The organism is Pseudomonas sp. 9.1(2019) (assembly GCF_009910445.1).
Taxonomy (GTDB): domain Bacteria; phylum Pseudomonadota; class Gammaproteobacteria; order Pseudomonadales; family Pseudomonadaceae; genus Aquipseudomonas; species Aquipseudomonas paraversuta.
Map to the genome: position 1 here is coordinate 227,591 of NZ_VBWF01000006.1, position 115,343 is coordinate 342,933.

The following is a 115,343-nucleotide window of genomic DNA, read 5'->3' on the forward strand; positions in this document are numbered from 1 at the left end:
TGTTGCAAGACGCGTTTACTGTTTAACGCCTTCGCGCACTGAAACCGAATTTAAGGAACCACGAACATGGCTATCGAGATTAAAGCCCCTACTTTTCCGGAATCGGTTGCCGATGGCACCGTTGCCACCTGGCACAAACAACCAGGCGACGCTGTAAAGCGCGACGACCTGATTGTTGACATCGAAACTGACAAGGTTGTGCTGGAAGTACTGGCTACAGCTGACGGCGTTCTGGGCGCCATCGTCAAGAACGAAGGCGACACCGTTCTGTCCGACGAAGTCCTGGGCTCCATCGTTGAAGGCGGCGCTGCTGCTGCCGCGCCAGCCGCTGCTGCTGCACCTGCCGCTCAGGCTGCTGCTCCTGCCGGCGAAGGCGAAGACGATCCTGTTGCAGCTCCGGCTGCTCGCAAGATCGCTGAAGAAAACGGCATCAACATCGCTTCCGTTGCCGGTACTGGCAAAGGCGGTCGTGTGACCAAGGAAGACGTGGTAGCTGCTGTTGCTGCCAAGAAGGCCGCTCCGGCTGCTGCACCGGCCAAAGCCGCTGCTGCACCGGCTGCTCCTGTTCTGGCTGCGGGCGACCGTGTCGAGAAGCGTGTTCCGATGACCCGCGTTCGCGCTACCGTGGCCAAGCGCCTGGTAGAAGCGCAATCGAACATGGCGATGCTGACTACTTTCAACGAAGTGGACATGACCGAAGTCATGGCACTGCGTTCGAAGTACAAGGACCTGTTCGAGAAGTCCCACAACGGCGTACGCCTGGGCTTCATGTCGTTCTTCGTGAAAGCAACCACCGAAGCGCTGAAACGCTTCCCGGCTGTTAACGCTTCGATCGACGGCTCCGACATCGTTTACCACGGCTACGCCGACATCGGTGTTGCTGTTTCCAGCGACCGTGGTCTGGTGGTACCGGTTCTGCGTAACGCCGAACTGATGAGCCTGGCCGAAATCGAAGGCGGCATCGCCGCTTACGGTAAAAAAGCCCGTGACGGCAAGCTGTCGATGGACGAAATGACCGGTGGTACTTTCACCATCACCAACGGTGGTACTTTCGGTTCGATGATGTCGACCCCGATCGTTAACCCGCCGCAAGCCGCAATCCTGGGCATGCACAACATCCTTCAGCGTCCAATGGCAATCAACGGTCAGGTTGTAATCCGCCCGATGATGTATTTGGCTCTGTCCTACGATCACCGCTTGATCGATGGCAAAGAAGCTGTAAGTTTCCTGGTAGCAATCAAAAACCTGCTGGAAGATCCAGCGCGTCTGCTGCTGGATATCTAAATAGCAGCGGCAAGCTGCAAGCGCCAAGCCTCAAGCTTAATAGCTGACGGGCTTCAAACTTGCAGCTTGCGGCTTGTAGCTTGTTGCTAAAAGGGAACCTTTTATGACACAGAAATTTGACGTTGTAGTGATTGGTGCGGGCCCCGGCGGCTACGTTGCCGCCATCAAGGCCGCGCAACTGGGTCTTTCGACTGCTTGCATCGAAAAGTACACCGACAAGGAAGGCAAACTGGCACTGGGCGGTACTTGCCTGAACGTCGGTTGCATTCCATCCAAGGCGCTGCTGGACAGCACCTGGAAGTATCACGAAGCCAAGGATGCTTTTGCCATCCACGGCATCACCACCGGTGAAGTGAAGATGGACGTTGCAGCGATGATCGGCCGCAAGGCCAACATCGTTAAAGGTCTGACTTCCGGCGTTGCTACCTTGTTCAAGGCCAACGGTGTGACTTCCCTGCAAGGCCACGGCAAACTGCTGGCCGGCAAGAAAGTTGAACTGACCAAGCCGGACGGCAGCGTTGAAATCATCGAAGCCGAGAACGTGATTCTGGCTTCGGGTTCGCGTCCGATCGACATTCCGCCAGCACCGGTAGACAACAACATCATCGTTGATTCCACCGGCGCACTGGAATTCCAGTCCGTACCCAAGCGTCTTGGCGTTATCGGCGCTGGCGTAATCGGTCTGGAGCTGGGTTCGGTATGGTCCCGTCTGGGCGCTCAGGTAACTGTTCTGGAAGCCCTGGACACGTTCCTGATGGCTGCCGACGCTGCCGTGTCCAAAGAAGCCTACAAAACCCTGACCAAGCAAGGTCTGGACATCAAGCTGGGCGCTCGCGTTACCGGTTCCAAGGTTAACGGCGAAGAAGTCGTTGTGACCTACACCGACGCCAACGGCGAACAGACCATCACCTTCGACAAGCTGATCGTAGCCGTTGGTCGCCGTCCGGTGACCACCGAGTTGCTGGCAGCTGACAGCGGTGTGACCATTGACGAGCGCGGTTTCGTGTTTGTTGACGATCATTGCGCCACCAGCGTTCCGGGCGTATTCGCCATCGGTGACGTGGTTCGCGGCATGATGCTGGCACACAAGGCTTCTGAAGAAGGCATCATGGTTGTCGAGCGCATCAAGGGTCACAAGACCGAGATGAACTACGACCTGATTCCATCGGTTATTTACACTCACCCGGAGATCGCGTGGGTCGGTAAAACCGAACAGGCCTTGAAAGCTGAAGGCGTTGAAGTTAACGTCGGCACCTTCCCGTTCGCAGCCAGTGGCCGTGCCATGGCAGCAAACGACACCGGTGGCTTTGTCAAAGTCATTGCTGATGCCAAAACTGACCGCGTACTGGGCGTCCACGTGATTGGCCCGAGCGCTGCAGAACTGGTTCAGCAGGGCGCGATCGGTATGGAATTCGGCACCAGCGCCGAGGACCTGGGCATGATGGTTTTCTCCCATCCGACCCTGTCCGAAGCGTTGCACGAAGCAGCACTGGCAGTGAATGGCGGCGCCATCCACATTGCCAACCGCAAAAAACGTTAATACCAGACAATAAGAAACCACGGCGGTTTGCCCGTCGTGAGCCTTGCACGCAAGCCTCACCGCGGAACTTCCGCCGGACGCAGTCTTATGTCGCTTGAGCCAGATCCGACCTCGCCCACGCGGGAGTCGGGCTGGTCCGGGCAGCACAAGCAGCAGTCACAGGTGGTGCGGCACTAATCCAAGTGCAGCGCCGAATGCGCAGTACCTAACGAAGACGGTAAAAAGCATGAATCTTCACGAGTATCAGGGTAAGCAGCTGTTCGCTGAATACGGCCTGCCAGTATCCAAGGGTTATGCAGTAGATACCCCGGAAGCAGCCGCAGAAGCTTGCGATAAAATCGGCGGGACTGAATGGGTTGTCAAAGCCCAGGTTCACGCAGGTGGTCGCGGTAAAGCGGGCGGCGTTAAGCTGGTTCGCAGCAAAGAAGACGCTAAAGCATTCGCACAACAGTGGTTGGGCAAGCGTCTGGTGACTTACCAGACTGATGCCAATGGTCAGCCGGTCACCAAGATCCTGGTTGAATCGTGCACTGATATCGCTAAAGAGCTGTACCTGGGCGCTGTCGTTGACCGTTCGAGCCGCCGCATCGTGTTCATGGCTTCCACCGAAGGTGGCGTGGACATCGAGAAAATCGCTCACGACACTCCAGAAAAAATTCTGAAAGCTACTATCGATCCACTGGTTGGCGCACAGCCATTCCAGGGTCGCGAGTTGGCATTCCAGCTGGGTCTGGAAGGCAAGCAAGTTGCTCAGTTCGCCAAGATCTTCGTAGGTCTGGCCAAGCTGTTCAAGGATCACGATCTGGCCCTGCTGGAAGTGAACCCGCTGGTAATCAAGACTGACGGCGATCTGCACTGCCTCGATGCGAAAATCAACATCGACGCCAACGCCATGTATCGTCAGCCTAAGCTGAAAACTTTCCACGATCCGTCGCAAGACGATCCGCGCGAAGCGCACGCTGCCAAGTTCGAACTGAACTACGTGGCACTTGAAGGCAACATCGGTTGCATGGTCAACGGTGCTGGCCTGGCCATGGGTACCATGGACATCGTCAACCTGCATGGCGGCAAGCCAGCCAACTTCCTTGACGTTGGTGGCGGCGCAACCAAAGAACGCGTAACTGAAGCGTTCAAGATCATCCTGTCCGACAGCAATGTCGCTGCAGTACTGGTCAACATCTTCGGCGGCATCGTTCGTTGCGACATGATTGCCGAAGGCATCATCGGTGCAGTGAAAGAAGTCGGCGTGAAAATCCCGGTGGTTGTTCGCCTTGAAGGCAACAACGCTGAACTGGGCGCTAAAGTACTGGCAGAAAGCGGCTTGAACATCATCGCTGCTACCAGCTTGACCGACGCTGCTCAACAAGTTGTTAAAGCTGCGGAGGGCAAGTAATGAGCGTCCTGATCAATAAAGACACCAAAGTTATCTGCCAGGGTATTACCGGTTCGCAAGGTAGCTTCCACACCCAGCAAGCCATCGAATACGGCACCAAGATGGTTGGTGGCGTAACTCCTGGTAAAGGCGGCACCGAGCACCTGGGTCTGCCAGTGTTCAACACCGTGAAAGAAGCTGTAGCAGCCACTGGCGCAACCGCCAGCGTGATCTACGTTCCGGCTCCTTTCTGCAAGGATTCCATCCTTGAAGCAGCGTTCGGCGGCATCAAGCTGATCGTTTGCATCACTGAAGGCATTCCTACCCTGGACATGCTTGACGCTAAAGTTAAGTGCGACGAACTGGGCGTAGTCCTGATCGGCCCTAACTGCCCTGGCGTTATCACTCCAGGCGAATGCAAGATCGGCATCATGCCAGGTCACATTCACTTGCCAGGCAAAGTAGGCATCGTGTCGCGTTCCGGCACCCTGACTTACGAAGCTGTCAAGCAAACTACTGACGCCGGTTTCGGTCAGTCGACTTGCGTTGGTATCGGTGGTGACCCGATCCCGGGCTCCAACTTCATCGACATCCTGAAGTTGTTCCAGGAAGACCCGAAGACCGAAGCGATCGTAATGATCGGTGAGATCGGCGGTTCGGCTGAAGAAGAAGCGGCTGCCTACATCAAGGCACACGTGACCAAGCCGGTTGTTTCCTACATCGCTGGTGTGACTGCCCCTGCTGGCAAGCGCATGGGCCATGCTGGCGCAATCATCTCTGGCGGCAAGGGTACTGCAGACGAGAAGTTTGCTGCTCTGGAAGACGCAGGCGTTAAAACCGTGCGTTCGCTGGCAGACATCGGCAAGGCTCTGTCCGAGCTGACTGGCTGGGCAATCAAGTAAGCCTCGCGCTTAACTGATAGTTACACCAGGCAAAGGCCACCTTCGGGTGGCCTTTGTGCGTTTGGGGAATTAAACAGCGAGTGGTGCCGCAAGCGGGCTTGATGCCGGGTGCGCGCGAGCAAACTTGCTCCAATAGTTATAATAACTTTAGGAGGAATCCTATTTACGAATAAGAAAATCACATCAAAACGTTTTTCGATGTCATTTAAGCGACAACTGCGTTCGTTCATCGGACAGTGCGCCCTGTAACAGTGCGCGCCATGGAAAAAATCGGTAACCTTGCCGCCAACTCTGCATTTCTGCGTATGCATCCCAAAAGGAAGCCGCGCGCTAGACGGGTCGGCCTTATTCAGGCTGACAGCATTTCCCACATCCGCACGGGAAATTCCCCTCTAAATTCCGATTCAGTAGTGTGGTATTTCCGTAATGAAAGTTTTGAAAGGCCAGGACATTCTGGCACTTGGGTTTATGACATTTGCCCTGTTTGTCGGGGCTGGCAATATCATTTTTCCACCTATCGTTGGCCTGCAGTCCGGACCTCACGTCTGGATGGCTGCACTGGGTTTCCTGATTACTGCTGTCGGCCTGCCGGTGGTTACCGTCATTGCGCTGGCTAAAGTCGGCGGCGGCATGGATGCACTGAGCAGCCCGATCGGCAAACTGGCTGGCGGCATACTTGCAGCTGTTTGCTACCTGGCTGTCGGTCCGCTGTTCGCCACCCCGCGTACAGCCACCGTATCCTTTGAGGTCGGCCTGGCCCCTTTGACCGGTGAAAGCCCGCTGGCGCTGTTTTTGTACAGCTCGGTGTACTTCCTGATCGTGTTCTTCGTGTCGTTGTATCCGGGCCGCTTGCTGGATACCGTTGGCCGCTTCCTGGCGCCGCTGAAAATCATTGCCCTGGCGATCCTCGGCATTGCAGCCTTTGCCTTGCCTGCCGGTGATATTGGCGTTGCGACCCCGGAATACGTGGCAGCACCGTTCTCCCAGGGCTTTATCAATGGCTACCTGACCATGGATACCCTCGGCGCACTGGTGTTCGGCATCGTGATCGTCAACGCAATCCGTTCCCGCGGTGTCGAATCGCCAAAACTGATTACCCGGTACGCAATCATTGCCGGCCTGATCGCCGGTGTCGGTCTGGCGCTGGTATACGTCAGCCTGTTCCGTCTGGGTGCGGGCAGCCATGAAGTGGCCGCCGGTGCAACCAACGGTGCAGCCGTACTGCACGCCTATGTTCAGCACACCTTCGGTTCGCTGGGCAGTGGTTTCCTGGCCGTATTGATTGCCCTGGCGTGCCTGGTTACTGCCGTTGGCCTGACCTGCGCCTGCGCGGAATACTTCAGCAAGATACTGCCGCTGTCCTACAAGACACTGGTGGTTATCCTCGCCGTATTCTCGCTGTTCGTCTCCAACCTTGGTCTGACCAAGTTGATCGCCTTCTCGATCCCGCTGCTGACGGCAATCTACCCGCCATGCATCGTCCTTGTGGCCTTGAGCTTCTGCAAAGGCTTGTGGCATGCGCAGGCACGGATTGTTGGCCCGGTGATGCTGGTGTCGTTTATCTTCGGCACTATCGATGCGCTGAAAGGCGCAGGTCTGGGTGAGTGGATTCCTGCCCAGTTGGCCAACATGCCATTCAGCAATCAGGGGCTGGCGTGGTTGGTGCCGAGCCTGGTGACCTTGCTGGCTGCAGTGATTTGCGACCGTATGCTGGGTAAGCGTCAAGAAGCTATCGCGTAATGACCGGGCACGCCAAAAGCGCGCTTTGAGTCAATCAAAAAGCCCTGCATCCAATGGATGCAGGGCTTTTTTTATGGTCGAACTTTTAAACCCTGAGTTGAACATTGCCGGTTTGATTTGTTGATCTCCAGATGCAACAAAGCCTGCACTAGGCAGGCTTTGTGGTGCCGCTCACAAAAGCAGATTACTTGCTTTCTGGAGTTGCTACAGGTGCAGCCGGAGCAGCTTCTTTAGCAGCCGCTTCATTGGACTCGGCCTGAGCTTTAGCCGCTTCAGCGTTCTCTTTGGCTGCATCGTTCACTTTGTCTTGGGCTTCGTTCATTTTTTCCTGGGATTGCTCGGTGTGCTGAGCCGCCTCTTGGGCTTTATCTTCGGATTTCTTGTCGCAGGCCGCGAGACCGAGGGTGGCAGCCAGCATCAAAGCAACAGCGAAAGTATTACGCATGGGGTGTTTCTCCTTATGAGTAGATCTACTGGGCGTTTGAGCACGTGCTGTGCGCTTAAGTTCCATGGCGGTTCATATATATAAACGACGGCTTAAACACAGCCTGCGCGCGGTAAAAGCGAGGCATTGAGAGTACAGGCCTTGAAATTTAAACCTTAGCCCCCAACTTTCATGACATCCCGCCGCCAACCCTCTCGGGCGTGGCTCATGCCATCTAATCGGAGTTTGATAACAATGAGCGTGGAAACTCAAAAAGAAACCCTGGGCTTCCAGACCGAGGTCAAGCAACTGCTACACCTCATGATCCATTCGCTGTACTCCAACAAGGAAATTTTCCTTCGCGAATTGATCTCGAACGCCTCTGATGCTGTCGACAAATTACGTTTTGAAGCGCTTTCCAAGCCTGAACTGCTGGAAGGCGGTACTGATCTGAAAATCCGTGTCAGCTTCGACAAGGACGCTAATACCGTCACTCTCGAAGACAACGGTATTGGCATGAACCGCGATGACGTGATCACCCATCTGGGTACGATCGCCAAGTCCGGCACCGCCGATTTCATGAAAAACCTGTCGGGCGACCAGAAAAAAGATTCGCATCTGATCGGTCAATTCGGTGTGGGCTTCTATTCGGCCTTTATCGTGGCTGACAAGGTCGATGTCTTCAGCCGCCGTGCCGGCACTCCTGCAAGCGAAGGCGTGCACTGGTCCTCCAAAGGCGAGGGCGAGTTTGAAGTAGCAACCGTCGAGAAAGCCGATCGCGGTACCAAAATCGTGCTGCACCTGAAGAAAGGCGAAGAAGAGTTCGCTGACGGCTGGCGCCTGCGAAACATCATCAAAAAGTATTCCGACCATATCGCCCTGCCAATCGAGCTGCCTAAAGAGCAGACCGTCGCAGAAGGCGAAGAAGCACCGGCACTGGAATGGGAAACCGTCAACCGCGCCAGCGCTCTGTGGACCCGTCCTCGTACTGAAGTCAAGGACGAGGAATACCAGGAGTTCTACAAGCACATTGCCCACGACTACGAGAACCCGCTGGCCTGGAGCCACAACAAGGTTGAAGGCAAGCTGGAATACAGCTCGCTGCTCTACGTGCCGGCCCGTGCTCCGTTCGACCTGTATCAGCGTGAAGCCCCGAAAGGCCTGAAGCTGTACGTACAGCGTGTGTTCGTGATGGATCAGGCAGAGTCGTTCCTGCCGTTGTACCTGCGCTTCATCAAAGGTGTGATCGATTCCAATGACCTGTCGCTGAACGTGTCGCGGGAAATCCTGCAGAAAGACCCGATCATCGACTCCATGAAATCGGCGCTTACCAAGCGTGTGCTCGACATGCTGGAAAAATTGGCGAAGAACGAGCCTGAGAAATATCAGGGCTTCTGGAAAAACTTTGGCCAGGTGATGAAAGAAGGCCCGGCTGAAGATTCCGCCAACAAGGAAAAAATCGCCGGTCTGTTGCGCTTTGCTTCGACCCACGGTGACGACGGCGAACAGAATGTTGCTCTAGCCGACTACCTGGCCCGTGCCAAAGAAGGTCAGGACAAGATTTACTACCTGACCGGCGACACTTACGCCCAGGTCAAAAACAGCCCGCACCTTGAAGTCTTCCGCAAGAAAGGCATCGAAGTGCTGCTGTTGACCGATCGTATCGACGAGTGGCTGATGAGCTACCTCAGCGATTTCGACGGCAAGAGCTTTGTCGACGTGGCACGCGGTGATCTCGATCTGGGCAACCTGGACTCGGAAGAGGACAAGAAAGCCGCAGAAGAAGTTGCCAAGTCCAAAGAAGGCCTGGTTGAGCGCATCAAGGCAGCGCTGGGCGAAAGCGTCAGCGAAGTGCGGGTATCGCACCGTCTGACCGATTCACCTGCCATTCTGGCCATCGGTGAGCAGGACCTGGGCATGCAAATGCGCCAGATCCTGGAAGCCAGCGGGCAGAAAGTGCCGGAATCGAAGCCGATCTTCGAGTTCAACCCGGCTCACCCGCTGATCGAGAAACTCGATGCGGAGCCGAGCGAAGAGCGTTTTGGCGACCTGTCGCACATCCTCTTCGATCAGGCAGCCCTGGCGGCCGGTGACAGTTTGAAAGACCCGGCAGCTTATGTCCGTCGTCTAAACAAACTGTTAGTAGAGTTGTCGGTGTAACTGAGCTATAAAAAACCCGCTTCGGCGGGTTTTTTTTGTTTCGAATTCAGGAGTTTTTAATGAAATCTATTTCGGTCAGTTCCGTTGCCTATCAAATCGACGGCCTGCCATACGAAGGCCGCCTGGCCTTTGACCCGAGTCGAGAAGACCCGCTGCCGGGGTTGTTGATGGCACCGAACTGGATGGGCATCAGCGAGGGCGCCGAAGAGATCGCCAAGTCGGTGGCAGAGCAGGGCTATGTGGTGTTGATCGCCGACCTCTACGGCCAGGCTACACGCCCCGCCAATGGCGACGAGGCGGGCGCGGCGATGATGCCGCTCAAGAACGACCGCGCCTTGTTGCGCAAGCGCATGTGGGCAGCCTATGACGTGCTGAAAAACCAGGGCCTGGCAGTGGTCGACAGCAGCAAGCTGGCGACCTTTGGCTTCTGTTTCGGTGGTTGCTGCTCGCTGGAACTGGCGCGCAGTGGTGCGCCGTTGAAAGCGGCCGTATCTTTTCACGGGACCCTGGATACGCCCAACCCGATCGATGCCAGAAGCATTACCGGATCAGTGCTGGTCCTGCATGGCGCTTCCGACCCGCTGGTACCCCGCGAGCAACTGCCGGCTTTCGAAGCCGAGATGAACGCTGCCGGCATCGACTGGCAATTGACCAGCTATGGCGGCGCCGTGCACTCCTTTACTGATCCCCATGCCAACGTGCCGGGCAAAATGATGTACGACGCCAAAACCGCGCACCGGGCGTTCACCGCCATGCACAACCTGCTGGATGATGTGTTCAGGGACTGACACCACACTGTGGGAGCCAGCTTGCTGGCGATGATTTCGGTTTAATCCTGCAGATACAGCCGGTTGCCTGCATCGCTGGCAAGCCAGCTCCCACAAGGGTGTATGGGCCCTGTGGGAGCCAGCTTGCTGACGATGGTTTCGGCTCAATCCTGCAGATACAGCCGGTGCCTGCATCGCTGGCAATCCAGCCCCCACAATGGAGTATGGGCCCTGTGGGAGCCAGCTTGCTGGCGATGGCTTCGGCTCAATCCTGCAGATACAGTCTGTTGCCTGCATCGCTGGCAAGCCAGCTCCCACAAGGGTGTATGGGCTCTGTGGGAGCCAGCTTGCTGGCGATGGTTTCGGTTCAATCCTGCAGATACAGCCAGTTGCCTGCATCGCTGGCAAGCCAGCTCCCACAAGGGTGTATGGGCCCTGTGGGAGCCAGCTTACTGGCGATGGTTTCGGTTTAATCCTGCAGATACAGCCAGTTGCCTGCATCGCTGGCAAGCCAGCTCCCACAAGGGTGTATGGGTTCTGTGGGAGCCAGCTTGCTGGCGATGGTTTCGGTTTAATCCTGCAGATACAGCCGGTTGCCTGCATCGCTGGCAAGCCAGCCCCCTCAAGTTGGTAAGTCAGGTGGGGCTATGCCGTGCGCTCTATGGTTTCGCTTACGGTCAAATCCCGCATCAACAACCCGTAGTTCAAGTCCACCTGCTCCGGAATCGGCAGGTATACGGTGTGGCCGTCACCCGGTGCCACCTGAATCGGCAACCCGGCGCTGTTGTGTAGATGGTCAAGATCGAAGTGATAGTTGCCCCGGGGCGTCATCAATTCCAGATGATCACCCAAAGCGAAGCGGTTTTTGACTTTTACTTCTGCCAGCCCGTTGCGCCGCTCGCCCGTGAGCTCGCCCACAAACTGTTGGCGATGGGACAGCGAGCTGCCATGCAGGTAGTTCTGATACTCGTCGTGCACATGGCGGCGCAAAAAGCCCTCGGTGTAACCGCGTTGCGCCAGTGACTCCAGATCGGTCATCAGGCTGTGGTCAAATTCACGACCGGCCACCGCATCATCAATCGCCTTGCGATACACCTGGGTCGCCCGTGCGCAGTAGAAATGCGATTTGGTACGGCCTTCGATCTTCAGCGAGTGCACCCCCATCGCGGTCAGGCGCGCAACGTGTTGCACCGCACGCAAGTCCTTGGAGTTCATGATGTAGGTGCCGTGTTCATCCTCGAACGCCGACATCGGTTCGTCCGGGCGACTGGCTTCGTGCAGGACGAACACTTCATCGCTGGGGGCTCCCACGCCCAGGGTTGGCTCAACGATGTTGACCACATTGCCCAGCTCGTTTTCCGTTGCCGGCTTTGCCTCGTACTTCCAGCGACAGGCATTGGTGCAACTGCCCTGGTTGGCATCACGCTTGTTCATGTACCCCGACAGCAGGCAACGGCCGGAGTAGGCCATGCACAGCGCGCCATGCACGAAAATTTCCAGTTCCATGGCGGGTACTTTCTGGCGGATTTCCTCGATTTCTTCCAGCGACAGTTCCCGCGACAGAATGATCCGGCTCAAACCCTGCTGGTGCCAGAATTCGACACTGGCCCAGTTCACGGTATTGGCTTGTACCGACAAATGAATCGGCATGTGCGGGAAGTGTTTGCGCACCAGCATGATCAAGCCCGGATCGGACATGATCAGCGCATCCGGGCCCATGGCAATCACCGGCTCCAGGTCTTTGAGGAAGGTGCGCAGCTTGGCATTGTGCGGGGCGATGTTGACCACCACGTAAAAGCGCTTGCCCTGAGCCTGGGCTTCGGCGATACCGATGGCCAGATTGTCGTGGTCGAATTCGTTGTTGCGCACCCGCAGGCTATAACGTGGCTGACCGGCATACACCGCGTCGGCGCCATAGGCGAAGGCGTAGCGCATGTTTTTCAGAGTGCCGGCAGGGGCAAGGAGTTCGGGCGGTGCAAGTGGCATGGTCAGGTCATTCGCAAAAGGGCGCGATGGTAGACCAGGCCGAATGCCGCACTATTGATCTGGGTCTACAAAACGCCTCGGAGCGGCCGGTAACCCAGGCTCAAAGCCAGCCCCGCCGATTGCCCCTTGTGCAATAAATGCAAGCCCGGGCGGCCTGGCAGGTGATGGGCATTGACCGGGTGGCTGACCGGCTCGAAGCAGAAAAAATCCTCTCCGGCAGGGCAGTACACCAGGCAGTACGGGGCACCCGTGGCCCGGCACTCCAGCTCGTAGCCCAAATCCGGCTGGCTGATCAGCCCATGGCCATCCCAGCCGGTAAAACAGTTGTCGAGTCTTGTCTCGGGCAGGCTGGCGAGCTGGTTGAAATCCCGTTCGGCCGTCAAGGGCGCAAGGTGTGTGGGCAGCCCGTCGGTATCGCACAGCCAGATCTGTGCAGTGCGGGCCTGTAAGCGGGTGCGGGGAGTGCGGGGGAAATAGGGATGCAGCCCCAGGCCATGCCAGGCGGCACGTTCGTCCTGATGGGTAACGCTCAGTTCGATGCGCAATTGACCTTCAATCAGGCGGTAACGCAGCTGCGCGTGGTAGGCGAAGGGCACAGTGCTATCGAGTTGCAGGCAGGCATGCTGCGCGGTGTGCTCAATCACACTCCAGGGTTGTTGCCAGCCACTGCCATGGATGGGCATGGCTGAGGTGGGGCTGTTGGGCTGCAGCACAAACCAGTGCTGCGGGCCGTCAAAACCGCCACCGCCGATGCGGTTCGACCAGGGCACCAGTGGATAGCACGCCAGGCGTCCAGGCAAACCGCTGTTCAATGCCGTGTCGGCACTGTGGCGCAACAGCGGCTGGTCGCTGGCGATGACACTCCAGTTGACAATGCTGGCACCGATCATCGGCGCCAGTGTCAGCCGGGTCAGGCCGTCTTCCAGGATCAACGTCTCGGGCCGCATGGCCGCTACCTCCACTGAGCAATCACGCGGCACGCCGCCACGTCAGCATTACAATACCGGCGACCACGATCAGGCCACCGATCACCTGACTGCTGCTGAGCAACTGGTCCAGAATCAGCCAGCCAAACAGCAGGCTGGCCACAGGTTCAACGTTCATGACCGGGGCATTACGCGCCATGTCCAGGCGGGTCAGGCAAATAAACAGCAGGCAGAACCCTAGCCCATAAAGAGCCACCAGGCAGGCAAGGGCGGTCCAGCCGGTTGACGAGCCGGGCAGTGAAACGCCTCCCGGCAATACACCGCTGACCCCGGCGACTGCCGCGACGCTGAATACAATCAGCATCGTCAGCATGCTGCGCACCGTGCCGCGCACGCTCGACAGCTTGTGGTCAGTGATCCACAGCGCGCAGGCAAAGACAGAAGCTGCGGCGAACCCGAAGGCAATGCCTTCCAGCCATTGTGCTTCGGTTGTGCCTTGATTCGACAGGCGCTCGGGGACGTCCAGGGCAAACGCCAGCCCGAACATGATCACGCCCATCAATACCGCTGCACGCCGGGTCGGGGCCGAGCCGCCCAGGGCCCAGGTCAGCAGCACCAGCAGGATCGGCGCCACGTTGGCGATCAGCAATGCCAGGGCCACGGGGATGCGGGCCACGGCGGAATAGATAAAGAAGCTTTGCGCCGCGATCAGCACCCCCAGCAGCACTTGCCAGCGCCAGTGGGCGGGGGTTAACCGGGGGCGTTCACGTTGCCACAGCACCAGGCCGGTCAGTACCAGCAGGGTCACGCCGGCGCGGCACAGAATCGCCAGCAGCAGGCCGGTGTCATGGTCAAAGGCGATCCGCGCGGCGATGTGATTACCGGCAAATGCACAGGCCAGCAACACCAGCAGCAATACCGCGACATGACGGGGAAACAAAGCAGGAGCAGACATGAGTAACCAGCCTCCTTGGCTGGAAATAAAGCTGAAAACCCGTAGGAGCGAGCTTTTAAACCGCTCGCGAGCAAGCTCGCTCCTACAGAGGGGGGGTTACAGCACCACGCTTGGCAGCCACAGCGAGATGGCCGGAACGTAGGTCACCAGCATCAGCACCAGCAGCAGGGCCGCATAGAACGGCAGCAGGGCTTTGACGGTGTTTTCGATCGTGACCTTGCCCACGGCGGCACCGACGAACAGGACCGCACCCACCGGCGGGGTAATCAGCCCGATCCCCAGATTGACCAGCATGATCATGCCGAAGTGCACCGGGTCGACACCGATCCCGATAATCACCGGCAGCAGGATCGGGGTCAGGATCAGAATCAGCGGCGCCATGTCCATCACCGTGCCCAACAGCAACAACATGACGTTGATGCACATCAGGATCACGTAGCGGTTATCCGACAGCGTCAGGAACGCTGTGGTGATCTTCATCGGGATCTCCATCAGCGTCAGGATGTAGCCGAAGCTGGCAGCAAAACCGATCAGGATCATCACGATGGAAATAGTGCGCACCGCCCGGTGCATCAGCTTGGGCAGGTCGCGCCATTTGTAGTCGCGATAAATGAACATGGTGACGAAGAACGACCAGAGCACGGCGATGGCCGCGGACTCGGTGGCGGTGAAAATACCCGACAGAATGCCGCCGAGGATGATGACCATGGCCATCAGGCCCCAGAGCGCATCGCCGGCGATTTTCAGCGCCTGGCGCAGCGGAATCACTTCACCCTTGGGGTAGTTGCGCTTGCGCGCAAAGATCATGCACAGCCCCATCATCACGGCGCTAAGCAGCAGCCCCGGAAAGATCCCGGCCATAAACAGCGAGGCGATCGACACCGTGCCACCCGCAGCCAGCGAGTACAGCACCGAGTTGTGGCTCGGCGGTGTAAGCAAAGCCTGGACCGAACCGCTGACGGTGACCGCCGTGGAGAACTCCCGGGGATAACCGGCACGTTCCATTTCCGGAATCAGCACTGAGCCCACCGAGGCGGTGTCGGCCACCGAAGAGCCGGAAATCGCCCCGAAGAAGGTCGAGGCCACGATATTGACCAGTGACAGGCCACCGCGTACGAAACCTACCAGCACCCCGGCAAACGCCACCAGCCTGCGGGACATGCCGCCCTCGGCCATGATCGCACCCGCCAGAACGAAGAACGGAATCGCCAGCAGGGAGAATTTGTTCACGCCGCCGGCAACCTGAATCATCAGCGCGTCGAACGGAATATCGATCCACCATGCGCCAATCAGCGCCGAAAGGCCCAGGGCGTACGCCACCGGCATACCGAGAAGGATCAGCGCAATAAAACTGCCCAACAATACCAAAGCATCCATTTAGACGGCCTCTTCGCTGGCTTCTACGATGTCGAACCGCACCGCGCGGCGATGGCTCTGGTCACCCAGAAAGAGTTTTTCCAGGACAAAAACCAGGGTCACCAGCCCGCCAATGGGAATCGGCAAATAGGAAATCCCGACCCGCAAGGACGGCATCTCGCCGAGGAATTGATTCCAGGTGGTGGCGCACAGCTTGAAGCCCTTGACGGCCATGAACAGGCAGACCACCACCATCAGCAGCTGCACCAGCAAGGCGGCCTGTTTGCGCACCATTGGCGGCATCCGTTCGACCGCCATCGACACCGCCATGTGCGCGCCGGCACGGTAACTGGCGGCCGCGCCAAAGAAGGTAAAAACCACCATCAACAAGATGGCGACGGGCTCTGGCCAGCTGGAGCCCGAGCCCAGTACATAGCGGGCAAAAATGCCCCAGGGAATGATCAGGGTCATGGTCAGCACCGATAAACCGGCGATCCCGATACAGACCCGATACAGCATGTCGTTCAAGCGCAGTACGGTATTTTTCATGGGGCTCACCACTGCGGCGGTGACGGGGCGGGGCCCGTCACTGCGGCATAATCGGACAGGCTTATTGGACCGCTTCAATACGCGAGATCAGGTCTTTGTAGTCCGCCCCGTATTTGTCACGAACAGGCTGAGTGGCGTCGTAAAAGGCTTTTTTCTGTTCCGGGGTCAGGGTGATGAACTCCACCCCGGAAGCCTTGAGTTTTGCTTCAGCGTCAGAAGACTTTTTGTCCCACAGAACGCGCTCTTCCATCTGTGCTTCACGGGCTACCTTCTGCACCAGTGCCTGTTGCTCCGGGCTGAGCTTGAGCCAGGTGGTTTTGGCAATCACGATCGGCTCGGGCAGGATCAGGTGATCAGTCCAGGTGAAGTACTTGGCGTTCTGGTAGTGGTTGTGCTCGAGGAAGGTCGGCGTATTGTTTTCTGCACCGTCGATCACCCCGGTCTGCAGGGCGCTGAAGATCTCGCCCGTGGCCATGGCGATGCCGTTGCCGCCCATGTCGTTGATGGTGTCGATAAATACCGGGTTGCCCTGGACCCGGATTTTCATGCCCTTGAGGTCTGCGATCTGACGTACAGGCTTCTTGGTGTAGAGGTTGCGGGTGCCGCCATCCATCCACGCCAGGGCGACCATGTTGAAGTCGGAGTTGGTGATCTTGTCGAGCATCTCCTGGCCGATTTCACCGTCGATGATTTTGCGCATGTGTGCCTGGTCGCGGAACACAAAGGGCAGGTTGAACGCATTGGTCTCGGGGACCACCGGCCCGAGGATGCCGAGGCTGACCCGGGTCATTTGCACCGCGCCGGACTGCAACTGCTCGACCACTTCTTTCTCGGAGCCCAGCACGCCGCCGGCAAACATCTTGAAGCTGATATCGCCGTTACTTTGATCCTGCAGCTTCTTGCCCATGTCCTGTTCGGCCACTACCGGTGGATAGCCAGCCGGGTGAACTTCGGCGAATTTGATTTTGATTTCGGCCTGGGCAGCACCCGAAAGGCAGAAGGCCAGCGGTAGAGCAGCAATAAGCAAGGTGCGTTTGAAATCCATGGGTCACTCCAAATATTGTTTTTTTTATATCAAGGTGTCGGATCAGCAATGTCGGTAAACAGTCAGTTGTTGAAGGCGGGTTCCACCAGCCCCTTGATTCCCGGCCTGAGGGCGAACACGCCGCCCGCCAGGGGTTGATCGCTGATATCGCCTGCCGGACGAATCGAGGTGACGAACAGGGTGTCCATGTCTGCACCTCCGAAGGCGCACATCGCAGGCTTCTTCACCGGTACGGCAAGGGAGCGGTCGAGTTTGCCTGCGGGGGTAAAACGGTGGATCAGGCCGGCATCATTGCCGCAGATCCAGTAGCAGCCATCGGCATCGACGGCAGCGCCATCAGGGCGTCCCGGATGCTCCAGCATGTCTACGAACAGGCGACGGTTGTACGGCGTTGCGCTGTCGATGGCGTAATCGAAGGCCCAGATTTTTTGCACCTTGGGGTGTGAGTCCGAGAGGTACATGGTTTTGCCGTCGGGGCTGAAAGCCAGGCCATTGGGGACGATAAAACCGTCCAGCTGAGCCGTTAGCGGTTCTGTCTGACCTGCGCTATAGCGATACATCACCCCGCACTGCGCACCTGCGGCCATGTCCAGCAGCATGGTCCCGGCCCAGAAGCGGCCCTGGCGGTCACAGCGGCCATCGTTAAAGCGCATGCCGGGTTGAGCATGGTCAACGCCTGCCAGCAGGCGGGTGTCGAGACCGCCGTCGGCCCGGGGCTTGATGCTGAATAGCCCGCTTTGCATGCCGGCGATCCAGCTACCGTCGCTGCTGCGGGCGATGCAGGCAAGCATTTGCGGGGCATCCCAGCTCTGGCTGCGACCGTCGATAAGGCTCCAGCGGTGCAAGCGTGCGGCGGGAATATCCACCCAATACAGCGCCTGTTCTGCTGCGCTCCAGACCGGGCTTTCGCCCGTGGCATTGCGTGCATCGAGAATGAGTTCGGCGGTCATGGGGCTACCCCTGTCGGTCGTGTTCTTGTCAGAGGCTGTGTTCAGTCGTCGCCGAAGGGGCCGGCTGCGACGAAGGCTCCGCCCTGGTAAATCATGCTCGGGTCATTGGCCGCCGGCATTGGCTGGGCTTCAACCTTGGCGCGAAACACCTCTGAGCTGTCCTTGGGGGCAAAGCCCAGATGGGCCGCGTAGCGGTTGTCCCACCACAGGTTCGGATTGTTTGACGCGCCGTAGACCACCGTGTGCCCGACGTCCGGTGTGTACAGTGCGCGTTCGAGCAATTGGGTCAGATCGGCAAAACTCAGCCAGGTGCTGAGCATCCTGCGGTTCTGCGGTTCGGGGAAGGATGAGCCGATGCGGATGCTGACGGTTTCGATGCCATAGCGATCGAAGTAGAAGGTGGCCATGTCTTCGCCATAGGACTTGGACAGACCGTAATAACCATCGGGGCGGCGCGGGGAGCGGGCATCGAGGGTCTGGTCCTGTTTGTAAAAACCTATCACATGGTTGGAGCTGGCGAAAATCACCCGTTTGACGCCATGGCGTCGGGCTGCTTCATAGATATGGAAAACCCCGGAGATGTTCGGGCCGAGGATTTCTTCGAACGGGCGCTCAACCGAGACTCCACCGAAATGCAGGATGGCATCTACGCCTTCAACCAGTTGCTGAACGGCGTTTTTGTCGGTGAGGTCGCAGGGGTGTATTTCCTCGCTGCTGTCGACAGCGGGAGCCATAGGCGCAATATCAGAGAGTCGTAAAACCCTGGCGTAGGGCTTTATGCTTTCACGCAGTACCTTCCCCAGGCCGCCGGCCGCGCCGGTGAGAAGAAGGCGATTGAAGGGATTTTGGACAGTGTGCGAGGTTGCCATCAAGAGACCCTTTTTTATTATTGATGTCATCTGTTGTCGTATGACATGGTCGGGATTATTCGCAGTCCTTTAGGGTGTTGTCAATGCACCGAGGGTCAAAACATAGTGTGGCGCTATCATTTTGTCATCATGACGGCGAGCGTATGGGCGTGGGAGCGGGCAGCAACGATGGGCGTGGGAGCTGGCTTGCCAGCGATTCAGACGCTGCGGTTTGTCAGCGACAGCCCGGTGCGCCCCCCGCAGACGAGCCCGCTCCCAGAGGGGGAGCGGGCAGCAAGGATGCGCTAGGTGTGGGAGCTGGCTTGCCAGCGATTCAGACGCTGCGGTTTGTCAGCGACAGCCCGGTGCGCCCCCCGCAGACAAACCCGCTCCCAGAGGGGGAGCGGGCAGCAACGATGGGCGTGGGAACTGGCTTGCCAGCGATCAAGACGCTGCGGTTTGTCAGCGACAGCCCGGTGCGCCCCCCGCAGACGAGCCGGCTCCCATAGGGGAAGCGGGCAGCAACGATGCGATGGGTGTGGGAGCTGGCTTGCCAGCGATTAAGACGCTGCGGTTTGTCAGCGACAGCCCGGTGCGCCCCCCGCAGACAAACCCGCTCCCACAGGGGGTTACAGCAGCGACAACGGATAGCTGATGAAGATGCGGTTTTCATCATATTCGTTAGTGCTGTAGTCACGACGCATGGTCGAGTTGCGCCAGCGCATGTTCAGGTCTTTGAAGGTACCGGTCTGGATGGTGTAGGCCAGTTCCGATTCGCGACCCCATTCCTTGCCGTCAGTGATGGCGCCGGTGTGGATGTTATCGCCGCTCAGGTAGCGGTTCATCATCGTCAGGCCGGGTACGCCGAACACTGCGAAGTCAAGGTCGTGACGCAGCTGCCAGGAACGCTCCTTGGCAAGGTCGTAGCTGGAGTTGTAGCTGTCGTTGGCCAGGGTGCCGCCGCTGGTGCCGTTGACGCGCATCCAGCCATCATCGCCGCTGACTTTCTGCAGGCCGACATACAAGGTGTTGCCTTTGTATTTGGCCGAAAGCAGGGCGTATGCGGTTCTGTTGTTCAGGTCGCCGGCCAGTTTGCTGCCGTCGTCCTTGCCCCAGAAATAGCCGAGGTTGGCGCCCAGGGTCACATCACCAACAGGCTGGGTGTGCAGGACGTTAAGGAATTGCTGCTGGTAAATATCTTCCAGCTGCGCGTACCACAGGCCGACCTGGGTGTGCTTGTCGTTGAAGCTGTAATCGCCACCGGCAAAGTTGAAACGGTCGGACGTGAACGCGCCTTTTCCGTTAAGCGACATATCTTCCATGCTCGCATCGTTACGCGGGCTGTTGCCCCGGAACTGGCCGCCATAGAGGTTGAGACCGGCGATCTCTTTGGAGGTGATCTGGCCGCCACGGAAGGTTTGTGGCAGTGAGCGTCCGTCGTCCGAGCGCAAGATCGGCAGTACCGGCATCCACTCACCGATTTTCAGTTCGGTGTTGGAGATCCTGGCCTTGGCTGCAACACCCAGACGGCCGAAGTTGTCGGCCGGTTCGCCATCGCCATGGGTCGGCAGCAACTGTGTGCCGACCGTGCCTTTACCGCCATCGAGCTTCTGCGAGTACAGGCCCAGGACATCAATCCCGAAACCGACGGTACCCTGGGTAAACCCGGACTTGACGTCGAGAATGAAGTTTTGCGTCCACTCTTCAGCCTTGCTCTGCGGATAGTCCGGGTTGGTGAAGTTGCGGTTGATGTAGGCATTACGCAAGGTAAGGGTGGCCTTGGTGTCTTCCACAAAGCCTTCAGCCAGGCCGGTCAGCGGTAAAGCCAGGCTCATGCTGCCAAGACCGAACAAGACCAGTGACCGAGTGTTTTGATGTTTCATTATTGTTACGCTCCCATTTTTTGGCATAGCACTTCCCGTGACCGTCAGAAGAGCGGTCAGCGATTCAAAGGACGTGCGTGGTGCCCTGAAGTCAGGGCGGCGACTCAAGTCGCTGAAGCGAGAGAGTCTTTTGCTTGCGCACTAGGCGTCAGCAAATTCTGCAGGTGATCGTTGCGTGGAGGATCGTGCTGGAAACACGACCGGCATGCGGCCAGCGCGGATTAACGGCGCGCCATGGCGGGGAGCGGACACGAAGGGGCTCATACGAAAGATTCCTTGATTATTTTTATTTTTGTTATCTGTTGTCGTACAACATCCATCGGATTATTTACAGCTTGGGTCAGATTTGTCAATGCAGGTTCAGCCAAACAATTAAAGTAAAAATGTGATCGGTGCAGCAGCCCGGGACCCTCGGCTCGGCAGGTGAGCCTGAAACCCGACCGGGCATGATACAGACCTGATTCCAATGCAGCCGAGAAATATGCGCCCATGCTGGCCAACCACTGTGAACGGCTAGCCCTGCAGGCTTTTTTTCATCAGTCTTACTCCCGGCCCCTGGCCTACCGTCCGCTCGCTGGCCCTCGACGCCCATGGCAAACCCTTGGGTGCCGCCTTGCTGGATATGGCGCTTGAAACCTTGCAGGAGCGAGCAAGCTCACGCCTGCAGACATGGGACATGCCGTCTTTATCCCGTAATGTGCCTGCGCGCCTGTATATTTGCCGTCTAAACTGCGCCTACCCAATGCGCTTGCGGCCCACTGACACGGATGGCACATGAACGAAACCAGTCTTCAACGTAAAACCCTGCTCTTGCTGCTGGCTTTGGTCACCATCGCGTTCATCTGGATTCTGCTGCCGTTCTATGGCGCGATTTTCTGGGCCGTTGCCCTGGGCATTCTGTTCGCTCCATTGCAGCGCAAGATGGTGCTCAAGTTGAAAGGGCGCCGAAACCTCGCGACCTTCTCCACCCTGGGGGTGTGCACGCTGATCGCGATTTTGCCGGTGATCGTTACCACCGTGCTGCTCGTGCAAGAAGTAGCCATGCTTTACAAGGATGTCGAGAGCGGAAAGATCAATGTCGCCAGCTATGTCATGCAGATCAAGGACGTCCTGCCGCCGACGGTACAGGACTGGCTGGACCGGTTCGGGGTCGGCAACATTGACGGCCTGAGTGAGAAAATTGCCAAAGGCGCTCTGGAGGGCAGTCAGTTCTTTGCGACCCAGGTGTTCAGTTTCGGGCAGAGCACCTTCGAGCTGGTGGTGAGTTTTTTCATCATGCTCTACCTGCTGTATTTCTTTATCCGTGACGGGCAGCAAATGGTGCGCTTGATCCGTAATACGGTGCCGATGGCCGAGCAGCACAAGCGTTTGTTGCAGCTCAAGTTGCGCCGTGTGGTCAGGGCCTCGGTCAAGGGCAACCTGGCAGTGGCCGTGACCCAGGGGGCCCTGGGCGGGTTGATTTTCTGGCTGCTGGGGATCCATAGCTCGCTGTTCTGGGCCGTGCTGATGATGTTCCTGTCGCTGCTGCCAGCGGTGGGCGCAGGCATTGTCTGGGCACCGGTGGCGGTGTACTTCCTGGCTTCGGGGATGATTTGGGAAGGGGTGGTGCTGGCGTTGTACGGGGTGTTTGTGATCGGGATGGTGGATAACGTGCTGCGTCCGATCATGGTGGGCAAAGACACCAAAATGCCGGACTTCCTGATTCTGATTTCGACCCTGGGCGGCATGGCGATCTTCGGCCTCAATGGCTTTGTGATCGGGCCATTGATTGCCGCCCTGTTCTTGTCCAGCTGGGGCCTGTTCAGTGGTACCCGGCGCAAAGTGCGACTGCCTGCCGATATCCCTCGCAACGATTAGCGAAAACTCCAGGAAACCCCGACGTAGGCGCCCCTGCCTTCGCCGGGAGTGGAGCGCGCGGCATCCAGCCCTTTGTCGTCATACCCCGGAGTCACAGTGGCGGCATAGCGTTCGCCGGTCAGGTTGCGCAGGTCGAGCCAGGTTTGCCAGTCCTGTTTGGGTGAGGCATAGCCCAGGGTCGCTCCCCAGAGCATGTAGGACGATGCGTAATATGAGTTGGCGTAATCCACCGCCATGCGTGAGGCAACCTGGGTGTTCAGCCCTGTATAGAACCCCTGCGGGTGGTCGTAGCGTATTTCAGCCTGATAGTAATGTTGCGGGATGCCCGGTAGCCGGTTGGCGCCAAACCGCGGGTCATCGCGAAAATGGAAGTCGCTGAAGGTGTAAGCCTGACGCAGCGAGACTTTACCCACCGCCTGGCGCTCCCACAGCAGGCTGTGGAGTCCGGCTTCGAAGCCCTGGTGCACCGTGGGGCTGGCGTTGGCTTCGCCGACAATGGCCACCTGTCCTGCGGTCGCGGCCCGGGTTTCGACACTCAGCAATTCATGGCGGATTGCCGAGTAGTACCAGGCCAGATCCCATTGTCCGATCAAGGAATCGCCCCGGGTACCCAGCTCAAGGGTGGTGGCTGTCTGGTTGTCCAGCGCTACCGGCGTACTTTGTTGACCGGTAGCCGGGCCGCTGCCAACCGGGAATCGGTAGGGCGAGCCCCAGATCATCGACCAGGGGTGAGGTGGTTCTACTGAGCGGCTGAGGTTGGCATACACCTGCAGATCGGGGTTGAATTCGTAGCGCAGGCCGACCCGGGGCGCGTAATCCCAATCGTGCTGGCTGACCTTGCCGCCGCTGTCGGGGTAGCTGACGTCACTTTCGCGGCGGGTATAGATCAGTGCCATGCCGGTGGTCAGCCACAGGTCAGGGACCAGTTCCAGATCATTGCTGGCGTGCAGCACCGTGTCTGAGCCCTGGTAACTGAAATCGCGAATTTTTGTTCCGGGCGCGTAACCGGCGGTATTGCCAATCGGCAGGCGCACGTATTCCGAGGCGCCGCTGTTGGGCAGGTGTTTGGTGTTGCGCAAGCCCAGGGTGGTGTTGCTTTCGAGTCCGAACAAGGTGTCGCGGCGCTTGTAGTTGAGGGTGCCGCTGATATCGCTGTAGGCGACTTTCAGCCGGTTCGGACCTTCGTGCAGATCCATCGGGTAGTCGTGATAGACCAGTCCCACCTCCAGCTGCGAGTCGTCATCCAGGTACATCGTGGTTTTGTTGCCCAGCCAGGTGCTGCCGGGCTGTGGGCGGGTGTAATCACCGTTCAAATAAACCGGGTTGGCCGAGCGTGGATGATGCTTGATCTGCTCCTTGGTAACGCGGCCGGCCAGTTGGTTGTCGGTCTCGCGATAGCGCAGGTAAAAGCGGGTTTCGAGTTGCGGGCTGAAGCGATAACCGATGTTGGCCGCTATGCCTTTACTGCTGCCGCGGGTGTGATCCTGATAACCATCGGTGTCGGAGTCGGTCAGTGCCACGTAGTAATCGAGATCCCCCAGTACTTGTCCGGAACTGATCTGGCGTTTCTGATAACCATAACTGCCGGTTTCATAGCGGACTTGCAGGGGGGCGGCGTCATGGCCGGTGCGGGTCACGTAATTGATCGAGCCGCCGAGGGCCAGTGCGCCGTTCTCAAAGCCGTTGGCGCCACGCAACACTTCAGCCCGGCTCAGCCACAAGGGCTCGAACAGCTCGTATGGGGTGCCGCCGGGGCCGGTCAATGGCAGGCCGTCGAACATCACGTACAGACCCGAACCATGGGCCCCTGGGGCGCGATTGATGCCGGAGCCGCGAACGGAGACCTTGGCCCCGTCATTACCGGAAGATTGCGCGTAGATACCGGGTTGATAGGCCAGCACATCGGTGTTGCTGGCGGTGCGGCCATTTTCGACGCGGTTCAGGTCGATCAGGTTGCTGGCCCCGGGTACGTCATGCAGTCGGGCCTGGGCCAGTTCCAGTTCACTGCTTTCATCGCCGCGGACCTGAACCTCGCCCAACTCCAGTGACTCGGCGCAGACGGGTGTAGCGCAGACGAGCGCCAGGGGCAGCAATGAGTAAAGGGCGGATCGCATGAGCAGGAATCTCGGTCGATGGGCGGGCGGCGCGCCAGCCTATACAAGCCGAGAATGACTCGCAACTTTCATGGGGCATCAATGGCGTGCGGGTTGAAAAGCTCGCGAGCAAGCTCGCTCCTACGGAGGGCGGGTGATTGCGGGTATCGGGAACAGGAGCTGTTGGCGGCGGTTTGAAAAGCTCGCGAGCAAGCTCGCTCCTACAGGGGAGGGTATTTGAGCGGGCAAAAAAATGCCCCGTAAAAGCCGGGCTTCTACGGGGCATGGGGTGCAACGTTTCAAGGCTTAGCCAACAAGGCTCAGCGTTGCGTGTTGCACCAGTTCAAGCATTGGCTGCGGGTATACACCCAGGATGAATACCAGTGCCGAAATAGCCAGCAGCATGACGCCACCCGCCTTTTGCTCCCAGTTCAGCGGAGCATCGTGACGATGCAGTTTTGGCTCGACCAGGTACAGGGTCACCATCACGCGCAGGTAGTAGAACACGCCGATGGCACTGCCCAGCACCAGGGACCCGACCAGCCACCATTGGTGGGCTTCAACGCCGGTAGCAACGATGTAGAACTTGCCGATAAAGCCGGCAGTCAGCGGGATACCCGCCAGCGACAGCATCATCACGGTCATGACCGCAGTCAGGTACGGACGACGCCAGAACAGGCCGCGGTACTCGTACAGCGCGTCAGCATCACGACCCTTGTACGGCGAAGACATCAGGGTAATCACACCGAATGCACCCAGGCTGGTCAGCACGTAGGTGATCAGGTACACGCCGATGGCTTCCATCGCCATGCCTTTGCTCGCCACCAGGGCGATCAGCAGATAGCCGAAGTGGGCGATGGACGAGTAACCCAGCAGACGCTTGAGGTTGTTCTGGGTCAGGGCCAGCAGGTTACCGAACAGGATCGAAGCAATCGCGATCACGGTCAGTACATCGCTCATCACCCCGGTAGTTGCCGATGGGGTGATCTGGAACAAACGCACCATCACTGCAAACACGGCCACTTTGGAAGCGGTAGCCAGGAAAGCGGCGACCGGAGCCGGAGCACCTTCGTAGACGTCCGGAGTCCAGAGATGGAAAGGCACCAGCGACAGTTTGAACGCCAGGCCGACCAGCATCATGCCCAGACCCAGCTGGGCCAGCGGTGCAGGTACGCCGGAGGCTGCCAGGGCGTGACCGATACCGCTGAAGCTCAGGCTGCCGGCTTCGGCGTAGAGCAAGGCCATACCGAACAACAGGAACGCAGAACCGGCCGCCGACAGCACCATGTATTTGATGCCGGCTTCCAGTGAACGCTTGTTGAAGAAGGCATACGCCACCAGGCCGTAAACCGGTACCGATAGCAGCTCCAGACCGATAAACAAGCCGGCAAGGTGCTGCGCGCTGACCAGAACAATGCCGCCGGTAGCGGCCAGCAGCATCAGCAGGTACAGCTCTTCGCGGTTGCCCGGATAGCCGGTGCCGCCTTCGCCCAGATAAGCATGGGCGAGGGTGACGCAGGCCAGGGTGGCGACCAGAATCAGCCCGATGTAGAGATAGGCAAAGTTGTCCATCATCAACAGCGGGGTGACAGCCAGCGGAGCCACTTTCAACGCAGGGAAGATCGACAGCAAGGCCAGGTTAAGACCGGCCACCGAAAGCAGGAAGGTCTGTGAATGGTTGCGCCGCCATGCGATTGCCAGCATCACCACTACAACGGTGAGACTGGTAATCAGCAGCGGCGCAAGCGCGATAAAGTGTTGGATCGTGAATTCCATAGCGCTCTTACCGGGCCGAAGCGAGTTGAGTGAAGGCGGTGCCGATCCACTGCTGCACGCCATGCATGGTCGCAGCCGAGGTATCGAGGAACGGTTGTGGGTATACGCCGATGAACACCAGCAATACCGCCAGACCGAGCACCATGATCAGTTCACGTGCATCCATGCCGGCCAGTACTGCATCCGACTTGGAAGGGCCGAAATAGGCGCGGTGAATCATGATCAGCGAGTAGACCGAACCAAACACCAGACCGGTTGTGGCAATGGCCGTGATCCATGGGAAGCTGGCGAACGAGCCAATCAGGATCAGGAATTCGCCGACGAAGTTACCGGTACCCGGCAGGCCCAGCGACGCCGCAGCGAAGAACAGGCTGATGGCCGGCAGGTAGGCGATCTTGGACCACAAGCCGCCCATTTCCCGCATGTCGCGAGTGTGCAGACGCTCGTACAGTTGACCGCTGAGGATAAACAGCGCGGCTGCCGAAACACCGTGGGCCAGCATCTGGATGACGGCACCTTGCAGTGCCAGCTGGCTGCCGGAGTAGATCCCGATCAGTACGAAGCCCATGTGCGAAACACTGGAGAACGCGATCAGACGCTTGATGTCGGTTTGTGCGAAGGCCAGGAACGCGCCGTAGAAAATCCCGATCAGACCCAGGGCCATGGCAATCGGCGCAAACTCGGCCGAAGCATTCGGGAACAGCGGCAGGGCGAATCGCAGCAGACCATAGGCAGCGGTCTTCAGCAGGATACCGGCCAGGTCCACAGAACCGGCAGTCGGTGCCTGGGCGTGAGCGTCAGGCAACCAGGAGTGGAACGGTACGACTGGCAGTTTCACGGCAAACGCAATGAAGAAGCCAAGCATCAGGATGTACTCGGTAGTGAGTGACATCTTGGTTTTCAGCAACTCGGCGTAGCTGAAGGTAATCACGCCGGTGTTGTTGAAGTTGACCAGCACCAGACCCAGGATCGCCACCAGCATGATCAGGCCGGAAGCCTGAGTGAAGATGAAGAACTTGGTGGCGGCGTAGATACGGGTTTTCTTGCCGTCCGAAGAACTGTGACCCCAGAGCGCGATGAGGAAGTACATCGGCACCAGCATCATTTCCCAGAAGAAGAAGAACATGAACAGGTCGATGGCGAGGAACACGCCAACCACACCGCCCAGGATCCACATCAGGTTCAGGTGGAAGAAGCCCACATGACGCTGAATCTCTTTCCAGGAGCACAGAACGGACAGCACGCCGAGCAAGCCGGTGAGCAGGATCATCAGCAGCGACAGGCCGTCCAGCGCCAGGTGCACGCTGATACCGAAGCGTGCGATCCAGATGTGCTGGAACTCCAGGGCCCAGGTCGGATCGGCGCCGGGCGCCGGTGCAAATGAATAGTTACCCTGGGACCACAGCCAAAGGCCGAGTGCAAGCTCAAGGGACATGGTCAGCAACGCAATCCAGCGTGGCAGGGTAGGGCCGAAGCGCTCACCCAGCCAGCACAGCAGGCCGCCGATAAAGGGGATCAGGATTAGCCAAGGCAGAATCATGACGGGCTCAATTCCTTTCGCAATGTCGAAGGTTCATATCAGACCGCTACCAAAACGATGGCGCCCATGACCAGTACAGCACCGGCGGCCATAGAAGCAGCGTACCAACGCAGTTGTCCGGTTTCGCTACGGCTCAGGGCGTTATGCCCGGCTTTGGCCATCTTCGGGATCAAACCAATGGTCTGGTCCAGAGGATCTTTGCGCAGCAAGCGGCAGATCAACAGGTAAGGTTTGACGAACAGTTTGTCGTACAGCCAGTCGAAGCCCCACGCGGCGAACCACCAGGCCGTGAGGAAGCGGCCAATGGCGCTGTTGGCAACGTAGGTGACGAAGCGGCGCTTGCCCAGGTACAGCAAGCCGGCCAGCAGGATACCGGCCAGGGCGATGGCGCCCGAAGCGATTTCCAGGCTGTGCTTGGCTTCGCCGCCGGCATGGCCGACGCTTTGTGGCAGAACACCGGCCAGTGGCGGAGTGATCATGGCGCCGATGAAGGTCGACAGTACGATCAGTACCCCCAGCGGCAGCCAGTAGGAAACGCCATGCCCCGGGTGGGCTTCAGTCTTGGCTTCACCGTGGAACGTGATGAAGATCAGGCGGAAGGTGTACAGCGAGGTCATGAACGCGCCGACCAGGCCGGCATACAGCAGTTCGTTGTTGCCGCTGGCGAAGGCCTCCCAAAGAATTTCGTCCTTGGAGTAGAAGCCGGCCGTCAGCAGTGGCAAGGCAGAGAGTGCCGCGCCGCCGACGATGAAGCTGGCGTAGGCCAGTGGCAGTTTTTTCCACAGGCCGCCCATCTTGAAGATGTTCTGCTCGTGGTGGCAGGCAACGATCACCGCACCGGAAGCAAGGAACAGCAGGGCCTTGAAGAAGGCGTGGGTCATCAGGTGGAAGATCGCACCGTCCCATGCACCAACGCCCAGCGCCAGGAACATGTAGCCGATCTGGCTCATGGTCGAGTAGGCGAGGATACGTTTGATGTCGGTTTGTACCAGTGCGGCGAAACCGGCCAGTACCAGGGTCACGCCGCCGACGATACCCACCAGGTGCAGGATGTCCGGAGCGAGGGTGAACAGACCGTGGGTACGGGCAATCAGGTAAACGCCCGCGGTTACCATGGTTGCGGCGTGGATCAGTGCCGAAACCGGGGTAGGACCGGCCATCGCATCTGCCAGCCAGGTTTGCAGTGGCAGTTGTGCCGATTTGCCGACCGCGCCGCCCAGCAGCATCAGGGTCGCCAATACGATCCAGAAGTCACCGGCCTGGAACTTCAGCGGCGCTTGAACCAGCAGCTCCTGAATGTTCAGTGTGCCCAGTTGCTGGAACAGGATGAACAGGCCGATGGCCATGAACACGTCGCCGATACGGGTCACGATAAAGGCTTTGAGTGCGGCATTACCGTTGTTGCGGTTGCTGTAGTAGAAACCGATCAACAGGTACGAGCACAGGCCTACACCTTCCCAGCCGAAGTACAGGAACAACAGGTTATCGCCCAGGATCAGGAACAGCATGCTGGCGATAAACAGGTTGGTGTACGCGAAGAAGCGCGAGTAGCCCTCTTCACCACGCATGTACCAGGAGGCGAACAGGTGGATCAGGAAGCCGACGCCGACCACCACGCCGAGCATGGTCACCGACAGGCCGTCCAGGTAGAGGGCGAAGTTGGGCTTGAAGCCTTCCACCGACATCCACTGCCACAGCACTTGTGTGTAGTGACCGCCTTCAGGCGGTGCAACGTTGAATTGCCAGATCACATAGGCAGCCACGATGGCCGAGAGGCCAATGGAGCCGACGCCGATCAGGGCCGAGAGGTTTTCGCTGAAGCGTCCACGGGAGAACGACAGCAGCAAAAAGCCGATCAGGGGGAATACGAAAGTCAGAAAGAGAAGGTTCATCCGCGCATCTCACTGGCAGCATCGATATCAAGCGTGTGGAAACGGCGATACAGCTGCAGCAGGATCGCCAGGCCAATGCTGGCCTCGGCTGCTGCAAGGGTGATCACCAGGATGAACATCACTTGTCCATCCGGCTGCGCCCAGCGTGCACCGGCAACGATGAACGCCAGTGCAGCGGCGTTCATCATGATTTCCAGACTCATCAATACGAAGAGAATGTTGCGACGTACCATCAGGCCGACCAGACCGAGGCAGAACAGGACACCTGCAACGGCCAGACCATGTTCGAGAGGTATTCCTGGCATGTTATTGCTCCTTCGCCTCGTTACGGCCCAAGTGGAACGCCGTCACTGCTGCTGCAAGCAACAGAAACGAGGCGAGTTCGACTACCAGCAGATACGGGCCGAACAGGCTGATGCCCACGGCTTTTGCATCGATGGTGGTTTGACCGATTGCAGCACCGCTCTGATGGGCGAACAGCACGTACAGCAGTTCGGCCAGCAGCAGGGCGGACAAAATGGTCGGTCCGATCCAGATATTGGGCTTGAGCCAGATGCGTTCCTGTTGAACCGAGGCCGGGCCCTGGTTGAGCATCATCACCACAAACACGAACAGCACCATGATGGCGCCGGCGTAGGCGATCACTTCCAGCACACCGGCAAACGGTGCGCCAAGGCTGAAGAACGTCATCGCCACGGCAATCAGCGAAATAATCAGGTAGAGCAGGGCATGCACGGGGTTGGTGTTGGTGATCACACGTAACGTGGACACTACAGCGATACCCGATGCGAAATAGAAAGCGAATTCCATCGTTCTTCCTTAAGGCAGCAAGCTCTTCACGTTGATCGGCTCGGCTTCGTTCTGGGCAGCGCCTTTCGGCTTGCCCTCAACGGCCATACCCGCAACACGATAGAAGTTGTAATCAGGGTTCTTGCCGGGGCCGGAGATCAGCAGATCTTCTTTCTCGTACACCAGGTCCTGACGTTTGAACTCGGCCATCTCGAAATCCGGAGTCAGCTGGATTGCGGTGGTCGGGCAGGCTTCCTCACACAGGCCGCAAAAAATGCAGCGTGAGAAGTTGATGCGGAAAAACTCCGGGTACCAACGGCCATCTTCGGTTTCGGCTTTTTGCAGCGAAATGCAGCCCACCGGGCACGCTACGGCGCACAGGTTGCAGGCTACACAGCGCTCTTCGCCGTCCGGGTCGCGGGTCAGGACGATCCGCCCGCGATAACGCGGTGGCAGATAGACCGCTTCTTCCGGGTATTGCAGCGTGTCACGCTTGCGGAAGGCATGGCCAAACACCATCACCAGGCTGCGAAGCTGGGTGTAGGTGCCATGCACGATGTCAAACAGATACTTGAACATGGGTCTCTATCCTCACTGAACCGCGCCGGCGGGCGTGTTCAACAACACGACTGCGGCGGTTACCAGCAAATTGATCAGGGTCAGCGGCAGGCAGAACTTCCAGCTGAAATCCATCACCTGGTCATACCGTGGGCGCGGAATGGAAGCGCGCAGCAGGATGAAGATCATGATGAAAAACGCGGTCTTCAGGGCGAACCAGATAAACGGAATCTGCGGCAGGATGCCGAAAGGCCCGTGCCAGCCACCGAAGAACAAAGTCACCAGCAACGCCGAGATCAACACGATCCCGATGTACTCACCAACGAAGAACATGCCCCATTTCATGCCGGCATATTCAATGTGGTAACCATCGGCCAGTTCCTGCTCGGCTTCGGGCTGGTCGAAGGGGTGACGGTGAGTCACGGCGACGCCAGCGATGAAGAAGGTCAGGAAACCGAAGATCTGCGGAATGATGAACCACATGTTCTGCGCTTGATATTCAACGATGTCGCGCATGTTGAACGAGCCAACCTGGACCACGATGCCCATCAGCGCCAGGCCCATGAACACTTCGTAGGACACGGTCTGGGCCGAGGCGCGCAAGGCGCCCAGCAAGGCGAACTTGTTGTTGCTGGACCAGCCGGCGAACAACACCGCGTACACCGACAGACCGGCCATGGCGAAGAAGAACAGGATGCCGATGTTCAGGTCCGCCACGCCCCAGGTCGGGGTGATCGGGATGATCGCAAAGGCGACCAGCAAGGCGCTCATGGCTACCACCGGTGCCAGGGTGAAAATCACCTTGTCGGCAAACGGCGGGGTCCAGTCTTCCTTGAAGAACATCTTGATCATGTCGGCGGCAATCTGAAACGCGCCGAACGGGCCAACCCGGTTCGGACCGTAACGGTCCTGCCAGAGGGCGAGCAAACGACGCTCGACCCAGCTCAACAGCGCGCCGCAGACCACCACGGCAAGCAGGATGACCACTGCTTTGAGTACCGAGATAATTACGTCGATCACTTCAGGCGTAAACCAGGTCATTGGGCTGCCTCCTGCAAACCGTCAACGGTAAGACCAAAGATCGCAGGCGGGATGCCGGCAAGACCTGCAGGCAATGCCACCAGACCTGAACCCAGCTCTTCATTGATCCGCAGCGGCAGACGCAGGGTCACACCGGCAACGTTCAGGCTGAGCAGAGCGCCGTCATTGACACCCAGACGATCGGCTTCGGCCTTGGCCAGCGCGATGTAAGCCGCCGGAATGCGTTCTTGAACCGGCGCGGCCTTGGAAGAGTTCTCTTCGCTGCCCAGCAGGTGGAAGAACGGCACTACTTGCCAGGTGCCGCGTGCCGGGTTGAATGCGCCCGGAATGCCGGCGAACCAGTTCAGCGAATCACCCTTGCTTTCGATCAGGCGGGTGCCCGGGTCGCCAGCACGGATATGACCACCCACTTCGTCCTGGAACTTGTTCCACGCTTGTGGCGAGTTCCAGCCCGGCGACCAGGCGAACGGCACCTGTTGGCGCGGTTCGACGGAGCCCGAGTAACCTTCCATCGAGAAGGCAAACGCGGTGTCCGGGTCTTGTGGGGTGCGAGGCTCATGCACGCTGATATTGGCGCGCATGGCGGTACGGCCGCTGTAACGCAGCGGTTCGCGGGCCAGTTTCATACCTTTGATACGGAACGCAGCAGAAGGTGCGGCATCAACGATGCGCGCCAACTCTGGAGTGCTCGCAGCAGTGGCCTGAGTCACGTGGTCCAGCAGGGTCCAGTCAACCGGCTTGTTCAGCAGGGTGCTGCGCAGGGCGTGCAACCAGCGCCAGCCTTCGTGAACCAGAATGCTGGCGTCCAGGTAAGTCGGGTCGAACACCTGGAAGAAGCGCTGGGCACGGCCTTCCTGGCTGACCAGCGTACCGTCGCCTTCAGCGAAGCTGGCGGCTGGCAGAACCAGGTCGGCACGGTCGGTGGTCGCGGTCTTTTGATGATCGGCAACGATCAGCACTTTGGCCGCATCCAGCGCAGCATTGACCTTGACTGCATCAACCCGGGTGAACAGGTCGTTTTCCAGCACTACGATGGCGTCGGCTTTACCGTCAGTAACTGCTTGCAGGGCCGCGTCCAGCGATTCGCCACCGAGCATGGCCAGGCCAAGGCTGTTGGCTTCCGGAACGATCAGGCTGATGGAACCGGCCTTTTCCCGCAGGTGCAAGGCTTTGGCGATGTTGCCTGCGGCTTCGATCAGGGCTTTGCAGCCCAGGGAAGTACCGGCAATGATCAGTGGGCGTTTGGCTGCCAGCAGGGCGTTGGCGATGCGTTGTGCCAGCTCCAGGGCTTCTGCATCCAGACCGGCGACGGCAGGCGCGCTGGCGTCGATGGCATGGGCCACGGCGAAACCGATACGGGCCAGGTCATCCGGTGCTGCGTGTACGCATTCTTCGGCAACGTCGTCGAGCTTGGTTTCAGCCAGGCTGGCGATGAACAACGGGTACAGGGCGTGTTGGCCGATGTTTTTGACTGCAGCATCGAGCCATGGCTGTACGCGCATGCCATCGGCCATTTCTTCGGCCTTGCCCTTGACCGATTGACGCAGCGACAGCGCCATACGGGCGGCGGTCTGGGTCAGGTCTTCGCCAAGGACGAAAATGGCGTCGTGATCTTCGATCTCGCGCATGTTCGGCACTGGCAACGGGCTGTCTTTCAGAACTTGCAGCACCAGACGGATGCGCTCCAGCTCACCGGCTTCGATGCCCGAGTAGAAGTGCTCGGCGCCGACCAGTTCGCGCAACGCGTAGTTGCTTTCGAGGCTGGCACGTGGCGAACCGATACCGACGATGTTGCGACCGCGCAGCAGGTCGGCAGCCTTGTCCAGTGCCGCGTCGAGGCTCAGTTTGCTGCCATCGGCCAGCAATGGCTGGCGCGGGCGGTCTGTGCGGTTGACGTAGCCATAGCCGAAACGGCCACGGTCACACAGGAAGTACTGGTTGACCGAACCGTTGAAGCGGTTTTCGATGCGGCGCAATTCGCCATAACGCTCACCCGGGCTGATGTTGCAGCCGCTGGAGCAACCGTGGCAGATGCTGGGTGAAAACTGCATGTCCCACTTGCGGTTGTAGCGCTCGGAGTGGGTTTTGTCAGTGAACACGCCGGTCGGGCAGACTTCGGTGAGGTTGCCCGAGAATTCGCTTTCGAGCACGCCGTCTTCAACGCGACCGAAGTACACGTTGTCGTGGGCGCCGAATACGCCGAGGTCGGTGCCGCCGGCGTAGTCTTTATAGAAGCGCACGCAGCGATAGCAGGCGATGCAGCGGTTCATTTCGTGGGAAATGAACGGGCCCAGTTGCTGGTTCTGGTGAGTACGCTTGGTGAAGCGATAACGGCGCTCGTTGTGGCCGGTCATCACGGTCATGTCTTGCAGATGACAGTGACCGCCTTCTTCGCACACAGGGCAGTCGTGCGGGTGGTTGGTCATCAGCCATTCAACAACGCTGGCGCGAAACACTTTCGCCTCTTCGTCGTCGATGGAGATCCAGCTACCGTCGGTGGCCGGGGTCATGCATGACATGACGATACGACCACGCTTGTCGTTCTCGTCGGTGTACTGCTTGACGGCGCATTGGCGGCAAGCGCCAACACTGCCCAGGGCAGGGTGCCAGCAGAAATACGGGATATCGAGGCCTAGCGACAGACACGCCTGTAACAGGTTGTCTGCCCCATCGACTTCGAGATCTTTGCCGTCTACGTGGATAGTGGCCATGGTTCAAAGGTCTTCGTTGGCCCGGTGTCAGCGGGCGTGGCTAATGGAATCTTGTTATGCGTTCGAAGCAACTCAGCCTTACGGCGTTATCGAACGATCAGAGAGCGGCACGGACCGCTCTCCTTCAGAGCGTTACGCGCCGATAACAATCGGGCGTGCCAGAGGCGGAACTCCGGGTTTTGCTTGCGCAATACCGGCTTCGAACTCTGGACGGAAGTACTTGATCGCGCTGCCCAATGGCTCCACGGCACCCGGTGCGTGAGCACAGAACGTCTTGCCAGGGCCGAGGAAACCGACCAGACCCAGCAGGGTCTCGATATCGCCGGGCTGACCCTCACCGTTCTCGATGGCCATCAGCAGCTTGACGCTCCATGGCAGGCCATCACGGCACGGGGTGCAGAAACCGCAGGATTCGCGAGAGAAGAACTGTTCCATGTTGCGCAGCAGGGACACCATGTTGACGCTGTCGTCGACGGCCATGGCCAGACCGGTACCCATACGGGTGCCGACCTTGGCGATGCCACCGGCGTACATTTGTGCGTCCAGGTGCTCCGGCAGCAGGAAGCCCGTACCGGCACCGCCCGGCTGCCAGCACTTGAGCTTGAAGCCGTCGCGCATGCCGCCGGCATAGTCTTCGAACAGCTCGCGGGCGGTCACGCCAAACGGCAGTTCCCACAGGCCGGGGTTCTTGACCTTGCCGGAGAAGCCCATGAGCTTGGTGCCCATGTCTTCGCTGCCTTCGCGGGCAATGGATTTGTACCAGTCAACGCCGTTGCCGATGATGGCTGGCACGTTGCACAGGGTTTCAACGTTGTTCACGCAAGTCGGCTTGCCCCATACGCCCACGGCTGCCGGGAACGGCGGCTTGGAGCGCGGGTTGGCGCGACGGCCTTCGAGGGAGTTGATCAGTGCGGTTTCTTCACCGCAGATGTAACGCCCGGCGCCGGTGTGAACGAACAGTTCGAAGTCAAACCCCGAGCCCAGGATGTTCTTGCCCAGCAGGCCCGCAGCCTTGGCTTCTTCGACCGCACGGTTGAGGTGCTTGGCGGCGGTGGTGTATTCGCCACGCAGGAAGATATAGCCACGGTAGGTTTTCAGTGCGCGGGCACTGATCAGCATGCCTTCGATCAGCAGATGGGGCAGTTGCTCCATCAGCATGCGGTCTTTCCAGGTGTTGGGTTCCATCTCATCGGCGTTACACAGCAGGTAACGGATGTTCATGGATTCGTCTTTGGGCATCAGCCCCCACTTCACCCCGGTAGGGAAGCCGGCGCCGCCTCGACCCTTGAGGCCGGCGTCTTTCACGGTCTGGACGATGTCGTCCGTGGCCATGTCGGCGAATGCCTTGCGGGCTGCAGCGTAACCGTCCTTGGCCTGGTACTCGTCAAGCCATACCGGCTCGCCGTCGTCACGCAGACGCCAGGTCAGAGGGTGGGTTTCCGGCGACCGCGCGATACGGTTGGCAGGGCCGAAAGAAGTCAGGGTCATGGGTAGCCCTCCAACAACGTGGCGACGCCAGCAGGCTGTACGTCACCGAATGTGTCGTCGTCGATCATCAACGCCGGCGCCTTGTCGCAGTTCCCCAGGCAGCACACTGGCAGCAGCGTGAAGCGGCCGTCTGCAGTGGTCTGGCCCAGGCCGATGCCCAGCTTGCTCTGGATTTCGCTGACTACGGATTCGTGGCCACCGATGTAGCAGACCATGCTGTCGCATACGCGAATGATGTGACGGCCCACTGGCTGACGGAAGATCTGGCTGTAGAACGTGGCCACGCCTTCAACGTCGCTGGCGGGGATGCCGAGCATTTCACCGATGGCGTAAAGCGCGCCATCGGGCACCCAGCCGCGTTCCTTCTGAACGATCTTCAGGGCTTCGATCGACGCTGCGCGCGGATCTTCGTAGTGATGCAGCTCGTGCTCGATGGCCGAGCGCTCGGTTTCGCTCAGGGCGAAACGGTCTGTCTGGATAAGCGTGCTGTTCATGCTTAGCGGTCCACGTCGGCCATAACGAAATCGATACTACCCAGGTACGCAATCAAGTCCGCGACCATTTCGCCTTTGATCACCGAAGGGATCTGCTGCAGGTGCGGGAAGCTTGGGGTGCGAATCCGGGTGCGGTAGCTCATGGTGCCGCCATCGCTCGTCAGGTAATAACTGTTGATGCCCTTGGTCGCTTCGATCATCTGGAAGGATTCGTTGGCCGGCATTACCGGGCCCCACGAAACTTGCAGGAAGTGCGTGATCAAGGTCTCGATGTGCTGCAGCGTGCGCTCTTTAGGCGGCGGCGTGGTCAGCGGGTGATCCGCCTTGTACGGCCCGGCCGGCATGTTGCGCATGCACTGCTCGATGATTTTCAGGCTCTGGCGCATTTCTTCGACGCGCACGATGCAGCGGTCGTAGGCATCGCCGTTGGCCGCCAGCGGGACTTCAAACTCGAAGTTCTCGTAGCCGGAATACGGACGCGCCTTGCGCAGGTCGAAGTCGCAACCGGTCGAACGCAGGCCGACACCGGTGACGCCCCATTCCAGGGCCTCTTTGGTGTTGTAGGCGGCGACGCCGATCGTACGGCCACGCAGGATGCTGTTGTCCAGAGCGGCTTTCTGGTACTCGTCCAGACGCTTGGGCATCCAGTCGATGAATTCCTTGACCAGGCGTTCCCAGCCGTTCGGCAGGTCGTGGGCAACACCGCCGATGCGGTACCAGGCCGGGTGCAGACGGAAGCCGGTGATGGCTTCGATCACCTTGTATGCGCGCTGACGGTCGGTAAACGTGAAGAACACCGGGGTCATTGCGCCCACGTCCTGGATGTATGTCCCCAGGAACAGCAGGTGGCTGGTGATACGGAAGAACTCGGCCATCATGATGCGGATGGTGTCTACCCGATCCGGTACCTTGATGCCCGCCAGCTTCTCGACCGACAGCACGTACGGCAGGTTGTTCATCACGCCGCCGAGGTAGTCGATACGGTCGGTGTACGGGATGAAGCTGTGCCAGGACTGGCGCTCGGCCATTTTTTCGGCACCACGGTGGTGGTAGCCGACGTCTGGCACGCAGTCGACGATCTCTTCACCGTCCAGCTGCAGAATGATGCGGAAGGCACCGTGAGCAGAAGGGTGGTTGGGGCCGAGGTTGAGGAACATGTAGTCCTCGTTTTCCCCGGAGCGCTTCATGCCCCAGTCTTCGGGTTTGAAACGGGCGGCTTCTTCTTCCAGCTGAACCTTGGCCAGGGTCAGGCTGTACGGATCGAACTCAGTGGCCCGGGCCGGGAAGTCCTTGCGCAGCGGGTGACCTTCCCAGGTCGGCGGCATCATGATGCGCGACAGGTGCGGGTGGCCTTTGAAGTCGATACCGAACATGTCCCAGACTTCACGCTCGTACCAGTTGGCGTTCGGCCAGATACCGGTGATGGTCGGCACGCTCAGGTCACTTTCGGACAGCGCCACCTTGATCATGACGTCGCTGTTACGTTCAAGCGACATCAGGTGATAGAAGACGGTGAAGTCGGCACCCGATGGCAGGCCCTGACGCTTGGTGCGCAGACGTTCGTCCACACCGTGCAAGTCGTAGAGCATGACGTAAGGTTTTGGCAGGTTGCGCAGGAAGGTCAGTACTTCAACCAGTTTTGCGCGGGTAACCCAAAGCACCGGCATGCCGGTGCGCGTGGCCTGGGCAGTGAATGCCTCGGGGCCAAAACGGGTGTTCAGTTCGACAACCACATCTTGGTCGTCAGCCTTATAAGGCGGGATGTACAGAGCGGAGCCTGTAGTCATGGTTTTTTTATCGCTTTCGGTCAACGTAAAGAATGAAGCCAGTGTCTCGTTCTATTAAAGAAGCAGAGCTGGATCAGACTTCGTCGGGGCTGCGCAGGTTGGTCACCTGAATACGCTGTTCACGGCGCTGTTCCTTTTGTGACGGCATCTCGGCGCGATAAACGCCTTGTTCGCCGACAACCCAGGAAAGTGGGCGACGCTCCTGGCCAATCGACTCTTGCAAGAGCATCAAGCCCTGCAGAAAAGCCTCTGGGCGGGGTGGGCAGCCAGGCACGTAAACGTCCACGGGCAGGAACTTGTCGACCCCTTGAACCACGGAGTAAATGTCGTACATGCCACCGGAGTTGGCGCAAGAACCCATGGAAATAACCCATTTAGGCTCAAGCATTTGCTCATAGAGACGCTGAATGATCGGCGCCATCTTGATGAAGCAGGTACCGGCAATAACCATGAAATCCGCCTGACGCGGCGATGCCCGGATAACTTCGGCGCCAAAGCGCGCGATGTCGTGGGGCGCCGTGAAGGCGGTGGTCATCTCCACGTAGCAGCAGGACAGACCGAAGTTGTACGGCCACAGGGAGTTCTTACGTCCCCAATTGACCGTATTGTTCAGTACGTCCTCAAGCTTGCCCATGAAGATGTTTTTGTGGACTTGATCTTCTAACGGATCGGAAACGGTTTCCCGTTTGCCGATCGGGTACTGCTCGTTAGGAGCATCCGGGTCGATCCTGGTGAGTTCGTATTGCATCGCCAAAGCCTCATTGTTTCAGCTTGGCCTGCCGCTTACGACGAGCTTCCGGTGCCCAATCAAGAGCACCCACCCGAAATAGGTAGACAAGGCCTGCCAACAGAATTGCTATGAAAACGAGAGCTTCGACGAATCCGGTCCAGCCGCTTTCGCGAACAGACACAGACCAGGCAAAGAGAAAAAGGGCTTCGATATCGAAGATCACGAACAGCATCGCGACCAGATAGAATTTGGCTGAGAGCCGCAAGCGGGCGCCACCGGTAGGTAGCATGCCCGACTCGAACGGTTCGTTTTTGCTGCGCCCCCAGGCTTTTGACCCGAGGAGGCTGGAGACGCCGAGCATGAAGGCACAAAGGCCGACAACACCGAGAAGGAAAATGGCAAAGCCCCAGTTGTGGGCTATGAGTCCTGTCGCTTCGGGCATGCTGGTAATCCTTAACAGAGAGCAAAGGTCTCTGAGCTTAAAAAAGAAATAAAGCAGTGACGATATGTCGCAGCGCTATTGATGGCCGGGATTTTATGGCTAAACACCCGGCAAGTAAATTTTCTAAGATGAATTAATTCAATCCTTTAGTGGTAGAGACATCCATAAAGACTGTCCAGGCCACGTTGTACGGGCATTGCAGCGTGTTTTGGTGATTATGTTTTGTGGGGCAACCAATCAACAAAAGCAACTCTAAATGATAATTAATATCGTTTAAGCGCTTGTCTGTCAGGACTCCGCTGCGGGGGTGTGTGGAAGTTGGCTTATATATGTACCGGATGCAAGTTCCGGACTTGGCTTTTTACCCGATTCTTGTTTCCGGGTATGGACCTGGATCAGTTTTTCGTCGATTCAAAAGGTGTCGCTGCATGGGCTCGGTGCAGGTGCTGGCTTGCCAGTGACGCTGTCGTGCCGCAAGGAGGCATGGAAGCTGTCCCCGGCCAGCCAGCTTCTGCGGATTAATGGTCAGCAAAAAAAAGCCCCGAACCAGTCGGGGCGTCATGTTCAAGGCATTGCGTGTTTTTCTCTGCAGGTCAGGCAATGTCCCTGTTTCGTTTTTCGGCTGGCAATCAGTGGAACTGTTCTTCTTCAGTAGACCCGGTGAGGGCGGTTACTGAGGACGAGCCGCCTTGAATCACGGTGGTCATGTCGTCGAAGTAGCCAGTGCCCACTTCCTGCTGGTGCGCCACAAAGGTGTAGCCTTTGGCGGCGTCAGCGAACTCCTGCTCCTGCAGCTTCACGTAGGCGGTCATGTCGTTGCGGGCATAGTCGTGTGCCAGGTTGAACATGCTGTGCCACATGTTGTGGATGCCGGCCAGGGTGATGAACTGGTGCTTGTAGCCCATGGCTGACAGTTCGCGCTGGAACTTGGCGATGGTCGCGTCGTCCAGGTTCTTCTTCCAGTTGAAGGACGGCGAGCAGTTGTACGACAGCAGCTGGTCCGGGTATTCCTTTTTGATCGCTTCGGCAAAGCGACGGGCTTCGTCCAGATCCGGTTTGGCAGTCTCGCACCAGATCAGGTCGGCATACGGTGCGTAAGCCAGACCGCGGGCGATAGCCTGGTCCAGGCCGGCACGTACTTTGTAGAAGCCTTCCTTGGTCCGCTCGCCAGTGACGAATGGCTGGTCGTACGGGTCGCAGTCAGAGGTCAGCAGATCTGCTGCGTTGGCGTCGGTGCGGGCCAGGATGATGGTCGGTGTGCCGGCAACGTCTGCAGCCAGACGGGCTGCGGTCAGTTTTTGCACGGCTTCCTGGGTAGGCACCAGAACCTTGCCGCCCATGTGTCCGCATTTTTTAACCGAAGCCAGCTGGTCTTCGAAGTGAACGCCGGCGGCGCCTGCTTCGATCATGCTCTTCATCAGTTCGTAAGCGTTCAGCACGCCGCCGAAACCGGCTTCGGCGTCAGCCACGATCGGTGCGAAGTAGTCGATGTAACCCTGGTCGCCCGGGTTTTTGCCGGCTTTCCACTGGATCTGGTCGGCGCGACGGAATGAGTTGTTGATGCGCTTGACCACGGTTGGGACCGAGTCCACCGGGTACAGCGACTGATCGGGGTACATGGATTCAGCAGAGTTGTTGTCTGCTGCCACTTGCCAGCCCGACAGGTAGATAGCCTGGATGCCGGCCTTGACCTGTTGTACTGCCTGGCCCCCGGTCAGGGCGCCCATGCAGTTGACGAAATCTTTCTCGGGACGGAAGGACGGGTGTGCGCCCTGTGTCACCAGTTTCCACAGCTTGTCAGCGCCCATTTTTGCGAAGGTGTGCTCGGGTTGAACCGAGCCGCGCAGGCGGACCACGTCAGCAGCGGAGTAATCGCGAGTCACGCCTTTCCAGCGTGGATTTTCGGCCCAGTCTTTTTCAAGGGCTGCAATTTGCTGTTCGCGTGTCAGTGCCATGGAGATAAACCTCGTCGCATAGGTCTGGGTTGAAAAGTAGTTGCTCCACCAGGCACACAACAATGTTGTTAAGCGTGAATGGCTACTCGCTACAGACTCAGAGCCATTTGGGGGCCTCTGATTAGCGGGAGCGGGGCCATCATGCCTCTGCATTTTTACGTCGTCAAATGTTTTGTAGTGCTTTTTTCAAGGCACTACATAATTGCCGAAAAAACGACTTGCCGGTCAGTTTCGGGCCTTTTAGTCGAGAGCGTCTACTTTGACCCGCAAGGTCATGTCATCCGTTCCCTGGGTAGAGTAGGTGCGGGTTCCAGCCTGCTGGCCGGCCATATTCCGGCTATTGCTGCCGGCGAGGGTGATCCACTGACCCAGCGGGCCGCTGACTTGTGTGTCGGTATTTTGAATGTTCACTACATCCGGCTGTTCCTGGCTCATGCGGTCGCGGTTGGCGTTGATCGCCAGGTGTACCGTTTCACCTGTGACAGTGGCGGTCACGTAGAAACCCCGGGTGACATCCCGGTATTCGGTTTGCGTCAGCAGTCGTCCATACGCGTCTGTCTGAGTGCTGGTGAGTGGCACGCTCTGGCCGCTCTGGATAAACGCAGGCACGCCTTCGGTGGCCTGGATCTGCTGGGTGCCGCCATTGCGACTGGCCGTGCTGATTACCCGTGTTGAGCTGCTGGCGTCAGGCAGGTTGTTGTCGCTGGTATCCACGGTGATCAGCAGGCGCCTGGCTGGCTTGTCGAGTTGCGCAAGCAGGTCTTCGAGGTTTTTGATTTTTGAGGCAGAGGCCTCGACGATCAATTGATTGCCGTAGGCGCTAACTTTGCCGTTTTTACCGATAAAGTTCTGTGCGATGGGCAGCAGGTCGGTGCTGGTGCGGTTCTGCAGGGTGATGACCTGGGTATCGGCCAGGGCGCTGATGCTGCACAACAGTGCCAGGCTGGCGATGATGGCGCGTAGGGACATATCCGTTATCTCCGCAATGCTGAAAAGGCATGGAGCGAGTGTGCCAGATAGCAAAACGCCCTGCGATCCGAAGATGGCAGGGCGTTTGGCTGGATCTTTTGCGGGAGCCGGCTTGCCGGCGATTGGGATGGCCCGTTCCATGGCTCGGAACGAGGCGCTGCTATCGCGGGCAAGCCCGCTCCCACAGGGTGGGCATCAGCCCGCGCGCACCATATCAACGTGGGGAATACCTGCTTCCAGGAACTCCTCGCTGACGATCTTGAAGCCCAGTCGCTCGTAGAACGGCGTGGCGTGCACCTGGGCACTGAGCATTTGTTGCTTCAGGCCGCGCTTTTCAGCTTCGTTGATGGTTGCCTGCATCAGCGCATCACCGACTTTCAGACCGCGCCAGTCCTTGAGCACTGAAACCCGGCCGATATGGCCGTCAGGCAAGAGTCTGGCGGTACCAATCGGAAAGTCGCCTTCATAGGCCAGAAAATGCACTGCGTCGGCATCGTCTGCGTCCCACTCCAGCTCGGGCGGTACATGTTGTTCGGCAATAAACACCGCTTCACGAATGCGTCGAAGTTCGGCGTTGTCCTTTTGCCAGTTGGCGACACGTACGTGAATCTTATTCATCGGCGAACCCCAGGCTTCCTTGTTTAACCAGCTCGCAGAGCAGGTTGCGTCCGTCTTCATCGGCCAGCCATGGGCCGAGGTTGTCACTGTGCAGTGCATCGGCGGCACAGATCATTTTCAGCAGTTCGCGCAGCTTGCCCGGCAGCAGGCGGCTTTGACCGCTGGCGAACAGCAGCAGGTCTTCATCGACTTCGGACCAGGCCAGGCGGGCGCTCGGGTTGCGGATCAGGACCGCGCCCTGTTCCAGGCTGCCCAGCAGGTCTTCTTCTTCGAGCTCCGGCCCGGTAACGAGTTCCGGATAGCGCGGTTCGGTCATGAACTGGCCGAACCAGGTCAACAGCATGCGCTCATCGCTCATGTGCTCGGCCAGCAAGCCCTTCAGGCGATCCAGTGCGTCGTGCTGGATCTGGTGCGGATCGCTGACCGGCTGCGCGTCGGCATCGGTATAGCGTTCTTCGTCCGGCAGGTACTGGCTGAGGAAGTCGGTGAAGTGGGTCAGCACTTCAGCTGCGCTTGGGGCGCGGAAACCTACCGAATAGGTCAGGCAGTCATCCACGGCCACGCCGCAATGGGCCAGGCGCGGAGGCAGGTACAGCATGTCGCCCGGCTCCAGGGTCCACTCGTCGGTGGCCTGGAAATCGGCCAGGATGCGCAGGTCGGCGTGTTCCAGCAGTTTGCTTTCGGAATCGCACATCTGGCCGATCTGCCAGTGGCGCTTGCCGTGGCCTTGCAGCAAGAACACGTCGTAGTTGTCGAAATGCGGACCAACGCTGCCACCCGGGGCGGCATAGCTGATCATCACGTCGTCGATACGCCAGCTTGGCAGGAAGCGGAAGTTTTCCAGCAGTTCGCCGACTTCAGGCACGAACTGATCGACCGCCTGCACCAGCAAGGTCCACTCACGTTCTGGCAGTTTGCCGAACTCGTCCTCGGCGAACGGGCCGCGGCGCAATTCCCATGGGCGCTCGCCGTGTTCGATGACCAGGCGTGATTCGACTTCTTCTTCAAGTGCCAGACCGGCCAGTTCGTCGGCGTCGATCGGGCTTTCGAAGTCAGGTATGGCCTGGCGGATCAGCAAGGGTTTCTTCTGCCAGTAGTTGCGCAGGAATTCCCGCGCAGTGATGCCGCCCAGAAGTTGAAGAGGAATATCAGGATTCATGTGTAACCTATTGAAAAATTGCGCTTTGTAATCGGGAATAAAAACGCCCGGCACGGCCGGGCGTTAGTAGGTCGTTGCAGCGGTCAGATGCGCTTGGCCTGTTCGATCGCGTTGCCAATGTAGTTGGCTGGCGTCAGCAGTTTCAGCTCGGCTTTGGCTGCTTGCGGCATTTCAAGGCCGTCGATGAAGGTTTGCAGTGCTTCTGGGCTGATGCCCTTGCCGCGGGTCAGCTCTTTGAGCTTCTCGTACGGGTTTTCAATGTTGTAGCGGCGCATTACGGTCTGGATCGGCTCGGCCAGGACTTCCCAGCAGGCGTCCAGGTCAGCAGCGATTTTCTGAGCGTTAAGCTCAAGCTTGCTGATGCCTTTGAGGCTGGCTTCGTACGCGATCACGCTGTGAGCAAAGCCCACGCCGAGGTTGCGCAGTACGGTGGAGTCGGTCAGGTCGCGCTGCCAGCGGGAAATTGGCAATTTGCTGGCCAGGTGCTGGAACAGTGCGTTGGCGATACCCAGGTTGCCTTCGGAGTTTTCGAAGTCGATCGGGTTGACCTTGTGCGGCATGGTCGAGGAACCGATTTCGCCGGCGATGGTGCGCTGCTTGAAGTAGCCCAGGGAGATGTAGCCCCAGATATCGCGATCGAAGTCGATCAGGATGGTGTTGAAGCGAGCGATGGCGTCGAACAGCTCGGCGATGTAGTCGTGCGGCTCGATCTGCGTGGTGTACGGGTTGAAGCCCAGGCCCAGTTCGTCTTCGATGAAGGCGCGGGCATTGGCTTCCCAGTCGATCTGCGGGTAGGCCGACAGGTGGGCGTTGTAGTTGCCCACGGCGCCGTTGATTTTGCCCAGCAGCGGGACTGCGGCCACCTGGGCGATTTGACGCTCCAGACGGTAAACCACGTTGGCCAGCTCTTTGCCCAGAGTGGTCGGCGAAGCCGGTTGGCCGTGGGTGCGCGACAGCATCGGCACGTCGGCGAACTTGATTGCCAGTTCGCGGATGGCTTCTGCGGTCTGGCGCATCAGCGGCAGCATCACGTCATCACGACCTTCGCGCAGCATCAGTGCGTGGGACAGGTTGTTGATGTCCTCGCTGGTGCAGGCAAAGTGGATGAATTCACTGACGTTGGCCAGCTCTGGCAGCTTGGCAGCCTGTTCCTTGAGCAGGTACTCAATGGCTTTGACGTCGTGGTTGGTGGTGCGCTCGATCTCTTTGACGCGCTCGGCGTGTTCCAGAGAGAAGTTTTCGGCCAGTTCATTCAGAACGGCGTTGGCTTCGGCGGAGAACGCCGGGACTTCAGGGATGGCGGCGTGAGCAGCCAGGCGCTGGAGCCAGCGGACTTCAACCAGAACGCGAGCACGGATCAAGCCGTATTCGCTGAAAATTGGGCGCAGGGCCTGGGTTTTGCCGGCGTAGCGGCCGTCAACAGGGGAAACCGCAGTGAGCGAAGAAAGCTGCATGGGGTGTTCTCGGACAGTCGGGCAACGAAATGGGGCGCGTATCATACATGAAAAAAACGGCCGGTCCGTTGCCAACTGACCGGCGTCATACGCATATCGACGTTACAAAGTGTGCCTGCTGGCGTGTTTCAGTTTCCGCGCAGCATCGGGTAAAGCTCTTTGAGCAGCTTGCGACGGCTGATTACCAGCTGCCAGCGATGGCCACCCAATTGACGCCAAAGCCGCGCTGAACGGATACCGGCCAGCAGCAGGGCGCGAATTTTTGCGGCGTTGTTCGGTTGTTGCAGATTGCGCATGTCACCGTGCACCTGAATGCGCTGGCGCAGCGTGCTCAGGGTGTCCTGGTACAGCGCGCCGCAGGCGGCCACCACGTTTTCGTGGGCCGGGCCGAAGTGTTCGACCTGTGACTGGATCTGCGGCAGACGTTTGCCGATCAGTTCCAGCATGTCTTCACGCTTGGCCAGTTGTCGCTCCAGGCCGAGCATCGACAGGGCATAGCGCAAGGGCTCGCGCTGCAGTGTATTGGGGTCGCGTTCAAGGGCGCCGATCAGGGCCCGGTAGCCTTCGCGCAGATTGATGTCGTCACCACCGTAGACTTCGAGCGTGTCCTTGGGGTCGCGAATCAACAGGCTGCCAAGCATGCAGCTCAAGTCAGCTTCGCTGATCTGGCCGGTTTTGGCGATTTTGTCCACCAGTACTGCAGCGAGGAACACACCGCCCAAGGCTATCAGTTGCTCCTGAGTGGGGTTCATGCGCGGCTGTCCTTGCTGGTCCAGGGTTCGGCAACTTCAATTACGCCACCGCCCAGGCACACTTCGCCGTCGTAAAACACCACGGACTGGCCGGGGGTGACGGCGCGTTGCGGATCATCGAAGGTGGCGCGATAGCCGGTAGCGGTCTTTTCCAGCGTGCAAGGCTGGTCGCTCTGGCGATAGCGGACCTTGGCGGTCAGGCGCAACGGGCTGCTCAGGTCGATCGGGTTGACCCAGTAAATTTCGGAGGCGAGCAGGGCGCGGGAAAACAGCCACGGGTGATCGTTGCCCTGGCCGACGATCAGCTCGTTATGCTCAAGGTCTTTGATCAGCACGTACCACGGCTCGTCACTGGCGTCTTTGAGGCCGCCGATGCCCAGGCCCTGGCGCTGGCCGATGGTGTGGTACATCAGGCCGTGGTGGCGGCCTATGACTTCACCTTCGGTATTTTTGATCTCGCCCGGTTGTGCCGGCAGGTATTGCTTGAGGAAGTCGCTGAAGCGGCGCTCGCCGATAAAGCAGATCCCGGTGGAGTCCTTTTTCTTCGCGGTGGCCAGATCGTGCTTTTCAGCAATCTTGCGCACTTCGGGCTTTTCCAGTTCGCCGACCGGGAACAGGGTCTTGGCGATTTGTTCGCCGCCGACGGCATGCAGGAAATAGCTCTGGTCCTTGTTCGGGTCCAGGCCCTTGAGCAGCTCGGTGCGGCCGTCAATATCGCGACGGCGCACATAGTGGCCGGTAGCGATCAGATCGGCACCCAGCATCACGGCGTAGTCGAGGAACGCCTTGAACTTGATTTCACGGTTGCACAGGATGTCCGGGTTCGGCGTGCGTCCGGCCTTGTATTCGGCCAGGAAGTGCTCGAACACGTTGTCCCAGTACTCGGCGGCAAAGTTGGCGGTGTGCAGCTTGATGCCGATTTTGTCGCACACGGCCTGGGCGTCTGCCAGGTCATCCATGGCGGTGCAGTAATCCGTTCCGTCGTCTTCCTCCCAGTTCTTCATGAACAGGCCTTCCACCTGGTAGCCCTGCTCCATGAGCAGAACGGCGGAAACGGAAGAATCGACACCGCCGGACATGCCGACGATGACGCGCTGTTTTTCGGGGGCGACTAAGGCTGGATCACGCATAAGGTTTCAATGAGTGTCTTGAAAAAGGACGCGATTCTAGCAGGCCCGAGCGCTCAAGGCTAAACCGAAGGGCGGATTAACGTCAGGTCGAACAGTTTACCGTCCAGATAATCGTCGATGCACTGCAGACTCAGCTCGCTGCGCCAGCGATGGCGTTGCTCTATCAGCTCGTCGCGGGTCATCCATAGCGGGCCGATGATGCCGGTATCCAGCTGGTAGTCGGGGTGGTGTTTAACCGCTTTGCCGGCAAAGCACACGCGCTGGTAGGTCACGCCATTGCTGGGGGCGGTGTACAAATAAATGCCGATCACGCCGGTAAGTTCGACGTCGTAGCCGGTTTCTTCGAGGGTTTCGCGGATTGCAGCGTCGATCAGGCTTTCGTTCGGATCAAGATGGCCTGCGGGTTGGTTGAGCACGGCGCGTTCGCCTTTGAGCTCTTCGACCATCAGAAAACGGCCATTGTCTTCAACGACAGTGGCGACGGTGATGTGGGGTTTCCATTCCATGTGTAGGCCCTATGGGGTGCGGGGAGGGGCAGGATATATCCTGTGGGAGCTTGCAAGCCAGCGATCAGCTGGTGCGGCAGGTCAGATGCTGTGTGGTGAGCGTCGCCGCCAAGCCAGCTGCCATGGGGTTTGTATTGGCCCAAAAACACAAACCCCGGCGTCGTGGGCCGGGGTTTGTGTTGTTGCCTGTTGCCCTTACGCGGAAGCGATGATCGCGTTCAGCGTGGCGCTAGGGCGCATTACTTTGCTCACCTTGTCGGCGTCGGCGTGGTAGTAGCCACCGATGTCGACCGGCTTGCCCTGTACGGCGTTGAGTTCGGCAACAATTTTTGCCTCGTTCTCGGTCAGGGCTTTTGCCACAGGGGCGAACTGCGCTTGCAGTTCTTTGTCTTCAGTCTGGGCGGCCAGGGCTTGAGCCCAGTACAACGCCAGGTAGAAGTGGCTACCGCGGTTGTCGATATTGCCGACTTTGCGCGATGGCGACTTGTTGTTGTCGAGGAACTGGCCGGTGGCCTGATCCAGGGTCTTGGCCAACACCAACGCTTTCGGGTTGTTGTAGGTTGTGCCCAGGTGCTCCAGGGAGGCAGCCAGTGCCAGGAACTCACCCAGCGAGTCCCAACGCAGGAAGTTTTCTTCCAGCAATTGTTGCACGTGCTTGGGAGCCGAACCGCCTGCGCCGGTTTCAAACAGACCGCCGCCATTCATCAGCGGTACGATCGAGAGCATTTTGGCGCTGGTGCCCAGTTCCATGATCGGGAACAGGTCGGTCAGGTAGTCGCGCAGTACGTTGCCGGTCACCGAAATGGTGTCCAGACCCGCACGGGTGCGTTCCAGGGTGAACTTCATGGCATCTACCGGCGCCATGATGCGAATGTCCAGGCCGCTGGTGTCGTGATCCTTCAGGTAGGTTTCAACCTTTTTGATCATTTCGGCGTCGTGGCTACGCTTTGGATCGAGCCAGAACACGGCCGGAGTGTTGCTGGCACGAGCACGGTTCACGGCCAGTTTCACCCAGTCACGGATCGGCGCGTCTTTGGCCTGGCACATGCGCCAGATATCGCCTTCTTCAACCTTTTGTTCCATCAGCACGTTGCCGTTGCTGTCGGTTACCCGAACTACACCAGGGGTCTTGATCTGGAAGGTTTTGTCGTGGGAGCCGTACTCTTCGGCTTTTTGCGCCATCAGGCCAACGTTTGGCACGCTGCCCATGGTGGTTGGATCGAAGGCGCCGTGCTTCTGGCAGTCTTCGATGGTCGCCTGGTAGATGGTGGCGTAGCAGCGATCCGGGATCACGGCTTTGGTGTCTTGCAGCTGGCCTTCGGTGTTCCACATTTTGCCGGAATCACGAATCATGGCCGGCATCGAGGCGTCAACGATGACGTCGCTCGGTACGTGCAGGTTGGTGATGCCTTTGTCGGAGTTCACCATCGCCAGCGCAGGGCGATCAGCGTACACCGCCTGGATATCAGCTTCGATTTCAGCTTGCTTCTCGGCCGGCAGGGCCTTGATGCGAGCGTACAGGTCGCCGATGCCGTTGTTCAGGTTGAAGCCGATTTCTTTCAGGGTGTCAGCGTGTTTATCCAGCGCATCTTTGTAGAACTCAGCCACGATCTGACCAAACATGATCGGGTCGGAGACCTTCATCATGGTGGCTTTCAAGTGAACCGAGAACAGTACGCCCTTTTTCTTGGCGTCTTCGATTTCGGCCGCGATGAACTCGCGCAATGCCTTTTTGCTCATTACGGAGCAATCGATGATCTCGCCGGCCTGAACCGCGGTTTTCTCTTTCAGGACGGTGGTGGTGCCGTCTTGAGCGATCAATTCGATTTTAACGCTGCCCGGGGCTTCGATCAGGGCAGACTTTTCGCTGCCATAGAAGTCGCCTTCGCTCATGTGAGCGACGTGGGATTTGGAGTCGGTACTCCATGCGCCCATTTTATGCGGGTGCTTGCGGGCATAGTTCTTGACCGACAGCGGTGCGCGGCGGTCGGAGTTGCCTTCGCGCAGTACCGGGTTTACGGCGCTGCCCATGACTTTGCTGTAACGCGCTTTGATTTCTTTTTCAGCGTCAGTAGTCACGGTCTCCGGGTAATCCGGAATGTCAAAGCCCTGCGCTTGCAGTTCTTTGATCGCGGCCTGCAATTGCGGGACCGAGGCGCTGATGTTAGGCAGCTTGATGATGTTGGCTTCAGGTGTAACGGCCAGGGCGCCCAGTTCGGCGAGGTGGTCTGCTACAGCCTTGGCACCCAATTGCTCGGGGAAGCTGGCAAGGATACGGCCTGCCAGAGAGATGTCGCGCGTCTCAACGGCGATATCAGCGCTAGCGGTAAAGGCTTCGATGATAGGCAGCAGTGAATAGGTGGCGAGCGCCGGAGCTTCGTCGGTGAAGGTATAGATGATCTTCGAACGGTTGGGCATTTCGGATTAACTCTCTTCTTTGCTGAGCGTGCTCAGATACTCGAGATGCGCAGGGTAGGCGCTTTCGTTCACAGTGAACAATGAGCCGAAAGTCGAGGTTCTTCGCGGTGATGTGAATGCATCAGTAGAGCGTCAAGCGGTCGAGCCGGGGTAACGACTCAGCCTTTCTAGGCCTGAAAGACTCATTCCAGTAGGTGTATCTGAGTGACTCCGTGGTCACCGGCGCAGTATACATAGGTCACTAATGTTCCTGCGAGGGCTGCGCAATATCGGAGATCATCCATTGGTCTAAGAATGGATTGTACGATGTGCCGGTAGCTGGTGCCTGGTCCTTTGTTTCCGGGCTTGTCCGGACAATGTCACACCGAGGGTATTAATGTGGAGCATCGGTTTTGCGCGCTGATTTAACCTGATTGTGCCCGGCCATAAAAAAAACCGGCCGGTTCGGGTAGGCGAACAGGCCGGTTTTTTATGTGGCAGGTTGTGTGCTGGCGGGTCAGGCCGGAAGGCTGCTGGCCTCTGGTTCGGTCACTGGCGAAAGCGCAATGGCTTTGGCGTCGGTAATCGCCACGGCATGCAGGCCTTTAGGGCCTTGGGTAATTTCGAAGCTTACGGGTTGGCCGGCCTTGAGTGTCTTGTAGCCGTCCATCTGAATGGCGGAAAAGTGGGCAAAAAAGTCGATTTCGTTACCGTCGTCATCTTTGCCTTCCTTGGCCTCTGTGTTGATAAAGCCGAAGCCTTTGGCATTGTTGAACCACTTGACCTTGCCTTGCATACTCATATCCCTCTGCTACAAACGACTCCATCACTGGAGTATCATCCAGTTCTCTCGCACATGAACCACTAAATATGGTTGACTGCGCGGACCTTTATTCCCCACTGTGGGTTGCATTGGTTGTAACACCGTTTTACCGATAGTCAAGGTCACGCGGCGGCGCTGTTGAAATTTGACACGTTTGCCTCCATCACTGTAATCGATCAACGACGAACCTTTCTTTCCATGCATGCAATCAGCCAGACTCGACTAACATTCAATCAGGATCAGCCCGATTTTGATGGCGAAGACTCCGCTGGCTTGGCTGTGCAAGAGGCTAAGCCTGCGCTCCAGGCGCCGCCGATGTACAAGGTGGTTTTGTTTAACGATGACTACACACCCATGGATTTCGTTGTAGAAATACTTGAGGTGTTCTTTAACTTGAATCGCGAATTGGCGACCAAGGTCATGCTGGCCGTCCATACAGAAGGACGGGCTGTGTGCGGCATCTATACCCGCGACATTGCCGAGACCAAGGCGGCGCAGGTAAACCAGTACGCACGCGAAAGTCAGCATCCGCTACTCTGTGAAATCGAGAAGGACGGTTAACGCCGACCACTTGGGTATGAGGTGAAGCCATGTTAAATCGCGAGCTCGAAGTCACCCTCAATCTGGCCTTCAAGGAAGCCCGCTCCAAACGTCATGAATTCATGACGGTTGAGCACCTCCTTCTTGCGCTTTTGGATAATGAGGCGGCCGCAACCGTTCTACGCGCCTGTGGCGCAAACCTCGACAAACTCAAGCATGACCTGCAAGAGTTTATTGATTCCACGACTCCCCTTATCCCTGCCCACGATGAAGATCGCGAAACCCAGCCAACCCTGGGCTTCCAGCGCGTCTTGCAGCGTGCCGTATTCCATGTACAAAGCTCTGGCAAACGTGAGGTCACGGGTGCCAATGTACTGGTCGCGATTTTTAGCGAACAAGAAAGCCAGGCAGTGTTTCTGCTCAAGCAGCAGAGCGTTGCGCGTATTGATGTGGTCAACTTCATTGCCCATGGTATTTCCAAGGTCCCGGGGCAGGGCGATCACTCCGACGGCGAAAATGACATGCAGGATGAAGAGGGTGGCGAATCGTCGTCCTCAAGCAATCCGCTGGACGCCTATGCCAGTAATTTGAATGAACTGGCTCGCCAGGGTCGCATCGATCCTCTGGTGGGGCGCGAAATGGAAGTTGAGCGTGTCGCCCAGATCCTGGCGCGTCGTCGCAAAAACAACCCATTGCTGGTCGGTGAGGCCGGCGTGGGTAAAACCGCAATTGCCGAAGGTTTGGCCAAGCGTATCGTCGACAATCAAGTGCCGGACTTGCTGGCTAACAGCATTGTCTATTCCCTTGATCTCGGCGCCTTGCTGGCTGGTACCAAGTACCGTGGTGATTTCGAGAAGCGTTTCAAGGCGTTGCTCGGCGAACTGAAAAAGCGTCCGCATGCGATTTTGTTTATCGACGAAATCCACACCATCATTGGTGCGGGCGCGGCCTCTGGTGGCGTCATGGACGCCTCCAACCTGCTTAAGCCGCTATTGTCCTCGGGTGATATCCGCTGTATCGGTTCGACGACGTTCCAGGAGTTTCGCGGGATCTTCGAAAAAGACCGGGCACTGGCGCGGCGCTTCCAGAAAGTCGATGTGTCCGAGCCTTCGGTTGAAGACACCATCGGTATCCTGCGTGGCCTCAAGGGCCGTTTCGAGCAGCATCACGGTATCGAATACAGTGATGAGGCCTTGCGCGCGGCGGCTGAACTGGCTTCGCGCTACATCAACGATCGGCACATGCCGGACAAGGCGATTGATGTGATCGACGAGGCAGGGGCATATCAGCGCCTGCAGCCGGTGGAGAAGCGTGTAAAGCGCATCGAAGTGGAGCAGGTCGAAGATATCGTTGCGAAAATCGCCCGTATTCCTCCTAAGCACGTATCCAGTTCAGACAAGGAACTGCTGCGTAACCTGGAGCGGGATCTGAGAATGACCGTATTCGGTCAGGAAGCCGCTATTGATTCGTTGTCGACGGCGATCAAGCTGTCCCGTGCCGGCCTCAAGTCCCCTGACAAGCCTGTCGGCTCGTTCCTGTTCGCAGGTCCGACCGGGGTTGGTAAAACCGAAGCTGCCCGCCAGCTGGCCAAGGCTTTGGGGATCGAACTGGTACGTTTCGACATGTCCGAGTATATGGAGCGTCACACCGTGTCGCGCCTGATCGGTGCGCCTCCAGGGTATGTCGGTTTCGATCAGGGCGGCTTGCTGACGGAAGCCATCACCAAGCAGCCGCATTGCGTGCTGCTGCTCGATGAGATCGAGAAGGCTCACCCTGAGGTCTTTAACCTGCTGCTGCAGGTCATGGACCACGGTACGCTGACCGATAACAACGGGCGCAAGGCCGACTTCCGCAACGTGATCGTGATCATGACCACCAATGCGGGCGCCGAGACGGCTTCGCGGGCTTCCATCGGGTTCACGATTCAGGATCATGCTTCCGATGCAATGGAAGCGATCAAGAAGAGCTTTACTCCGGAGTTCCGTAACCGTCTGGACACCATTATTCAATTTGGTCGCCTCAGTCATGAGGTTATCAAGCATGTGGTGGACAAGTTCCTCACCGAGTTGCAGGCGCAGCTGGATGACAAGCACGTGCAACTGGTGGTGTCGGACGAGGCTCGTGGCTGGTTGGCTGCAGGGGGCTACGATGCGTTGATGGGTGCGCGCCCTATGGCGCGTTTGATCCAGGACAAGATCAAGCGTCCGCTGGCTGAAGAGATTCTCTTTGGTGAACTGGCCGATCATGGCGGTGTGGTACATATCGACCTGAAAGACGGCGAGCTGACCTTTGAGTTTGAAACTGCGGTAGAAATGGCTTGATGTGACATTGCTGCAAAAAAAAGCGCCGAAAGGCGCTTTTTTTATGGGTGGACTGTTTATGGAGGCTGCGGCGCTAGGCCATCTCGCTTCGGCAGGGGGTGGTCAAATCGCGGACACACAAAAACGCCCGGCAGAACCGGGCGTTTTGTATTGACTTGATTAACGAGCGCGGTAAGTGATGCGCCCTTTGCTCAAGTCATAGGGCGTCAGCTCGACGCGCACTTTGTCGCCGGTAAGAATACGAATGTAGTTCTTGCGCATCTTGCCGGAAATATGCGCGGTTACGACGTGCCCATTTTCCAACTCCACACGAAACATGGTGTTGGGCAGGGTGTCGACGACAGTGCCTTCCATTTCGAAGCTGTCTTCTTTCGACATGCAGTAAAGCCCTCGGTGTCCAATGAATGGCCCGGTGCAACTGCGCCAGGCAAAAGCGGCGTGCATTGTGCCCGAAAAATGGGGTTTAAGCCAAGGGTTCAGTTAACAGTGCTCCATCGCTGATTTATCAGCAGCTCTATCGGCCGATATTCAGTCTTGTAATTCATCTTTTTGCAGTTCTTGATCCAGTACCCCAAATACAGTGCATCCAGCCCCAGGCGCCTGGCTTCGGCGATCTGCCAGAGAATCCCGTATCGCCCCAGACTGCGGCGCTCTTCGGCAGGTTCGTAGAAGGTATAGACCGCCGATAAACCGTTGGGCAGTACGTCGGTCACGGCGACCGCCAACAGGCGTCCATCAAGGCGAAATTCGTAGAATGTAGAGAACGGCAGGTCGCGTACCAAAAAAGTCGAAAACTGGTCGCGGCTCGGTGGATACATGTCGCCATCGGCATGCCGCTGCTCGATATAGCGCTGATACAGACCAAAGTTCTCTTCGCTGAAGCCGGGTTTTACCGCTTGCACCTGCAGGTCGGCATTACGCTTGAAAATACGTTTTTGCTGGCGGTTGGGCATAAAGCGCGCGACAGGAATCCGTGCCGGGGTGCACGCATCGCACTTCAGGCAATGGGGACGATAGAGGTGATCACCACTGCGCCGGAAACCCATTTCGGACAAGTCGGCATAGACCTGCACATCCATCGGCTGGCTGGGGTCGAGGAACAGCGTGGTGGCTTGTTCATCGGGCAGGTAGCTGCAAACGTGAGGTTGAGTGGCATAAAACTTCAAACGCGCCAGCTCGGTCATGATGGGCCCTCGGGAAATCTTTTGAATTAAGTGTAAGCCAGTGCGCAAAACTCGCCTATAAAACCCTGCCTGCAATAACTGCAGCCAGCGACGAGGCTACAGAGGTGTGGCCCACGCCGCGGTTGAGGGTTGGTCCAGATGCTGGCGCAGGTAGTCGGCAAACTGTTGGCGCGGGATTGAGCGTGCACCCAGGCTTTCCAGATGATTGGTCGGCATTTGGCAATCAATCAGCACGAAACCCCAGGCCTGGAGTTGCCTGACCAGTGTGGCAAAGCCGAATTTTGAAGCGTTATCGGCCCGGCTGAACATGGACTCGCCAAAAAATAGCTGGCCCATTGCCAGGCCGTACAGGCCTCCGACCAGTGTGCCGTTATCCCAGACCTCCACCGAATGGGCGTGCCCGCGGGCGTGAAGTTCGGTGTAGGCGTTTTGCATGTCGTCGGTGATCCAGGTGCCATCCGCGTAGCTGCGGGGTGCGGCGCAGGCCTGGATGACACTTGCGAAGTCACGATCAAAGCTCACCTGGTAGCGTTGCTGGCGCAAGAGTTTCCCCAGGCTGCGGGATACATGCAGTTCCTCGGGGAACAGCACTGTGCGCGGATCGGGCGACCACCAGAGAATGGGCTGGCCTTCGGAAAACCACGGAAAGCAGCCGTGGCGGTAGGCCTGGATCAGGCGGTCGGCTGATAGATCGCCACCCGCGGCCAAAAGCCCGTTGGGCTCGCGCATGGCTTTGGTAAGCGGCGGGAATGTCAGGGTGTCGCGTTTTAACCAGGTCAGCATGGCAATCCGTCTTGCGGGAGAAGGGGAGGGCGGTTGCAACTCTGTCGCGCAAATGCGGTCTCAGTCGATCTGCCAGTTAAATGTAAGCTCTGTTTTGACGGTGGTATAAGTCTTTGTCACAAAAGGTAATACATGCTCAAATTGGCGCTTCTCAGCCAGTCGCGCGCCGATTTTGCCCGCGCCTTGAGGCCACGTGGCATCAGCGGCTTAAACCCGTACAATGGCCCGCCTGTTTGAGCTGATCTAGACTGCACGGATGTCACTGCAGACTACTGCGGGTAATAGTACAAGGCTGTGTACAGCGCTGGTCAGTTTCATGTCGGAACTTGTCACCTGCTCAATATGGGCAGTACTTTGCAGTCAATTTAGTCAATTAATAGTTGGGCGCGCCAAAGGCGCAGGAAAAGACCCGTTTTGAAGAAATCCACAGCAGCAGCACCCAAAGCCGTTCCTCTCTGGCGTCAGCAATTGCACTACCGGCTCAAGGAAGGTGCATTGATCGCTATTGGCGCCCTATGCCTGTTCATGATCATGGCCTTGCTGACCTACGGCAAGGACGATCCCGGCTGGAGCCATAACAGCCGTGTAGTCGATGTGCAGAACTTCGGCGGACCTGCGGGTTCCTACAGCGCTGACATCCTGTTTATGGTGCTCGGTTACTTTGCCTACATCTTTCCGTTGCTGCTGGCGATCAAGGCCTGGCAGATCTTCCGTGAGCGGCATCAGCCCTGGCAGTGGAGCGGCCTGTTGTTCTCGTGGCGCCTGGTAGGTCTGATATTTCTGGTGCTCTCGGGCGCAGCCCTGGCCCATATCCACTTCCATTCGGCCGCAGGTTTGCCGGCTGGCGCGGGCGGTGCACTGGGCGAAAGCCTGGGTGATCTGGCCAAAAACGCACTGAACATCCAGGGCAGTACCTTGCTGCTGATTGCGTTGTTCCTGTTCGGGCTGACGGTGTTCACCGACCTGTCATGGTTCAAGGTCATGGACGTCACCGGTAAAATCACCCTCGATCTGTTTGAGCTGATCCAGGGCGCAGCCAATCGCTGGTGGTCGGACCGCAACGAGCGCAAACAGCTTGTTGCCCAGTTGCGTGAAGTCGACACCCGGGTCAGTGAAGTGGTCGCCCCAAGCGTGTCCGACAAGCGTGAACAGGCCAAGGCCAAGGAGCGCCTGATCGAGCGCGAACAGGCATTGACCAAGCACATGTCCGAGCGTGAAAAACACGTGCCGGCCGTCATCGCTCCGGCGCCGGCCAAAGTGCCCGAGCCGAGCAAGCGGGTCCAAAAAGAGAAGCAGGCACCGTTGTTTGTAGACAGCGCGGTTGAAGGCACCTTGCCGCCGATCTCTATTCTTGACCCGGCCGAGAAGAAACAACTCAATTACTCCCCTGAGTCCCTGGCGGCTGTAGGTCATCTGCTTGAAATCAAACTCAAGGAATTCGGGGTCGAAGTGTCGGTGGATTCGATCCACCCGGGCCCGGTGATCACCCGTTACGAAATTCAACCGGCGGCCGGGGTCAAGGTCAGCCGCATTGCCAACCTGGCCAAGGACCTGGCGCGCTCGCTGGCGGTGACCAGCGTACGGGTGGTTGAAGTCATTCCGGGCAAAACCACCGTGGGTATCGAAATCCCCAACGAAGACCGCCAGATCGTGCGGTTCTCTGAAGTGCTGTCGACCCCCGAGTTTGATGACGCCAAGTCTCCAGTCACCCTGGCGTTGGGCCACGATATTGGTGGCAAACCGGTGATTACCGACCTGGCCAAGATGCCGCACTTGCTGGTGGCCGGTACCACCGGTTCCGGTAAGTCCGTAGGCGTGAACGCCATGATTTTGTCGATTTTGTTCAAGTCGGGCCCGGAAGACGCCAAGCTGATCATGATCGACCCGAAAATGCTTGAACTGTCGATCTATGAAGGCATTCCGCATTTGCTGTGCCCTGTGGTCACGGACATGAAAGATGCGGCTAACGCCCTGCGCTGGAGCGTTGCCGAGATGGAGCGGCGCTACAAGTTGATGGCCAAGATGGGGGTACGAAACCTCGCGGGCTTCAACCAGAAGATCAAGGATGCCGAGGCTGCCGGCGAGCCGCTGACCGATCCGCTGTACAAGCGCGAAAGCATCCATGACGAAGCGCCGCTGCTGGTCAAGTTGCCCACCATCGTGGTGGTGGTCGACGAATTTGCCGACATGATGATGATCGTCGGTAAGAAGGTCGAAGAACTGATTGCCCGTATCGCCCAGAAAGCGCGGGCTGCGGGTATTCACCTGATCCTCGCCACCCAGCGTCCGTCGGTGGATGTGATCACCGGTCTGATCAAGGCCAACATTCCGACCCGTATGGCGTTCCAGGTGTCGAGCAAGATCGACTCGCGCACCATTATCGACCAGGGTGGTGCCGAACAACTGCTGGGCCATGGCGACATGCTCTACATGCCGCCCGGCACCAGCCTGCCGATTCGTGTGCACGGCGCTTTCGTTTCGGACGAAGAAGTGCACCGTGTGGTTGAAGCCTGGAAGCTGCGTGGCAGCCCTGATTACAACGATGACATCCTGGCCGGCGTTGAAGAGCCGGGTAGCGGCTTTGATGGCGGCAGCAGTGAGGGCAGTGACGACGCTGAAACCGATGCCTTGTATGACGAGGCGGTTCAGTTTGTACTCGAAAGCCGTCGTGCCTCGATCTCTGCAGTGCAGCGCAAGCTGAAAATTGGATATAACCGGGCCGCTCGCATGATCGAGTCCATGGAAATGGCCGGGGTTGTCACGTCAATGAATACCAATGGCTCGCGTGAAGTGCTGGCGCCGGCCCCAATGCGCGACTGATTTGCCTGCGGGCATTCGCGAGCAGCGTTCAACTAATCAATGAGGATTTCCATGCGTTTTGTCAGCATGCTTTTGCTGCCGGTATTGGCCTTTACTGCATTTTCGGCCAGTGCTGCCCAGCCTGATGTTCAGAGTTTGACCAACCTTCTGGAAAAGTCGAAAACCCTGACCGCCCGTTTTTCGCAGATGACCCTCGATGGCAGCGGCACGCAGTTGCAGGAGACCGCAGGTGAAATGGCGCTGCAACGCCCGGGCTTGTTCTACTGGCATACCGATGCGCCTCAAGAACAGACCATGATTTCCGATGGTCAGAAAGTGACCCTGTGGGACCCGGACCTGGAGCAGGTGACGATCAAGAAGCTTGATCAGCGTCTGACCCAGACCCCGGCCTTGCTGCTCTCGGGCGATGTGTCGAAAATCAGCGAAAGCTTTGATATTTCCTCCAGGCAAGCCGGAGAAGTCATCGACTTCGTGCTCAAGCCGAAGACCAAGGACACGTTGTTCGACTCGCTGAGCCTGTCCTTCCGCAAGGGCGTGATCAACAACATGCGCCTGGTCGACAGCGTGGGTCAGCGTACCGACATCCTGTTCAACGGGGTCAAGGCCAACGAACCTATCCCGGCCTCCAAATTCAAGTTCGATATCCCGAAAGGGGCTGATGTCATCCAGGAGTAATCCCGGACCAAGAGGTTTCAAACGCTGCCCATGGATTTGTTTCGTAGTGCTCCCATCGCTCAACCCCTGGCTGCCCGCCTGCGTGCAGCCAATCTGGATGAGTACGTCGGTCAGGAACACCTGCTGGCGCGCGGCAAGCCCCTGCGCGAAGCGCTGGAGCAGGGGGCACTGCATTCGATGATTTTCTGGGGGCCGCCGGGGGTGGGTAAAACCACCCTAGCGCGCTTGCTGGCGGAAGTGTCCGATGCGCATTTTGAAACGGTTTCGGCAGTACTGGCGGGGGTAAAGGAAATTCGCCAGGCGGTTGAGATCGCCAGGCAGCAAGCCGGCCAGTACGGGCGGCGGACCATCCTGTTTGTCGACGAAGTACATCGCTTCAACAAGTCGCAGCAGGATGCGTTTTTGCCTTATGTCGAAGATGGCACCTTGATCTTCATTGGCGCCACCACAGAAAACCCCTCCTTTGAATTGAACAACGCACTGCTGTCGCGGGCGCGGGTATACGTACTCAAAAGTCTCGATGAAGCGGCCATGCTCAAGCTGGTGCAGCGCGCATTGACTGAAGACAAGGGCCTGGGCAAGCGTGGTCTGACCCTCAGTGATGAAGGCTTCCAGACATTGCTGCGGGCCGCCGATGGCGATGGCCGACGCTTGCTCAACCTGCTTGAAAACGCTTCGGACCTGGCTGAAGACCACAGCGAAATCGGCATCGATTTGCTGCACAGCCTGCTGGGCGACACTCAGCGCCGTTTCGACAAGGGCGGCGAGGCGTTTTACGACCAGATCTCGGCATTGCATAAATCGGTACGCGGCTCCAACCCGGATGCCTCGCTGTACTGGTTTGCGCGAATGATCGATGGCGGCTGCGATCCGCTGTACATCGCCCGACGCGTGGTGCGCATGGCCAGTGAAGATATCGGTAATGCCGACCCGCGGGCCTTGAGCCTGTGTCTGGCGGCCTGGGACGTGCAAGAACGTCTGGGGAGTCCGGAAGGCGAACTGGCAGTGGCCCAGGCCATCACTTATCTGGCCTGTGCGCCCAAGAGCAACGCGGTGTACATGGCCTTCAAGGCCGCACGGCGTGCCGTTGCCGAAGACGGTTCCCGTGAAGTGCCGCTGCATTTGCGCAACGCGCCGACCAAGTTGATGAAACAACTGGGCTATGGCGACGAGTACCGTTATGCCCATGACGAGCCGGACGCCTATGCCGCCGGCGAAGATTACTTTCCGGACGAGCTGGAGCCATTGCAGCTTTATCAGCCGGTACCCCGCGGGCTGGAGCTTAAAATCGGCGAAAAGCTCAGGCACCTGGCAGCGCTTGATCAGGCGAGCCCGATACGGCGGAGAAAACCTTGATTCCACTGATTGTTGCCGTCTCTGTGGGCGGTATTGCGGGAACCTTGTTGCGTTTCGCCACGGGTAACTGGATTAATGCCAATTGGCCCAGGCACTTCTATACCGCGACATTGGCCGTTAATATCGTGGGCTGCCTGCTGATTGGCGTCCTGTACGGACTTTTTTTGATACGCCCTGAAGTGCCGATTGAAGTCCGAGCCGGACTGATGGTGGGTTTTCTGGGCGGTTTGACCACATTTTCATCCTTTTCACTGGACACGGTGCGCCTGCTTGAAAGCGGGCAAGTGCCACTGGCACTGGGCTATGCGGCCCTCAGCGTGTTCGGCGGGCTGCTCGCCACCTGGGCTGGCCTGTCCTTGACCAAACTTTGATAAACGAGAAACCGACATGCTCGATTCCAAACTGTTACGTACCAACCTGCAGGACGTAGCGGATCGCCTGGCATCCCGTGGCTACAAGCTGGACGTGGCGCGCATCGACGCGCTGGAAGCCAAGCGTAAAGAAGTCCAGACCCTGACCGAGAAGCTTCAGGCCGAGCGCAATGCCATTTCCAAAAGCATTGGCCAGGCCAAGGCTCGCGGTGAAGATATCGCGCCACTGATGGCCAGTGTTGAAACCATGGGCAGCGATCTGGCCAGTGGCAAGGTCGAGCTGGACGCCATCCAGACCGAGCTGGACTCGATCCTGCTGAGCCTGCCGAACCTGCCGGACGCCTCCGTGCCGGTCGGTGCCGATGAAGACGACAATGTCGAAATCCGCCGCTGGGGAACGCCGACTGCCTTCGATTTTGAAATCAAGGACCACGTCGCCCTTGGCGAGCAGTACGGCTGGCTGGATTTCGAAACCGCCGCCAAATTGTCCGGTGCCCGCTTTGCCTTGCTGCGCGGGCCTATCGCTCGCCTGCACCGCGCACTGGCGCAGTTCATGATCAACCTGCATACCGGCGAGCACGGCTACGAAGAGGCTTACACGCCTTATCTGGTCCAGGCCCCGGCGCTGCAAGGCACTGGCCAGCTGCCCAAGTTCGAAGAAGAGCTGTTCAAGATCAGCCGCGAAGGCGAAGCCGATTTTTATCTGATCCCGACCGCTGAAGTGACCTTGACCAACATCGTTGCCGGCGAAATCGTCGAGCACAAATCCCTGCCGATCAAGTTTGTGGCGCACACCCCGTGCTTCCGCAGCGAGGCCGGGGCTTCGGGTCGTGATACCCGCGGCATGATCCGTCAGCACCAGTTCGACAAGGTTGAAATGGTCCAGATCGTTGAGCCTTCGACCTCGATGGACGCGCTGGAAGGTCTGGTTGGCAACGCTGAAAAAGTGCTGCAACTGCTGGAACTGCCATACCGCACGCTGGCGCTGTGCACCGGCGACATGGGCTTCAGCGCAATTAAAACCTACGATCTGGAAGTGTGGATCCCGAGCCAGGACAAGTACCGCGAAATTTCGTCGTGCTCCAACTGTGGCGATTTCCAGGCCCGCCGTATGCAAGCGCGTTTCCGTAATCCGGAAACCGGCAAGCCGGAACTGGTCCACACCCTCAACGGTTCGGGTCTGGCTGTAGGCCGCACCTTGGTAGCGGTGCTGGAAAACTACCAGCAGGCAGACGGCTCGATCCGTGTGCCAGAAGTGCTCAAGCCCTACATGGGCGGCATCGAGGTCATCGGCTAAATGGAGTTTCTGCCGCTGTTTCATAACCTGCGTGGCAGCCGTGTACTGGTGGTCGGCGGCGGGGAGATTGCCTTGCGCAAATCCCGGCTGCTGGCCGATGCCGGTGCGCTACTGCGGGTTGTCGCACCCGCCATCGAGCCCCAGTTGTGCGAATTGATTAACAGCAGCGGCGGCGAACAGGTGTTGCGTGGCTATGTTGAGGCGGACCTTGAAGGGTGTGTCCTGATCATTGCCGCAACCGACGATGAGCCGCTCAATGCGCAAGTTTCCGCTGATGCCCACCGCCGCTGTGTGCCGGTCAATGTGGTGGATGCTCCTGCCTTGTGCAGCGTGATCTTCCCCGCCATTGTCGACCGCTCCCCGCTGGTGATTGCCGTTTCCAGTGGTGGCGACGCGCCGGTGCTGGCGCGCTTGATTCGCGCCAAGATTGAAACCTGGATCCCCTCGACCTACGGTCAACTGGCCGGCCTTGCAGCGCGTTTTCGCACCCAGGTCAAAGGCTTGTTTCCTGATGTGCAGCAGCGTCGCGGGTTCTGGGAAGACGTTTTCCAGGGCCCGATTGCTGACCGGCAACTGGCCGGACAGGGCGCTGAAGCAGAGCGTTTGCTGCTGGCCAAGATCAATGGCGAAGCGGCCATCACTACCGGTGAGGTTTACCTGGTGGGTGCCGGCCCGGGCGATCCGGACCTGCTGACCTTTCGCGCGTTGCGTCTGATGCAGCAAGCAGATGTGGTGCTCTACGACCGATTGGTAGCTCCTGCGATTCTTGAACTGTGCCGTCGCGATGCCGAGCGTATTTATGTCGGCAAGCGCCGCGCCGATCACGCCGTGCCGCAAGACCAGATCAACCGCCAATTGGTGGATCTGGCCAGGCAGGGCAAGCGTGTGGTCCGGCTCAAGGGTGGCGATCCGTTCATCTTTGGTCGTGGTGGTGAAGAGATCGAAGAGCTGGCGGCCCATGGCATTGCGTTCCAGGTGGTACCGGGTATCACGGCAGCCAGCGGTTGTTCAGCCTATGCCGGCATCCCCCTGACCCATCGCGACTACGCGCAGTCCGTGCGTTTTGTGACGGGGCACCTGAAGGACGGCACCAGCAATTTGCCCTGGAGTGACCTGGTCGCTCCGGCGCAAACACTGGTGTTCTACATGGGGCTGGTCGGTTTGCCGATCATCTGCGAACAGCTGATCGCCCATGGCCGTTCCCCAGACACTCCGGCTGCGCTGATCCAGCAAGGCACCACGGCCAATCAGCGGGTGTTTACCGGCACGCTCAGTGACTTGCCCAAGCTGGTGGCCGATCACGAAGTCCATGCACCTACCCTGGTGATTGTGGGCGAAGTGGTATTGCTGCGTAAGAAGCTTGCATGGTTCGAAGGCGCACAGTCTCAGGTATAAACGCCAATTTCCTGTAGGAGCGAGCTTTTGCGCGTGTTAACGAACAGCTCGCGAGCAAGCTCGCTCCTACGGTGACTTGCGTTTGGCGCCGGTTATCTCCACCGCTTTGTGTATGTGCATCAGAAGCTGGCATGGTTTGAAAGCTGTAGGAGCGAGCTGTCCAGCGCTGTCACATACAGCTCGCTCCTGCAGGGGATCTGCGTTTATTCAGCTGCGGTTATCTCCCACCAGACTCTCTACCGACGGCACCCGGGTATCGCTTTCCATTTGCGCGTCATGCTCGATCTGGTGGCTGAAGCGATCCAGTGAACCCTGGGCAGGCTGCGCGTCACTGGCAAATACCGGCGGGCTCAGGATGTAAGCACCGAGCAATCGGCTCAACGCCGCCAGGCTGTCGATATGGGTTCGCTCATAACCGTGGGTCGCGTCACAACCGAATGCCAGCAAGGCGCAACGGATGTCATGCCCGGCGGTCACCGCCGAATGCGCATCGCTGAAGTAGTAACGGAACATATCGCGGCGTACCGGCAGCTCGTTTTCGGCGGCCAGGCCCAGCAAGTGCCGCGACAAGTGATAGTCGTACGGCCCCCCCGAATCCTGCATCGCCACACTCACGGCGTGTTCGCTGGAATGCTGACCCGGTGCCACCGGGGCAATATCAATCCCGACGAATTCGCTTACATCCCATGGCAAAGCAGCCGCCGCACCGCTACCGGTTTCTTCGGTGATGGTGAACAGTGGATGGCAGTCAATCAACGGTTGTACACCGCTGTCGACAATGGCCTTCAAGGCCGCGAGCAAGGCCGCTACACCCGCCTTGTCGTCCAGATGCCGGGCACTGATATGGCCGCTTTCGGTGAATTCCGGCAGCGGGTCAAACGCGACATAGTCGCCAATGTTCACCCCCAGTGAGTCGCAGTCTGCGCGAGTCGCGCAGTAGGCATCCAGGCGTAACTCAATGTGGTCCCAACTGATCGGCAGTTCATCCACCCCGGTGTTGAATGCATGCCCTGAAGCCATCAGAGGCAGGACACTGCCGCGAATCACTCCGTTGTCGGTAAACAGACTGACACGGCTGCCCTCGGCAAAGCGGCTGGACCAGCAACCCACAGGCGCCAGGATCAACCGTCCGTTGTCCTTGATCGCCCGTACGCTGGCGCCGATGGTGTCCAGATGCGCCGAAACGGCGCGATCCGGGCTGTTTTTCTGACCTTTGAGGGTCGCGCGCAACGTGCCGCGACGGGTCAGTTCAAAAGGAATGCCCAGCTCATCCAGGCGTTCGGCCACATAGCGCACGATGGTGTCGGTAAAGCCGGTGGGGCTGGGAATGGCGAGCATTTCCAGGAGTACCCGTTGCAGGTAGTCGAGATCGGGTTCAGGGATGGTGCGATTCATAATGACTCCTGAGGTGAGGCCCGCCGCATCGCAGCGATGCGGCGGGTTCCGGGTGACGTTCAGCGACGGTACTTCAGGGTGCCGGCTGACTGTGCGGGAACAACAAATCGATGAAGCGTTCGGCGGTGGGTTGTGGCTCGTGATTGGCAAGACCGGCCCGTTCGTTGGCTTCGATAAACACGTACTCGGGCTGATCGGCAGCCACCACCATCAAGTCCAGCCCGACCACCGGAATATCCAGCGCCCGTGCTGCACGGACTGCAGCGTCGGCCAGCACCGGGTGCAGAATGTCGGTCACGTCTTCAAGGCAGCCACCGGTGTGCAGGTTGGCCGTTCGGCGCACGTTCACTATCTGGCCAGTTGGCACAATACTGTCGTACTCGAAGCCGGCCGCCTGTACTGCGCGCAGGGTTTCGCCATCCAGCGGGATACGGCTTTCACCCTGGGTTGCGGCCTGGCGCCGTCGGCTTTGCGCTTCGATCAACTGGTCAACGCGGTGCAGGCCGTCACCAATAACCTGAGCAGGTCGGCGGATGGCGGCGGCGACCACTTCAAAGCCGATCACCACAATGCGCAGATCAAGACCTTCGTGGAAGCTTTCGAGCAAGACCCGGCTATCAAACCCGCGGGCCGTTTCGATGGCCTGCTGCACCTGTTCGATGGTTTCCAGATCCACCGCCACCCCATTGCCCTGTTCGCCATCCACAGGTTTGACCACCACCCGCGAGTGCTGCTCGAGAAACGCCAGATTGTCATCGGCATCGCTCGCCAGTTGCTGGCTCGGCACGTTCAGTCCCGTTTGGCTCAATACCTTGTGGGTCAGGCATTTGTCCTGACACAGGCTCATGCTGATAGCGCTGGTCAAATCACTGAGTGATTCGCGGCAACGAATCCGCCGGCCGCCGTGGCTGAGGGTGAAAAGCCCGGCGCCAGCGTCATCGATCTGGACATCGATCCCGCGTTTGTAGGCCTCTTCAACCAGGATCCGCGCGTAAGGGTTGAGGCCGGCTTCGGGCCCCGGCCCCAGAAACAGCGGTTGGTTGATGCCGTTTTTGCGTTTGATGGTGAAGGTCGACAGGTTGCGAAAGCCCAGCTTGCTGTAGAGGCTCTTGGCCTGGGCGTTGTCGTGCAGCACGGACAAGTCGAGATAGCTCAGGCCCCGGCTCATGAAGTGCTCGATCAAATGGCGCACCAGCACTTCACCCACCCCGGGACGTGAGCACTGTGGATCGACTGCCAGGCACCACAGGCTGCTGCCGTTTTCAGGGTCATGAAACGCCGTGTGGTGGTTCAAGCCCATCACGCTGCCAATCACCGTGCCCGTGGCTTCATCTTCGGCGATCCAGTACACCGGCCCGCCCTGGTGGCGTGCGGTCAGCAGCTGCGGGTCGATGGGCAGCATATTGCGCGCCTGATACAGCGTATTGACCGCATTCCAGTCAGTCTCACTTTGCACCCGACGGATGCGGAACCCGCGGAACACCCTTGTGGCCGGGCGGTAGTCGGTAAACCACAGGCGCAAGGTGTCTGAGGGGTCGAGAAACAGCTGCTGCGGTGATTGCGCCAACACTTGCTGGGGCGCTGCAACGTAGAGCGCGATATCTCGCTCGCCGGTTTGTTCGTTCAGCAACTCGTTGGCCAGGCTGGCAGGATCAGGGAAGGTATGCCCGATCAACAGTCGCCCCCAGCCGCAATGGATGGCCATGGGCTCTGCGCCCGGTTCACTGCCATCTTCGGCAAAACGGGCCTGCAGGCGTTCATAAGACGGCGCCTGGCCGCGTAACAAACGCTGGCTGTAGGCCGTAGCGAGGGGTTTCATTGATTAGATTCCTTGTTCGCTCAACCACAGGTTCAAAGCAGCCAGTTGCCACAGCTTGGAACCATTGAGGGGTGTCAGTTGACCTTGCGGGTTGGTCAGTAGCTGATCGAGCATGGCGGGTTGAAACAGCCCTCGATCCTGGCTCGGGTCCAGCAGCAGGTCGCGCACCCAATCAAGGGTATTGCCTTGCAGATGCTTGAGACCGGGCACCGGAAAGTAACCTTTTTTGCGGTCGATCACTTCACTGGGGATAACCAGTCGTGCGGCTTCCTTGAGCACCTGCTTGCCGCCATCGGGCAGCTTGAAGCGTGCGGGAATTCGCGCCGAAAGTTCGGCCAGCCGGTAGTCGAGAAATGGCGTGCGGGCTTCAAGGCCCCAGGCCATGGTCATGTTGTCGACCCGTTTGACCGGGTCATCCACCAGCATCACCGTGCTGTCCAGGCGCAAGGCCTTGTCCACTCCGGCATTCGCCCCCGGCTGGGCGAAATGCTCGCGTACATAATCGCCGGCCGCGTCATTGGCCGTCAGCCAGCGGGGCTGCACTGTGGCTTTGTATTCGTCATAACTGCGGTCGAAGAAGGCTTCACGGTAAGCGGCGTATGGATCGCTGGCGCCGTCGACTTGCGGGTACCAGTGATAACCGGCGAACAGCTCGTCAGCACCCTGACCGCTCTGCACCACCTTGCAATGTTTGGCCACTTCACGAGACAGCAAATAAAAGGCGATGCAGTCGTGGCTGACCATCGGCTCGCTCATGGCGCGGAAGGCCGCCGGCAGTTGTTCGATGATTTCATGTTCGCCAATGCGCAGTTGGTGATGGCGGGTGCCGTAATGCCTGGCGATCAAGTCCGAATACTGGAATTCGTCCCCGCGTTCGCCGCCTGCGTCCTCAAAGCCGATGGAAAAAGTCGACAGGTCCTGTACCCCAACATCCCGCAGCAAGCCCACCAGCAAGCTGGAGTCGACGCCGCCCGAGAGCAGCACGCCAACATCCACGGCAGCGCGCTGGCGAATGGCTACGGCCTCGCGGGTGCTGTCCAGAACGCGGTCGCGCCAGTCTTCCAGGGTCAGATTTTGCTCATCGGCGTGGGGCCCGTAGGGCAGGGTCCACCAGGTTTTTTGCTCGGTCTGCCCATTGGCCTTGATCCGCATCCAAGTGGCCGGCGGCAGTTTTTCGATACCGGCAATCAGGGTACGCGGTGCAGGCACCACGGCATGGAAATTCAGGTAGTGATTGAGTGCGACCGGGTCGAGCATCGGGCTGATATCACCGCCCTTGAGCAGTGCCGGCAGAGTCGAGGCAAAGCGCAGGCGTTCGCCGGTCCGCGACAAGTACAGCGGTTTTACGCCCAGGCGGTCGCGGGCTATGAACAGCGACTGGCTGTCACGCTCCCAGATGGCAAAGGCAAACATGCCATTGAGCTTGGGCAGTAACGCTTCGCCCCAGGCGTGATAGCCCTTGAGCAGCACTTCGGTGTCACCGTCGGAGTAAAACCCGTAGCCGAGGCTTTCGAGCTCGGCCCGCAGTTCGGGGAAGTTATAAATGGCGCCGTTGAACGCCAGGGACAAACCCAGTTGGCTGTCGACCATCGGCTGCGCCGAGCCGTCTGACAGGTCCATGATTTTCAGCCTGCGGTGGCCGAGGGCTATCGGTCCCTGACTGTGAAAACCCCAGGCGTCGGGCCCACGGGGTGCCAGGTGATGGGTGATGCGTTCGATGGCTGCCAGGTCGGCAGGTTGATGATCAAAACGTAACTCTCCAGCTAATCCGCACATGTTGCTTTAACCCTTTCAAAGCCGGGCCTGTCGCGCTACTGCTGCTGTTCAAGCAGGATTTTTCTACGCTTTCGCAGCATGTCAGGCATCTCAACTCCTCTCCGTTGATCGGGAGAGGTGATTCACCTGGCATCGGTTGCTAGCAGTATCGGAACGCTATGCCCTGGCATTGCAAAATGCTGGTAACCAGTAGCGTTCAGGCCCTGTTTCGGATCGGACATAGCGCTCTGACCTGTCTCCCGATCCTTCCGGCGCAAAAGCGCAGTCAGAGCGCGCCGCCGTAAGTAGTCTGGGTTTTTCGAGTGCCTGCATGCCGTGATCGTTCAATAAAACTTTACCGGCGGTGCTGGTTTTGTCCTTTGCCGGGCTTGGGCTAAAGGCCGAAATGCATGGATATGTTTCGCTGCGGCGCAGCAAGAAAACACCAAAAGCAGGCATGGGTGCGCCTGTTGCATTGGTTCGGCGGCAAGCCGTATCAAGGGTTTGATGATGGGCGCTGACAGACAGACCGGGCGGCTTTACTGAAACCTGATCGTGGATCGCCGGGCACTGAAGCCGGGGCTGTTCACAGGCAAATGAAGTGTCACTGGAGTAAAAACCCCGGGCAGGCATTGCGCGAACCGGACATTTCAAGCGGCAGGGGGCGACTATGAAATGCTGATGGCAACACAGGCGTTCGGGCAAAAAAAATGCCGGATTTATCTTTTAGAGGGGGGCGCTATCTCGCTCTGGCATTGCTCAGTAGGCTGGCGCTCGCGGGTTGGATCTGGAGTTGCCCGGGGTAAGGGCCAGCGCCAATTGTGTCCGGTTACTCATATCAGTCAGGCGCAACACTTGTGATACATAGAGTTTTACAGTGTTTTCTGTAATACCCATTTCACAGGCAATCTGAAAGTTTGTCTGGCCCGTACTGACCAGTTTTGCAACTTCCAGCTGGCGCGGTGACAGTTGATCGAAGACGTTCGGTGCTACCTCGGCGCAGAAGTTAGCCCTGTCTGCAATCAGGTTTGTAGCGGCACTGGCCTGCTGCGCCTTGCCGATATCCTTGGACAGGTCGTTGATCGAATCGATCAGGCTATACAGCTTCTGACTCAGGTGCCCAAGGTCCTGGTTACCTGCTTGCCGATCGTCAAGGGCTTTCTCCCGACGCTTGAGGCCTGCCAGCAGCTCGTGAAGATCCACCGGCTTCTGGTAGTAATCAGAGAAGCCTTCACGCAAGGCCCGGATTACGTCTTGTTTGTCGCCATGGCCGGTCAGCATGATTGCCTCAAAGGCGCGGGTCTTGCCTGCCACCAGCCTCAAGGCCTGGACCAGCTCGACACCATCGTATTCGGGCATCAGTAAATCGCACAGCACCAGGCTGATCGAAGGGTCGTCGTGGAACAGTTGAATGGCCTGGCGACTGGAATGACAGGGCACACAGGTGTAGCCACTGCCTTCCAGAAACTCGCAGAGCTCATCAACAATGAAGAGGTCGTCGTCGACTACAAGTATTTTTTTTTGAGGCGAAAAATAAGACACACGCTACTCCATGTTTGGCGAGTTAAAGTTTTGCCGGACATGGATTGTAGAGCAGTTGGTCAGACGGAATCTGGCTGATCAGAGCCCAGATGTTCCAGAAGTTGCAGGCCAGTTCTCAACAATGAAAATTTCAGACCCGATTTTTGTGCACTGGGCAGGCAAATCGTCGCGCCAGCCTTGTCAGGGCTGGCAGACGTTCAGGCCGGGCTGATCAGCTAGGTATGCGGCGCAAGAAAAAACCTGGCAGCAGCATTCAGGTCGCTGCCGGATTGCCGCCGGCTACAGCCTTTTGACCAATGCCCGCACCGCGAAGCGGGCCGGGTGGCAGGCCTCGGCGATACTGCGGGGCACGGGCATGGGTTCGTGGTTGATCCAGGCGGCAAGCATTTCCCCGGACAAGGGTGCTGTGATCAGGCCCCGGGAACCGTGGCCGCTATTCACATACAGGCCCTCCAGCCAGGGGCAGGGGGCATCCGGAACCTGACGGGCGTCTTTGCTTAATGCGCCATATGCCAGGGCAAATGCCTGCGGTTCAACCAGTGGGCCCACGATCGGCAAGTAGTCCGGGCTGGTGCAGCGAAAGGCGGCCCAGCCTTGCAGCGATTGGGGGTCCAGTTGCTCGCCCAGTCGCGTTGCCAGATCGGGTGAAATTTCTTCCAGCAGATCCAGATTGCCCTGATGGCCCTCGGGGGTAGTGGTCAAATCTTCGTTATGGAAATCGAAACTGGCCCCCAGGGTATGTTCGCCGAGCCGGCCAGGGGCCACATAACCCTCGGCGCAGACCACGGTCTTGAGCACGCTGCTGGCAGGGGTTTGGGCGAGTTGGGTGATTTGCCCGCGTATCCGTTTGAGCGGCAGTGCGCTGCTGGCGGGGAAACGCTTGACCTCTGCTGCACCGGCCAGCACCACCACCGGTGCGCAGGCCAGCACCTTGTCATCCTGGCAGGCCTGCCACTGGCCCTCGACTCTGTGCAGTTGCAATACGTCATGGTGGGTCAGCACCTGGACATTGGGGTGCAGGGCCTGGAACCGGCACAGCGCGGGAGGGTGGACCCAGCCACCTTCGGGGTAGAACAGACCGCCGTGGGCCAGTTCAATCCCGGCCAGTGCCTGTGCCTGGGGCTGGCCGAGCAAATGCACCAGTGCCGGGGGGAAGGCTGCAGCCAGTTGCGCCTGACGCTCGGCTTCCTTGGCACTGAAGCCCAGTTGCAGCACGCCACAGTCATCCCAGTCGCGTCCGCGCTGCAGGTTTTCCAGCAAGCGACGGGTGTAACCGAAACCACTGACAATCATTTGTGACAGCGTCGTTCCGTGGGCTGAAAGCTTGAGATAGAGCACCCCCTGCGGATTGCCAGATGCCTCTTTGGCCAGTCGCTCGTGGCGCTCCAGCAAGCACACCTGCCATCCACGGCGGGCCAGGCTGTTGGCAGTGGCGCACCCCGACAGACCACCGCCAATCACCAGCGCTTTACGTTCACCGCCGACCCGGGGCGGGCGGGCGTACCAGGGTTTGATGCCGCTGCTCGGCAACGGATGCTCAGGCAAACCGGCGAAGGTTCCCCGCAGGATCTCCCATTTATGGCCGATGCCGGGTGTTCGACGCATCTTGAATCCAGCTTCGTTCAACGCCCGGCGGACCCAGCCGGTGCTGGTGAAGGTACTGATGGTCGAGTCTGGTGCTGCCAGGCGAGCCAGTTGCGCGAACAGCTCCGGGGTCCACATCTGCGGATTTTTTGCCGGCGCAAAGCCGTCGAGAAACCATGCATCAATGCGCGCATCCAGTTGCGGCAGTTGTTCCAGCACATCGCCAATCAGCAGCGTGAGGGTGACCCGGCCATTGGCCAGGGTCAGGGTCTGGAACCCGGGGTGAATCGCATAATAGGCGGCCAGCAATTGTTCGCTGTAGGTGGCGAGCTCTGGCCATAGGGCGAGGGCTCGCTGCAAATCCTCACGGGTCAGGGGGTATTTTTCGACGCTAATAAAGTGCAGGCGTGCATCAGCGTGTGCGACCTGATCAAACAACTGCCAGGCACACAGAAAATTCAGGCCCGTGCCGAAGCCGGTTTCGCCGATAACCAGTTGCTCATTGGCGGGCAGGGCAGAGAAACGCTGCTGCAAGGCGTTCTGTTCAATAAAGACATAACGGGTTTCTTCGAGACCGGACTTGTCCGAAAAATACACGTCATCAAACACCCGTGAATGGGGGCGGCCTTGGTCATCCCAGTCAATCTGGGCATTGGGCATTTCAGTAGTCATGTGCGGCTCGGCAACGGCAAGGCGGCCATTCTAGCTGATCAGCAACAGCGGCACTGACCCATGACAAAGTTATGCGGTTTGTTCCGGCGCAGGCATGAGCAATCCGCTAGTCTTGTGACACTTGTCCAGGGAGCTTTCCATGTTCGAATCCGCTGAAATCGGTCACTTTATCGATAAAGAAACCTACGATCAGGAAGTTCCCGCCTTGCGTGAGGCCTTGCTGGAGGCCCAGTACGAATTGCAGCAGCTGAAAAACTGCGCAGTCATCGTATTGATCAATGGCATTGAAGGTGCAGGCAAGGGCGAGACGGTCAAACTGCTGAACGAGTGGATGGACCCGCGACTGATCGAGGTGCGGACCTTTGACCGTCAGAGCGACGAAGAGCTGGCACACCCGCCGGCATGGCGTTACTGGCGACAATTGCCGGCCAAGGGGCGCATGGGGGTGTTCTTTGGCAACTGGTACAGCCAGATGCTCCAGGGCAGGGTCCATGGCGTGTTCAAGAATGCAGTCCTCGACCAGGCAATCAATGGCGCCGAGCGCCTGGAGAAAATGCTCGCCGATGAAGGCGCATTGATCTTCAAGTTCTGGTTTCACCTGTCCAAGAAGCAGATGAAAGCCCGTTTGAGTGCCCTCAAGGACGACCCGCTGCACAGCTGGCGCATCAGTCCGCTGGACTGGCAACAGTCGCAAACCTATGACAAGTTCGTGCGCTATGGCGAGCGGGTCATTCGCCGTACCAGCCGTGACTATGCACCGTGGAACATCGTAGAGGGCGTCGATCCCAATTACCGCAGTCTGACCGTCGGCAAAATCCTGCTGGAGGGCATGCAAGCGGTACTCAATGCGCCCAAGTCCAGAGTGCGGACCAGCAATATTCCCCCGCTGCCCGAGCTCATTGACGGGCTGAGCCTGCTGGACTGCCTGGACCTGACCCGGCGGCTTGATAAAGATGATTACCAGGAGCAGCTGATTACCGAGCAGGCACGTCTGTCGGGGTTGATGCGCGACAAGCGCATGCGCCGCCATGCATTGATTACGGTGTTTGAGGGCAATGATGCGGCGGGCAAGGGCGGCTCGATCCGGCGGGTGGCGGCGGCACTGGACCCGCGCCAGTACAATATCGTGCCGATTGCAGCCCCCTCCGAGGACGAGCGGGCGCAACCTTACCTCTGGCGGTTCTGGCGCCAGATTCCGGCGCGCAGCAAGTTCACGGTTTTTGACCGTTCATGGTATGGGCGGGTACTGGTGGAGCGGGTTGAAGGCTTTTGTACCCAGGCGGACTGGATGCGTGCTTACGGCGAAATCAACGATTTTGAAGAGCAACTGCACGCTGCCGGGGTGATCGTGGTCAAGTTCTGGCTGGCCATCGATAAGCAAACCCAGCTGGAACGTTTTGAGGCCCGCGAAGAGATCCCGTTCAAGCGCTTCAAAATTACCGAAGAGGATTGGCGCAACCGCGAAAAATGGGACCTGTATCGCAATGCCGTGTGTGACATGGTCGATCGTACCAGCACCGAGATTGCGCCCTGGACCCTGGTGGAGGCCAACGACAAGCGCTGGGCGCGGGTCAAGGTGCTGCGCACCATCAATGATGCGCTTGAAGCCGCTTTTGACAAGCAGGGCAAGCGCAACAAGAAGCATAAAAAATAGCCGCGGGCTTGCCCGTGATGCTTTTCGGCGCCGGGTGCATTGAGCAAGCAATGCACCCTCGTCAATCAACTACAGGGCAGGGCGAGCCCCGCCGGCTCAGTGCTTGCCGGAACCCAGCATGTTTTCCGGCCGTACCCATTGATCGAACTCGGCATCGGTAAGGTAGCCCAGATCCAGGGCGGCTTCGCGCAGGGTCAGGTTTTCTGCGTAGGCCTTTTTCGCAATTTCGGCAGACTTGTCATAACCGATATGCGGGTTCAGGGCTGTCACCAGCATCAGGCCGCGCTCCAGGTGTTCAGCCATTTTGCCGGCATCGGCTTCAAGGCCGGTGACGCAATGTTTCTGGAAGTTGCTGCAGCCGTCCGCCAGTAACTGGATGGATTGCAGCAGGTTGTGAATGATCACCGGCTTGTACACGTTCAATTGCAGGTGGCCCTGGCTGGCGGCAAAGCCGATGGTTACATCATTGCCCATGACCTGGCATGCCAGCATCGACAGTGCCTCGCACTGGGTCGGATTGACCTTGCCCGGCATGATCGAGCTGCCAGGTTCATTGGCCGGCAGTTTGATTTCGGCTATGCCTGCCCGCGGCCCCGAGCCCAGCAAGCGGAAGTCGTTGGCCAGTTTCATCAAGGTCACGGCCAGGGTTTTAAGTGCGCCGGACAGGTTGGTCAGAGGCTCATGCCCGGCCAGCGCGGCAAATTTATTGGGCGCAGTTACAAACGGCAAGCCGGACAAGGCGGCCAGTTCTGCGGCAATGGCTTCACCAAAGCCGTGGGGCGCGTTGAGCCCGGTGCCCACAGCCGTACCGCCCTGGGCCAGTTCGTACACGGCTGGCAATGCAGCGAGAATGGCGCCCTGGGCGTAATCGAGTTGCGCGATGTAGGCCGATACTTCCTGGCCGAACGTGATCGGGGTGGCATCCATCATGTGGGTGCGGCCGGTTTTCACCAGTTTCATATGCCGTGCCGACAATTCGGCCAGGCCGCCGGACAACTCATTGATGGCCGGTAACAGATGCTCGTGGACTGCTTTGGCCACGGCAATATGCATCGCGGTCGGGAAGCAGTCGTTCGAACTTTGTGAACGATTGACATGGTCGTTCGGGTGAACCGGAGACTTGCCGCCCCGGCCTGTGCCCGCCAGTTCGTTGGCTCGGCCGGCAATCACTTCGTTGGCGTTCATGTTGCTTTGCGTGCCGCTGCCGGTTTGCCACACCACCAGAGGGAATTGATCGTCGTATTCGCCGTCCAGCACTTCGTCGGCGGCCTGCTCGATCAGGCGGGCGATGTCGGCAGGCAAGTCGCCATTGCGATCATTTACCCGCGCCGCTGCCTTCTTGATCAACACCAATGCATGCAGCACGGCCAGCGGCATTCTCTCGTTGCCGATGGCAAAGTTGATCAGCGAGCGCTGGGTCTGAGCACCCCAGTAGGCCTCATCCGGAACGTTCACTTCACCCAGGCTGTCGGTTTCGATACGGCTCATCGGGTTCTCTCTCCATAGGGGTTGATCAGTGAGCTTAGGCGGTGAATTGCCCCATAGGTTCAAACTTTGGTTTTAGAGGCTTTGATCTGATTGTTGAATACCTCTGATCAGGCCCGGGGTTGAGTGCCGGAGTTTTTTAGGCGCAGAATGGGCGCCCTTGGGGTTCGTCCTCGCTTGCTAGAAAAGGAAACTCGATGACCCGTCTTCGCGCCATCTGTACTGCGGTAGCTCTGGTTTGCGCCAGTGGCCAGGTTTTCGCCGATACCGCCAGTCACGCTGCCACTGCTGAAACATTCCTCAAGCTGGCACATGCCGACAAGCTGGGTACCCCGGTGTACATGCAAGTGCAGCAAATGTTCGCCCAACGTTTTGAGCAGACCAAGGCACCGGCTTCCAAGAAAGCCCTGCTGGAAACCTACCAGGCCAAAGCCAACACCGCTCTGGACCAGGCTATTGGCTGGGACAAACTGAAGCCTGACATGGTCAAGCTTTACACCACCAACTTCAGCGAATCCGAACTCAAGGATCTGGTTGCTTTCTATCAATCGCCCCTGGGCAAGAAAGTACTGGAAAAAATGCCGCAGCTGACTCAGCAATCGGCACAAATGACTCAGGCCAAGCTGGAAAGCGCGGTGCCTGTGGTCAACAAACTGCTGGAAGACATGACTGTCCAGCTGGAGCCAAAAGCGGCCCCGGCCAAGAAGAAGTAAGCGGAGCCTGAATGAGCATGCAACATCGTATCGAAGCGGCGCTGGGCGCCTTGCAGCCCGAGCACCTGAACGTGCTGGATGAAAGCCATATGCACAGTCGTGGGTTGCAGACCCACTTCAAGGCGGTGGTGGTCAGCGAGCAGTTTTCCGGGCTCAACAGTGTCAAGCGTCACCAAAAGGTCTACGCCACCCTGGGTGACCTGATGGGCGAGTTCCATGCGCTGGCTTTGCATACCTATACGCCTGATGAATGGGCGAAAATCGGTACAGCCCCGGCCTCGCCGACCTGTGCCGGCGGTGGGCACTAAGTGGCTTGTTAAGCCTGCTTTTTGCTAGAATCCGCAACGCGCCGCTCAGTCGGCGCGTTTTTTTTGCATCCGGTTCACCCTTTACGAGGGTAGCCACCTGGAGATATATGCGATGACTGCGCCGATTGTGGTAGCTGCACTGTACAAATTCGTCACCCTGGAAGATTACGTCGAGCTGCGTGAGCCTTTGCTCAAGGCCATGGTCGACAACGGGGTCAAGGGCACTTTGCTGATTGCCGAAGAAGGTATCAACGGTACTGTTTCCGGTAGTCGTGAAGGCATTGACGGGCTGATGGCCTGGCTCAGGTCCGATCCGCGCATGGTGGATATTGACCACAAAGAATCCTACTGCGATGACCAGCCGTTCTACCGGACCAAGGTCAAGCTCAAGAAAGAAATCGTCACCCTCGGTGTTGAAGGCGTAGACCCGAACAAAAAAGTCGGAACCTATGTCGACCCCGAGAACTGGAACGCGCTGATCAGCGATCCGGAGGTGTTGCTGATCGACACCCGGAATGATTACGAAGTATCGATTGGTACATTTGAAGGCGCGATCGACCCGAAAACCACCAGTTTTCGCGAATTTCCTGACTACATCAAAGCCAATTTCGACCCGGCCAAACACAAGAAAGTCGCGATGTTCTGCACCGGCGGCATTCGTTGTGAAAAGGCTTCGAGCTACATGCTCAGCCAGGGCTTCGACGAGGTTTATCACCTCAAGGGCGGGATTTTGAAGTACCTCGAAGAGGTGCCGCTGGAAGAAACCAAGTGGCAGGGCGACTGCTTCGTGTTTGATAACCGGGTCACCGTGCGTCACGACCTGAGTGAAGGTGAATACGATCAGTGTCATGCCTGCCGCACGCCGATCAGCATCGCTGACCGTGAATCCGAGCATTATCAGCCGGGTATCAGCTGCCCGCATTGCTGGGACAAACTGAGCGAAAAAACCCGCCGCAGCGCCATCGACCGGCAAAAACAGATTGACCTGGCCAAGGCCCGCAATCAGCCGCATCCGATTGGCCACAACTACCGTAAACCGGCCGAGGCCTGATATGTCCGCGCGCCTGCTCTATGTGATGGACCCGATGTGTTCGTGGTGCTGGGGTTTTGCCCCCATCGTTGAGGCTCTGGTTGAGCAGGCGCAGGCTGCGGGGGTGGATTTGCACCTGGTGGTCGGAGGCTTGCGCACCGGCAGCGGCGCGGCCCTGGAGCCTGCAACTCGACGCTATATCCTTGAGCACTGGCAGGCGGTGACCGATGCCACCGGGCAGCCGTTCACGATCGAAGGTGCCTTGCCCGATGGTTTTGTCTACGACTGTGAGCCTGCATGCCGGGCCATTGTGGCGGCGCGCAGTCTGGCGCCCGATTGCGCGTGGCGGTTGCTGAAACTCATTCAGCAGGCTTTTTATGTGCAAGGTCGTGATGTGACCCAGGCCAGTGTGCTGGCTGAACTGGCGCAGACGGCGGGGTTGCCGCGTATCGAGTTCGCTGCCGCGTTCGACAGCGCCGAGCAGCACACAGCCACCGCTGCCGACTTTACCTGGGTCCAGGATCTGGGGATCGCCGGATTCCCCACCCTGCTTGCTGAACGTGACGGTCAGCTGGCATTGCTGACCAATGGTTATCAGGCTCTGGAGCCCGTCTCCGACCTGCTGGGCCGTTGGCTTGAACGCGCCAAGCGTGCTTGATTCCGGCCCGGCAACGCCGGCGCCCGAGACCACAGATCGCCTGAGCTGGAAGGAAATCCGTGGTCTGGCCCTGCGCCATAAAAAAGCCCTGTGGCTCGCCAATGGCGTGGCAGTCCTGACCACGCTGTGCAGCGTGCCGATTCCATTGTTGTTGCCATTGCTGGTTGATGAAGTGCTGCTGGGCAACGGTGATGCAGCGCTCAAAGTCATGAACCACTGGCTGCCAGCCGCCTGGCAAAGTGCGCCGGGTTACATAGGCCTGATGCTTTTCGTGACGCTGCTGCTGCGCTGCGGTGCCTTGCTGTTTAACGTGCTGCAGGCCCGGCTGTTTTCCCGTCTGTCCAAAGACATAGTGTTTCGCATCCGGTTGCGCCTGATCGAGCGTCTGAAGCGCATCTCGCTGGCCGAGTATGAAAGTCTGGGCAGCGGTACGGTGACCACGCATCTGGTCACCGACCTGGACACCCTCGACAAGTTCGTCGGCGAAACCTTGAGCCGGTTTCTGATTGCGATGCTGACCCTGGTCGGCACGTCAGCGATTTTGTTGTGGATGCACTGGCAGCTGGCCCTTTTGATTTTACTGTTCAACCCGTTGGTGATTTACGCCACCGTGCAGTTGGGCAAACGCGTCAAACACCTCAAAAAGCTGGAGAACGACAGCACTGCGCGTTTTACCCAGGCGCTCACTGAAACCCTGGATGCCATTCAGGAAGTCCGTGCCGGCAATCGTCAGGGCTATTTCCTCGGTCGCTTGGGGAATCGGGCCCGGGAAGTGCGCGATTTTGCCACGTCATCCCAATGGAAAAGTGATGCCTCGAACCGGGCCAGTGGCCTGTTGTTCCAGTTCGGCATCGATATTTTCCGTGCCGCGGCAATGCTGACGGTGCTGTTTTCGGATCTGTCCATCGGCCAGATGCTCGCGGTGTTCAGCTACCTGTGGTTCATGATCGGGCCTGTCGAGCAGCTGCTCAACTTGCAGTACGCTTTCTACGCCGCAAGCGGTGCCATGACCCGGATCAACCAGTTGCTGGCGCGGCGCGACGAGCCGCAGTACCGCGGTGGCGTCGATCCGTTTTCAGGGCGTCAGACCGTTGATATCGAAGTGCGCGACCTGAGCTTCAGCTACGGCGACGAGAAGATTCTCGATCGATTGAATCTGACCATCGCCGCGGGTGAGAAGGTGGCCATTGTGGGCACCAGCGGCGGCGGTAAAAGCACTTTGGTGCAATTGCTGCTGGGGCTCTACACGCCGCAGTCGGGCAGTATCCATTTCGCCGGTGCGAGCCAGGCCGAGATCGGCCTGGAAACCATCCGTGAACATGTGGCCGTGGTGCTGCAGCACCCGGCGCTGTTCAACGACAGCGTGCGGGCCAACCTGACCATGGGCCGCGAGCGTACGGATGAGGCGTGCTGGCGTGCTCTGGAAATCGCCCAGCTGGACGGCATCGTACGCCAGCTGCCCCAGGGGCTGGACAGCATAGTCGGGCGCTCCGGGGTGCGGTTGTCCGGAGGTCAGCGTCAACGTCTGGCGATTGCGCGAATGGTGCTGGCCGAACCCAGGGTAGTGATCCTCGATGAGGCTACCAGCGCACTGGATGCCGCCACCGAATACAACCTGCATCACGCTTTGGAAAAATTTTTGAGTGGGCGCACGACTTTAATCATTGCCCACCGTTTATCTGCGGTAAAACAGGCAGACCGCGTGCTTGTGTTTGATGGCGGACGTATTGCGCAAGATGGCGATCACCAGCAGCTACTTGCAGAGGGAGGGCTCTACGCCAGGCTGTACGGGCAATTGCAGCAGAGCTGACGGCGAGGGCACCGGACTTTTCAAGTGTGGCTGGCGCCAGTGATCCTCATACGGGTCATAAACTAGCCTAGGCTCAACTTGCTTGAGGGATTTTCTCCGGTTTTCTTCTGCCAGCCTGTGATAAAGGGAACTCATGAAGCACAAGCGTCCCCTCGGTACCCCACGCCTTTTGGGAATCGTCTGGCCCTTTATTGCGGTCGTGCTGTTTCAGGCGCTATTGGGTTGTCTCAGTCTTTATATGCTCTCAGCGGTGCGAGGCTATGTCGCAGGCGAAAGTCTGTGGTCCAAAGGACAGAAAGACGCCATTTACTACCTCCATCTGTATGCCGACAACCGCGATCCGGCGGTTTTCGAGAAGTACCTGCAAGCGATCAAGGTGCCCCAGGGCGGACACCGGCTGCGCATGGCACTGGATCAGTCACCTCCAGACCTTGCCGAGGCGCGCGAGGGCATTCTGCAAGGGGGTAATAGCCCTGAGGATGTCTCGAGCATTATCTGGTTTTATCGTTATTTCCATGATTTCAGCTATATGCGCACAGCCATTGAGAAGTGGAGTGTGGGTGATCAATACCTGATAAAACTGGATGATCTGGCGCAGGAAATTCACCGCAGTCTCAATGCCAATCAAGCCAGCGCCGCTGACGTAGCAGGCTGGCAGTCCGCTATCTCGCGGATCAATGAAAGTGTCGCCCCGCCGGCCAAAGCCTTTAGTGATGCACTGGGTGAGGGCTCGCGATTTATTCTGAAATTGTTGGTCATCATCAATTTCGCGACGGCGCTGGGGCTGATTCTTTTGGCTTTACTGCGCACCCACAAAGTGTTGAGCCAGAGCCGGGAGTTTGCCGAAGCCCTGCAGGTTGAAAAAGAGCGGGCGCAAATCACCCTTGAATCTATTGGTGACGGGGTAATAAGTACGGATGTAAGCGGTTCCATCACTTATATGAATCCGGCCGCGGAACAGTTGACGCTCTGGAAGTCCGGGCAGGCGCAAGGCGTACCCTTGGCCGCATTGTTCAAGTTGCTCGACGAAAATGTCCTTGATGATGGTTTCAAACTGATAGACCGCATTCTCGGCGGCCAGCTGGGTAATACCAGTGAACATTCAAAACTGATTCAGCGCACGGACGGCAGTACGGTTTCCGTGGCGCTGGTGGGGGCGCCAATCCTGCATGCCGGCAAGGTGAGCGGTGCGGTGCTGGTGCTGCATGACATGACCCGTGAGCGCCAATACATTGCCAACTTGTCCTGGCAGGCGACCCACGATGCACTCACCGGCCTGGCCAATCGTCGCGAGTTTGAATATCGGCTGGAGCTGGTGTTGCAGAATCTGGCGCGACAGCAAGGCCGGCACGCATTGATGTTTCTTGATCTGGACCAGTTCAAGCTGGTCAACGACACCTGTGGCCACGCTGCGGGTGACGAGTTGTTGCGGCATATTTGTGCATTGCTGCATTCGGGTTTGCGTGAGGGCGATACGCTGGCGCGTCTTGGGGGAGATGAGTTCGGTATCCTGCTGGAAAATTGCCCGGCCGATGCCGCTGAAAAAATTGCCGAGGGTTTGCGCCAGACCGTACAAAGGCTGCACTTCGCGTGGAAGGGACGCCCGTTCCTGAACACCATCAGTATCGGTCTGGTGCATATCCAGCAAGCCCCGGTGACCCTGGAAGCCTCAATGCGTGCGGCGGACATGGCTTGCTACATGGCCAAGGAAAAGGGGCGTAACCGGGTTCAGGTCTACCATGCGGATGACTCAGAGTTGTCACTGCGCTTTGGTGAAATGGCATGGGTACAGCGCTTGCACGTGGCGCTGGAAGAAAACCTGTTTTGCCTTTATGCGCAAGAGATCGCTCCATTGGGGCGGGCCCCGGAAGGCGGCGGGCACATTGAAATCCTGTTGCGCCTGAGCGATGGCAGTGGCGGCCTGATCTTGCCTGACAGTTTTATTCCGGCTGCCGAGCGTTATGGTCTGATGGCTTCGATTGACCGTTGGGTTGTGGAAAACGTATTCAAGATTATTTCTCGGTGCTCGGCGCCGCGGGCAGAACATTCAATGGCGATGTGTGCCATTAACCTCTCGGGGTCGACCATAGGCGATGATGAGTTCCTGGCTTTTTTGCTCGAGCAATTTGAATGTTATGGCGTGGCACCCGAGCTGATCTGTTTTGAAATTACCGAAACCAGTGCAATTGCCAACTTGGGCAGTGCCATCCGCTTCATAAATGAACTTAAAGGGCTGGGCTGTCACTTTTCCCTGGATGACTTTTGCGCCGGGATGTCTTCGTTTGCCTACTTGAAACATTTGCCTGTGGACTATTTGAAAATAGACGGCAGTTTCGTCAGGGATATGCTGGATGACCCCATTAATCGGGCAATGGTTGAGGTGATCAATCATATAGGGCACGTTATGGGTAAGCGGACAATTGCCGAGTTTGTTGAAAGTCCTCAGATTGAACAGGCATTGATTGAGATCGGGGTCGACTATGCTCAGGGATATATAGTTGAGCGCCCACAATTGTTTACCTGTGACAGCTTGTGGACTCGACCTGTACGCCCCAAAGCCCTGGCTTTGAAGTTGCCGGGCACTTTGCGTTGATGAGGTGTCCGATTTTGTAAATCACCTCTGAGAAGGAACTTGATTGTGATGGATGCATTTGTACGTACCGGGCCTCTTATGGAAGCGACCAGCTATCCCAAGTGGGCTCAAAAGCTGATCCGCGACTGTAGCGAGAGCAAGCGCCGTGTCGTCGAGCATGAGGTATATGCACGCATGCGTGATAACACGCTGAGCCCGACAATCATGCGGTTGTACCTCATTGGCGGATGGCCGGTGGTAGAACAGTTTTCGTTGTACATGGGGCATAACCTGGGGAAAACCCGTTATGGGCGTCATCCCGGGGAAGACATGGCCCGCCGTTGGCTGATTCGCAACATTCGGGTCGAACTGAACCACGCCGATTACTGGGTCAACTGGGCCAATGCCCATGGCGTCAGCCTTGCTGACATGAATGCCCAGGACATACCGTTCGAGTTTCAGGCGCTGAACGACTGGTGCTGGCATACCTGCACTGCGGATTCGCTGGCGGTATCCATGGCCGCGACCAACTATGCCATTGAAGGCGCCGTGGGCGAGTGGGCTGCAGTGGTGTGTTCGCAAAACGTTTATGAGGAGTCGCTGCCGGCAGAAGGGCGCAAGCGCGCCATGAAATGGCTGAAGATGCACGCTCAGTACGATGATGAGCACCCTTGGGAAGCGCTGGAGATTATTTGTACCCTGGCGGGGATGAATCCCAGTGAAGCGTTGCAAGCCGAGCTGCGTAAAGCCGTTTGCAAGAGCTATGACTACAAGTATCTGTTTTTGCAAAGCTGTCTGCAGTATGAAAAAAAGCCGGTGGTGCGCAAGCGTCCGGAATTGGTTGAGGGCTGATCCCGGGGGATTGACTTGCCCGGGTCTATAAAAAAACCGCAGCTGGCCTTCATTCGCCAGCTGCGGTTTTTTTGTTGGCCGATTCGTTATTGCGCGTCGAATGCCTGGCCGTTTACGCCGGTGCTGTCCGGCCCCATCAGGTACAGGTAAACCGGCATGATGGCTTGTGGTTCCGGGTTGTTCAGCGGGTTCTCACCCGGGTATGCCAGGGCCCGCATGCTGGTGCGGGTCGCGCCCGGGTTGATGCTGTTGGAGCGTACGGCTGCCACGCCATCGACTTCGTCGGCCAGGGTTTGCATCAAGCCTTCGGTGGCAAATTTCGAAACCCCATAAGCCCCCCAATAGGCGCGGCCTTTGCGGCCTACGCTGCTGGAGGTGAAAATAACCGATGCGTCCTGGGACAATTTGAGCAGTGGCAGCAGGGTGCTGGTGAGCATAAACATGGCGTTTACGTTTACCTGCATAACCCGCATGAAGTTTTCGCCCGAGAGTTGTTCCAGGGGCGTGCGCGGACCAATGATCGAGGCGTTGTGCAGCAGGCCGTCAAGGTGGCCGAACTCGTTTTCGATCATGGCGGCCAGCTCATCGTATTGATGGGGCTGGGCGGTTTCGAGATTGAAAGGAATGACTGCGGGTTGCGGGTGGCCAGCAGCTTCTATTTCGTCGTACACCTGGCTCAGATTGGACTCGGTTTTACCCAGCAGCAGCACGGTAGCCCCGTGCGCGGCATAGGTTTTGGCTGCTGCAGCGCCGATGCCGCGGCCGGCACCGGTAACCAGAATCACCCGGCCCTGAAGCAGGTCGGGGCGAGCGGAATAATCAAACATAAAAAACCTCAACAGAAATCAAAGATCGTTCTGCGCCCGCTGTCAGCAACTGCACATCGCGTTATCCAGTACTTTGCGCAATTCGCTCGGGTGGTCGACCACTACGTCGGCGCCCCAGTGGTCGGGGTTGTCGTCGGGGTGAATGTAGCCAAAGCGTACGGCGGCGGTCTTGGTACCGGCATCGCGGCCGGATTCGATGTCGCGAAGGTCATCGCCGACAAACAGAACGCTGGCCGGGTCAAGGTTGAGCATCTTGCAGGCGAGAATCATTGGCTCGGGGTCGGGTTTGCTGCGGCTCACGTGGTCCGGGCAGATCAGTACCGCAGAGCGTTCCGCCAGGCCCAGCCGCTCCATGATTGGTTGGGCAAAGCGCACGGGCTTGTTGGTCACGACGCCCCAGACCAGGTGGGCCTGTTCAATGTCGGCCAGCAGTTGCTCCATGCCATCGAACAGCTTGGTGTGTACCGCACAGTCCTGTTGATAGCGCTCGAGGAATTCAAGGCGCAGTTCCTCGAACCCCGGTGCTTCAGGGTCCATGCTGAAGGTCACTGCGACCATGGCCCGAGCCCCGCCGGAGATCTCGTCGCGAATCAGCTTGTCGTCAATGGGCGCTAGCCCGCGATCGGCGCGCATGGCCTGGCAGATGGCGATAAAGTCCGGCGCGGTATCGAGCAGGGTGCCGTCCATGTCAAAAAGAACTGCTCTTAAACGCATGGGTCACTCCTCGCGAAGGGTCTGGATCATGTAGTTGACGTCGACATCGGCGCCCAGCTTGTAGTGCTTGGTCAGCGGGTTGTAGGTCAGGCCGGTGATGTCCTTGACGCTCAGGCCGGCCTGGCGGCTCCAGGCACCCAGTTCGGAAGGGCGGATGAATTTCTTGAAGTCGTGGGTCCCGCGCGGGATCAGCTTCATGATGTATTCAGCGCCGATAATTGCGAACAGATAGGCTTTCGGGTTGCGGTTGATGGTGGAGAAGAACACTTGGCCACCCGGCTTGACCATGCGGTAGCAGGCGCGGATTACGGATGCCGGGTCTGGAACGTGCTCGAGCATTTCAAGGCAGGTAACGACGTCGAACTGCCCGGGCATTTCGTTGGCCAGTTCTTCAGCCGTGATCTGGCGGTATTCAACATTCACGCCCGATTCAAGCTGATGCAGTTGTGCCACTGCCAGCGGGGCTTCGCCCATGTCTATGCCGGTTACGGTTGCGCCGCGCTGGGCCATGGACTCACTGAGAATGCCGCCGCCGCAGCCGACGTCGAGCACTTTTTTCCCGGCCAGCTGCACGCGTTCGTCAATCCAGTTCAGGCGCAGCGGGTTGATGTCGTGCAGGGGTTTGAACTCGCTTTCACGATCCCACCAGCGATGGGCAAGCGCTTCGAATTTAGCGATCTCGGCGTGGTCGACGTTGCTCATGGGTAAATCCTCTAAAGCTGAAAAATCCTGGTATTACTTCAGGCGCAGGCCTGAAGGTCTTGAATCAATGGGGTTGGCTGCTGATGCGCTGGCCCCAGGCCTTGGCGGTTGCGCAGAGCTGTTGCTCGTCCATTCGGGTCAGTTTGCCATCATCGAGCAAGTGTTTGCCCCCGACCCACAGGTGTTTTGCACAGTCGCGGCCAGTGGCGTAGATCAGTTGCGAGACAGGGTCGTAAACCGGTTGCTGGGCCAGCCCGCTCAGGTCGAAAGCTACCAGGTCGGCAGCTTTGCCAGACTCGATCGAACCGATGTCATTATCCAGGCCCAGTGCCCGGGCTCCGTTGAGCGTTGCCATGCGCAAGGCGCGATGGGCGTCCAGTGCGGTGGCCGAGCCTGCCACGGCTTTGGCCAGCAGTGCGGCGGTGCGGGTTTCGCCCAGCAGGTCCAGATCATTATTGCTGGCAGCACCGTCGGTGCCAACCGCGACATTGACCCCTGCCAGCCACAAACGCTCGACCGGGCAGAAGCCGCTGGCCAGTTTGAGGTTGGATTCGGGGCAATGAATCACGCTGGCGTTGCTTTCTACCAGCATTGCCAGGTCGGCATCGCTGATCTGGGTCATGTGCACGGCCTGAAAGCGTGGCCCCAGCAAGCCCAGTCGGGCCAGGCGGGCTATCGGGCGTTCGGCATGTTGCTCGACGGCCTGTTGCACTTCGAAAGCGGTTTCGTGGACGTGCATCTGGATTGCAGCATCCAGTTCATCGGCCATTACCCGGACTTTTTCCAGGTTCTCGTCGCCCACGGTATAGGGGGCGTGCGGTCCGAAGGCGATTTTGATCCGCGGATGGTGCTTCAGGTCGCCAAACAGCTCGACGGCCTGGCGCAATGCTTCATCGGCCGAGCTTGCGCCGGGAATCGGAAAGTCGAGAACCGGAATGGCGATTTGGGCACGAATGCCACTGTTATGCACGCGCTCGCAGGCGGTCCGGGGATAAAAGTACATATCGCTGAAACAGCTGATGCCGCCCTTGAGTTGCTCGGCAATGGCCAGATCGGTGCCGTCGCGCACGAAGTCTTCATCCACCCATTTGGCCTCGGCGGGCCAGATATGCTGTTCCAGCCACGTCATCAATGGCAGGTCATCGGCCATGCCGCGGAACAGGGTCATGGCTGCGTGGCCGTGGGCATTGACCAGGCCGGGGGTGAGCAACATGTCAGGCAGCTCGCGGGTTTCGCGGGCGTTATGTTTCAAGGCTTCGAGGCGCGGGCCGATGAACACGATGCGCCCGTCCGCGATGCCCACTCCGTGGTCCTTGAGTACCACCCCGGCTGGCTCTACGGGCACCAGCCAGGTGGGCAGCAGCAACAGGTCGAGGGACAGGGGCAGGGTGGGCATCGAAAACGGCTTCCAGTGCGATATTAAAAGGAGGCGAAGTATACCCGAGCGTCTTAAAGGTGGGCTCGCTATAATCGGCGGCTTTGTATCTGTGTGATAGGGGTAGGCATGCGCGATCGACTGTTGGCGGCAGAAAAGGTAAAGGCCATCGATTGGCGGGGTGAGGCCCTGTACCTGCTGGATCAGCGCAGTTTGCCTTTTGATGAGAGCTGGCTGGCCCATACCAGTGCCGAAGCAGTGGCCCAGGCTATTCGCGCCATGGTGGTGCGTGGTGCACCGGCGATCGGCATCGCAGCTGCGTATGGCGTAGTGCTTGCGGCGCGTGTACGCAAGGCTGCGGGTGGCGATTGGGTCGGGGCGCTGGAAGAGGACTTCGCGCTGCTGGCGGACGCCCGGCCCACCGCAGTGAATTTGTCCTGGGCACTCAATCGCATGCGTGATCGTTTGAATCGTGCCAAAGCCAGGGCCGATGTTCTGCACATACTTGAGGTCGAGGCTGTGGCGATTCATGAAAGTGATCGCGAGGCCAATCTGACTATGGCGCAGTTGGGCGTCGATGTGATTCGCCGTCATCAGGGCAACGCTCAGACCGTACTGACCCATTGCAACACCGGTGCCCTGGCCACGGGCGGTTTCGGTACCGCGCTGGGCGTGATTCGGGCTGCCTGGCTGGAAGGCATGATCGAGCAGGTCTACGCCGACGAAACCCGGCCCTGGTTGCAGGGCTCGCGACTGACTGCCTGGGAGTTGGCGAATGAGGGCATCCCGGTGGTGCTCAATGCTGACTCGGCTGCGGCACACATCATGAAAACCAAGGGCGTGACCTGGGTGATAGTCGGCGCTGACCGGATCACGGCCAATGGCGATGTGGCAAACAAGATTGGCACCTACCAGCTGGCGGTAAATGCCATGCATCACGGTGTGCGCTTTATGGTGGTGGCGCCAAGTTCAACCATCGATATGGAGCTGGCCAGTGGTGACGACATCCCTATCGAGGAGCGTGACGCCAGTGAGTTGCTGGAGGTGGGCGGCCACTGTGTCGGTGCGCCTGTGCAGACATTCAATCCGGTATTTGATGTGACACCGGCCGATCTGATTGATGTGATTGTTACCGAGAAGGGCATCGTCGAGCGTCCGGATACGGCAAAAATGGCGCAACTGATGTGTCGCAAGCGATTGCATTGATAAATTGCACCTGCAGGGGTTGGCGAAGGTTGCGCCGGGTTGCAAGGCCGCGCTGTTGTTGAAGGTCCTGCGTACCTGATTGCAGCCTGCGTTTGCAGCTGCAGAATCTGCTCCGCTTACCCCTTGAATCGCTTCCAGAGCCTCTCTGGGCACGCTCAGGCCCACAACCTGTCCAATTACTACGCTCCATGCGCATCTGGGGGATAGGTGCGTAGCGGCGTTTGTGATAACATTCGGCGGTTTCCAGGGTAGTCCGCAAGGGTTGCCCTTACTGCGCAAATCCGTGGCATAACTCGTTGATTTGTCGTAAGTCGCTGCATGGCACTTGGTCAGCAGCGGCGAGCTTCGTTCGTCCCGAATGGATGTGGCGAAGTTTCACCCGAAAAAGGAATCAGGCTTCTCATGGGCGAACTGGCCAAAGAAATCCTCCCGGTCAATATCGAAGACGAGCTGAAACAGTCCTATCTCGACTACGCGATGAGCGTAATTGTCGGGCGGGCACTGCCTGATGCACGCGATGGCTTGAAGCCCGTGCACCGGCGTGTGTTGTTTGCGATGAGCGAACTGAACAACGACTGGAACAAACCGTACAAGAAATCTGCCCGTGTGGTCGGTGACGTAATCGGTAAGTATCACCCGCATGGTGATACCGCGGTTTACGACACCATCGTTCGAATGGCTCAGCCATTCTCTCTGCGCTACCTGCTGGTAGACGGTCAGGGCAACTTCGGTTCGGTCGACGGCGACAACGCTGCGGCCATGCGATACACTGAAGTGCGCATGACCAAGTTGGCCCACGAACTGCTGGCCGACTTGCACAAAGAGACCGTGGACTGGGTGCCGAACTACGACGGCACGGAAATGATCCCGGCCGTCATGCCGACCCGTATTCCCAACTTGTTGGTCAACGGCTCCAGCGGTATCGCTGTGGGCATGGCCACCAATATCCCGCCGCACAACCTCGGTGAAGTGATCGACGGTTGCCTGGCGCTGATCGACAACCCGGAACTGAGCATCGATGAACTGATGCAGTTCATTCCGGGCCCGGACTTCCCGACCGCAGCAATCATCAACGGTCGCGCCGGCATCATCGAAGCCTATCGCACCGGTCGTGGCCGCATTTACATGCGTGCCCGCTCGATGATTGAAGACATCGACAAGGTCGGTGGCCGTCAGCAGATCGTGATCACCGAGCTCCCGTACCAGTTGAACAAGGCGCGCTTGATCGAGAAGATCGCCGAGCTGGTTAAAGAGAAGAAGCTCGAAGGCATCACCGAACTGCGTGACGAGTCCGACAAAGACGGTATGCGTGTTGTAATCGAACTGCGTCGCGGTGAAGTGCCGGAGGTTATTCTCAATAACCTGTATGCCCAGACCCAGTTGCAAGCGGTGTTCGGTATCAACATCGTTGCGCTGATCGACGGTCGCCCGCGGATCCTCAACCTTAAGGATCTGCTGGAAGCCTTCGTTCGTCACCGTCGTGAAGTGGTTACCCGTCGTACTGTTTTCGAACTGCGCAAAGCCCGTGAGCGTGGCCACATCCTTGAAGGTCAGGCGGTTGCCCTGTCCAACATCGACCCGGTCATTGCATTGATCAAGGCTTCGCCAACTCCGTCTGAAGCCAAGGAAGCGCTGATCAGCACGCCTTGGGAGTCCAGTGCGGTAGTGGCGATGGTCGAGCGTGCCGGTGCGGATTCGTGCCGCCCTGACAACCTGGATCCGCAATACGGCCTGCGTGAAGGCAAGTACTTCCTGTCGCCAGAACAGGCGCAAGCCATTCTTGAGCTGCGCTTGCACCGTCTGACCGGTCTTGAGCACGAGAAGCTGCTGGCCGAGTACCAGGAAATCCTCAACCAGATCGGTGAGCTGATCCGCATCCTCAATAGCGCCGTGCGCCTGATGGAAGTGATTCGCGAGGAGCTGGAAGTCATTCGTGCGGAATACGGCGACGTTCGTCGTACCGAAATTCTGGATCACCGTCTCGACCTGACCCTCGGTGACATGATCCCGGAAGAAGAGCGTGTGGTGACCATTTCCCACGGTGGCTACGCCAAGACCCAGCCATTGGCTGCGTACCAGGCTCAGCGTCGCGGCGGTAAAGGTAAATCGGCTACTGGCGTCAAGGATGAGGACTACATCGCTCACCTGCTGGTTGCCAACAGTCACACCACGCTCTTGCTGTTCTCCAGCAAAGGCAAGGTGTATTGGCTCAAAACCTACGAAATCCCAGAAGCATCCCGTGCTGCGCGTGGTCGTCCGCTGGTTAACCTGCTGCCGTTGGGTGAGGGTGAATACATCACCACCATGCTGCCGGTGGAGGATTACACCGAGGGGCACTTCATCTTTATGGCAACCGCTAACGGTACCGTGAAGAAGACCCCGCTCGAATCCTTCAGCCGTCAACGCAGCGTGGGCTTGATTGCGCTGGAGCTGGACGAAGGTGACGTACTGATCAGTGCCGCGATTACCGATGGTGAGCGCGAAGTCATGCTGTTCTCCGATGGCGGCAAGGTGACTCGCTTTAAAGAGTCCGACGTGCGTGCCATGGGTCGTACGGCCCGCGGTGTTCGCGGCATGCGTCTGCCAGAAGGTCAGAAGCTGATTTCGATGCTGATTCCTGAAGAAGGCAGCCAGATCCTCACCGCTTCGGCGCGTGGTTATGGCAAGCGGACTGCGATCAGCGAGTTCCCTGAGTACAAGCGTGGCGGTCAGGGCGTTATCGCCATGGTCAGCAACGACCGTAACGGCCGTCTGGTCGGTGCCGTTCAGGTGCTTGATGGCGAAGAGATCATGCTGATCTCCGATCAGGGCACCCTGGTGCGTACCCGTGTCGATGAAGTGTCGAGCCTGGGTCGCAATACCCAGGGCGTCACCTTGATCAAGCTGGCCAGCGATGAAACGCTGGTCGGGCTGGAGCGGGTTCAGGAGCCGTCGGAAGTCGAAGGTGAAGAGCTTGAAGGTGAGGTCGATGGTGGTGTTGAGCTCGATGACGAGGTCATCCACGATGGCGTCGACGACGAGCAGCCGCTAGAGGCTGGCGCTGACGAAGAAGAGCCGCAGGAATAAGCGGGTACACAGGGGGCGGATGAAGATTCGCCCCCTTGTTGTATGTGTGGAGGCGATATTGCTCGCGATGAGTGACTGTTGCACCGCAGTCGCCTGCAAGCCCTCACATTGAACAATGTGTCGATAATTGATTTATTGCGTGACCCACCAAATCAGAGTGAGAGTGGATGTGAGCAAACGAGCCTATAACTTCTGCGCAGGTCCTGCTGCGCTGCCTGAAGCTGTCCTGTTGCGTGCCCAGTCCGAGTTGCTCGACTGGCATGGCAAGGGCCTCTCGGTCATGGAAATGAGCCATCGCAGCGATGAGTTCGTGTCCATTGCGACCAAGGCTGAGCAGGATCTGCGTGACCTGCTGTCTATTCCCTCGAACTACAAAGTCCTGTTTCTGCAGGGTGGCGCAAGCCAGCAATTTGCCCAGATCCCGCTGAATCTGCTGCCGGAAAATGGCAAGGCGGATTACATCGATACCGGTATCTGGTCGCAAAAAGCCATTGAGGAAGGTTCGCGCTTTGGCCACATCAATGTGGCTGCCAGCGCCAAGCCTTACGATTACTTCGCGATTCCCGGTCAGAATGAATGGAACCTGTCGAAAGACGCGGCCTACGTTCATTACGCGCCCAATGAAACCATTGGCGGCCTGGAATTCGACTGGATTCCGCAAACGGGCGATGTGCCGCTGGTTGCCGACATGTCTTCTGACATTTTGTCGCGTCCGGTCGATATTTCCCGCTTCGGCATGATCTACGCCGGCGCCCAGAAAAACATCGGTCCGAGCGGTATTGTGGTCAACATCATTCGTGAAGACCTGCTGGGCCGGGCGCGCTCGATCTGCCCGACGATGCTCGACTACAAGGTCGCGGCAGACAACGGCTCGATGTACAACACGCCTCCGACGCTGGCCTGGTATCTGTCCGGCCTGGTGTTCGAGTGGCTCAAAGAGCAGGGTGGTGTAGAGGCCATCGGCAAGCTTAACGAAGTCAAAAAACGCACTCTGTATGACTTCATTGACGCCAGCGGCCTGTACAGCAACCCGATCAACAAGACCGACCGCTCGTGGATGAACGTGCCGTTTCGTCTGGCTGACGATCGTCTCGACAAGCCGTTCCTGGTGGGTGCTGAAGCGCGCGGGTTGTTGAACCTCAAAGGGCATCGCTCGGTGGGTGGCATGCGGGCTTCGATTTATAACGCTGTGGACATTACTGCGGTTAACGCGCTGGTGGCTTACATGGCAGAGTTTGAGAAGGAACACGGCTAATGTCCGAGCAAGAGCTTAAGGCGCTGCGCGTGCGCATCGACAGCCTGGACGAAAAGGTTCTGGAGCTGATCAGCGAGCGTGCCCGCTGCGCCCAGGAAGTGGCGCGGGTAAAAATGGCAAGCCTGGCTGAAGGCGAAGTGCCGGTATTTTATCGGCCCGAGCGTGAGGCTCAGGTGCTCAAGCGGGTAATGGAGCGCAACAAAGGTCCGTTGGGTAACGAAGAGATGGCGCGTCTGTTTCGCGAAATCATGTCTTCGTGCCTGGCGCTGGAGCAGCCACTGAAAGTGGCTTACCTCGGGCCGGAAGGTACCTTCACCCAGGCTGCAGCAATGAAGCACTTCGGGCACGCGGTCATCAGCAAGCCGATGGCGGCGATCGACGAGGTGTTTCGTGAAGTGGCGGCAGGCGCCGTCAACTTTGGCGTGGTGCCGGTGGAGAACTCCACTGAAGGTGCTGTGAACCACACGCTGGACAGTTTTCTCGAGCACGACATGGTTATCTGTGGCGAAGTTGAGCTGCGGATCCACCATCACCTGCTGGTCGGTGAAAACACCAAGACCGATAGCATCAGCCGTATTTACTCCCATGCCCAGTCGCTGGCCCAGTGCCGTAAGTGGCTGGATGCGCATTATCCGAACGTCGAGCGGGTTGCTGTGTCGAGCAATGCCGAGGCGGCCAAGCGGGTCAAGGGTGAGTGGAATTCGGCAGCGATAGCTGGCGATATGGCTGCAGGCCTCTATGGTTTGACCCGGCTGGCGGAAAAAATTGAGGATCGTCCTGACAACTCGACGCGATTCTTGATGATCGGCAGTCAGGAAGTGCCGCCGACCGGCGATGATAAAACATCGATTATCGTGTCAATGAGCAACCGTCCGGGCGCCCTGCATGAATTGCTGGTGCCGTTCCATGAGAACGGGATCGATCTGACACGTATCGAGACGCGTCCTTCGCGTAGCGGTAAATGGACCTATGTATTCTTCATCGATTTTGCTGGCCATCACCGTGACCCTTTGGTCAAAAGTGTTCTGGAGCAAATCAGTCAAGAAGCAGTGGCGCTTAAAGTGCTGGGTTCCTACCCGAAAGCGGTTCTCTGAGGCGGTCATACATGAGCGGTGATTTTCTCGCCCTGGCGCAGCCGGGCGTACAACAACTTTCGCCTTACGTCCCGGGCAAGCCTGTGGATGAGCTGGCGCGTGAGCTGGAGATTGATCCGGCCACCATCGTCAAGCTGGCGAGCAATGAAAATCCTATGGGGGCAAGTCCGAAGGCGCTGGAAGCCATTCGCAATGAACTGGCGGAGCTTACTCGCTATCCGGATGGTAACGGTTTTGCCCTCAAGAGCTTGCTGGCTGAGCGTTGCGGTGTGCAACTCGATCAGGTGACCCTGGGCAACGGCTCCAACGATATTCTGGAACTGGTGGCTCGGGCCTATCTGGCGCCGGGCCTGAATGCCGTGTTCAGCGAGCATGCCTTCGCGGTGTATCCGATTGTGACCCAGGCGGTGGGTGCACAGGCGCGAGTAGTGCCGGCCAAGGACTGGGGGCATGACCTGCCTGCCATGCTTGAGGCGATTGACAGTGATACCCGGGTGGTTTTCATCGCCAATCCGAATAACCCTACCGGGACCTGGTTTGGTGTCGATGCACTGAACGAGTTTTTGCAGGACGTCCCCGAGCGGGTTCTGGTGGTGCTGGACGAGGCCTATATCGAATATGCGGAAGGCGGCGAGCTGCCGGACGGTCTGGAGTTTCTCTCGGCCTATCCTAATCTGCTGGTCTCTCGTACGTTTTCCAAGGCTTATGGCCTGGCTGCCCTGCGGGTTGGTTATGGCCTGTCGACAACGGTTGTGGCGGATGTGCTGAATCGGGTTCGTCAGCCCTTCAATGTCAACAGTCTGGCGCTGGCTGCGGCCTGTGCTGCACTGCAGGATGCTGACTATCTGGCTGAAAGCCGCCGTCTTAACGAGGCGGGCATGCAGCAGTTGCTGGACGGTTTTCGTGAGCTGGGTCTGGGCTGGATTCCATCCCGCGGTAATTTCATTGCGGTGGATCTCGGTCAAGTGGCTGCCCCGGTTTATCAGGGGCTGTTGCGCGAAGGTGTGATCGTGCGTCCGGTGGCCAATTACGGTATGCCGAACCACCTGCGCATCACTATTGGTCTGCCGACGGAAAATACCCGTCTGCTTGAGGCGCTGGCCAAGGTTCTTGCTTGTGGTTGATGTAATGTCCTTGAAATCTGTAAAGCCTGTTGTGGGTCGGCTGGTGGTTGTCGGGCTCGGCCTGATTGGTGGCTCCTTTGCTAAAGGCATGCGCGAGAGCGGGTTGTGCGCTGAGGTGGTCGGAGTCGATCTGGACCCTGCGTCGCGCGCCCTGGCTGTAGAGCTGGGTGTGGTTGATCGCTGCGAAGCTGATCTGGCAGTCGCCTGCTGTGGTGCTGATGTCATCCAGCTGGCAGTGCCGATTCTGGCCATGGAGAAAGTGCTCGGGTTGCTGGCGGGCATGGATCTGGGGTCGGCCGTTCTGACTGATGTGGGGAGCGCCAAGGGCAATGTCGTGCGTGCTGCGACTCAGGCCTTTGGCGGCATGCCGCCACGCTTTGTTCCCGGGCACCCGATTGCCGGATCCGAGCAAAGTGGTGTCGAAGCCTCCAATGCGGTTCTGTTTGAGCGGCACAAGGTTATTTTGACCCCGGTGGCCGAAACCGACTCCGGGGCGCTGGCCCTGGTGGACACAATGTGGCGCGCTCTGGGGGCGGACGTCGAGCATATGCAGGTCGAACGCCATGACGAGGTGCTGGCTGCAACCAGTCATTTACCGCATCTGTTGGCATTCGGGCTGGTGGACTCTCTTGCCAAGCGCAATGAGAATCTGGATATCTTTCGTTACGCAGCGGGAGGTTTTCGCGATTTCACAAGAATCGCAGGAAGCGACCCGGTAATGTGGCATGACATTTTTCTCGCGAACCGCGAGGCGGTGTTACGTACATTGGATACATTTCGCAGTGATCTCGACGCCTTGCGCGATGCGGTCGATGCGGGAGATGGGCATCAATTGCTGGGCGTCTTTACCCGCGCCCGGGTTGCTCGCGAGCATTTCAGTAAAATCCTGGCCCGCCGGGCATATGTGGACCCTATGAATTCAAATGATCTGATTTTCCTGGCTGAGCCAGGTGGCAAGGTAACTGGCAAGATTCGCGTACCTGGTGACAAGTCCATTTCTCACCGTTCAATCATGCTTGGTTCTTTGGCTGAAGGTACAACCGAAGTCGAAGGTTTCCTTGAGGGCGAAGACGCTCTGGCAACCTTGCAGGCATTCCGTGACATGGGTGTGGTGATTGAAGGCCCGCATCATGGGCGCGTGACTATCCATGGTGTGGGGCTGCATGGCTTGAAAGCTCCGCCAGGCCCGATTTACCTGGGTAATTCCGGAACCTCGATGCGTCTGTTGTCGGGTTTGCTGGCTGCGCAGAGCTTTGATACGACCTTGACCGGCGATGCTTCGCTGACCAAGCGCCCGATGAATCGTGTGGCTAATCCGCTGCGCGAAATGGGGGCGGTGATTGAGACTGCTGCAGAAGGTCGTCCGCCGATGACTATTCGCGGCGGTCACGCGCTTAAAGGGATGGATTACACCCTGCCGATGGCCAGTGCCCAGGTCAAATCCTGCCTGCTGCTGGCGGGTTTGTATGCTGAAGGCAAGACCTCGGTCACTGAGCCGGCGCCAACCCGTGATCATACCGAGCGCATGCTGCGTGGCTTCGGCTACCCGGTCAGTGTCGAGGGTGCCACGGCTACTGTTGAATCAGGCCACAAGCTCACGGCTACCCACATTGAAGTACCTGGCGATATTTCATCCTCGGCGTTCTTCCTGGTGGCCGCCTCGATTGCCGAAGATTCCGATCTGGTGCTCGAGCATGTCGGCATCAACCCGACCCGCACCGGCGTTATCGACATCCTGCGTTTGATGGGGGCGGATATCACCCTCGAGAACCAGCGCGAAGTGGGTGGCGAACCTGTAGCTGATTTGCGTGTGCGCGCAGCCAGGCTAAAAGGTATCGAGATTCCTGAAGAGCTGGTACCGCTGGCGATTGATGAATTCCCGGTACTGTTCGTGGCGGCGGCAGTGGCCGAAGGTCGCACGATCCTGCGCGGCGCTGAAGAACTGCGGGTCAAGGAGTCTGACCGGATTCAAGTCATGGCTGACGGCTTGCTGGCGCTGGGCGTGAAGTGTGAGCCAACTGCGGACGGTATCATTATCGATGGTGGCTCCATTGGTGGCGGGGAAGTTCATGGTCACGGTGACCACCGCATTGCGATGGCATTCAGCATCGCTTCTCTGCGGGCAACGGCTCCCATCCGTATTCACGACTGTGCCAATGTCGCGACTTCGTTCCCTAACTTCCTAGCCTTGTGCAAGCAGGTAGGCATTCGCGTAGCGCAAGAGGTGCAGTCGTGATGGTCCCGCCGGTTATCACTATCGACGGCCCAAGCGGTTCCGGCAAAGGCACCGTGGCTGGCAAGCTGGCCAAGAGCCTGGGCTGGAATCTGCTGGATTCCGGTGCCCTGTATCGTTTGCTGGCATTCGCGGCGAGCAATCATGGCGTTGCTCTGGATAACGAAGCCTTGCTCGAGAAACTTGCTGCGCATCTTGATGTGCAGTTCGTCGGAGCGACGGACGGCAAGCATGCGCGCATTATTCTGGAAGGTGATGACGTTACTCACGCGATTCGCAGTGAGACCGTTGCTGCCGGGGCTTCCAGAATTGCCGCCTTGCCGGCTGTTCGTGAGGCTTTGCTGCAGCGTCAGCGGGCATTTCAGGAACTTCCCGGTCTGGTTGCCGATGGTCGCGACATGGGAACTGTGGTGTTTCCGGACGCGCCGTTGAAGATATTTCTGACGGCTAGCGCGGAGGAACGTGCCCGTCGCCGTTACTTGCAGTTGAAGGCCAAGGGCGATGATGTTAGTCTCTCGGGTCTGCTAGATGAGATTCGTGCCCGCGATGAGCGTGATACGCAGCGTGCAATAGCCCCGCTTAAACCGGCGGCTGATGCAATACAGCTGGACTCCACGGAGTTGTCGATCGAGCAGGTGCTTGAAAGAATCATGAGTGAAATCGCCCTGCGCGATATCACTGGATGACCAAGAAAGCGTGCAGGAGACCAGAAATAGTCCTGCATGCCTTCTTTTATATGAACGTAACCCACATTGTCTGGAATGTGGCAGATGGGCGTATCCTTCGCCCTTGATCAACAGGAATTAAAATGAGCGAAAGCTTTGCAGAACTCTTTGAAGAAAGCCTAAAAACCCTGAATCTTCAGGCTGGCTCTATCATCACCGCTATCATCGTTGATATCGATTACCAAGCTGGTTGGGTAACCGTTCACGCTGGTTTGAAGTCTGAAGGCCTCATCCCGCTGGAACAGTTCCACAACGACGCTGGCGAACTGAACATCAACATCGGTGATGAAGTTCACGTTGCGCTGGACGCGGTCGAAGACGGCTTTGGCGAAACCAAGCTGTCCCGTGAAAAAGCCAAGCGCGCTGAATGCTGGATCGTTCTGGAAGCAGCCTTCGCAGCAGAAGAAGTTGTCAAGGGCGTTATCAACGGTAAGGTTAAAGGCGGCTTCACTGTCGACGTTAACGGCATCCGTGCGTTCCTGCCAGGTTCTCTGGTTGACGTTCGTCCAGTGCGCGATACTACGCACCTGGAAGGCAAAGAGCTGGAATTCAAGGTCATCAAGCTTGACCAGAAGCGCAACAACGTTGTTGTTTCGCGTCGTAGCGTGCTTGAAGCAGAGAACTCGGCCGAGCGTGAAGCTCTGCTGGAATCCTTGCAGGAAGGTCAGCAAGTTAAAGGTATCGTTAAAAACCTCACGGATTACGGCGCATTCGTCGATCTGGGCGGTGTTGACGGCCTGTTGCACATCACTGACATGGCCTGGAAGCGTATCAAGCATCCTTCCGAAATCGTCAACGTTGGCGACGAGATCGATGTCAAGGTTCTGAAGTACGATCGCGAACGCAATCGTGTTTCCCTGGGCCTGAAGCAGCTGGGCGAAGATCCATGGGTTGCTATCAAAGCCCGTTACCCAGAAGGCACTCGCGTTACCGCTCGTGTTACCAACCTGACCGACTACGGCTGCTTCGCTGAGCTGGAAGAAGGCGTTGAAGGTCTGGTACACGTTTCCGAAATGGACTGGACCAACAAAAACATCCACCCTTCGAAAGTCGTACAAGTCGGCGACGAAGTGGAAGTTATGGTTCTGGACATCGACGAAGAGCGTCGTCGTATCTCCCTGGGCATCAAGCAGTGCAAATCTAACCCATGGGAAGATTTCTCTGGCCAGTTCAACAAGGGCGATAAAATCTCCGGCACCATCAAGTCGATCACCGATTTCGGTATCTTCATTGGTCTGGACGGCGGCATCGACGGCCTGGTTCACCTGTCCGACATCTCCTGGAACGAAGTTGGCGAAGAAGCCGTACGTCGTTTCAAGAAGGGCGACGAGCTTGACACCGTTATCCTGTCTGTTGATCCAGAGCGTGAGCGCATCTCCCTGGGTATCAAGCAGCTGGAAAGCGATCCGTTCTCCGAGTACGTACAAGAGAACGACAAAGGCGCAATCGTTAAGGGCATCGTGAAAGAAGTTGACGCTAAAGGCGCCATCATCACTTTGGCTCCGGATATCGAAGCAACTCTGAAAGCCTCCGAAATCAGCCGTGACCGCATCGAAGATGCACGTAACGTTCTGAAAGAAGGCGAAGAAGTAGAAGCCAAGATCATCAGCGTTGATCGCAAAAGCCGCGTAATCCAATTGTCCATCAAGTCGAAAGACGTTGAAGACGAGAAGGAAGCAATTCAGAGCCTGCGCGACAAGCCAGCTACCTCTGAGCCTGCTGCTGGTCCGACCACTCTTGGCGACCTGCTGCGTGCACAAATGGAAAAACAGAACTAAGTTCTGATTTACCATAGAAAAAGGGCGACTTAGGTCGCCCTTTTTTGTGCCTGAAATTTGAGCTGGCCAGGATTGGCTCGCCAGCTCAACCCCGGCCCCGGGGGGTGGCCTGATACAGGCCTTATGGGGCAGCGCTAACGAGACGTATATGATTGGTGGAATTCCTGAGCGGCAGGCTTGCAGCGTCGTCTGCAGCTGTCAGCGATCGCCAGAGCGAGGCTAAAGAGCCTGCGGCAGTGGTTATGGGTTCAAGGTGGCGGTCGCATGCCTGTTTTTCTGCTCTGCTGGCTGTTTGGCATCTATCTGATGCCTTTAAAGATAAGTCAATCCCTGGGCTGTTCAAACCCTTTCGATCATGCTAAAACCTTTGAAGCGCTGATCTAGCTGCTTGAAAAAGAAGGGAAAAATATGACGAAGTCGGAGTTGATCGAACGAATTGTCACCCATCAAGGGCTGCTTTCATCCAAGGATGTAGAGTTGGCTATCAAGACTATGCTTGAACAAATGTCACAGTGTCTGGCGACCGGGGATCGAATTGAGATCCGTGGCTTTGGCAGCTTCTCGCTGCACTATCGTGCGCCGCGTGTAGGCCGTAACCCAAAGACCGGCCAGTCTGTCAGCCTCGATGGCAAGTTTGTTCCTCATTTCAAGCCGGGCAAAGAGCTCCGGGATCGAGTTAATGAGGATGAGGAAGACGATATTTAATCCTTAAGGACCTAGGAGTTACTGATGCGTGACTTTAAACGTGCAGTGTTGGGGGTGTTCGCCCTGGCTGTTATTTTCGGGACTGTAATATTTATCCTCGAAAACCAGCAGCCTACCTCATTGATGTTTTTGGGGTGGCGTTCGCCTGAGTTGCCAGCATCGCTATTTTTTATCGGTGCCTTACTGCTTGGCATGCTCTTCGGCCCGGTATTGGGGTTTGTGGTCTATAAGCGAAAATCTGCGAAACTAAAACGCAGCCTGCTGGCCCATTCGTAGGCCTTTTTACATATTGAGTGTGTCTTAGCGCAGACAATGCGGCCGGGAGAGGGCTGCAGCGCAGGTTGAGAGCTCAAATGTAAATGGCACACTACAAAATTCATGTCGCGCCCCATAGATTTATTACACTTTGTCAGGCTTGTATAGTTTCGAGATACTGGCAAAATGCTTCAGATTCTCGATGTACAGTTATTTTTATGCTTCTTCAGGTGTGCATGAAGCTAAGGCCTGATGTTAGAAAGTTATATAAGCGCGTATGAAAATCGCTGCATAACGAGCCCGCAGTTTCTTTTAGAAGGCAGGTCTTGGTTGTGAGTAGTCTCTCCCGTATCCCGAATGCTCCTTCGTCCAATGAAGTGGATTTACTCCCTTTGTTTTTGATGGTCTGGCAGCAGAAAAAAATCATTCTTGCTACGGCTGCTCTCTTTGGTCTGGTTGCTTTGGGCTATGCCTATTTAAGTACGCCTGAATATCAGGTGAGTAGCGTTCTGCGCCCGGCAGCCATCAACGAGCTGGATGCACTCAATCGATCGGGTGTATACACCCTGCCTCCCAATGAGGCTCTGTTGAAAGTAGGGTCGTCGCTGGAGTCATACGATAATCGACTGGGTTTTTTCCGGAGCAATCAAGAGCTATTCACTCAATTCAAGCGTCCGGGGCGCACCCTTGAGCAAAGCTTCGAAGATTTCAATCGCAACTCGCTAAAGCTGATTTTTCCTGATTCTAAAAAAGCGGATTCCCAGAACGCTGCGATTAGCATGGAGTTGACATATCCCGGGGGAGTGGACGGGGTAAAGATCCTCAATGGCTTTGTCGATTACGCCATTGATGCAGAGCGTAAGCAAATTGCCGCTGACCTCAAGGTTATCGTCAATAACCGTTTGACCGAGCTAAAAGGCAAGCTGGACGCAGCCCGCTCCAGCTATGAGATAGACAAGGAGGCGCGCATCGCCGCCTTGAACGAAGCCGACAGCATAAAGCGTGCGCAATTGCAGGATGAGCTCAAGGCGTTGCGTCAGCAACTCAAAGTTGTGCGCACTGATCGTATGGCGCAACTGAGTGAGGCTATTGGCATCGCGAGGGCCTTGAATATTCAAAAGCCTACCACGCCCTCGGCGTTGGGTGATTCGGCTGGCACTCGCGGATCCAGTAGTATGCGAACCGAAATCAGCAATCAGCAAATCCCCTTGTATTTTATGGGTACAGAAGCGCTTGAAGCAGAACGGACCGTTCTGCAGCAGCGCAAAACTGACGATTTCACCGAGGGGCGCGTAGCCCAGATTGCCCGAGAGCTGCAACTGTTGCAAAGCAACCGTGAAGTTGAAGCTCTTAAGCAGCGTCAAAATGAAGACCTGTTCTTAAGTGGTGTAGAGCCGTTGCGCGCTGAAATTGTGCGTTTGGGGAATTTGAGTAACCTCGATAGCAGCAACATGAAGTTGGTCTCAATCGATCGCAAAGCCCTGGAGCCAATGCAGCCAGTCAAACCCAGGAAGGCTTTGCTCATACTGTTGGGTTTGTTGCTGGGTGGCATGCTTGGCGTGTTGATTGTTTTGGTCAGGTACTTTGTGGCTACGCGTCAGCAGGGGTGACCCTGAAGGGTTCGCTCCGTTAGCGGACACATAAGGCAATGGGAAAGTCCTGCAAAACGATCAGCACTAATGCAGTTTTTGGTAGATGATTATCAGGGCGGTTTTATGGGGTATTTACCGATATTTGTGGCCATGAGAAAGCAAGCCGCTGGCTACTTAAAGTGGCTTCAGAAGTGTTGCGTTTGGTCTCTTAAAGCGCGATTAGTTTTGTTCAGGTGCTTACATCAATGTCAGCCTGTGCGATGATTAAATTTTACGTTGCAAATGTATTTATGCCCTTTTGGCGGGGCTTGCCCTAGGCAAGGCCACACTGGTGCTTTCGGTAGTGAAATCAGCCCTGTAAAAATCATCACGGAACGCATCCGTTATTGTTTGTCGAGGAATCGAAATGAGTCAAAAGCCGGTATTCGTCACACAGCCTTATCTTCCTCCTCTGGAAGAGTTCCTTCCCTATCTTGAAGAAATCTGGTCTAACAAGATTCTGACAAACTGCGGGCCGATGCATCAAGAGTTGGAGCGGCAGCTGTGCGAGTACCTGGGTGTTGAGCACATTGCGTTGTTTAATAATGGCACCATTGCTCTTTTGACGGCCCTGCAATCTTTGCGTGTGGCTGGAGAGGTAATTACAACGCCTTATTCCTTTGTGGCAACGGCACACTCGCTGTTGTGGAATGGCATCAAGCCTGTATTTGTTGATATTGATCCAACCACATTGAATATGGATCCTGCCAAGATTGAGGCTGCAATCACTCCGCAAACCACCGCGATCATGCCTGTGCACTGCTATGGTCATCCCTGCAATGTAGACGCCATTCAGAAAATCGCAGATGCCTATAACATCAAAGTTATTTATGATGCCGCGCATGCATTTGGTGTTAAGGATGCGGGGGGGAGCATCCTGCGTCACGGAGACTTAAGTGTGCTGAGCTTTCATGCCACAAAGGTGTTCAACACTTTTGAGGGGGGCGCCATTGTTTGCCCTGATGCAAAAACAAAACAACGTATCGATCATTTGAAAAACTTTGGTTTTGTTGATGAGGTGACCGTTGTTGCTCCAGGAATCAACGGCAAAATGAGTGAGGTGAACGCCGCATTTGGCTTGCTTCAGTTGAAGTACATAGACACTGTTATTGCTGAGCGTGGCGACATCGATAAATGTTACCGGCGTGAGCTTGAGGGCGTTCGTGGCATTACAGTAATTGAAGAGTCAGGCCAAAAATCTGCAAACTTCTCATACTTCCCAATTCTTGTAGGGCCGGAATACCCCCTGACTCGCGATGAGCTGTATCAGAAGCTTAAAGATAACAACTTTTTTTCCCGCCGTTATTTCTACCCGCTGATAAGTGAGTTTCCGATGTATCGCGGGATGCTCTCAGCCAGCCCTAAAAATCTCCCTGTGGCAACTGCGATGGCTCTGAAAGTATTGTGCCTGCCCATTTATGCTGGCATCACGGAAGAACAACAGATGGAGATTATTTCGGTAATCAAGGACATCTAGAATCTTAAGTGCTCACCAATAAATTAGGTTATTGTGTTATCTCGCGTCGATGCTCTGATGATTTGGTCTCACGTGAAGCACGGGCCCTTACAGTTGTCTGAGGAGGATATCCTCAAGCTGAGAGGGATCGTTCACAAAGGGAAAAAATTGGCGCGGTTGGGGTCTGGCTGAAACCCTGTGACGACATGCCCGCGTGGGCTCGGTAAAAGTGGTGGCCGAAGGCCGGGGGGTAACCTGAACCGGCTATGAACGTTGTCAATAATGGTTCGGCAAAGGTTTTTTGGGGCTGTTTGATGTGCACCGCTAAGGTGCTCCTGGCAAGCTGGCGGACTATATGACGACCATTGATGAGTGGGCGAAAACAAGCCCTTTGAGCGCCAGTGAGGTGCATCACCGCCTAGTTGAAGAAATCGACATTGCGGTGCGCTTGAATCCCGAGAAAGCGCTCTTAAACATCTCGAGATCGCCCGCAAACGTAGCCGTTACAGCCATTGAAAACCGTGACCCACAGGCTTTCGCCAGGAGCGGTGAAGAGCTTGAGCAACTGATTTGGAAGGCCCAAGAAGGAGAAATTGAATTGGTTTACATGGATGAAACGGACTTCTCTTTGTCATCGTCGGTGCGCAGCGTCTGGATTTGGCGCGGCAAGCCCCGCAACCCTCTGCTAAAGAAAGCAGGCCGTCTCAACGTCATGGCGGCAATACTGAGTTCTGGTGGGTTTTACTTGTTGTGGGCTTGGGGAGCGATGGCATCGCTAGCTTTTGCTGGCTTGTTGAGTCAGTTGAAAATGCGCACATCCATGTCTCCAGTCGTGGTGCTGGACAACGCCTTAACGCATGCGGCGAGAGCGGTGTCGGAGCGGTTCCAGCTTCTTGAGTTCAAAAGGCTGTCCCATGACTTCTTGCCTCATTATTTCCCAGAGCTAAATCGGGTCAAGATACGCTGGGGCAAGATAACGTATGCATGGCTGACTATTCGAAAACATACACGGACAGAGCCACAAAGCTCGCTTGATTGTATCCAGTTCGGATTTAGCAAAGATTACAAGCTGACTTTTTGATGACCGCTTAAGCGCTCAGCTCAGGTTTGCAACGAATAATATTATCTTATGCGGAAGGTTGCTGGGTTGAGCTTAAAATTAAACATTCTCGCGGGTTATGCTAGCCAGATTTACGTGACCTTGGTCGGCATCGCGATTCTGCCTCTCTATATAAAATATATGGGGGCGGAAGCGTATGGGCTGGTCGGCTTTTTCACGATGTTACAGGCTTGGTTTACTCTGCTGGATATGGGCTTGACGCCCACCATCAGCCGCGAAACTGCCCGGTTCAAGGCTGGTGCTATCAGTTCTTTGGCATACCGCCAGCTATTTCGTGCGCTGAGCAGTATCTTTTTTGGTATCGCTCTTGTCGGTGGTGGGGTGCTGATGTTGTTGTCAGCACATATAGCGGATAGCTGGTTGAAGGTTCAGACCCTGTCTCAATTTGAGGTGCAGACAGCTCTGCAAATCATGGCTGTAAGTGTCGCTATGCGCTGGCTCGGCGGGCTGTACAGAGGCGTGATTACTGGGGCAGAACATATTGTCTGGCTAAGTGCCTACAGTGTGGTTTTAGCCACACTGCGTTTCGTAATTGTGTTGCCCGTCATGTGGTATTTTGGTTACACACCTCTGGTGTTTTTCACTTATCAGCTAGCGGTCGCGCTGCTTGATACGTTAGGCATGTGGCTTAAGACGCTGACGCTGCTACCTCCGTTGGATAAAGGCGTGGAGGCGATCGGGTGGTCACTTGGGCCTGTAAAGCCGGTATTGAAATTTTCCATTGCCATTGCCTTTACATCATCTGTTTGGATACTTGTAACCCAGACAGATAAATTAATCTTATCAAGTATTCTACCCTTGTCCGATTACGGGCATTTCACAATGGCTGTATTGGTCGCTAGCGGCATTATGGTTGTGAGTGGTCCGATAAGTGGTGCGATCATGCCCCGTATGGCCAGGCTTTACACCGAAGGGAAACTCGATGAGCTGGTGCTGGTTTACCGCAATGCTACTCAGTTGGTGAGTATTCTTGCGGGTACGGCTGCGATAACCTTGGTCTTCTGTGCGGAGCCCTTATTGGCCGCATGGACCGGTGACGCCGTTCTCGCAAAACAGATAGCACCGATCCTGAAGCTCTATGCCGTCGGTAACGGTTTAATGGCGGTAGGTGCATTTCCCTATTACCTTCAATACGCCATCGGCAACCTCAAATACCATTTAATTGGAGCTGCCGGGATGGTGGTGGTATTGATCCCTAGTGTTATCGTTGCCGCGAATATGTATGGTGGTTTAGGAGCTGGTTTTGTATGGCTTTTGATGAACCTGTTATTTTTGCTCGGTTGGGTTGCTTATGTTCATTATAAAATGATGCCGGGAATGCACGTTGGTTGGTTGTGGGGCGACATTGTGAAAGTGGTTGCGCCAGGTGTGGCAGTGGCTTTGTTGGTGAGTCAAGTTGGATTTGACACTAGCGGATTGCTCAACGGACTTCTCTATAGCCTGTTTTTAGGCGGCGCTGTCTTGTGCGCAATTATGGTGTTTTCCTATTACGTTTTTCCTCTGACCTTGCTCAAGAAAGTAAGGGGCTGACCAATGGTTTTTTTACCTTTTTTTATAGTGCTGATAATGTTTCTGGTCTACCAAGTAAAAAATAGATTTTACTTTGGTGTGGTGAGTTACTTACTAAGCATCTATCTGGCATCTTTTTTTTGCTCTATTGTTCTCAGTGAGGCCTTCGACTATTCCAAGAGCTTTAATCTGGATACGGAGGCGGTGCTCTATTTTTCTGCACTTGTTTTTATTCTTTTGTCGGGGTTTACAATCTTCAAGGATGCTGAGGTTGAATGTATTTCGCTTGATAATTTCAGGGCGCTGAAGATTATCGAGTGGATAATGATTCCATTGTCGCTTTTCGCTCTGCTATTTTTTGCGATGAGCGCCGCTATCGCGTTGGCTGGAGACGTTGAGTCAAACCGTAATATGATCGCCGCTGGCGGCGTTTCATATGTTGAGCAATACGGAGTGATCAATACAATTTGTTCATTGATCGCGAACCTGTTCCTGCTGAATATGTTATTTGCGTTTTTGAACCTTTCTGAAGGCTATCCTGGGAGCAGGCTGAAAGCGTTTGTGCACTTGTTCTGCAGTACCGTATATATATTTTATATATTGTCTTATGTCGGGCGTGACGGTTTTGTGTACTGGGCCATGTCGCTGGGTTTTTTTCTGTTGTTTTTTCGAGGGTTTATGCCCAAGAGAAACATACTGCTGCTAGTAGTGTGTGCGGCAAGCCTGGCTGTTCCGGCACTGTTGGTATTTATTAAAATTACGATGTCACGCTTTGGTGGAGAGGGTTCCTCCGAAGTGCTGGGAGCGCTGCTCGACTATGCGGGGCAGCAGGTCTTTCACTTCAGTGAGCACTACCTGGTCGATGCACCACCGTTAGGTGGCAAGATGGATTTTGCACCGGTCAGCGTACTGAAAGCAGCGTTATTTGGTGAGGTTTATGAGCCCTTTGATCGTGAGGCATGGTTTGCCATTTATTTGGACAAGGGCGTCACTCCCTGGGTGTTCACGACAGTAATCGGCTCTTTCCTGCACGATTTTGGCCGCATTGGTTGTGTTGTAGCGATTGTGCTTATATTTTTGCTGGTTCGGACATTGCTTTACCGTGCCAAGGTCAGTGGCATTTTCAAATTGTCTGAACTCATTATGTTTATTTTGATGTTTCAGATTGTTTCGTGGGGTGTGTTTTACTATCGGCAATATTCAGCATTCTTTTATATTGTTGCGATGCTGCTTTTATTCTTGTTTTTCAAACTTTCGGGTGGGACGAGGACCTTGTTGATATTTAAGGTGGCGAAATGAGTATGGCATCCAAGCCTGTCGTTAGCGTTGTATGTGTTGTTTATAATCAAGAACAATACATTTCGCAGGCGATTGAGTCGTTTTTATGTCAGGAGACCAATTTTTGTTATGAGATTGTTATTCATGACGATGCCTCGACTGACCGTACACCTGATGTGATCAACCGGTACTGCGAACAATACCCGGGCAGAATAAAGTATGTAAGGCAGCCCAAAAACGTCTATTCCCAAGGGGCGCGAATTTTTGATACCGCCATCGCCTTTTCCTCGGGGGAGTTTGTTGCTCTTTGTGAGGGTGATGACTTTTGGACGGACCCGAAAAAGTTGCAGCTTCAATATGATTACCTGGTGGCCAACCCTGACATGGGCGCAGTGTTCGGTGATGCAAATGTTTATTACCAGGCATCGGGAGTGACCCTGTTTGCCCACGACCGCTCCCGTGGGGTAGTGCCGCCGGCAGGATGGGTCAAGGAGTCGCTGCTGAGAGCAAATCCCTACAAAACATGTACAGTCATGTTGCGACGCGAAGCCGTGCAGGGCTATGCGGTTCACGCTAGCAGGCTACAGGCTAAAATGGATGACTATGTGGCGTGGCTCCATATTGCCGGACATTACAGGATAGGCTATTTGCCAGAAGTATTGGGCACCTACCGGGTACTCGAACAGAGTGCTTCGCATTTTTCAGAAGGAAAGGGCAAGCTCCGATTCGAGAGAAGCGCTTATAAAGTATCGACTTATTTTTGTGATCGATACGGAAGTGCTCTGCCCAGAAACGTGTTGAGGTCCGGCTACTCCTTTAATATGTTCATGTATTTTTGCAGGGCTAGAAAGTTCAAGGCGGCTCTGGGCTATGTCTATTGTTCAGCGGAGTTCTTCCGGTTACTTTGGGCTGGGGTATACCGTGCCGTATGGAGAAAAGCCAAACGGCTACGCGGTGGCGTAGACCGTAGCAGAGTGACGCAGTGATGCACGCGGTGTCGAAGGTGGCGTTCGGTAACGGCATATATTTAGATTGCCAAACTTCGTGGGGTGGCATGTGAAAAAAGTGATAGGTGGTGGCCTTCTTGCGAAGAGCTTTTCTGGCCTTGGTTTCTCTGCCGATTGCCTTATTCTTGCTTCTGGGGTTTCCAATTCAGCGGAGCAACGGGCGTCCGAGTTCCGCCGCGAGTTTGAGCTTGTGCGGAATCAGATTGAAGATAATCCAATGTTGCCTGTAGTTTATTTCTCTACCTGCAGCGTTTATCAGAAAAAGCAGACACCCTACACGCGTCATAAACTGGAAATGGAAGAGTACGTCTCGAAGCATGCGGATTCGTTTTATATTTACCGATTACCGCAGGTGGTAGGTGTCGTAAAAAATCTTACGCTGATCAGTTATTTGGTGAATGCGGTTCTTGATGGTGAAACGGTTACCGTTCAGAAGTATGCAAAAAGAAATCTCCTGGATATCAAGGACGTTGTAAGGCTTTCTCACTATCTTATTGAAAATAAGATAGGGTGTAACACTATTCAAAACCTGGCGTCGATTGCGGCTGTTCCAATTGCAGATATTTTGTCTGAGGTCTCGAGCATTCTGGGTGTAAGTGCGCGCTCAAATGTGGTTGAACTGGGTGAGAGCTATGATATTTCTGTTGATTTCATCATCGAGCAATTTGGCAAGGCTGACCCAGTTTTGAGTGACAACTACTGGACACAAGTGCTGCGCAGCTACGTACCACTGCTTTCAAAGGGAACTGATTGATGGGATATCCTCTATGACAAATCCAAGCGCCCCCAAGATTCTGATCAATTGCTCCAACTTGCACGTTGGGGGGGCGGTTGCAGTGGCATCGTCATTTATTGATTGTCTCAGCCGATTTGAGGACGTTCGCGCAGACATATCGTTGCTGATTTCTTCGCTGGTCCTGAAAAATCTTAATTCATTGGGGACCGATACCTCGATTTTCAAGAGTGTGATAGTGCTGGATTGCTACGGAATTAAATCGCTGTGGCAGGGCGTCGATAAACACTTTATCGGCCAGGATGTTGTATTTACTGTGTTCGGCCCGTCCTATTTTTTGTTTAAACGTACCCATCACTTATTTGGATTTGCTCAGCCGTCTATTATTTATCCGAATAATTCGATGACTGAGCGAATGGGCTTGATACCGCGCCTAAAGCTAAAGGCAAAGTTCAAGCTGCAGGAGTTGTTTTTTTCGCGAGCTGATCAGTTTGTCGTAGAGCTTGAGCATGTGAAAGTGGGGCTTGAGAAGTTGTACTTCTTTCAGGGTAAGCCGATCGATGTTGTATATAGTACGGTGGACTCGGTATTCAGTCAGCCTGAGCGCTGGCAGCCGGTGGCCATTCCCGATACGACGTCTATCAAGCTTGGTATCATCTCGCGCAACTACCCGCACAAGAATCTGGCTTGCCTGCCGATGTTGAAACAGGTACTGCGCGAGCGCCATTCTCTTGCTGTTGATTTTTTTGTGACGTTCCCCGAGCAGGAGTGGAAGCAATGTACGCCATTTTTCAGGGCGAATATCGTCAACGTAGGTCCCTTGACTCTCACTCAGTGTCCAAGTTTCTACACCGCGATGGACGGAGTTATTTTTCCGAGCCTGCTGGAGTGCTTTTCTGCTGTGCCGATCGAAACCATGATGATGAAACGGCCGCTTTTTGCTTCTGATCTGCCCTTTATCAGGGACTGTTGCCATGAGCATGCACACTATTTTGATCCGCTGAACGTTGATGCCATGGCTGACGTAATCGCTGACTATTACTCAGCTTTGCCAGCAGCACACGAAAAACCGCTTGCAGATGCTTACGACTTTGTCCAAGGCTACCCGGGGCCGAATCAGCGGGCCCAAGCGTATCTTGATCTTGTGCTCAAAGCTGCAGCGCAGCGTTAACAACATTAATACCTATTTTGATATTTTTACCGAATTCGGGGGATGTATATGTTTAAAGATAAAACCCTTTTGATTACCGGTGGGACCGGCTCGTTCGGGAACGCTGTGCTCAAGCGCTTTCTCGATGGTGATATCGGCGAAATTCGTATCTTCAGCCGGGACGAGAAAAAGCAAGACGACATGCGCAAGCGTTATGCAAGTTCGAAGCTGAAGTTTTACATTGGTGATGTCAGAGACTATCAAAGTGTCCTTAACGCCACGCGTGGTGTTGACTTCATTTATCATGCCGCCGCTCTCAAGCAGGTTCCATCCTGTGAGTTTCACCCGATGGAAGCTGTCAAAACCAACGTTATCGGCACCGATAACGTTCTTGAAGCTGCTATCCAGAACCAGGTCAGCCGGGTCGTGTGCCTTAGCACCGACAAAGCGGTTTACCCGATCAATGCCATGGGTATTTCCAAGGCAATGATGGAAAAGGTGATGGTTGCCAAGTCGCGCAACGTCGATGAGAAAAAAACCGTCATCTGCGGGACACGCTACGGTAACGTGATGGCGTCCCGTGGCTCGGTTATTCCGTTGTTTATCGAGCAGATCCGTGCCGGTAAGTCTCTGTCGATTACCGATCCGAACATGACACGCTTCATGATGACGCTTGCTGACGCCGTGGATCTGGTTCTCTATGCCTTTGAGCATGGCAACAACGGTGATCTGTTCGTGCAAAAAGCACCCGCTGCGACGGTTGAGACACTCGCCCATGCATTGACGGATCTTCTGGGCAAGCCAGACCATCCGGTGCAGATCATCGGTACTCGTCACGGCGAAAAGTTGTACGAAGCGCTGTTGAGTCGCGAAGAAATGGCCTGCGCCGAAGATCGCGGTGATTACTTCCGTGTACCGCCAGACCTGCGTGATCTCAACTACAGCAAGTTTGTTGAAGAGGGCGAAGAAAAGATCTCCCGCACCGAAGACTATAACTCGCACAATACCCAGCGCCTGGATATTGAGGGTATGCAGAAGTTGCTGTTGAAGCTTGACTTCATGCGCGCCATCCAGCGCGGCGAGCATGCTACGCCCGAGGAGTGATCATGAAAGTTCTTATCACAGGTGCGAACGGGTTCGTCGGTAAAAATTTGACCGTCCATTTAGGCGAACGCCAGGACGTCGAAGTTTTTCGTTTTTCCCGGGAAAATGCCCCCCAGGAGCTGGCTCCACTGGTAGCACAGGTTGATTTTGTATTTCACCTGGCAGGTGTGAACCGTCCGCAGGATCCAGAAGAGTTCAAAACCGGGAATGCTGATCTGACCCGTGAGTTGGCAGAGGCGATTGCCGCCAGTGGCCGCAAGATCCCTCTGATCTATACCTCGTCGATCCAGGCAGCCCAGGATAATGCCTATGGTTCAAGCAAGCGTGCTGCCGAAGAGGCATTGAACAAGCTCGCTGCCGAGCACGGCTCGCCTGTGTACCTGTTCCGTTTGCCTAATGTCTTTGGTAAATGGGCGCGTCCGAACTATAACTCTGCGGTCGCCACTTTTTGCCATAACATCGCCCGTGGGCTGCCTGTACAGATCAACGATCCCGGCGCAAGTATTACGCTTGTCTATATCGATGATGTAATCAGGAGCTTTATTTCGGTGATGGACGGGCTGGTCGTGCCGGCGCCATTCAACGAAGTGGTGCCGCAGTATCAGATTACGGTCGGAGAACTTTCGCAGCAGTTGCAAGCTTTCCGCGACAGTCGTGGCACTTTGATCACCGAGCGTGTGGGAACGGGCCTGACTCGTGCTCTGTACTCTACCTACCTCAGCTACCTGCCTCCGGAAAGCTTTACCTATGAGGTGCCTAAATATGGTGATCCTCGTGGTGAGTTTGTGGAAATGCTCAAAACCCCTGATGCCGGGCAGTTTTCATTTTTTACCGCCCATCCGGGTGTCACGCGGGGCGGGCACTATCACCATTCCAAGACTGAAAAGTTCCTGGTCATCCGTGGTGAAGCCTGCTTCAGATTCAGGCATATCGTTTCCGGCGAGTTTTATGAGCTGTTCACCGACGGCGTGAAACCGGTCATTGTTGAAACGGTACCTGGATGGACGCACGACATCACGAATGTGGGTGAAGGCGAAATGATAGTCATGCTTTGGGCAAATGAAATTTTTGACCGGGAGCATCCTGATACTTACGCCTTGGCGGTCGGTACGCAGGCTTGAGGGGAAGAGGCGGAGAATGAACATGAAGCAGATGAAAGTTGTAACTGTTGTAGGTACTCGACCGGAGATTATCCGTCTGTCGCGCGTGATGGCGGCCTTGGACGAGCATTGTGAGCATATTCTGGTCCACACGGGCCAGAACTATGACTACGAACTCAATCAGATTTTTTTTGATGATCTTGGTATTCGTAAACCGGATTTCTTCCTCAATGCAGCAGGTGCCAGCGGTGCGGAAACGATCGGTAATGTGATCATTGCAGTCGATCGGGTACTGGCAGAAGTGAACCCTGAGGCACTCTTGGTGCTGGGGGACACTAACAGCTGCATGGCTGTTATTCCTGCCAAACGTCGCAAGATTCCTACGTTCCATATGGAAGCCGGTAATCGTTGTTTTGATATGCGCGTTCCGGAAGAGATCAACCGCCGCATTGTTGACCACACCGCGGATATCAACCTGACGTATAGCACCATTGCGCGTGATTACCTGTTGCGTGAAGGTTTGCCGCCAGACATGGTCATCAAGACCGGTAGCCCGATGTTTGAAGTACTTCAATACTATCGTCCGGGTATTGAAGCGTCTGATGTACTTGAGCGCCTGGGTCTTGAAGCCGGCAAGTTTTTTGTGGTCAGCGCACACCGTGAAGAGAATATCGATTCCGATAAGAACTTCCTGAAGTTGGTGGATGTGTTGAACGAGGTCGCCGCACATTTCGGGTACCCGGTAATCGTTTCAACCCACCCTCGCACGCAAAAACGCGTTGACGCGCTGGGCATCACATTTCATGAAAATGTGCGTTTGCTCAAGCCCTTGGGCTTCAAGGATTACAACAAGCTGCAACTGGAGTCCAAGGCAGCACTGTCTGACAGCGGTACCATCAATGAAGAATCATCGATTCTCAACTTCCCGGCCCTGAACCTGCGCGAAGCCCATGAGCGTCCAGAGGGTATGGAAGAGGCGGCGGTGATGATGGTTGGCCTGGAAGTGGAGCGCGTAATGCAGGGCCTGCAGTTGCTCGACAGCCAGGAGCGCGGGACTGACCGTACGTTGCGTCTTGTCGCAGATTACAGCATGCCAAACGTTGCCGCTAAAGTGGTTCGAATCATTCACAGCTATCGTGATTATGTGATGCGTGTAGTCTGGAAAAGGTATTAATTAAATGGCAGTCCGTGTTTTGCTTTTGACTCAGTGGTTCGATCCAGAACCCACATTCAAGGGATTGGTTTTTGCACGAGAGCTGGTGAAGCAGGGATTTGACGTCGAGGTGGTTACCGGATTTCCCAACTACCCAGGCGGCAAGATTTATCCTGGCTTCAAGATGCGCTTGATTCAGAAAGAAGTAATTGATGGAGTCAAGGTTACACGGCTGCCTTTATACCCAAGTCATGGTCAAAGTGGTTTGGGCAGGGTCGCGAACTATATAAGCTTTGCGGCCACAAGTTTATTCTACGGTTTGTTTGGTGCAAAACGTCCGGATGTGATCTACGCCTATCATCCGCCGTTGACGGTGGGTATTGCCGCCGTGTTCATCAGGTTTTTTCGCCGTGTGCCAGTGGTCTATGACATTCAGGACATGTGGCCTGATACGTTGCGGGCAACGGGGATGTTTTCAAACGAAAAGGCATTGAATGTCGTTTCAAAAGTATGTGATTGGGTCTATCGCCATGTTGATCAAGTCGTGGTCCTGTCGCCGGGCTTCAAGCGTCTGCTGATCGAGCGTGATGTGCCCGAAAAGAAAATCGAGGTTATTTATAACTGGTGCGCCGAAGATCAGATTACGGCAAGCACCCACCAGGTTCCGGACGGTTTTCCCGACGCATCGCGCTTTCGTGTGCTTTTTGCCGGGAATATGGGGAAAGCCCAGGCACTCGATTCGGTGCTCGATGCGGCCAAAATTTTGCAGTTGCGCGACAAGGCCATGGTTTTCGTATTTCTGGG

95 protein-coding genes (2 of these 95 running past the window's edge) are annotated in these 115,343 nt (G+C 57.2%); 48 read left to right on the forward strand and 47 right to left on the reverse strand.

All coding sequences use genetic code 11. From position 1 onward, the window contains the following. From FEZ21_RS10850 to brnQ, 6 genes are all read left to right on the forward strand, one after another. Positions 1–26, forward strand: the end of a protein-coding gene (locus tag FEZ21_RS10850) for a 2-oxoglutarate dehydrogenase E1 component (RefSeq protein ID WP_003446913.1). The gene continues 2,806 nt to the left of window position 1, outside the view; 26 of the gene's 2,832 nt are visible here — the last part of the coding sequence; its start codon lies off the left edge, out of view; the stop codon is at positions 24–26. Positions 27–66: 40 nt separating this feature from the next. After that, entirely contained in the window at positions 67–1,284 is a 1,218-nt protein-coding gene (gene odhB, locus FEZ21_RS10855) for a 2-oxoglutarate dehydrogenase complex dihydrolipoyllysine-residue succinyltransferase (protein WP_003446915.1), read from the forward strand. Between the two features lie 103 nt (positions 1,285–1,387). Then, positions 1,388–2,824, forward strand: a complete 1,437-nt coding sequence (gene lpdA, locus FEZ21_RS10860) for a dihydrolipoyl dehydrogenase (RefSeq protein WP_003446917.1) — start codon at positions 1,388–1,390, stop codon at positions 2,822–2,824. Between the two features lie 226 nt (positions 2,825–3,050). Next, positions 3,051–4,217: an ADP-forming succinate--CoA ligase subunit beta gene (gene sucC, locus FEZ21_RS10865; RefSeq protein WP_003446919.1), complete on the forward strand. Its 1,167-nt coding sequence runs from the start codon at positions 3,051–3,053 to the stop codon at positions 4,215–4,217. Then, positions 4,217–5,098, forward strand: a complete 882-nt coding sequence (gene sucD / locus FEZ21_RS10870) for a succinate--CoA ligase subunit alpha (protein WP_003446921.1) — start codon at positions 4,217–4,219, stop codon at positions 5,096–5,098. Before sucC ends, sucD begins: the two co-directional genes overlap by 1 nt. A gap of 426 nt (positions 5,099–5,524) precedes the next feature. After that, on the forward strand, positions 5,525–6,838 hold the full coding sequence (brnQ, locus tag FEZ21_RS10875) for a branched-chain amino acid transport system II carrier protein (RefSeq protein ID WP_160627092.1): 1,314 nt from the start codon (positions 5,525–5,527) through the stop codon (positions 6,836–6,838). A 184-nt stretch (positions 6,839–7,022) separates the two neighbouring features. Here brnQ and FEZ21_RS10880 read toward each other — a convergent pair whose 3' ends face one another. Further along, the gene (locus FEZ21_RS10880; protein ID WP_003446926.1) at positions 7,023–7,283 is read right to left on the reverse strand and encodes a hypothetical protein; all 261 of its coding nucleotides are present in this window, start codon (positions 7,281–7,283) and stop codon (positions 7,023–7,025) included. 234 nt (positions 7,284–7,517) lie between these two features. Here FEZ21_RS10880 and htpG point away from each other — a divergent pair, with 234 nt between their 5' ends. Beyond that, positions 7,518–9,422, forward strand: a complete 1,905-nt coding sequence (htpG, locus tag FEZ21_RS10885) for a molecular chaperone HtpG (protein ID WP_003446928.1) — start codon at positions 7,518–7,520, stop codon at positions 9,420–9,422. Between the two features lie 59 nt (positions 9,423–9,481). After that, on the forward strand, positions 9,482–10,210 hold the full coding sequence (locus FEZ21_RS10890; protein WP_003446930.1) for a dienelactone hydrolase family protein: 729 nt from the start codon (positions 9,482–9,484) through the stop codon (positions 10,208–10,210). Positions 10,211–10,834: 624 nt separating this feature from the next. Here FEZ21_RS10890 and yegQ read toward each other — a convergent pair. From yegQ to FEZ21_RS10935, 9 genes are all read right to left on the reverse strand, one after another. Next, positions 10,835–12,175, reverse strand: a complete 1,341-nt coding sequence (gene yegQ / locus FEZ21_RS10895) for a tRNA 5-hydroxyuridine modification protein YegQ (protein ID WP_003446937.1) — start codon at positions 12,173–12,175, stop codon at positions 10,835–10,837. A gap of 65 nt (positions 12,176–12,240) precedes the next feature. After that, on the reverse strand, positions 12,241–13,122 hold the full coding sequence (locus FEZ21_RS10900) for an aldose 1-epimerase (RefSeq protein WP_160627094.1): 882 nt from the start codon (positions 13,120–13,122) through the stop codon (positions 12,241–12,243). 22 nt (positions 13,123–13,144) lie between these two features. Continuing rightward, positions 13,145–14,056 carry a DMT family transporter gene (locus FEZ21_RS10905; protein WP_003446941.1) on the reverse strand — a complete coding sequence of 304 codons (912 nt, stop codon included), beginning with the start codon at positions 14,054–14,056 and terminating at the stop codon, positions 13,145–13,147. Between the two features lie 96 nt (positions 14,057–14,152). Next, positions 14,153–15,433, reverse strand: a complete 1,281-nt coding sequence (locus tag FEZ21_RS10910) for a TRAP transporter large permease (protein WP_003446942.1) — start codon at positions 15,431–15,433, stop codon at positions 14,153–14,155. Beyond that, entirely contained in the window at positions 15,434–15,961 is a 528-nt protein-coding gene (locus FEZ21_RS10915) for a TRAP transporter small permease (protein WP_003446944.1), read from the reverse strand. A 61-nt stretch (positions 15,962–16,022) separates the two neighbouring features. Beyond that, positions 16,023–17,006: a TRAP transporter substrate-binding protein gene (locus FEZ21_RS10920; RefSeq protein ID WP_003446953.1), complete on the reverse strand. Its 984-nt coding sequence runs from the start codon at positions 17,004–17,006 to the stop codon at positions 16,023–16,025. A 62-nt stretch (positions 17,007–17,068) separates the two neighbouring features. Further along, complete coding sequence (locus FEZ21_RS10925) at positions 17,069–17,956, reverse strand: SMP-30/gluconolactonase/LRE family protein (RefSeq protein ID WP_160627096.1); 888 nt, start codon at positions 17,954–17,956, stop codon at positions 17,069–17,071. 41 nt (positions 17,957–17,997) lie between these two features. Beyond that, positions 17,998–18,825 (reverse strand): NAD(P)-dependent oxidoreductase, encoded by an 828-nt coding sequence (locus FEZ21_RS10930; RefSeq protein ID WP_003446957.1) that lies wholly within the window; start codon positions 18,823–18,825, stop codon positions 17,998–18,000. 608 nt (positions 18,826–19,433) lie between these two features. Then, a complete protein-coding gene (locus FEZ21_RS10935; RefSeq protein ID WP_003446958.1) occupies positions 19,434–20,687 on the reverse strand; it encodes an OprD family porin in 1,254 nt (417 codons plus the stop codon). A 774-nt stretch (positions 20,688–21,461) separates the two neighbouring features. Here FEZ21_RS10935 and FEZ21_RS10940 point away from each other — a divergent pair. Beyond that, positions 21,462–22,544 (forward strand): AI-2E family transporter, encoded by a 1,083-nt coding sequence (locus tag FEZ21_RS10940; protein ID WP_003446960.1) that lies wholly within the window; start codon positions 21,462–21,464, stop codon positions 22,542–22,544. Here the strand turns inward: FEZ21_RS10940 and FEZ21_RS10945 are convergent. From FEZ21_RS10945 to FEZ21_RS11060, 24 genes are all read right to left on the reverse strand, one after another. Further along, entirely contained in the window at positions 22,541–24,658 is a 2,118-nt protein-coding gene (locus FEZ21_RS10945) for a TonB-dependent receptor domain-containing protein (RefSeq protein ID WP_160627098.1), read from the reverse strand. The genes FEZ21_RS10940 and FEZ21_RS10945 overlap by 4 nt on opposite strands. A 285-nt stretch (positions 24,659–24,943) precedes the next feature. Beyond that, on the reverse strand, positions 24,944–26,413 hold the full coding sequence (gene nuoN / locus FEZ21_RS10950) for an NADH-quinone oxidoreductase subunit NuoN (protein ID WP_003446964.1): 1,470 nt from the start codon (positions 26,411–26,413) through the stop codon (positions 24,944–24,946). Positions 26,414–26,420: 7 nt separating this feature from the next. After that, on the reverse strand, positions 26,421–27,953 hold the full coding sequence (nuoM, locus tag FEZ21_RS10955; protein ID WP_003446966.1) for an NADH-quinone oxidoreductase subunit M: 1,533 nt from the start codon (positions 27,951–27,953) through the stop codon (positions 26,421–26,423). A gap of 38 nt (positions 27,954–27,991) precedes the next feature. Next, positions 27,992–29,845 carry an NADH-quinone oxidoreductase subunit L gene (nuoL, locus tag FEZ21_RS10960; protein ID WP_003446968.1) on the reverse strand — a complete coding sequence of 618 codons (1,854 nt, stop codon included), beginning with the start codon at positions 29,843–29,845 and terminating at the stop codon, positions 27,992–27,994. Continuing rightward, positions 29,842–30,150, reverse strand: a complete 309-nt coding sequence (gene nuoK / locus FEZ21_RS10965) for an NADH-quinone oxidoreductase subunit NuoK (RefSeq protein WP_003446970.1) — start codon at positions 30,148–30,150, stop codon at positions 29,842–29,844. Before nuoK ends, nuoL begins: the two co-directional genes overlap by 4 nt. Position 30,151: 1 nt before the next feature. Beyond that, positions 30,152–30,655 carry an NADH-quinone oxidoreductase subunit J gene (gene nuoJ, locus FEZ21_RS10970; protein ID WP_003446971.1) on the reverse strand — a complete coding sequence of 168 codons (504 nt, stop codon included), beginning with the start codon at positions 30,653–30,655 and terminating at the stop codon, positions 30,152–30,154. A 9-nt stretch (positions 30,656–30,664) separates the two neighbouring features. Continuing rightward, positions 30,665–31,213, reverse strand: a complete 549-nt coding sequence (gene nuoI / locus FEZ21_RS10975) for an NADH-quinone oxidoreductase subunit NuoI (protein ID WP_003446975.1) — start codon at positions 31,211–31,213, stop codon at positions 30,665–30,667. A 12-nt stretch (positions 31,214–31,225) separates the two neighbouring features. Beyond that, positions 31,226–32,233, reverse strand: coding sequence for an NADH-quinone oxidoreductase subunit NuoH (gene nuoH, locus FEZ21_RS10980; protein WP_003446978.1), 1,008 nt, complete (start codon positions 32,231–32,233; stop codon positions 31,226–31,228). Then, on the reverse strand, positions 32,230–34,944 hold the full coding sequence (gene nuoG / locus FEZ21_RS10985) for an NADH-quinone oxidoreductase subunit NuoG (protein ID WP_003446979.1): 2,715 nt from the start codon (positions 34,942–34,944) through the stop codon (positions 32,230–32,232). Before nuoG ends, nuoH begins: the two co-directional genes overlap by 4 nt. Positions 34,945–35,076: 132 nt before the next feature. Next, positions 35,077–36,432 (reverse strand): NADH-quinone oxidoreductase subunit NuoF, encoded by a 1,356-nt coding sequence (nuoF, locus tag FEZ21_RS10990; protein WP_003446981.1) that lies wholly within the window; start codon positions 36,430–36,432, stop codon positions 35,077–35,079. Continuing rightward, the gene (gene nuoE / locus FEZ21_RS10995; RefSeq protein WP_010656198.1) at positions 36,429–36,926 is read right to left on the reverse strand and encodes an NADH-quinone oxidoreductase subunit NuoE; all 498 of its coding nucleotides are present in this window, start codon (positions 36,924–36,926) and stop codon (positions 36,429–36,431) included. The genes nuoF and nuoE overlap by 4 nt, the downstream gene beginning before the upstream one ends. Before the next feature lie 2 nt (positions 36,927–36,928). After that, positions 36,929–38,713, reverse strand: a complete 1,785-nt coding sequence (gene nuoC / locus FEZ21_RS11000) for an NADH-quinone oxidoreductase subunit C/D (protein WP_160627101.1) — start codon at positions 38,711–38,713, stop codon at positions 36,929–36,931. A 73-nt stretch (positions 38,714–38,786) separates the two neighbouring features. Continuing rightward, positions 38,787–39,461: an NADH-quinone oxidoreductase subunit B family protein gene (locus tag FEZ21_RS11005; protein WP_003446989.1), complete on the reverse strand. Its 675-nt coding sequence runs from the start codon at positions 39,459–39,461 to the stop codon at positions 38,787–38,789. 10 nt (positions 39,462–39,471) lie between these two features. Then, on the reverse strand, positions 39,472–39,885 hold the full coding sequence (locus FEZ21_RS11010; protein WP_003446990.1) for an NADH-quinone oxidoreductase subunit A: 414 nt from the start codon (positions 39,883–39,885) through the stop codon (positions 39,472–39,474). Positions 39,886–40,514: 629 nt separating this feature from the next. After that, a complete protein-coding gene (gene aceA / locus FEZ21_RS11015) occupies positions 40,515–41,840 on the reverse strand; it encodes an isocitrate lyase (RefSeq protein WP_003446991.1) in 1,326 nt (441 codons plus the stop codon). Positions 41,841–42,080: 240 nt separating this feature from the next. After that, on the reverse strand, positions 42,081–42,809 hold the full coding sequence (locus tag FEZ21_RS11020; RefSeq protein ID WP_003446993.1) for a secretin N-terminal domain-containing protein: 729 nt from the start codon (positions 42,807–42,809) through the stop codon (positions 42,081–42,083). Between the two features lie 195 nt (positions 42,810–43,004). Next, entirely contained in the window at positions 43,005–43,427 is a 423-nt protein-coding gene (locus FEZ21_RS11025; protein WP_003447004.1) for a GNAT family N-acetyltransferase, read from the reverse strand. Then, the gene (locus tag FEZ21_RS11030; RefSeq protein WP_160627102.1) at positions 43,420–44,586 is read right to left on the reverse strand and encodes a cupin domain-containing protein; all 1,167 of its coding nucleotides are present in this window, start codon (positions 44,584–44,586) and stop codon (positions 43,420–43,422) included. The genes FEZ21_RS11025 and FEZ21_RS11030 overlap by 8 nt, the downstream gene beginning before the upstream one ends. Positions 44,587–44,669: 83 nt before the next feature. Next, positions 44,670–46,040, reverse strand: a complete 1,371-nt coding sequence (gene purB / locus FEZ21_RS11035) for an adenylosuccinate lyase (protein WP_003447016.1) — start codon at positions 46,038–46,040, stop codon at positions 44,670–44,672. 128 nt (positions 46,041–46,168) lie between these two features. Beyond that, on the reverse strand, positions 46,169–46,792 hold the full coding sequence (gene hflD / locus FEZ21_RS11040) for a high frequency lysogenization protein HflD (protein WP_127195897.1): 624 nt from the start codon (positions 46,790–46,792) through the stop codon (positions 46,169–46,171). Continuing rightward, positions 46,789–47,922: a tRNA 2-thiouridine(34) synthase MnmA gene (gene mnmA, locus FEZ21_RS11045; protein ID WP_003447019.1), complete on the reverse strand. Its 1,134-nt coding sequence runs from the start codon at positions 47,920–47,922 to the stop codon at positions 46,789–46,791. Before mnmA ends, hflD begins: the two co-directional genes overlap by 4 nt. A 59-nt stretch (positions 47,923–47,981) precedes the next feature. Further along, positions 47,982–48,428 (reverse strand): NUDIX hydrolase, encoded by a 447-nt coding sequence (locus FEZ21_RS11050; RefSeq protein ID WP_003447021.1) that lies wholly within the window; start codon positions 48,426–48,428, stop codon positions 47,982–47,984. Positions 48,429–48,623: 195 nt separating this feature from the next. After that, positions 48,624–50,846 carry an NADP-dependent isocitrate dehydrogenase gene (locus FEZ21_RS11055; protein WP_160627104.1) on the reverse strand — a complete coding sequence of 741 codons (2,223 nt, stop codon included), beginning with the start codon at positions 50,844–50,846 and terminating at the stop codon, positions 48,624–48,626. A 496-nt stretch (positions 50,847–51,342) separates the two neighbouring features. Beyond that, positions 51,343–51,621 carry a cold shock domain-containing protein gene (locus FEZ21_RS11060; protein WP_003447025.1) on the reverse strand — a complete coding sequence of 93 codons (279 nt, stop codon included), beginning with the start codon at positions 51,619–51,621 and terminating at the stop codon, positions 51,343–51,345. A gap of 225 nt (positions 51,622–51,846) precedes the next feature. Here FEZ21_RS11060 and clpS point away from each other — a divergent pair, with 225 nt between their 5' ends. Together clpS and clpA are read left to right on the forward strand one after the other, a co-directional pair. Then, positions 51,847–52,209 (forward strand): ATP-dependent Clp protease adapter ClpS, encoded by a 363-nt coding sequence (clpS, locus tag FEZ21_RS11065; protein WP_003447027.1) that lies wholly within the window; start codon positions 51,847–51,849, stop codon positions 52,207–52,209. Positions 52,210–52,238: 29 nt separating this feature from the next. Further along, positions 52,239–54,509 (forward strand): ATP-dependent Clp protease ATP-binding subunit ClpA, encoded by a 2,271-nt coding sequence (gene clpA, locus FEZ21_RS11070; protein WP_003447030.1) that lies wholly within the window; start codon positions 52,239–52,241, stop codon positions 54,507–54,509. Positions 54,510–54,668: 159 nt separating this feature from the next. Here the strand turns inward: clpA and infA are convergent, their stop codons facing one another. From infA to aat, 3 genes are all read right to left on the reverse strand, one after another. Next, a complete protein-coding gene (gene infA, locus FEZ21_RS11075) occupies positions 54,669–54,887 on the reverse strand; it encodes a translation initiation factor IF-1 (protein WP_002553999.1) in 219 nt (72 codons plus the stop codon). A gap of 98 nt (positions 54,888–54,985) precedes the next feature. Continuing rightward, positions 54,986–55,693 (reverse strand): arginyltransferase, encoded by a 708-nt coding sequence (locus tag FEZ21_RS11080; protein ID WP_003447032.1) that lies wholly within the window; start codon positions 55,691–55,693, stop codon positions 54,986–54,988. Between the two features lie 96 nt (positions 55,694–55,789). Then, the gene (aat, locus tag FEZ21_RS11085) at positions 55,790–56,476 is read right to left on the reverse strand and encodes a leucyl/phenylalanyl-tRNA--protein transferase (RefSeq protein ID WP_003447034.1); all 687 of its coding nucleotides are present in this window, start codon (positions 56,474–56,476) and stop codon (positions 55,790–55,792) included. A 372-nt stretch (positions 56,477–56,848) separates the two neighbouring features. Here aat and FEZ21_RS11090 point away from each other — a divergent pair, with 372 nt between their 5' ends. From FEZ21_RS11090 to cysG, 6 genes are read left to right on the forward strand one after another with little or no spacing between them, the layout of a single operon-like run. After that, the gene (locus FEZ21_RS11090; protein ID WP_177412945.1) at positions 56,849–59,296 is read left to right on the forward strand and encodes a DNA translocase FtsK; all 2,448 of its coding nucleotides are present in this window, start codon (positions 56,849–56,851) and stop codon (positions 59,294–59,296) included. Positions 59,297–59,347: 51 nt separating this feature from the next. Beyond that, positions 59,348–59,971: an outer membrane lipoprotein chaperone LolA gene (lolA, locus tag FEZ21_RS11095; RefSeq protein ID WP_003447038.1), complete on the forward strand. Its 624-nt coding sequence runs from the start codon at positions 59,348–59,350 to the stop codon at positions 59,969–59,971. Between the two features lie 30 nt (positions 59,972–60,001). Further along, the gene (locus FEZ21_RS11100) at positions 60,002–61,327 is read left to right on the forward strand and encodes a replication-associated recombination protein A (RefSeq protein ID WP_160627106.1); all 1,326 of its coding nucleotides are present in this window, start codon (positions 60,002–60,004) and stop codon (positions 61,325–61,327) included. Next, the gene (gene crcB / locus FEZ21_RS11105; RefSeq protein ID WP_003447042.1) at positions 61,324–61,698 is read left to right on the forward strand and encodes a fluoride efflux transporter CrcB; all 375 of its coding nucleotides are present in this window, start codon (positions 61,324–61,326) and stop codon (positions 61,696–61,698) included. The genes FEZ21_RS11100 and crcB overlap by 4 nt, the downstream gene beginning before the upstream one ends. A gap of 16 nt (positions 61,699–61,714) precedes the next feature. Then, on the forward strand, positions 61,715–62,995 hold the full coding sequence (serS, locus tag FEZ21_RS11110) for a serine--tRNA ligase (protein WP_003447044.1): 1,281 nt from the start codon (positions 61,715–61,717) through the stop codon (positions 62,993–62,995). Further along, positions 62,996–64,390: a siroheme synthase CysG gene (gene cysG, locus FEZ21_RS11115; protein ID WP_003447046.1), complete on the forward strand. Its 1,395-nt coding sequence runs from the start codon at positions 62,996–62,998 to the stop codon at positions 64,388–64,390. A 207-nt stretch (positions 64,391–64,597) separates the two neighbouring features. Here the strand turns inward: cysG and FEZ21_RS11120 are convergent, their stop codons facing one another. The 5 genes from FEZ21_RS11120 to mnmC all read right to left on the reverse strand — a co-directional run bounded on the left by FEZ21_RS11120 (position 64,598) and on the right by mnmC (position 73,157). Further along, on the reverse strand, positions 64,598–65,785 hold the full coding sequence (locus tag FEZ21_RS11120; protein ID WP_003447048.1) for an osmoprotectant NAGGN system M42 family peptidase: 1,188 nt from the start codon (positions 65,783–65,785) through the stop codon (positions 64,598–64,600). A 73-nt stretch (positions 65,786–65,858) separates the two neighbouring features. After that, on the reverse strand, positions 65,859–67,604 hold the full coding sequence (ngg, locus tag FEZ21_RS11125; RefSeq protein ID WP_160627108.1) for an N-acetylglutaminylglutamine synthetase: 1,746 nt from the start codon (positions 67,602–67,604) through the stop codon (positions 65,859–65,861). Positions 67,605–67,607: 3 nt separating this feature from the next. Next, complete coding sequence (locus FEZ21_RS11130; protein ID WP_003447052.1) at positions 67,608–69,380, reverse strand: N-acetylglutaminylglutamine amidotransferase; 1,773 nt, start codon at positions 69,378–69,380, stop codon at positions 67,608–67,610. A 738-nt stretch (positions 69,381–70,118) separates the two neighbouring features. Then, positions 70,119–70,901 (reverse strand): response regulator transcription factor, encoded by a 783-nt coding sequence (locus FEZ21_RS11140; RefSeq protein WP_003447056.1) that lies wholly within the window; start codon positions 70,899–70,901, stop codon positions 70,119–70,121. 279 nt (positions 70,902–71,180) lie between these two features. Then, positions 71,181–73,157, reverse strand: coding sequence for a bifunctional tRNA (5-methylaminomethyl-2-thiouridine)(34)-methyltransferase MnmD/FAD-dependent 5-carboxymethylaminomethyl-2-thiouridine(34) oxidoreductase MnmC (gene mnmC, locus FEZ21_RS11145; protein ID WP_160627111.1), 1,977 nt, complete (start codon positions 73,155–73,157; stop codon positions 71,181–71,183). Between the two features lie 139 nt (positions 73,158–73,296). Between mnmC and pap the strand changes: the two genes are divergently transcribed. Beyond that, a complete protein-coding gene (gene pap, locus FEZ21_RS11150) occupies positions 73,297–74,811 on the forward strand; it encodes a polyphosphate:AMP phosphotransferase (protein ID WP_160627113.1) in 1,515 nt (504 codons plus the stop codon). A 96-nt stretch (positions 74,812–74,907) separates the two neighbouring features. Here the strand turns inward: pap and FEZ21_RS11155 are convergent, their stop codons facing one another. Further along, a complete protein-coding gene (locus FEZ21_RS11155) occupies positions 74,908–76,299 on the reverse strand; it encodes a class II fumarate hydratase (protein ID WP_003447061.1) in 1,392 nt (463 codons plus the stop codon). Positions 76,300–76,493: 194 nt separating this feature from the next. On the opposite strand from FEZ21_RS11155, the gene FEZ21_RS11160 reads away from it, so the two are divergent. The 7 genes from FEZ21_RS11160 to FEZ21_RS11190 all read left to right on the forward strand — a co-directional run bounded on the left by FEZ21_RS11160 (position 76,494) and on the right by FEZ21_RS11190 (position 84,239). Then, complete coding sequence (locus FEZ21_RS11160; RefSeq protein ID WP_003447063.1) at positions 76,494–77,009, forward strand: DUF2059 domain-containing protein; 516 nt, start codon at positions 76,494–76,496, stop codon at positions 77,007–77,009. A gap of 11 nt (positions 77,010–77,020) precedes the next feature. Beyond that, positions 77,021–77,317, forward strand: a complete 297-nt coding sequence (locus FEZ21_RS11165) for a BolA family transcriptional regulator (protein ID WP_003447065.1) — start codon at positions 77,021–77,023, stop codon at positions 77,315–77,317. 112 nt (positions 77,318–77,429) lie between these two features. Continuing rightward, complete coding sequence (locus tag FEZ21_RS11170; protein ID WP_003447067.1) at positions 77,430–78,368, forward strand: rhodanese-related sulfurtransferase; 939 nt, start codon at positions 77,430–77,432, stop codon at positions 78,366–78,368. A 1-nt stretch (position 78,369) separates the two neighbouring features. Next, positions 78,370–79,005, forward strand: coding sequence for a DsbA family protein (locus tag FEZ21_RS11175; protein ID WP_003447069.1), 636 nt, complete (start codon positions 78,370–78,372; stop codon positions 79,003–79,005). Next, positions 78,998–80,815 (forward strand): ABC transporter ATP-binding protein, encoded by a 1,818-nt coding sequence (locus tag FEZ21_RS11180; protein ID WP_010656188.1) that lies wholly within the window; start codon positions 78,998–79,000, stop codon positions 80,813–80,815. The genes FEZ21_RS11175 and FEZ21_RS11180 overlap by 8 nt, the downstream gene beginning before the upstream one ends. Before the next feature lie 133 nt (positions 80,816–80,948). Beyond that, a complete protein-coding gene (locus FEZ21_RS11185; RefSeq protein WP_003447073.1) occupies positions 80,949–83,408 on the forward strand; it encodes an EAL domain-containing protein in 2,460 nt (819 codons plus the stop codon). A 45-nt stretch (positions 83,409–83,453) separates the two neighbouring features. Beyond that, the gene (locus FEZ21_RS11190) at positions 83,454–84,239 is read left to right on the forward strand and encodes a TenA family transcriptional regulator (RefSeq protein ID WP_010656186.1); all 786 of its coding nucleotides are present in this window, start codon (positions 83,454–83,456) and stop codon (positions 84,237–84,239) included. Positions 84,240–84,325: 86 nt separating this feature from the next. Here FEZ21_RS11190 and FEZ21_RS11195 read toward each other — a convergent pair whose 3' ends face one another. The 4 genes from FEZ21_RS11195 to FEZ21_RS11210 form a co-directional block, all read right to left on the reverse strand. Further along, entirely contained in the window at positions 84,326–85,066 is a 741-nt protein-coding gene (locus FEZ21_RS11195) for a YciK family oxidoreductase (RefSeq protein ID WP_003447076.1), read from the reverse strand. Positions 85,067–85,108: 42 nt separating this feature from the next. After that, complete coding sequence (gene mupP, locus FEZ21_RS11200) at positions 85,109–85,780, reverse strand: N-acetylmuramic acid 6-phosphate phosphatase MupP (protein WP_003447078.1); 672 nt, start codon at positions 85,778–85,780, stop codon at positions 85,109–85,111. A gap of 3 nt (positions 85,781–85,783) precedes the next feature. Further along, complete coding sequence (gene ubiG, locus FEZ21_RS11205; RefSeq protein WP_003447081.1) at positions 85,784–86,482, reverse strand: bifunctional 2-polyprenyl-6-hydroxyphenol methylase/3-demethylubiquinol 3-O-methyltransferase UbiG; 699 nt, start codon at positions 86,480–86,482, stop codon at positions 85,784–85,786. Positions 86,483–86,546: 64 nt separating this feature from the next. Beyond that, positions 86,547–87,878: a TRZ/ATZ family hydrolase gene (locus FEZ21_RS11210; protein WP_160627115.1), complete on the reverse strand. Its 1,332-nt coding sequence runs from the start codon at positions 87,876–87,878 to the stop codon at positions 86,547–86,549. A gap of 108 nt (positions 87,879–87,986) precedes the next feature. On the opposite strand from FEZ21_RS11210, the gene mtnA reads away from it, so the two are divergent. The 23 genes from mtnA to FEZ21_RS11325 form a co-directional block, all read left to right on the forward strand. Next, a complete protein-coding gene (gene mtnA, locus FEZ21_RS11215; RefSeq protein ID WP_160627117.1) occupies positions 87,987–89,063 on the forward strand; it encodes an S-methyl-5-thioribose-1-phosphate isomerase in 1,077 nt (358 codons plus the stop codon). A 402-nt stretch (positions 89,064–89,465) separates the two neighbouring features. After that, the gene (gyrA, locus tag FEZ21_RS11220) at positions 89,466–92,129 is read left to right on the forward strand and encodes a DNA gyrase subunit A (protein ID WP_003447086.1); all 2,664 of its coding nucleotides are present in this window, start codon (positions 89,466–89,468) and stop codon (positions 92,127–92,129) included. Between the two features lie 169 nt (positions 92,130–92,298). Next, entirely contained in the window at positions 92,299–93,384 is a 1,086-nt protein-coding gene (gene serC / locus FEZ21_RS11225) for a 3-phosphoserine/phosphohydroxythreonine transaminase (protein WP_003447088.1), read from the forward strand. Further along, the gene (pheA, locus tag FEZ21_RS11230; RefSeq protein ID WP_003447098.1) at positions 93,384–94,478 is read left to right on the forward strand and encodes a prephenate dehydratase; all 1,095 of its coding nucleotides are present in this window, start codon (positions 93,384–93,386) and stop codon (positions 94,476–94,478) included. Before serC ends, pheA begins: the two co-directional genes overlap by 1 nt. A gap of 11 nt (positions 94,479–94,489) precedes the next feature. Then, positions 94,490–95,602 carry a histidinol-phosphate transaminase gene (gene hisC / locus FEZ21_RS11235; protein ID WP_160627119.1) on the forward strand — a complete coding sequence of 371 codons (1,113 nt, stop codon included), beginning with the start codon at positions 94,490–94,492 and terminating at the stop codon, positions 95,600–95,602. A 4-nt stretch (positions 95,603–95,606) separates the two neighbouring features. Beyond that, a complete protein-coding gene (locus FEZ21_RS11240) occupies positions 95,607–97,838 on the forward strand; it encodes a bifunctional prephenate dehydrogenase/3-phosphoshikimate 1-carboxyvinyltransferase (RefSeq protein WP_160627121.1) in 2,232 nt (743 codons plus the stop codon). Continuing rightward, positions 97,838–98,521 carry a (d)CMP kinase gene (cmk, locus tag FEZ21_RS11245; protein ID WP_003447104.1) on the forward strand — a complete coding sequence of 228 codons (684 nt, stop codon included), beginning with the start codon at positions 97,838–97,840 and terminating at the stop codon, positions 98,519–98,521. Before FEZ21_RS11240 ends, cmk begins: the two co-directional genes overlap by 1 nt. Positions 98,522–98,643: 122 nt before the next feature. Beyond that, complete coding sequence (gene rpsA, locus FEZ21_RS11250; RefSeq protein ID WP_003447106.1) at positions 98,644–100,338, forward strand: 30S ribosomal protein S1; 1,695 nt, start codon at positions 98,644–98,646, stop codon at positions 100,336–100,338. A 177-nt stretch (positions 100,339–100,515) separates the two neighbouring features. Then, positions 100,516–100,722 carry a hypothetical protein gene (locus FEZ21_RS11255; RefSeq protein WP_127195908.1) on the forward strand — a complete coding sequence of 69 codons (207 nt, stop codon included), beginning with the start codon at positions 100,516–100,518 and terminating at the stop codon, positions 100,720–100,722. A 24-nt stretch (positions 100,723–100,746) separates the two neighbouring features. After that, entirely contained in the window at positions 100,747–101,043 is a 297-nt protein-coding gene (ihfB, locus tag FEZ21_RS11260) for an integration host factor subunit beta (RefSeq protein ID WP_003447108.1), read from the forward strand. Between the two features lie 24 nt (positions 101,044–101,067). Beyond that, on the forward strand, positions 101,068–101,319 hold the full coding sequence (locus FEZ21_RS11265) for a lipopolysaccharide assembly protein LapA domain-containing protein (RefSeq protein ID WP_003447111.1): 252 nt from the start codon (positions 101,068–101,070) through the stop codon (positions 101,317–101,319). Positions 101,320–101,630: 311 nt separating this feature from the next. Further along, entirely contained in the window at positions 101,631–102,908 is a 1,278-nt protein-coding gene (locus tag FEZ21_RS11270) for a Wzz/FepE/Etk N-terminal domain-containing protein (RefSeq protein WP_083912808.1), read from the forward strand. Positions 102,909–103,296: 388 nt separating this feature from the next. Further along, complete coding sequence (locus FEZ21_RS11275; RefSeq protein ID WP_003447115.1) at positions 103,297–104,406, forward strand: DegT/DnrJ/EryC1/StrS aminotransferase family protein; 1,110 nt, start codon at positions 103,297–103,299, stop codon at positions 104,404–104,406. Between the two features lie 334 nt (positions 104,407–104,740). Then, on the forward strand, positions 104,741–105,466 hold the full coding sequence (locus FEZ21_RS11280) for a transposase (protein WP_160627122.1): 726 nt from the start codon (positions 104,741–104,743) through the stop codon (positions 105,464–105,466). 66 nt (positions 105,467–105,532) lie between these two features. Next, positions 105,533–107,035 (forward strand): oligosaccharide flippase family protein, encoded by a 1,503-nt coding sequence (locus FEZ21_RS11285; RefSeq protein WP_029612483.1) that lies wholly within the window; start codon positions 105,533–105,535, stop codon positions 107,033–107,035. Positions 107,036–107,071: 36 nt separating this feature from the next. Continuing rightward, the gene (locus tag FEZ21_RS11290) at positions 107,072–108,313 is read left to right on the forward strand and encodes a hypothetical protein (RefSeq protein ID WP_178092370.1); all 1,242 of its coding nucleotides are present in this window, start codon (positions 107,072–107,074) and stop codon (positions 108,311–108,313) included. Further along, positions 108,310–109,278 carry a glycosyltransferase gene (locus FEZ21_RS11295; protein WP_003447119.1) on the forward strand — a complete coding sequence of 323 codons (969 nt, stop codon included), beginning with the start codon at positions 108,310–108,312 and terminating at the stop codon, positions 109,276–109,278. The genes FEZ21_RS11290 and FEZ21_RS11295 overlap by 4 nt, the downstream gene beginning before the upstream one ends. Before the next feature lie 70 nt (positions 109,279–109,348). Continuing rightward, positions 109,349–110,053 carry an NAD(P)-dependent oxidoreductase gene (locus FEZ21_RS11300; RefSeq protein WP_010656177.1) on the forward strand — a complete coding sequence of 235 codons (705 nt, stop codon included), beginning with the start codon at positions 109,349–109,351 and terminating at the stop codon, positions 110,051–110,053. 13 nt (positions 110,054–110,066) lie between these two features. Continuing rightward, positions 110,067–111,203, forward strand: a complete 1,137-nt coding sequence (locus FEZ21_RS11305) for a glycosyltransferase (protein WP_003447121.1) — start codon at positions 110,067–110,069, stop codon at positions 111,201–111,203. A gap of 48 nt (positions 111,204–111,251) precedes the next feature. Continuing rightward, a complete protein-coding gene (locus FEZ21_RS11310; RefSeq protein ID WP_003447122.1) occupies positions 111,252–112,286 on the forward strand; it encodes a polysaccharide biosynthesis protein in 1,035 nt (344 codons plus the stop codon). A 2-nt stretch (positions 112,287–112,288) separates the two neighbouring features. Then, positions 112,289–113,407 (forward strand): capsular polysaccharide biosynthesis protein CapF, encoded by a 1,119-nt coding sequence (locus tag FEZ21_RS11315; protein WP_160627126.1) that lies wholly within the window; start codon positions 112,289–112,291, stop codon positions 113,405–113,407. Positions 113,408–113,429: 22 nt separating this feature from the next. After that, positions 113,430–114,560 (forward strand): non-hydrolyzing UDP-N-acetylglucosamine 2-epimerase, encoded by a 1,131-nt coding sequence (wecB, locus tag FEZ21_RS11320; RefSeq protein WP_003447124.1) that lies wholly within the window; start codon positions 113,430–113,432, stop codon positions 114,558–114,560. Positions 114,561–114,564: 4 nt separating this feature from the next. Next, positions 114,565–115,343, forward strand: partial view of a glycosyltransferase family 4 protein gene (locus FEZ21_RS11325; RefSeq protein ID WP_003447125.1) — the 5' portion only. 454 nt of this gene lie beyond the right edge of the window; 779 of the gene's 1,233 nt are visible here — the first part of the coding sequence; it begins with the start codon at positions 114,565–114,567; the stop codon falls past the right edge of the window.

What these genes read in the sequence shown, in the direction of transcription:
- FEZ21_RS11160 (WP_003447063.1), top strand. Translation starts at nt 76,494, where the DNA reads ATGACCCGTCTTCGCGCCATCTGTACTGCGGTAGCTCTGGTTTGCGCC.
- aceA (WP_003446991.1), bottom strand. Translation starts at nt 41,840, where the DNA reads ATGGCACTGACACGCGAACAGCAAATTGCAGCCCTTGAAAAAGACTGG.
- mupP (WP_003447078.1), bottom strand. Translation starts at nt 85,780, where the DNA reads ATGCGTTTAAGAGCAGTTCTTTTTGACATGGACGGCACCCTGCTCGAT.
- lolA (WP_003447038.1), top strand. Translation starts at nt 59,348, where the DNA reads ATGCGTTTTGTCAGCATGCTTTTGCTGCCGGTATTGGCCTTTACTGCA.
- nuoG (WP_003446979.1), bottom strand. Translation starts at nt 34,944, where the DNA reads ATGGCCACTATCCACGTAGACGGCAAAGATCTCGAAGTCGATGGGGCA.
- nuoI (WP_003446975.1), bottom strand. Translation starts at nt 31,213, where the DNA reads ATGTTCAAGTATCTGTTTGACATCGTGCATGGCACCTACACCCAGCTT.
- FEZ21_RS10930 (WP_003446957.1), bottom strand. Translation starts at nt 18,825, where the DNA reads ATGGCAACCTCGCACACTGTCCAAAATCCCTTCAATCGCCTTCTTCTC.
- mnmC (WP_160627111.1), bottom strand. Translation starts at nt 73,157, where the DNA reads ATGACTACTGAAATGCCCAATGCCCAGATTGACTGGGATGACCAAGGC.
- nuoK (WP_003446970.1), bottom strand. Translation starts at nt 30,150, where the DNA reads ATGCCAGGAATACCTCTCGAACATGGTCTGGCCGTTGCAGGTGTCCTG.
- htpG (WP_003446928.1), top strand. Translation starts at nt 7,518, where the DNA reads ATGAGCGTGGAAACTCAAAAAGAAACCCTGGGCTTCCAGACCGAGGTC.
- nuoH (WP_003446978.1), bottom strand. Translation starts at nt 32,233, where the DNA reads ATGACCTGGTTTACGCCTGAAGTGATCGACGTAATTATCTCGGTACTC.
- gyrA (WP_003447086.1), top strand. Translation starts at nt 89,466, where the DNA reads ATGGGCGAACTGGCCAAAGAAATCCTCCCGGTCAATATCGAAGACGAG.
- FEZ21_RS11130 (WP_003447052.1), bottom strand. Translation starts at nt 69,380, where the DNA reads ATGTGCGGATTAGCTGGAGAGTTACGTTTTGATCATCAACCTGCCGAC.
- FEZ21_RS11290 (WP_178092370.1), top strand. Translation starts at nt 107,072, where the DNA reads ATGTTTCTGGTCTACCAAGTAAAAAATAGATTTTACTTTGGTGTGGTG.
- FEZ21_RS11185 (WP_003447073.1), top strand. Translation starts at nt 80,949, where the DNA reads ATGAAGCACAAGCGTCCCCTCGGTACCCCACGCCTTTTGGGAATCGTC.
- ihfB (WP_003447108.1), top strand. Translation starts at nt 100,747, where the DNA reads ATGACGAAGTCGGAGTTGATCGAACGAATTGTCACCCATCAAGGGCTG.
- cysG (WP_003447046.1), top strand. Translation starts at nt 62,996, where the DNA reads ATGGAGTTTCTGCCGCTGTTTCATAACCTGCGTGGCAGCCGTGTACTG.
- nuoN (WP_003446964.1), bottom strand. Translation starts at nt 26,413, where the DNA reads ATGGAATTCACGATCCAACACTTTATCGCGCTTGCGCCGCTGCTGATT.
- brnQ (WP_160627092.1), top strand. Translation starts at nt 5,525, where the DNA reads ATGAAAGTTTTGAAAGGCCAGGACATTCTGGCACTTGGGTTTATGACA.
- FEZ21_RS11275 (WP_003447115.1), top strand. Translation starts at nt 103,297, where the DNA reads ATGAGTCAAAAGCCGGTATTCGTCACACAGCCTTATCTTCCTCCTCTG.
- nuoJ (WP_003446971.1), bottom strand. Translation starts at nt 30,655, where the DNA reads ATGGAATTCGCTTTCTATTTCGCATCGGGTATCGCTGTAGTGTCCACG.
- rpsA (WP_003447106.1), top strand. Translation starts at nt 98,644, where the DNA reads ATGAGCGAAAGCTTTGCAGAACTCTTTGAAGAAAGCCTAAAAACCCTG.
- FEZ21_RS10925 (WP_160627096.1), bottom strand. Translation starts at nt 17,956, where the DNA reads ATGACCGCCGAACTCATTCTCGATGCACGCAATGCCACGGGCGAAAGC.
- FEZ21_RS10935 (WP_003446958.1), bottom strand. Translation starts at nt 20,687, where the DNA reads ATGAAACATCAAAACACTCGGTCACTGGTCTTGTTCGGTCTTGGCAGC.
- FEZ21_RS10910 (WP_003446942.1), bottom strand. Translation starts at nt 15,433, where the DNA reads ATGGATGCTTTGGTATTGTTGGGCAGTTTTATTGCGCTGATCCTTCTC.
- FEZ21_RS10940 (WP_003446960.1), top strand. Translation starts at nt 21,462, where the DNA reads ATGAACGAAACCAGTCTTCAACGTAAAACCCTGCTCTTGCTGCTGGCT.
- sucC (WP_003446919.1), top strand. Translation starts at nt 3,051, where the DNA reads ATGAATCTTCACGAGTATCAGGGTAAGCAGCTGTTCGCTGAATACGGC.
- clpA (WP_003447030.1), top strand. Translation starts at nt 52,239, where the DNA reads ATGTTAAATCGCGAGCTCGAAGTCACCCTCAATCTGGCCTTCAAGGAA.
- FEZ21_RS11195 (WP_003447076.1), bottom strand. Translation starts at nt 85,066, where the DNA reads ATGTTTGATTATTCCGCTCGCCCCGACCTGCTTCAGGGCCGGGTGATT.
- aat (WP_003447034.1), bottom strand. Translation starts at nt 56,476, where the DNA reads ATGCTGACCTGGTTAAAACGCGACACCCTGACATTCCCGCCGCTTACC.
- clpS (WP_003447027.1), top strand. Translation starts at nt 51,847, where the DNA reads ATGCATGCAATCAGCCAGACTCGACTAACATTCAATCAGGATCAGCCC.
- FEZ21_RS11155 (WP_003447061.1), bottom strand. Translation starts at nt 76,299, where the DNA reads ATGAGCCGTATCGAAACCGACAGCCTGGGTGAAGTGAACGTTCCGGAT.
- FEZ21_RS11055 (WP_160627104.1), bottom strand. Translation starts at nt 50,846, where the DNA reads ATGCCCAACCGTTCGAAGATCATCTATACCTTCACCGACGAAGCTCCG.
- ubiG (WP_003447081.1), bottom strand. Translation starts at nt 86,482, where the DNA reads ATGAGCAACGTCGACCACGCCGAGATCGCTAAATTCGAAGCGCTTGCC.
- FEZ21_RS11060 (WP_003447025.1), bottom strand. Translation starts at nt 51,621, where the DNA reads ATGCAAGGCAAGGTCAAGTGGTTCAACAATGCCAAAGGCTTCGGCTTT.
- lpdA (WP_003446917.1), top strand. Translation starts at nt 1,388, where the DNA reads ATGACACAGAAATTTGACGTTGTAGTGATTGGTGCGGGCCCCGGCGGC.
- FEZ21_RS10880 (WP_003446926.1), bottom strand. Translation starts at nt 7,283, where the DNA reads ATGCGTAATACTTTCGCTGTTGCTTTGATGCTGGCTGCCACCCTCGGT.
- purB (WP_003447016.1), bottom strand. Translation starts at nt 46,040, where the DNA reads ATGCAGCTTTCTTCGCTCACTGCGGTTTCCCCTGTTGACGGCCGCTAC.
- cmk (WP_003447104.1), top strand. Translation starts at nt 97,838, where the DNA reads ATGGTCCCGCCGGTTATCACTATCGACGGCCCAAGCGGTTCCGGCAAA.
- FEZ21_RS11240 (WP_160627121.1), top strand. Translation starts at nt 95,607, where the DNA reads ATGTCCTTGAAATCTGTAAAGCCTGTTGTGGGTCGGCTGGTGGTTGTC.
- FEZ21_RS10915 (WP_003446944.1), bottom strand. Translation starts at nt 15,961, where the DNA reads ATGAAAAATACCGTACTGCGCTTGAACGACATGCTGTATCGGGTCTGT.
- nuoL (WP_003446968.1), bottom strand. Translation starts at nt 29,845, where the DNA reads ATGAACCTTCTCTTTCTGACTTTCGTATTCCCCCTGATCGGCTTTTTG.
- hisC (WP_160627119.1), top strand. Translation starts at nt 94,490, where the DNA reads ATGAGCGGTGATTTTCTCGCCCTGGCGCAGCCGGGCGTACAACAACTT.
- FEZ21_RS11265 (WP_003447111.1), top strand. Translation starts at nt 101,068, where the DNA reads ATGCGTGACTTTAAACGTGCAGTGTTGGGGGTGTTCGCCCTGGCTGTT.
- odhB (WP_003446915.1), top strand. Translation starts at nt 67, where the DNA reads ATGGCTATCGAGATTAAAGCCCCTACTTTTCCGGAATCGGTTGCCGAT.
- FEZ21_RS10945 (WP_160627098.1), bottom strand. Translation starts at nt 24,658, where the DNA reads ATGCGATCCGCCCTTTACTCATTGCTGCCCCTGGCGCTCGTCTGCGCT.
- nuoC (WP_160627101.1), bottom strand. Translation starts at nt 38,713, where the DNA reads ATGACTACAGGCTCCGCTCTGTACATCCCGCCTTATAAGGCTGACGAC.
- nuoM (WP_003446966.1), bottom strand. Translation starts at nt 27,953, where the DNA reads ATGATTCTGCCTTGGCTAATCCTGATCCCCTTTATCGGCGGCCTGCTG.
- FEZ21_RS11175 (WP_003447069.1), top strand. Translation starts at nt 78,370, where the DNA reads ATGTCCGCGCGCCTGCTCTATGTGATGGACCCGATGTGTTCGTGGTGC.
- FEZ21_RS10890 (WP_003446930.1), top strand. Translation starts at nt 9,482, where the DNA reads ATGAAATCTATTTCGGTCAGTTCCGTTGCCTATCAAATCGACGGCCTG.
- FEZ21_RS11030 (WP_160627102.1), bottom strand. Translation starts at nt 44,586, where the DNA reads ATGAATCCTGATATTCCTCTTCAACTTCTGGGCGGCATCACTGCGCGG.
- sucD (WP_003446921.1), top strand. Translation starts at nt 4,217, where the DNA reads ATGAGCGTCCTGATCAATAAAGACACCAAAGTTATCTGCCAGGGTATT.
- FEZ21_RS11170 (WP_003447067.1), top strand. Translation starts at nt 77,430, where the DNA reads ATGACTGCGCCGATTGTGGTAGCTGCACTGTACAAATTCGTCACCCTG.
- hflD (WP_127195897.1), bottom strand. Translation starts at nt 46,792, where the DNA reads ATGAACCCCACTCAGGAGCAACTGATAGCCTTGGGCGGTGTGTTCCTC.
- FEZ21_RS11080 (WP_003447032.1), bottom strand. Translation starts at nt 55,693, where the DNA reads ATGACCGAGCTGGCGCGTTTGAAGTTTTATGCCACTCAACCTCACGTT.
- FEZ21_RS11050 (WP_003447021.1), bottom strand. Translation starts at nt 48,428, where the DNA reads ATGGAATGGAAACCCCACATCACCGTCGCCACTGTCGTTGAAGACAAT.
- FEZ21_RS11165 (WP_003447065.1), top strand. Translation starts at nt 77,021, where the DNA reads ATGAGCATGCAACATCGTATCGAAGCGGCGCTGGGCGCCTTGCAGCCC.
- FEZ21_RS11280 (WP_160627122.1), top strand. Translation starts at nt 104,741, where the DNA reads ATGACGACCATTGATGAGTGGGCGAAAACAAGCCCTTTGAGCGCCAGT.
- nuoF (WP_003446981.1), bottom strand. Translation starts at nt 36,432, where the DNA reads ATGACCCTGACTTCTTTCGGCCCTGCCAACCGTATCGCGCGGTCGCCG.
- FEZ21_RS11020 (WP_003446993.1), bottom strand. Translation starts at nt 42,809, where the DNA reads ATGTCCCTACGCGCCATCATCGCCAGCCTGGCACTGTTGTGCAGCATC.
- mnmA (WP_003447019.1), bottom strand. Translation starts at nt 47,922, where the DNA reads ATGCGTGATCCAGCCTTAGTCGCCCCCGAAAAACAGCGCGTCATCGTC.
- FEZ21_RS11010 (WP_003446990.1), bottom strand. Translation starts at nt 39,885, where the DNA reads ATGCCCGAAGCGACAGGACTCATAGCCCACAACTGGGGCTTTGCCATT.
- wecB (WP_003447124.1), top strand. Translation starts at nt 113,430, where the DNA reads ATGAAGCAGATGAAAGTTGTAACTGTTGTAGGTACTCGACCGGAGATT.
- ngg (WP_160627108.1), bottom strand. Translation starts at nt 67,604, where the DNA reads ATGAAACCCCTCGCTACGGCCTACAGCCAGCGTTTGTTACGCGGCCAG.
- FEZ21_RS11005 (WP_003446989.1), bottom strand. Translation starts at nt 39,461, where the DNA reads ATGCAATACGAACTCACCAGGATCGACCCGGATGCTCCTAACGAGCAG.
- FEZ21_RS11025 (WP_003447004.1), bottom strand. Translation starts at nt 43,427, where the DNA reads ATGAATAAGATTCACGTACGTGTCGCCAACTGGCAAAAGGACAACGCC.
- FEZ21_RS11315 (WP_160627126.1), top strand. Translation starts at nt 112,289, where the DNA reads ATGAAAGTTCTTATCACAGGTGCGAACGGGTTCGTCGGTAAAAATTTG.
- FEZ21_RS11305 (WP_003447121.1), top strand. Translation starts at nt 110,067, where the DNA reads ATGACAAATCCAAGCGCCCCCAAGATTCTGATCAATTGCTCCAACTTG.
- FEZ21_RS11100 (WP_160627106.1), top strand. Translation starts at nt 60,002, where the DNA reads ATGGATTTGTTTCGTAGTGCTCCCATCGCTCAACCCCTGGCTGCCCGC.
- FEZ21_RS10900 (WP_160627094.1), bottom strand. Translation starts at nt 13,122, where the DNA reads ATGCGGCCCGAGACGTTGATCCTGGAAGACGGCCTGACCCGGCTGACA.
- FEZ21_RS11120 (WP_003447048.1), bottom strand. Translation starts at nt 65,785, where the DNA reads ATGAATCGCACCATCCCTGAACCCGATCTCGACTACCTGCAACGGGTA.
- yegQ (WP_003446937.1), bottom strand. Translation starts at nt 12,175, where the DNA reads ATGCCACTTGCACCGCCCGAACTCCTTGCCCCTGCCGGCACTCTGAAA.
- FEZ21_RS10920 (WP_003446953.1), bottom strand. Translation starts at nt 17,006, where the DNA reads ATGGATTTCAAACGCACCTTGCTTATTGCTGCTCTACCGCTGGCCTTC.
- mtnA (WP_160627117.1), top strand. Translation starts at nt 87,987, where the DNA reads ATGCGCGATCGACTGTTGGCGGCAGAAAAGGTAAAGGCCATCGATTGG.
- infA (WP_002553999.1), bottom strand. Translation starts at nt 54,887, where the DNA reads ATGTCGAAAGAAGACAGCTTCGAAATGGAAGGCACTGTCGTCGACACC.
- pheA (WP_003447098.1), top strand. Translation starts at nt 93,384, where the DNA reads ATGTCCGAGCAAGAGCTTAAGGCGCTGCGCGTGCGCATCGACAGCCTG.
- FEZ21_RS11310 (WP_003447122.1), top strand. Translation starts at nt 111,252, where the DNA reads ATGTTTAAAGATAAAACCCTTTTGATTACCGGTGGGACCGGCTCGTTC.
- FEZ21_RS11210 (WP_160627115.1), bottom strand. Translation starts at nt 87,878, where the DNA reads ATGCCCACCCTGCCCCTGTCCCTCGACCTGTTGCTGCTGCCCACCTGG.
- FEZ21_RS10905 (WP_003446941.1), bottom strand. Translation starts at nt 14,056, where the DNA reads ATGTCTGCTCCTGCTTTGTTTCCCCGTCATGTCGCGGTATTGCTGCTG.
- FEZ21_RS11295 (WP_003447119.1), top strand. Translation starts at nt 108,310, where the DNA reads ATGAGTATGGCATCCAAGCCTGTCGTTAGCGTTGTATGTGTTGTTTAT.
- pap (WP_160627113.1), top strand. Translation starts at nt 73,297, where the DNA reads ATGTTCGAATCCGCTGAAATCGGTCACTTTATCGATAAAGAAACCTAC.
- serS (WP_003447044.1), top strand. Translation starts at nt 61,715, where the DNA reads ATGCTCGATTCCAAACTGTTACGTACCAACCTGCAGGACGTAGCGGAT.
- nuoE (WP_010656198.1), bottom strand. Translation starts at nt 36,926, where the DNA reads ATGAACAGCACGCTTATCCAGACAGACCGTTTCGCCCTGAGCGAAACC.